The sequence below is a fragment of the Mycoplasma sp. 4013 genome (assembly GCF_054353875.1).
Genome location: NZ_JBTHHK010000003.1, coordinates 1 through 115,343, shown reverse-complemented (window position 1 = coordinate 115,343; position 115,343 = coordinate 1). Strand labels below are relative to the sequence as shown.

The 115,343-nt window shown below is 28.3% G+C and carries 80 protein-coding genes and 1 tRNA gene (1 of these 81 running past the window's edge); 57 read left to right on the top strand and 24 right to left on the bottom strand.

Annotation, left to right across the window (positions count from 1 at the left end; genetic code table 4):
• Positions 1 to 4,462 carry the 3' portion of a hypothetical protein gene (locus ACXYRO_RS01815; protein ID WP_458614132.1) on the top strand. 482 nt of this gene lie to the left of the window's left edge, so the window shows 4,462 of its 4,944 coding nt (coding positions 483-4,944); its start codon lies beyond the left edge, outside the window; its stop codon occupies positions 4,460 to 4,462.
• A 32-nt stretch (positions 4,463 to 4,494) separates the two neighbouring features.
• Here the strand turns inward: ACXYRO_RS01815 and ACXYRO_RS01810 are convergent, their stop codons facing one another.
• Positions 4,495 to 5,181 (bottom strand): pseudouridine synthase, encoded by a 687-nt coding sequence (locus ACXYRO_RS01810; protein ID WP_458614131.1) that lies wholly within the window; start codon positions 5,179 to 5,181, stop codon positions 4,495 to 4,497.
• A gap of 95 nt (positions 5,182 to 5,276) precedes the next feature.
• Between ACXYRO_RS01810 and ACXYRO_RS01805 the strand changes: the two genes are divergently transcribed.
• Genes ACXYRO_RS01805 through atpC form a run of 9 tightly spaced genes read left to right on the top strand, consistent with a single transcriptional unit; the run spans position 5,277 to position 12,227 of the window.
• A complete protein-coding gene (locus ACXYRO_RS01805; protein WP_458597531.1) occupies positions 5,277 to 5,708 on the top strand; it encodes a hypothetical protein in 432 nt (143 codons plus the stop codon).
• Positions 5,695 to 6,468, top strand: a complete 774-nt coding sequence (locus ACXYRO_RS01800; protein ID WP_458597530.1) for a F0F1 ATP synthase subunit A — start codon at positions 5,695 to 5,697, stop codon at positions 6,466 to 6,468. The genes ACXYRO_RS01805 and ACXYRO_RS01800 overlap by 14 nt, the downstream gene beginning before the upstream one ends.
• Before the next feature lie 12 nt (positions 6,469 to 6,480).
• Positions 6,481 to 6,855 carry an ATP synthase F0 subunit C gene (gene atpE / locus ACXYRO_RS01795; protein WP_458597529.1) on the top strand — a complete coding sequence of 125 codons (375 nt, stop codon included), beginning with the start codon at positions 6,481 to 6,483 and terminating at the stop codon, positions 6,853 to 6,855.
• 3 nt (positions 6,856 to 6,858) lie between these two features.
• Entirely contained in the window at positions 6,859 to 7,434 is a 576-nt protein-coding gene (atpF, locus tag ACXYRO_RS01790) for a F0F1 ATP synthase subunit B (protein WP_458597528.1), read from the top strand.
• On the top strand, positions 7,434 to 7,982 hold the full coding sequence (gene atpH, locus ACXYRO_RS01785; RefSeq protein ID WP_458614130.1) for an ATP synthase F1 subunit delta: 549 nt from the start codon (positions 7,434 to 7,436) through the stop codon (positions 7,980 to 7,982). The genes atpF and atpH overlap by 1 nt, the downstream gene beginning before the upstream one ends.
• The gene (gene atpA / locus ACXYRO_RS01780; RefSeq protein ID WP_435129333.1) at positions 7,983 to 9,557 is read left to right on the top strand and encodes a F0F1 ATP synthase subunit alpha; all 1,575 of its coding nucleotides are present in this window, start codon (positions 7,983 to 7,985) and stop codon (positions 9,555 to 9,557) included.
• Positions 9,557 to 10,408, top strand: a complete 852-nt coding sequence (atpG, locus tag ACXYRO_RS01775) for an ATP synthase F1 subunit gamma (RefSeq protein WP_458597526.1) — start codon at positions 9,557 to 9,559, stop codon at positions 10,406 to 10,408. The genes atpA and atpG overlap by 1 nt, the downstream gene beginning before the upstream one ends.
• 12 nt (positions 10,409 to 10,420) lie before the next feature.
• Entirely contained in the window at positions 10,421 to 11,821 is a 1,401-nt protein-coding gene (gene atpD, locus ACXYRO_RS01770; RefSeq protein WP_458597525.1) for a F0F1 ATP synthase subunit beta, read from the top strand.
• Positions 11,814 to 12,227 (top strand): ATP synthase F1 subunit epsilon, encoded by a 414-nt coding sequence (gene atpC / locus ACXYRO_RS01765; protein WP_435129342.1) that lies wholly within the window; start codon positions 11,814 to 11,816, stop codon positions 12,225 to 12,227. Before atpD ends, atpC begins: the two co-directional genes overlap by 8 nt.
• Positions 12,228 to 12,304: 77 nt before the next feature.
• Here atpC and ACXYRO_RS01760 read toward each other — a convergent pair.
• A tRNA-Lys gene (locus ACXYRO_RS01760) sits at positions 12,305 to 12,380 on the bottom strand.
• A 125-nt stretch (positions 12,381 to 12,505) separates the two neighbouring features.
• On the opposite strand from ACXYRO_RS01760, the gene ACXYRO_RS01755 reads away from it, so the two are divergent.
• From ACXYRO_RS01755 to ACXYRO_RS01745, 3 genes are all read left to right on the top strand, one after another.
• Positions 12,506 to 12,955 (top strand): hypothetical protein, encoded by a 450-nt coding sequence (locus ACXYRO_RS01755; RefSeq protein WP_458607558.1) that lies wholly within the window; start codon positions 12,506 to 12,508, stop codon positions 12,953 to 12,955.
• 22 nt (positions 12,956 to 12,977) lie between these two features.
• The gene (locus tag ACXYRO_RS01750) at positions 12,978 to 14,204 is read left to right on the top strand and encodes a hypothetical protein (RefSeq protein ID WP_458614129.1); all 1,227 of its coding nucleotides are present in this window, start codon (positions 12,978 to 12,980) and stop codon (positions 14,202 to 14,204) included.
• 99 nt (positions 14,205 to 14,303) lie between these two features.
• Entirely contained in the window at positions 14,304 to 16,736 is a 2,433-nt protein-coding gene (locus ACXYRO_RS01745) for a PTS transporter subunit IIABC (protein ID WP_458614128.1), read from the top strand.
• A 26-nt stretch (positions 16,737 to 16,762) separates the two neighbouring features.
• Here the strand turns inward: ACXYRO_RS01745 and ACXYRO_RS01740 are convergent, their stop codons facing one another.
• The 3 genes from ACXYRO_RS01740 to ACXYRO_RS01730 are packed head-to-tail and all read right to left on the bottom strand — an operon-like array spanning position 16,763 to position 18,746.
• The gene (locus tag ACXYRO_RS01740; RefSeq protein WP_458614127.1) at positions 16,763 to 17,266 is read right to left on the bottom strand and encodes a dihydrofolate reductase; all 504 of its coding nucleotides are present in this window, start codon (positions 17,264 to 17,266) and stop codon (positions 16,763 to 16,765) included.
• A complete protein-coding gene (locus tag ACXYRO_RS01735) occupies positions 17,259 to 18,107 on the bottom strand; it encodes an MAGa7180 family putative nuclease (protein WP_458614126.1) in 849 nt (282 codons plus the stop codon). The genes ACXYRO_RS01740 and ACXYRO_RS01735 overlap by 8 nt, the downstream gene beginning before the upstream one ends.
• Complete coding sequence (locus ACXYRO_RS01730) at positions 18,108 to 18,746, bottom strand: hypothetical protein (protein WP_458597519.1); 639 nt, start codon at positions 18,744 to 18,746, stop codon at positions 18,108 to 18,110.
• Between the two features lie 443 nt (positions 18,747 to 19,189).
• On the opposite strand from ACXYRO_RS01730, the gene argS reads away from it, so the two are divergent.
• The 3 genes from argS (at position 19,190) to fba (ending at position 22,060) form a co-directional block, all read left to right on the top strand.
• The gene (gene argS / locus ACXYRO_RS01725) at positions 19,190 to 20,845 is read left to right on the top strand and encodes an arginine--tRNA ligase (RefSeq protein WP_458607553.1); all 1,656 of its coding nucleotides are present in this window, start codon (positions 19,190 to 19,192) and stop codon (positions 20,843 to 20,845) included.
• 82 nt (positions 20,846 to 20,927) lie between these two features.
• Positions 20,928 to 21,185: a DNA-directed RNA polymerase subunit delta gene (gene rpoE / locus ACXYRO_RS01720; RefSeq protein WP_435129364.1), complete on the top strand. Its 258-nt coding sequence runs from the start codon at positions 20,928 to 20,930 to the stop codon at positions 21,183 to 21,185.
• A gap of 8 nt (positions 21,186 to 21,193) precedes the next feature.
• Positions 21,194 to 22,060, top strand: coding sequence for a class II fructose-1,6-bisphosphate aldolase (fba, locus tag ACXYRO_RS01715; protein WP_458597517.1), 867 nt, complete (start codon positions 21,194 to 21,196; stop codon positions 22,058 to 22,060).
• A gap of 54 nt (positions 22,061 to 22,114) precedes the next feature.
• Here the strand turns inward: fba and topA are convergent, their stop codons facing one another.
• Positions 22,115 to 23,953, bottom strand: a complete 1,839-nt coding sequence (gene topA, locus ACXYRO_RS01710) for a type I DNA topoisomerase (protein WP_458614125.1) — start codon at positions 23,951 to 23,953, stop codon at positions 22,115 to 22,117.
• Positions 23,954 to 24,312: 359 nt separating this feature from the next.
• On the opposite strand from topA, the gene rpsF reads away from it, so the two are divergent.
• From rpsF to rplL, 6 genes are all read left to right on the top strand, one after another.
• Complete coding sequence (gene rpsF, locus ACXYRO_RS01705) at positions 24,313 to 24,729, top strand: 30S ribosomal protein S6 (protein WP_458597515.1); 417 nt, start codon at positions 24,313 to 24,315, stop codon at positions 24,727 to 24,729.
• A gap of 9 nt (positions 24,730 to 24,738) precedes the next feature.
• Positions 24,739 to 25,296: a single-stranded DNA-binding protein gene (locus tag ACXYRO_RS01700; RefSeq protein ID WP_458614124.1), complete on the top strand. Its 558-nt coding sequence runs from the start codon at positions 24,739 to 24,741 to the stop codon at positions 25,294 to 25,296.
• Positions 25,297 to 25,313: 17 nt separating this feature from the next.
• The gene (gene rpsR, locus ACXYRO_RS01695; protein WP_458597513.1) at positions 25,314 to 25,574 is read left to right on the top strand and encodes a 30S ribosomal protein S18; all 261 of its coding nucleotides are present in this window, start codon (positions 25,314 to 25,316) and stop codon (positions 25,572 to 25,574) included.
• Between the two features lie 88 nt (positions 25,575 to 25,662).
• Positions 25,663 to 26,949 carry an HAD family acid phosphatase gene (locus ACXYRO_RS01690; RefSeq protein ID WP_458614123.1) on the top strand — a complete coding sequence of 429 codons (1,287 nt, stop codon included), beginning with the start codon at positions 25,663 to 25,665 and terminating at the stop codon, positions 26,947 to 26,949.
• A gap of 221 nt (positions 26,950 to 27,170) precedes the next feature.
• On the top strand, positions 27,171 to 27,674 hold the full coding sequence (gene rplJ, locus ACXYRO_RS01685) for a 50S ribosomal protein L10 (protein ID WP_458597511.1): 504 nt from the start codon (positions 27,171 to 27,173) through the stop codon (positions 27,672 to 27,674).
• Positions 27,675 to 27,709: 35 nt separating this feature from the next.
• On the top strand, positions 27,710 to 28,081 hold the full coding sequence (gene rplL / locus ACXYRO_RS01680) for a 50S ribosomal protein L7/L12 (protein ID WP_458597510.1): 372 nt from the start codon (positions 27,710 to 27,712) through the stop codon (positions 28,079 to 28,081).
• A gap of 107 nt (positions 28,082 to 28,188) precedes the next feature.
• On the opposite strand, the gene ACXYRO_RS01675 is transcribed toward rplL, so the two are convergent.
• The 7 genes from ACXYRO_RS01675 to metK form a co-directional block, all read right to left on the bottom strand.
• A complete protein-coding gene (locus ACXYRO_RS01675) occupies positions 28,189 to 28,722 on the bottom strand; it encodes a hypothetical protein (protein WP_458597509.1) in 534 nt (177 codons plus the stop codon).
• A 54-nt stretch (positions 28,723 to 28,776) separates the two neighbouring features.
• The gene (gene dcm / locus ACXYRO_RS01670; protein ID WP_458614122.1) at positions 28,777 to 30,891 is read right to left on the bottom strand and encodes a DNA (cytosine-5-)-methyltransferase; all 2,115 of its coding nucleotides are present in this window, start codon (positions 30,889 to 30,891) and stop codon (positions 28,777 to 28,779) included.
• Positions 30,892 to 30,985: 94 nt separating this feature from the next.
• Complete coding sequence (locus ACXYRO_RS01665; protein WP_458614121.1) at positions 30,986 to 43,285, bottom strand: hypothetical protein; 12,300 nt, start codon at positions 43,283 to 43,285, stop codon at positions 30,986 to 30,988.
• A gap of 357 nt (positions 43,286 to 43,642) precedes the next feature.
• The gene (locus ACXYRO_RS01660; protein ID WP_458607269.1) at positions 43,643 to 45,568 is read right to left on the bottom strand and encodes an ABC transporter ATP-binding protein; all 1,926 of its coding nucleotides are present in this window, start codon (positions 45,566 to 45,568) and stop codon (positions 43,643 to 43,645) included.
• 8 nt (positions 45,569 to 45,576) lie between these two features.
• Positions 45,577 to 47,358 (bottom strand): ABC transporter ATP-binding protein, encoded by a 1,782-nt coding sequence (locus ACXYRO_RS01655; protein ID WP_458607268.1) that lies wholly within the window; start codon positions 47,356 to 47,358, stop codon positions 45,577 to 45,579.
• A 17-nt stretch (positions 47,359 to 47,375) separates the two neighbouring features.
• Positions 47,376 to 48,641, bottom strand: a complete 1,266-nt coding sequence (obgE, locus tag ACXYRO_RS01650) for a GTPase ObgE (RefSeq protein ID WP_458614120.1) — start codon at positions 48,639 to 48,641, stop codon at positions 47,376 to 47,378.
• Positions 48,642 to 48,689: 48 nt separating this feature from the next.
• Positions 48,690 to 49,814, bottom strand: a complete 1,125-nt coding sequence (metK, locus tag ACXYRO_RS01645; RefSeq protein ID WP_458614119.1) for a methionine adenosyltransferase — start codon at positions 49,812 to 49,814, stop codon at positions 48,690 to 48,692.
• Between the two features lie 384 nt (positions 49,815 to 50,198).
• On the opposite strand from metK, the gene mnmG reads away from it, so the two are divergent.
• The 12 genes from mnmG (at position 50,199) to ACXYRO_RS01585 (ending at position 65,801) form a co-directional block, all read left to right on the top strand.
• Entirely contained in the window at positions 50,199 to 52,019 is a 1,821-nt protein-coding gene (gene mnmG, locus ACXYRO_RS01640) for a tRNA uridine-5-carboxymethylaminomethyl(34) synthesis enzyme MnmG (RefSeq protein ID WP_458614118.1), read from the top strand.
• On the top strand, positions 52,019 to 52,453 hold the full coding sequence (locus ACXYRO_RS01635) for a 23S rRNA (pseudouridine(1915)-N(3))-methyltransferase RlmH (protein ID WP_458607265.1): 435 nt from the start codon (positions 52,019 to 52,021) through the stop codon (positions 52,451 to 52,453). Before mnmG ends, ACXYRO_RS01635 begins: the two co-directional genes overlap by 1 nt.
• 144 nt (positions 52,454 to 52,597) lie before the next feature.
• On the top strand, positions 52,598 to 53,029 hold the full coding sequence (locus ACXYRO_RS01630; RefSeq protein ID WP_435128526.1) for an LSm family protein: 432 nt from the start codon (positions 52,598 to 52,600) through the stop codon (positions 53,027 to 53,029).
• A 7-nt stretch (positions 53,030 to 53,036) separates the two neighbouring features.
• Positions 53,037 to 54,797, top strand: coding sequence for a NusA N-terminal domain-containing protein (locus ACXYRO_RS01625; RefSeq protein ID WP_458614117.1), 1,761 nt, complete (start codon positions 53,037 to 53,039; stop codon positions 54,795 to 54,797).
• Positions 54,778 to 55,080 carry a YlxR family protein gene (locus ACXYRO_RS01620; protein WP_458597499.1) on the top strand — a complete coding sequence of 101 codons (303 nt, stop codon included), beginning with the start codon at positions 54,778 to 54,780 and terminating at the stop codon, positions 55,078 to 55,080. The genes ACXYRO_RS01625 and ACXYRO_RS01620 overlap by 20 nt, the downstream gene beginning before the upstream one ends.
• Positions 55,055 to 56,860: a translation initiation factor IF-2 gene (gene infB / locus ACXYRO_RS01615; RefSeq protein ID WP_458607263.1), complete on the top strand. Its 1,806-nt coding sequence runs from the start codon at positions 55,055 to 55,057 to the stop codon at positions 56,858 to 56,860. The genes ACXYRO_RS01620 and infB overlap by 26 nt, the downstream gene beginning before the upstream one ends.
• Positions 56,861 to 57,023: 163 nt before the next feature.
• Entirely contained in the window at positions 57,024 to 57,998 is a 975-nt protein-coding gene (locus ACXYRO_RS01610; RefSeq protein WP_458614116.1) for a hypothetical protein, read from the top strand.
• 425 nt (positions 57,999 to 58,423) lie between these two features.
• Positions 58,424 to 58,693: a hypothetical protein gene (locus ACXYRO_RS01605; RefSeq protein WP_458607261.1), complete on the top strand. Its 270-nt coding sequence runs from the start codon at positions 58,424 to 58,426 to the stop codon at positions 58,691 to 58,693.
• Positions 58,694 to 58,798: 105 nt separating this feature from the next.
• A complete protein-coding gene (locus ACXYRO_RS01600) occupies positions 58,799 to 60,787 on the top strand; it encodes a S8 family serine peptidase (RefSeq protein ID WP_458614115.1) in 1,989 nt (662 codons plus the stop codon).
• Positions 60,771 to 62,081 carry a hypothetical protein gene (locus ACXYRO_RS01595; protein WP_458614114.1) on the top strand — a complete coding sequence of 437 codons (1,311 nt, stop codon included), beginning with the start codon at positions 60,771 to 60,773 and terminating at the stop codon, positions 62,079 to 62,081. Before ACXYRO_RS01600 ends, ACXYRO_RS01595 begins: the two co-directional genes overlap by 17 nt.
• Positions 62,082 to 62,539: 458 nt before the next feature.
• On the top strand, positions 62,540 to 64,528 hold the full coding sequence (locus ACXYRO_RS01590; RefSeq protein WP_458614113.1) for a S8 family serine peptidase: 1,989 nt from the start codon (positions 62,540 to 62,542) through the stop codon (positions 64,526 to 64,528).
• Positions 64,512 to 65,801, top strand: coding sequence for a hypothetical protein (locus ACXYRO_RS01585; RefSeq protein ID WP_458597488.1), 1,290 nt, complete (start codon positions 64,512 to 64,514; stop codon positions 65,799 to 65,801). Before ACXYRO_RS01590 ends, ACXYRO_RS01585 begins: the two co-directional genes overlap by 17 nt.
• Positions 65,802 to 65,957: 156 nt before the next feature.
• Here ACXYRO_RS01585 and ACXYRO_RS01580 read toward each other — a convergent pair whose 3' ends face one another.
• Entirely contained in the window at positions 65,958 to 67,835 is a 1,878-nt protein-coding gene (locus tag ACXYRO_RS01580) for a ribonuclease J (RefSeq protein ID WP_458614112.1), read from the bottom strand.
• A gap of 189 nt (positions 67,836 to 68,024) precedes the next feature.
• Between ACXYRO_RS01580 and ACXYRO_RS01575 the strand changes: the two genes are divergently transcribed.
• The 17 genes from ACXYRO_RS01575 (at position 68,025) to ACXYRO_RS01495 (ending at position 87,836) form a co-directional block, all read left to right on the top strand.
• Positions 68,025 to 68,726, top strand: a complete 702-nt coding sequence (locus ACXYRO_RS01575; protein WP_458607255.1) for a hypothetical protein — start codon at positions 68,025 to 68,027, stop codon at positions 68,724 to 68,726.
• Positions 68,727 to 68,935: 209 nt separating this feature from the next.
• Complete coding sequence (rpmF, locus tag ACXYRO_RS01570) at positions 68,936 to 69,139, top strand: 50S ribosomal protein L32 (RefSeq protein WP_435128492.1); 204 nt, start codon at positions 68,936 to 68,938, stop codon at positions 69,137 to 69,139.
• A gap of 74 nt (positions 69,140 to 69,213) precedes the next feature.
• A complete protein-coding gene (ruvA, locus tag ACXYRO_RS01565; RefSeq protein ID WP_435128490.1) occupies positions 69,214 to 69,807 on the top strand; it encodes a Holliday junction branch migration protein RuvA in 594 nt (197 codons plus the stop codon).
• A complete protein-coding gene (ruvB, locus tag ACXYRO_RS01560; protein ID WP_458614111.1) occupies positions 69,788 to 70,741 on the top strand; it encodes a Holliday junction branch migration DNA helicase RuvB in 954 nt (317 codons plus the stop codon). The genes ruvA and ruvB overlap by 20 nt, the downstream gene beginning before the upstream one ends.
• Positions 70,742 to 70,855: 114 nt before the next feature.
• Positions 70,856 to 73,294 (top strand): protein translocase subunit SecDF, encoded by a 2,439-nt coding sequence (secDF, locus tag ACXYRO_RS01555; protein ID WP_458614110.1) that lies wholly within the window; start codon positions 70,856 to 70,858, stop codon positions 73,292 to 73,294.
• Between the two features lie 89 nt (positions 73,295 to 73,383).
• Positions 73,384 to 74,409, top strand: coding sequence for a glycosyltransferase (locus tag ACXYRO_RS01550; protein WP_458614109.1), 1,026 nt, complete (start codon positions 73,384 to 73,386; stop codon positions 74,407 to 74,409).
• Positions 74,409 to 75,062, top strand: a complete 654-nt coding sequence (locus ACXYRO_RS01545) for an RDD family protein (protein ID WP_458614108.1) — start codon at positions 74,409 to 74,411, stop codon at positions 75,060 to 75,062. The genes ACXYRO_RS01550 and ACXYRO_RS01545 overlap by 1 nt, the downstream gene beginning before the upstream one ends.
• A gap of 9 nt (positions 75,063 to 75,071) precedes the next feature.
• Positions 75,072 to 77,249, top strand: coding sequence for an ATP-dependent helicase (locus ACXYRO_RS01540; protein WP_458607250.1), 2,178 nt, complete (start codon positions 75,072 to 75,074; stop codon positions 77,247 to 77,249).
• A 1-nt stretch (position 77,250) separates the two neighbouring features.
• Entirely contained in the window at positions 77,251 to 78,864 is a 1,614-nt protein-coding gene (locus tag ACXYRO_RS01535; protein ID WP_458614107.1) for an MHO_4530 family protein, read from the top strand.
• Positions 78,865 to 78,994: 130 nt separating this feature from the next.
• Complete coding sequence (gene dnaE, locus ACXYRO_RS01530; RefSeq protein WP_458614106.1) at positions 78,995 to 81,949, top strand: DNA polymerase III subunit alpha; 2,955 nt, start codon at positions 78,995 to 78,997, stop codon at positions 81,947 to 81,949.
• Entirely contained in the window at positions 81,942 to 82,829 is an 888-nt protein-coding gene (locus ACXYRO_RS01525) for a 5'-3' exonuclease (RefSeq protein ID WP_458614105.1), read from the top strand. Before dnaE ends, ACXYRO_RS01525 begins: the two co-directional genes overlap by 8 nt.
• The gene (locus ACXYRO_RS01520) at positions 82,805 to 83,386 is read left to right on the top strand and encodes a dephospho-CoA kinase (RefSeq protein WP_458597466.1); all 582 of its coding nucleotides are present in this window, start codon (positions 82,805 to 82,807) and stop codon (positions 83,384 to 83,386) included. Before ACXYRO_RS01525 ends, ACXYRO_RS01520 begins: the two co-directional genes overlap by 25 nt.
• Before the next feature lie 45 nt (positions 83,387 to 83,431).
• The gene (locus ACXYRO_RS01515; RefSeq protein ID WP_458597464.1) at positions 83,432 to 84,421 is read left to right on the top strand and encodes a replication initiation and membrane attachment family protein; all 990 of its coding nucleotides are present in this window, start codon (positions 83,432 to 83,434) and stop codon (positions 84,419 to 84,421) included.
• On the top strand, positions 84,421 to 85,350 hold the full coding sequence (locus ACXYRO_RS01510) for a hypothetical protein (protein WP_435128458.1): 930 nt from the start codon (positions 84,421 to 84,423) through the stop codon (positions 85,348 to 85,350). The genes ACXYRO_RS01515 and ACXYRO_RS01510 overlap by 1 nt, the downstream gene beginning before the upstream one ends.
• Complete coding sequence (gene fmt / locus ACXYRO_RS01505) at positions 85,350 to 86,186, top strand: methionyl-tRNA formyltransferase (RefSeq protein WP_458614104.1); 837 nt, start codon at positions 85,350 to 85,352, stop codon at positions 86,184 to 86,186. The genes ACXYRO_RS01510 and fmt overlap by 1 nt, the downstream gene beginning before the upstream one ends.
• Positions 86,187 to 86,203: 17 nt before the next feature.
• A complete protein-coding gene (locus tag ACXYRO_RS01500) occupies positions 86,204 to 86,584 on the top strand; it encodes a S1 domain-containing protein (RefSeq protein WP_458614103.1) in 381 nt (126 codons plus the stop codon).
• Positions 86,571 to 87,836 (top strand): hypothetical protein, encoded by a 1,266-nt coding sequence (locus ACXYRO_RS01495; RefSeq protein ID WP_458614102.1) that lies wholly within the window; start codon positions 86,571 to 86,573, stop codon positions 87,834 to 87,836. Before ACXYRO_RS01500 ends, ACXYRO_RS01495 begins: the two co-directional genes overlap by 14 nt.
• A gap of 26 nt (positions 87,837 to 87,862) precedes the next feature.
• Here ACXYRO_RS01495 and pgsA read toward each other — a convergent pair whose 3' ends face one another.
• The 6 genes from pgsA to ACXYRO_RS01465 are packed head-to-tail and all read right to left on the bottom strand — an operon-like array spanning position 87,863 to position 91,907.
• Positions 87,863 to 88,513, bottom strand: coding sequence for a CDP-diacylglycerol--glycerol-3-phosphate 3-phosphatidyltransferase (gene pgsA, locus ACXYRO_RS01490; RefSeq protein ID WP_458614101.1), 651 nt, complete (start codon positions 88,511 to 88,513; stop codon positions 87,863 to 87,865).
• Positions 88,500 to 89,144, bottom strand: a complete 645-nt coding sequence (locus ACXYRO_RS01485) for an MHJ_0274 family protein (RefSeq protein ID WP_458607243.1) — start codon at positions 89,142 to 89,144, stop codon at positions 88,500 to 88,502. Before ACXYRO_RS01485 ends, pgsA begins: the two co-directional genes overlap by 14 nt.
• Positions 89,145 to 89,152: 8 nt before the next feature.
• The gene (locus tag ACXYRO_RS01480; RefSeq protein WP_435128440.1) at positions 89,153 to 89,503 is read right to left on the bottom strand and encodes a hypothetical protein; all 351 of its coding nucleotides are present in this window, start codon (positions 89,501 to 89,503) and stop codon (positions 89,153 to 89,155) included.
• A 2-nt stretch (positions 89,504 to 89,505) separates the two neighbouring features.
• On the bottom strand, positions 89,506 to 91,092 hold the full coding sequence (mgtE, locus tag ACXYRO_RS01475) for a magnesium transporter (RefSeq protein WP_458614100.1): 1,587 nt from the start codon (positions 91,090 to 91,092) through the stop codon (positions 89,506 to 89,508).
• Between the two features lie 2 nt (positions 91,093 to 91,094).
• A complete protein-coding gene (locus ACXYRO_RS01470; RefSeq protein ID WP_458607241.1) occupies positions 91,095 to 91,676 on the bottom strand; it encodes a diadenylate cyclase in 582 nt (193 codons plus the stop codon).
• A 9-nt stretch (positions 91,677 to 91,685) separates the two neighbouring features.
• Complete coding sequence (locus ACXYRO_RS01465; RefSeq protein WP_458597448.1) at positions 91,686 to 91,907, bottom strand: hypothetical protein; 222 nt, start codon at positions 91,905 to 91,907, stop codon at positions 91,686 to 91,688.
• Positions 91,908 to 92,224: 317 nt separating this feature from the next.
• On the opposite strand from ACXYRO_RS01465, the gene ACXYRO_RS01460 reads away from it, so the two are divergent.
• The 5 genes from ACXYRO_RS01460 to ACXYRO_RS01440 all read left to right on the top strand — a co-directional run bounded on the left by ACXYRO_RS01460 (position 92,225) and on the right by ACXYRO_RS01440 (position 97,921).
• Entirely contained in the window at positions 92,225 to 93,433 is a 1,209-nt protein-coding gene (locus tag ACXYRO_RS01460) for a hypothetical protein (protein ID WP_458614099.1), read from the top strand.
• Positions 93,420 to 94,391, top strand: coding sequence for a DHH family phosphoesterase (locus tag ACXYRO_RS01455; protein WP_458614098.1), 972 nt, complete (start codon positions 93,420 to 93,422; stop codon positions 94,389 to 94,391). Before ACXYRO_RS01460 ends, ACXYRO_RS01455 begins: the two co-directional genes overlap by 14 nt.
• Complete coding sequence (locus ACXYRO_RS01450; protein WP_435128423.1) at positions 94,382 to 95,356, top strand: DHH family phosphoesterase; 975 nt, start codon at positions 94,382 to 94,384, stop codon at positions 95,354 to 95,356. Before ACXYRO_RS01455 ends, ACXYRO_RS01450 begins: the two co-directional genes overlap by 10 nt.
• A gap of 73 nt (positions 95,357 to 95,429) precedes the next feature.
• A complete protein-coding gene (gene uvrB, locus ACXYRO_RS01445; protein WP_458614097.1) occupies positions 95,430 to 97,415 on the top strand; it encodes an excinuclease ABC subunit UvrB in 1,986 nt (661 codons plus the stop codon).
• On the top strand, positions 97,415 to 97,921 hold the full coding sequence (locus tag ACXYRO_RS01440; RefSeq protein ID WP_458614096.1) for a hypothetical protein: 507 nt from the start codon (positions 97,415 to 97,417) through the stop codon (positions 97,919 to 97,921). The genes uvrB and ACXYRO_RS01440 overlap by 1 nt, the downstream gene beginning before the upstream one ends.
• Positions 97,922 to 97,934: 13 nt before the next feature.
• On the opposite strand, the gene ACXYRO_RS01435 is transcribed toward ACXYRO_RS01440, so the two are convergent.
• Genes ACXYRO_RS01435 through trpS form a run of 3 tightly spaced genes read right to left on the bottom strand, consistent with a single transcriptional unit; the run spans position 97,935 to position 101,125 of the window.
• Positions 97,935 to 98,384: a hypothetical protein gene (locus ACXYRO_RS01435; protein ID WP_458614095.1), complete on the bottom strand. Its 450-nt coding sequence runs from the start codon at positions 98,382 to 98,384 to the stop codon at positions 97,935 to 97,937.
• Entirely contained in the window at positions 98,377 to 100,125 is a 1,749-nt protein-coding gene (gene thrS / locus ACXYRO_RS01430) for a threonine--tRNA ligase (RefSeq protein ID WP_458614094.1), read from the bottom strand. Before thrS ends, ACXYRO_RS01435 begins: the two co-directional genes overlap by 8 nt.
• Entirely contained in the window at positions 100,112 to 101,125 is a 1,014-nt protein-coding gene (gene trpS / locus ACXYRO_RS01425) for a tryptophan--tRNA ligase (RefSeq protein ID WP_458614093.1), read from the bottom strand. The genes thrS and trpS overlap by 14 nt, the downstream gene beginning before the upstream one ends.
• Before the next feature lie 398 nt (positions 101,126 to 101,523).
• On the opposite strand from trpS, the gene ACXYRO_RS01420 reads away from it, so the two are divergent.
• A complete protein-coding gene (locus ACXYRO_RS01420) occupies positions 101,524 to 113,943 on the top strand; it encodes a beta-N-acetylglucosaminidase domain-containing protein (protein ID WP_458614092.1) in 12,420 nt (4,139 codons plus the stop codon).
• A gap of 32 nt (positions 113,944 to 113,975) precedes the next feature.
• On the opposite strand, the gene ACXYRO_RS01415 is transcribed toward ACXYRO_RS01420, so the two are convergent.
• Positions 113,976 to 115,343: HsdM family class I SAM-dependent methyltransferase (locus ACXYRO_RS01415; protein WP_458614091.1), on the bottom strand; the 1,368-nt coding region annotated here is incomplete at its 5' end.

Genomic DNA, 115,343 nt, shown 5'->3' with positions numbered 1-115,343 from the left:
TGGAATTTATAGCGAAGGTAAATTATTAGGACTTTACACTTCTAATTTTATTCCTAAATTCAACCAACCACTTAATTTATTAGATAAATTGTTTTACAGTGAAAACTTTACCAAACAAGCTGATGATAAGAAGCTGAATATCGAAGGAAAAACAACTTTATTAGATGCATTGTTACAGACTATCAATTTGGATGTACTTAAGTTTAAATCAACAAATGAAAACAATTTAACCAAAGTAAAAGATGTGACAATTGCTGCTTTAACTACATCTTCATCAGCATTAGATGATGTATTATCGCGTATTAATACTGCAATTGATACACAGTTTGCTAACTTTAAATTCAACCTTAATAAATCAAGTGAATATTTAAATAATCAAAAATATGCTAATCAAGCATACTTTAATCAAAAAGTTATTGAATTTAAACTAGATTTACAAAAATTACAACTTAAAATGCAACAAAAAGATACCTTAACCAAATCTAATGTAACTGATGCAGAAGTTTTATATTGAAAATCTAGATATTTACTTGAAGCAACTGAGATGACTGAAAGTCTTTTTGATCAAGCAAGTAAGAATACTGCTCGTGCGATGATTTTAAATTCTGAATCAATCAATGATTTTCTTAATGTATTAAAATACATCGAAGAAAAACGCAAATCAGAAGCGTCTATGAATCAACAAAAACTTGACTTAATTTTAAGTGTAGTTAAACAAATTAAAGATAGTGCAAAAAACAAAGAATATCAAAATAAATATAATGCACTTGTGCAACCATTGAGTGAATCAATGATTAATCCATTATTATCATATGCACATGCATTATTAACTGAAGCAACTACTTTTACCAGCGATCAAAAGAGTTCATATCAATCACAAATTACAGATTTTGAAAGTAAATTAGGATCAGATTTTGATGAAAAAACAGGTGCTTCATACTTACAAGAACTCAATTCTATCGTAGCACATATGGAAAATGATTTAAGATCATTACCACTTGCTGACTTTGAAGCAAAAAGATTAGCTGCTAAAAAAGCAGGTTTAACCAACTTCATTAAAAAATACTTACCTTCACTTTCATTAGATTCATTGAATATTCCAACAATCAGCAACGATGATGATTACAATACTTTATACAATAATGTAATGTCTAAATACATTGATTTATTTGTAGCGACTCATACAGGATTGATCGCTTCACGTTTAGCAAACTTTGATGAAGCAGATTTAGTTGCATACCGTCGCATAGATTTAGTTGATGCAACATATAAAATGTATGATGGAGATGCATATGAACCAAGTTTTGTAAGAACCCAATTTAATGCTCTTTATGCAAATACCTTAGCAAAACAACAAGCATTATTTACTACTTTACAAAACAGTTTTGATGCACAAAAGCAATCCTTAACCGATGATATTAATAAAATTACAGATGAAAAAGTTAAAAACCTATATACATCTGAATTAAACAAACTTACATCAACTGATTCAAAGACAACTATAAATGACTTTAAAAACTTACATCAAAAAGTAATATATCATTTATCATTGCAAACTTATCAAGGCCAAATTATTAAAGAAGCAAATGATTCAGGTTTATCAAATGATTTTAAAACCAATTTTGCTAATGCGATAAAATTACCAGAGAATTTTACTTATGTTAATCTAACAAAATATCAATCAGTTTTAAGACTAAAAGAAACTGAAAGCAAAATTAGGACACAATTACAAGAATCAATTAATAAACTATCCGATGCGGATAAAACAAAGATGCAAGTTGAGTTTGATAGAATCAAACAAATTAGCACTGATAATTTATCTAGCATCCAAGCAGCTGTAAGTAGATTGACTCAACTTGCAACTATCTATGAAGCATCATTATCACAAAATAATGCTCCAAAAGCAAGTGCAGACGATTTAACCATAGTAAATTTTGGTTCTTATGCTAAATTACAATATCAAATTGCACATGCAACCGAATCGACTTCACAAACAGCAGCCTTAAAAGCACTCTTAAATTCACAAAAAGAATACCTTTTAAAATTAGCACAACTTTTTGGTCAAGCAGCAATTGATGAAGTTAATAAAGTTGATAAGAAAACAGTCGATGGAAAATTAGAAGACGAACCCGATTTATACACAATTCGTCATAATATTGATAAAGTTCAATATATGCTATTTTATAATAAATTAGGCACACCTGGATTTATTACAAAAGATGAACATAATTCATCAGAAGATAAAACTAATAATAAAACAACTGAAAACAAAACTGATGCAACTAAAAATACAAAAGATCAAGCAGCAGGGTCAAATGCAGCATCTGGTTCAACAGATAAAAAAGATGCAGCAAAAGAAACAACTAGTGATAATTCACAAAAACAGATAAATGCAGACAAAACTCAAACAGAAAATGCAAAACAACCATCAGACATGACTGAATCTGGTGCAGCAAGTACCGAAACTAAGGATAAACAAGGTGCTACAAGTACGCCTGCTACAAATAATGCTGGGGCAGGACAAGGTAATAATGAACAAAAAAACTCTCAAACCTCTACATCACCTGCAACAAATACTACTTCTGAAAACACACAAAATCAGCAAAATCAGCAACCAACTCAAGCAACACAGTCAGCAGATGAAGATCAAACTAATGCATCAGCAAATACAGATGTTATAGCAAACAAAGTTAAATATGTAGAAATTATCTTAAATGAAATTAATGATAGACTTACTGTTTTAGCATCTACTCAAGATGCAACTACTAAGAATCAAGCAACAATTCTTAAAAACACATATACTACTCTTAGTGATACAAATAGTACAAATAAATATAAAAATGCTTTAGCATCAGATAAAACAGAAGATAAAGTCTTTGTTAATTCATATTTAGATAATGTAATGACATTAAAATTCCAAGTTGATAAACTTGCATATGATAATATGTATCGTAGTAGTGTATGAGCATATTTAAAACCACAAATAGCCCAATTGCAATTTGCTTCTGATCGAAGCAAGATTATGGCATTAATTCGTGATAAAAATGTAGATAATTTATTAACACTTGATAGTATCAAATCTCTTATTGATTCTTATGCTTCATTAGTTAATCGAAATAATTTATCAAAAGTATTCTTAATCGCAGCATTATCAGTTGTTTCAGATACTTTAAAAGATGATAGTCAATTTAAATTAGATTACTACCAAAGTATTTCAAAATACTTTGATGCAGATAAAGATAATTTAGTGCATTCTAACTTAGGATATAACCAAGTTTTTGAAATGTTGCTTTCAAACTTTGACTTAGCAAAACAAACAGCAAAATTACTGGAATTAGGTAAATCATTACAACCAACTGGTTATGCAAATTATGAAACAAACAAAAAAGAACTTGATCAAATGCAAAAATCAAGAAATTTTGATCAAAGTAAGTTGATGCAAATTAATTCAGATGTGCAAAGCGCTTTAAATGAGCAAAAAAATTCTGCTTTAGATGAATTATTAACTTGAAACGATCAAAATCCTAATAAAGAAAAATTCCTTAGTCAACTTAATACTCAAACTGCACAAAATCTTTTTGATGTAGTTCAAGAAATCAAATTTACTACATTATTGCAAACACTAATTGCACAAGTTAAAGATGAAAGTAAAAAAACAGAATTTACCAATGAACTAAATTCTGCTACTAATTTAACTAAATTGACAGAATTAAAAACAAAAGTAGATGCTCAAATAGAATTACAGAAACCAAAAGAACAAACACCTCCTGCAAACACAGCACCAAGTGATCAACCTAGTTTACCAGCAGAAAATAACCAAAGTGCAAAAACACCAGATAATGCTAGTGGACAAGGTGAGCAAACAAAGTCACCACAAACCGAAAGCACCGAAAATAACCCTAAAACTCCAACTGAATCAAAAAACACACTTTCTGGTAATGGTGAATCAGGAGGTCAACAACAAACCCAAACTGCACCAAAATCTAATGAAGTTGACGCATCTGGTTCAACAGGGGGGGACAACAGTCATAATACCACTGCACAAGTTCCAAACTCAGGTGGTTCAACTGCTTCAAACAACCAAACAAGTAATACTCCTGCTGCACAACCTGGACAAAGTGAATCAAGCGAATCAGCACAAACTGCAACAAATCCATCATCAACAGCTAGTTCATCGACTACTGGAACTACAACTTCTCAAGGACAAACAGATGCATCTAGTTCGGGTAGTTCACAAACATCATCAGGACAAACTGCTTCAGCCACTCATACAGAAAATAGTAGTTCTGAACAACATACAGATCAAGGAGCTTCTACAACAACCCAAACTTCAGAAGCATCAGGATCAAGTCCACAAGGAGCAACTTCAACTGATACACAGGCAGTAACACCACAAGCATCTGCACAATCACAAGGACAATCATCTGAAGCTTCAAGTACACCTGCTAAACAAGCAGCTTAATTTACTAAAAATAACCCAAGAATGGGTTATTTTTAAATTATTTGATCTTTATTAATGCTTATGTATTCTCTTGGTGATAAATCATCTGGCAATATAAACTTACCAAAAGCAACTCTCTTTAAATCAATTACATTGTAACCAAGTTTATTAAACATCCTTTTGACTTGATGGTATTTACCCTCATTTATAGTTAAATAGCAGTTATATCGATCAATAATCTCTAGTTTAGCACTTTGACATACCTTTGCTTCACCAATATCGATACCTTGCTTAAAAACTTCTATCATATATACATCAAGTTCTTTATCAACTTGCACTAAATAAACTTTTTGAATATGGTTTTTTGGTGATAACACCCGATGAGTAAAAGCACCATCATTTGTAATAATTAGCAAACCGTGTGTATCTACATCAAGTCTACCTACGGTATGGATATTTTTGGCAAACCTATATAAATCTGAAATAAGATGCAAAACACTTGGATACTTAGCATCCGCATTTGCACAAATATATCCTTTAGGCTTATTCAGTGCTAAATAAAACAACTTTGTATTAATGCTCTGATTATCAACTGTGATGATATCATCAACATTTACATAACAACTTTTATAGACAACTATATCATTCACCTTTATTTTACCTTTTTTAAGCATTTTATTTATCATCAAACGAGAATAATTAGTATTATTAGCAACCATTTTTTCAATACGATGTTTCATATAATTATTTTATCTATTTAAAATTAAAAATAAAAATTTTTTTGTTTTTATTTTAAAAAAGGTATAAAATAACTAACAGCAAAACAAGGAGAAAAATGCATAAATTCCAAAGAGATTATGAAATAGTATTTTGAAGTCTTTTTGGGTTTTTATCAGTTATTTTTAGTATCTTATCAATATGATTTAAAGGTAGTTTTTTTGGTTTTGCGATTGGAGCGCTAAGCTCATATTTGCTTTTTATGATCACAAGAATTTTCGGGATGATACCATTAAAAAAACGAAAATCACTAATATTTTTAAATATTTTAAAGATGTTTGTCTTTTTTATTTATTTAACTGCAGTAATTTTAAGCATATATCATATTAATTTAAAAATATATGCATTAAAAAAATATACTGGATTATCTGAATTTACTCTACCAATTAATATGTTTGTGTTTTTTGGGAGCGTAGGATTTAATTTTTTTGTGATTATAGCAACATTTATTTATTCAAAATACAAAGGAGGCAAAATTGGACGAAATTAAACAAAGACTTTGAAAATTTGATTTACCTCAGTTATTTTCACTGATTGTAACAGTGATAATTATCGCGATATTCTCGTTAATTATCTTTTTCAAAGTTCGCAAACAACGTGCTGATCAAGCTCCTAAAGGTATCACTCAGCTTGCTGAAGGATATTTAGGATATATAGATAATTCGTATCAAGAAACAGTTGGTGATCAACTACCAGGTTCGCGTTTTTATATTTTTACCTTAGCAACTTTTTTACTTGTTGGTAACTGAGTTTCAATTATCGGTTTAGAACCAATTGGAACTGCGTTTAGTGTTCCAATTACCTTAGCAGTTGCTACTTGATTAGGAATTATTCTTTCAGGGACTATATACCGTCGCTGAAGATATTATTGATCCATTATAAAAGCACCTTGAGATATTTTTGGTAAGTTTTCCCCACTTATTTCCTTAAGTGCTCGTATGTATGGGAATTTAGTTGGTGGATCAACCATTATTGTTTTAATTTATGCAATGTTTGGATATTTATTTAAGGTTGCTTTAGGCACAGATAATAGTGCATTTCAAAATATTTTTGCCATATATTTCACACCATTGCTACATATGTACTTTGATTTATTTGATGGAATATTGCAGGCATTAATTTTCACAATGCTGACTGCTGTATATTGAACAATAGAATCGCAATCTACAGAACCAGCTAAAAAAACAAAGAATTCTGAAAGTAGATTCTTTAAGAAATTTACCAAAAGAAAGATACAATCGATTTATTAATAAGGAGATAAAATGATTTTAGATTTACTTACAAAATTAGCCGATGGAACAACCTCTACTACAGCACCTGCTTCAAATGCTGCAGCTGCAGCAAAAACAGCCATATCAAATTCTGCCAGTGATATGGGATCTAAGGCAGGAACACACATTGGTTTAGGTTTAGTAGCAGTTGGTGCTGGATTAGCAGCAATCGGGGTTCTTGGTACTGGAGTTGGACAAGGATATGCTGCTGGTAAAGCAGCTGAAGCAGTTGGACGTAATCCGGAGGCTGAAAGCAAAATAAGAACTATGTTAATTATCGGTGTTGGTATTGCTGAAACAGCTGCGATTTATGCTTTCGTTACTGCGATTATTATCTTATTCGTTTTCGCAAGTAAAGTAGTCTAGAAAATGATTACTACATCAGTTGCTGCAGCAGTAAAGTTTGAGTCAAGTTCAGATGTAGGACAAGCTGTAGCAGGAAAATTTGAAGGATTATTTCCTAGCATCCCAATTATGATTGCAACTATTATTGCATTTATAATTGTTGCTATTATTCTCTGAATTTTCTTTTATAAACCCATTAAAAAAATGATGAAAGCACGCAGAGATTTTGTTCAAAACAATATCGATGAATCTGTAAGACAAAAAGAAGCAAGTATTTTAGCTCTTAATAAAGCAAATGAAAATCTTAAAAATGCCCACACACAAGCAGATAACATCATTACAAATGCTAAAATAAAAGCTGAAAAAGTTGCTGAATTTTATACCATAAAAGCACAAACCGAAGCAAAAAGGCTTTTATCTGAAACTGCTTTGGATATCAATGCACAACAAAAAGAATTTCAACAAAATGCTAAAAAATACATTGTTGAAGTAGCTACAGACCTTTCGCAAAAGATTCTTAGACGTGAAATTAGTCAACAAACACAAGATGAAATTGTAAATCAATTTTTAAATACAGATAAAGATGTTGAAGACTTATAATGCAAATTAAAAAGAACATTCAAGCTTATTCTGTAGCTATATTTGATTTAGTTCATGAAGCAGATAAATTTCAACAATTACATACCCAATTTGAAGCAGTCAAAGAAATTTTTAGCAAACATCCTGAGTTTGTTGATTTCTTTAAAGATGAGTTTGTTCCTGAAGAAGAACGTTTGAAAACTGTTGATTTAGCATTCAAGGACTTTGATTGAATTATTATTAATGCTTTAAAAGTTATAATAATGCGAAAGGTTGCCAAATATATTCGTAAAATCATTATCGAATATTTAAAACTTTCAAACCGTGAATTAAGAATTCGTTTTATTGATGTTATTTCAGCTTTTCCACTAACAAATGAGCAACTTGAAAAAATAAAAACCAAAATTCAAAATAAAACTCGTCGTACCATTGAGATGATCAATCATGTTGATCCATCTTTAATTGCAGGGATAAAAATTGTGTCACGTAGTGAAACAGTTGAAATGAATATCAAAAACAACTTAGAAAAACTAAAACATGAACTTATAAAATACGAAAAGGAGGTGTAAATGGCAATTAAATTAGATGATATTTCAGCAATTATTAAAGATCGCATTCAAAATATGGGATCTAAAGTAGATTATTCTGAAATAGGACGTGTAATTTCAGTAGGTGATGGAATTGCTGTTGTCACCGGATTAGATAAGGTTAAAAATAGCGAGATAGTTATTTTTAACAAAAGTGTCTATGGTTTAGCATTAAACTTAGAAGAAGAAACCGTCGGGGTAGCACTATTTGGTAATGCTAACTCAGTTTCTGAGGGTGATTATGTTGAACGTACCGGAAAAGTTATCTCTGTTGAAGTAGGAGATGCTCTTTTGGGTCGTGTAGTCGATGCTTTAGGAAATCCAATTGATGGAAAAGGTAAGATCGCTGGAACTCACCGTTCAGAAATTTTTAAAAGAGCATCAGGTGTAATGTCACGTCAAGAAGTTAATCAACCACTTGAAACAGGTATTTTAGCAATCGATACAATGATACCAATTGGTAAAGGACAACGTGAGTTAATTATTGGAGATCGTCAAACCGGAAAAACAGCCATTGCAATTGATACTATTATTAATCAAAAAGGTAAAAATGTTAAATGTGTTTATGTTGCAATTGGACAAAAAAATTCTACCGTTGCTCAAATAGTTCAAAAACTTTCTGATTCACAGGCACTTGAATATACCACAATTGTGGTTGCAGGTGCTTCAGAACTTGCGCCACAACAATATATTGCTCCATATACAGGAGTTACAATTGCTGAAGAATGAATGAGTAAAGGACAAGATGTTTTAATTATTTACGATGATTTATCAAAACATGCCATTGCATATCGTACCTTATCATTACTTTTAAGACGTCCACCTGGTCGTGAAGCTTATCCTGGTGATGTTTTCTATCTACACTCACAACTACTTGAACGTGCTGCTCGTTTAAATTCTGAATATGGTGGTGGTTCAATTACTGCATTGCCAATTATTGAAACACAACAAGGTGATATTAGTGCTTATATACCTACTAATGTAATTTCAATTACAGACGGACAAATTTTTACCAAAGAAAGTTTATTTAATGCAGGACAACGGCCAGCAGTTGACATCGGTTTTAGTGTTTCACGGGTAGGTTCTGCAGCGCAAACTAAGGCAACAAAGCAAGTTGTAGGTTCATTAAAATTAGAACTTGCACAATACAATGAAATGCAAGCTTTTGCACAATTTGGTTCAGATTTAGATGATTCAACTAAAACTATTTTGGATCATGGAGCAAAGGTATATCAACTTTTGAAGCAAGAACAATACTTTCCTATCCAACAACAAACCCAAGCGATTATTTTGTTAGGTGTCAAAGAACGTCTTATCAACCCGCTTCCTCTTGATTATATGCACGAATACCGTGATCAAGTAATTAATTGAGTTACTAATGATAGTGAAGGAATGCAAGTATTTAAAAACATCACTGCAAGTGGAAAGATTTCAGAAACAGATTATCAAGTAATTGCTAAAAAATTAGCAAGCATCATTGAAGGTATCATTGCGACTATTCCGAACTATGATAGACGTATGTACAAAGAAATGCCATCAAAATATAAGGTTGCATAATGCCGAGTTTAAATAGCTTAAAAAATCGCATTTCAGTAGTTTCTAATACTCAAAAAATTACCAATGCGATGGAATTGGTTTCAACTTCCAAATTAAGACGTTTGCGCAATGAATACACCCGAATACAAGCATATAAAGAAACATTAGAAGATACTTTCAATGAATTAATTTCACATGTTAGTTCTCGTCAATTTTATGAAATTTTTCCTAAAAACGAAGGAATTGATGGTAGCGTATATATTGTAATCACAAGTGATTTAGGTTTATGTGGTTCATATAATTCTAATATATATAAAATGTTAAATGAAAATCTTAAACCACAAGATAAAATTGTTGTAATTGGTACCAAAGGATTTAGTATGATAAATTCTGCGACAATTAAAGCACAAATGATTAAATATTACATTAATAACGGAGATAAAATTACATATAAAATTTGCAATGATATCACTAAAATCGCATTCGAGTTATATAGTAAAAAACTAGTTTCGCAAGTGAAATTAATTTATACTAAATTTATCAATAATATTAATCAAGAACCACGATTAAAAACACTTTTTCCACTAGATTTTAGTATTCAAAAACAACATAATGCACAAATTATTGAATTTGAACCCTCTGCTGAAGAAGTGCTTTCCGATTCAGTTCCGATGTATATTGCAAGTATGATATATGCTTTATCAGGTGAATCAAAAATTTCAGAAATGGCATCACGTCGAAATGCAATGGAAAATGCAACCAATAATGCTGAAGATTTAATTAAAGAACTTAGATTAGAGTTCAACAGACAACGTCAAGGAAAAATTACTCAAGAAATTACCGAGATTGTTGCTGGTGCTGATGCAACTTAATAAGGAGAGAATATGAAACAACATAATGGAACAATTGTTCAAATTTTAGGACCTGTTGTTGATGTGCGTTTTAGTGAAGGAAAACTTCCAAAACTTCTTAATGCTTTAACTATAACAACTGATAATGGACAAGTTTATACATTAGAAGTAGCGCAACATATTGGTGACGATACTGCTCGAACCATTGCGATGGGTAGCACAAATGGGTTGCAACGTGGAATGACAGTTGTTGATACCAAAGCACCTATTTCGGTTCCGGTTGGAAATATTGTTTTAGGTCGTATTTTTGATGTTTTAGGTAACCCGATTGATGAGTTACCGCTTGAAGGTGAAATAATCCGTGCTCCAATTCATGCTCCTTCTCCATCATATGAAGAACAAAAAACATCTTCTGAAATTTTAGAAACCGGGATTAAAGTTATTGACTTATTAATCCCATATGCAAAAGGTGGAAAAATAGGTTTATTTGGTGGTGCAGGAGTCGGAAAAACAGTTTTAGTGCAAGAGTTAATCAATAACATTGCTACCCAACATAATGGTCTTTCAGTGTTTGCTGGTGTCGGTGAACGTACCCGTGAAGGTAATGATTTATACCACGAAATGAAAGCAGCTGGTGTGCTCGATAAAACCGCCTTAGTCTTTGGACAAATGAACGAATCACCTGGAGCTCGTATGCGTGTTGCTCTAAGTGGTTTAACTATGGCTGAATACTTTCGTGATAAACAAAATCAAGATGTGTTATTGTTTATTGATAACATCTTCAGATTCACCCAAGCAGGTTCAGAAGTATCAGCACTTTTAGGACGTATGCCTTCTGCAGTTGGTTATCAACCTACCTTAGCAACTGAAATGGGTGCTTTACAAGAACGGATTACTTCAACACGTCGTGGATCAATTACATCAGTTCAAGCTGTTTATGTTCCTGCCGATGATTTAACTGATCCAGCTCCTGCAACAACATTTACCCACTTGGATGCTAAAACTGTTTTAGACCGTGGAATTGCATCCTTAGGAATTTATCCTGCTATCGATCCACTTAACTCCGCATCAAGATTACTTGATCCTCTGGTAGTTGGAGCGGAGCATTATAATGTTGCACAAAGTGTAATTTCGATTTTACAACGCTTCAAAGAACTACAAGATATCATTGCAATTTTAGGAATGGGTGAACTTTCTGAAGAAGATAAAAAAATCGTTGCACGTGCCCGTAGAATCCGTAACTTTTTATCACAACCTTTTACTGTCGCTGAAAAGTTCTCAGGAATCAAAGGACAATATGTACCTCTTTCAAACACCATACGCAGTTTTAAAGCAATTTTAAATGGTGATTATGATTCATATCCTGAAGATATCTTTAGATATGCAGGAAGCATTGAAGATGTAATCGAAAGATACCAAAAGAATAATGGCTAATACATCATATCTTAAAATTACTGCACCAAATGGAATTGTTTATGAAGGTAAAGTATATATTGTTACCTTAAAAACACCTAAAGGTTACATTGGATTGCAACCAAACCGATCTCCATTGTTTTCAAGTATCGAAATTGGAACCTTGAAGATTGAAACATCTAAATCTGATACTTTAACATATTATATTGGTGGTGGAATAGTTTATGCAGACCAACATAAAATCAATATTATAACCGATGATATTATTGATGTTAAAAAAATCGATATAGAACGAGCTAAAAAGGATGCTGCATCATTAACTGAGGCAATTAAAAGTAATAAAGATACAGTTGATTTAGCCTTATTAGAAACGAAACTTAAAAAAGCTTTGTTTCGAGTTGATACATATAATTTATTCAATAAATAACACCTTTGGTGTTATTTTTATCCTTGGGTAACAAAAACCTACTAATTGTATTAGTAGGTTTGATCATAAAAATGAAATGGTACATCGTACAGGGTTCGAACCTGCGACCCGCTGGTTAAGAGCCAGCTGCTCTACCGACTGAGCTAACGATGCAGGAATATTATAAACCTTTTTAACAAAAATATAAAAATATTTTTATCCTATCCAAACTATCCAATTATTTTTGTTCTTTTTTAGTTCTTAAATATACATTTTCTTATATATATAACGAGGTAAGAATGAAACTAGATGAAAAATTTAAACTAACCAGCAATATCAAACTTTTTAGGTTATACAAAATGAGCGAGAAACTCAGTAAATCTATAAGTAAATTTACTGAGCAGCAAACTGAGCATTTGCTTCCGATTTTATATATAGGTGATGATATTATTTTTGGTGAAGTGCGAGCACAGGATAAAACTGAAAATATTGAGACAACTGATTTATATAACCATGAGAAAATGTGGGATGTTGCTTTATATTATAAAAATTTCTATCGGATGAACTCAAAAATCTTAAAAGAATATATTTATGAAGATGAGCAAACCATTTCATTAGGACATGTTAGTGAAGTCAATGAGTTAAATATTTTAGATAAATTAAAATACTGTTTTACAAGTTTAGATGCTGATACTAAATTAACATATATTTATCCGAAAAAAACTGAAAATAAAAGTATTGCTAATTAAGAGTTTCTGCTAAAATTTTGACATGAATATTTTAACGATTGAAAAAAAGTTATGAAGGTATTGATTTACCAATACATTCATTAAACTCTTATTTATAGGTTTGCTAGTATTTAGCATCGTTATCATTCCGAGTCTTAATTTAGTTGATATCAAAATCAAGCAAGACTCAGATCTTGCTTTTTTATTTTTATTTGATGTAATTTTGTTTATTTTAAGCATCTTTTTTGGATATTATGAGCAATTTTACTGAAAAAAACTACTTTATAAGCATTTGGATGATAAATATCAAACAAATAGGTTTTTAAAACTATTAAACATCTCTTTTTATACATATTTATCAGGACCATTGTATCGAGCATATTTATTAATTTCATTATTTTTTGAAGATGGTAAATATCATTTTATGTTTAAATATGCAAGACGTAAAAAATATGGTTTCTCAATTCAAGATATTTCATTTGCAGGAATTTTATTTGCCTTATTTTTAACATTAACTTTAATTAAAAACTTTACAGCAGCTAGAATAATCAATTTAGATTTTGAATTTGCTTTTTATATTCTCTTTGCTTATTTTTTAGGTAAATTCAAAGGTGCTTTATTATCATTTATGGCTGATTTTTTTGGATTGCTGTTTTCAGGAAGAATCGGTTTCTATCATTGAGTTTATGCCATCGTTCCGATTATTGCAACAGTATTGATTGGATGATTTATTGATTTATTTAAAAAACATAAACAAACATCGATGATTGTGATGAATATTGCATTGGTTGTTATTTTTGTTATTTTGCTAGTTGTATTTTTATCACAAGTTAATAATCCTAAAGGAATAAGAATTTCTAAAACCTTTGGAGTTTCAAAAATATCACTTGCAGCTGGGATAATTTTATTAGTTTTTGCTGCTGCATTTATATTTATTATGATAGCCTTAACTATTTATTATTTAAAAACTAAAAATGATTCACAAAGCAAAAATAGAATTGGCTTTTTAGTTCTATCATTCTTTTTAACAGTTGCATTAATTGTTGTAGCCCGTTGAATTTGAGGACCATTTGCATTCATTCGTTTTGCTAACTACTTCTTAGGTCGTAAATACACATTATCACAACACTATTTAATATTTATGACACCAATTGTAATTAGATCACTGATATCAATTCCAATTTATGTTTTTATTCTATATATTATCCTGCTTCCGTTATCTATAATGAAGAAGCAATATGAAAAAAAAGAATATGGTATTACATATTAATAAGGATTCGTTTCCTTATTTTTATAAAAAAATTAAATAAATTTGCTATGTGTTATAATTTATAAGTTATAAGAAAACAAAACTATATAAGGAAAAAAAATGAAATCAATTAAATTAATGTTTCAGAGATCGACACAAAAGAAGAAATTAAATAACTCTGGATCTGGTAAGGTTCGTAAAGTGTTATCAAAAATTTCTGGTGCTTTTATGTTACCGATCTCCGTTATGTCTATTGCTGGTTTATTTTTAGGAATCGGTGCAGCAATTGCAACTGGTGCTGATGAAGGAAGCACTGCAAATATAATAGGTAATTTAGTTAAACAACTAGGAGACCCAGTTTTTGGTGCATTACCATTGTTATTTGCAACTGCCTTTGTGATTGCATTCACGGATGAAGCAGGAGTCGGAGTGTTTGCTACGATAATTGCCTTTTTAATCTTTACTGCTGTTCAGAGTGTCTTTATTTTTGATCATACAGTAAAGTATATGGGTAAGGAGTGATTTAATGGTGCATTACGAGATTCTGTAAAAACAAAAATAACTGGTTATACAATATTCTTTCAAGGAGCAGGACGTAATCCGCAAAACTTAGTTAAATTAGTTGGAACTACCTTAGGGATTAAGTCAATGCAAACTTCAGTATTTGGTGGGATAACAATCGGATTATTAGTGCAATGATTATATAATCGTTTTCACACCATACAACTCCCACAAGTTATTTCTTTCTTTGGTGGTAAAAGATTTGTTTCAATAGTTGCAATCCCTGCTGCATTTATTGTTGCAATCATCTTCTTAATTTTTTGACCATGGATTGGGGTTGGATTAAATGTTTTTGGAACAGCACTTGGAAAAGCTCCATATGGTATAGAATCACTTGTTTTTGGTATCATCGAAAGATCGTTAATTCCATTTGGATTACACCATGTATTCTATGCTCCATTATGATATTCAAGTGTTGGTGGAGATTTAAATACATCACTTGTTAATTGACAACAAGGATTACAAAAAGAAAATATTACATTAATTCCAGGTGATACATTAACTACATTAATAAAAGCTATTACTAAGGACCCTGATAAATACCAAGGTGATTCAACTGCTGCATTATCGCTTGTTGGGATGCCAAACAATATTGATTATACCTTGCAGCAAGCAGGTAAACCTGATTTGCATATATCTAAACAATTATTTGTCTTTGTCGCAGATGAATTAGGAACAAAGATAGGACGCTTTACTGATGGTAAGTTTGGATTTATGATTATAGCCCTTCCTGCAGCTGCAGCCGCTATGATTATGGCTGCTCCAAAAGAAAATCGTAAAGTTGCCTTAGGAACAGTGCTACCAGCCGGATTTACAGCAATGCTTACAGGTGTAACTGAACCAATCGAATTTACCTTCTTATTTTTAGCACCATATCTATTCTGAGGTTTCCATGCATTTATGGCTGGATTGTCATTTATGTTTGCTAACTTAGCTGGTGTGCATATTCCACAAGCATTCTCAGGTGGATTGTTAGACTTCTTTATTTATGGAGTAATAAATGTAGCAAAAGGAACTCATTTCTGATGAACACTTGTTATAGGTGCTGCTTATGCACCAGTATACTACTTTGTCTTCTACTTTGTAATTAAGAAATTCGATCTTGCTACTCCAGGACGTGGAGGGAATACTAAACTATTTACAAAAGCAGATTTTCAAAATAAAAATGCTCAAGTAAATGATGAAGCAGCAAGCGAAATAGATCCTACTGCCTTAGCAGTGGTTGAAGCATATGGTGGTTTAGAAAATATTACAGCTTTTAATAACTGTGCTTCTAGACTTAGATATGATGTTAAAGATGCAAGTAAGGTTGATGTTGATAAACTAAAGGCTGCTGGTGCATTTGGTGTAAAAATTGAAGGAAATAACCATGCACAAGCAATTATGGGTCCTGTTTCTGAGCAACTTAATGCTAAAATAAAATCGCAAAGAGAATTAATTGCTAAATATGAAGCAGAACATAAAGGACTAGAATTTGTTGCTCCTACAACATCACAATCACAGCCAAAAATAATTACTTCGGCTAAATCGCTTGAATTACATACTGCTGCTCGTGGAAAAATCTTGCCATTAGAAGATTTAAAAGACGGTATCTTTTCTGAAAAGATGCTTGGTAATGGTTTTGTAGTTAAATTTGATTCAACTACTGAAGGAAATGTTTATACACCTGCTGCTGGAACTATTGATTTAGTAGCAGACACCAAGCATGCATACGGAATCACAACAGATGAGGGTGTTAAATTGCTAGTTCATATTGGTCTTGATACCGTTAAATTGAATGGACAAGGATTTAAAGACTTAGTTAAAGTTGGTGATAAAGTAAAAATTGGTGATAAGCTTGCAAGTGTAGACTTAGAATTTATTAAATCACAAAACCTTCGCAGCGATGTTATTGTCGTTGTGCTGCATGAAGGAAGTATGTCAAACTTCGAAGTTTATAATAATTCTAAAGCTGACACCACAACTGAAATAGTCGGAATTGTCAGAAAGTAAAAAAAGATACTAACCGTATCTTTTTTTTATCTCTCATGGTTAATATGTTCATATTTATATGTAGTGAATTCTGCTTCTTGATGGATAATATTTTCTGGTATCAATTGGCTTTTATCAATGTATTCAAAATATGTATCACATTTATAAGTACCATTAATCACTGAAACATATACTTCCTTAGTTATTTGTCAATAATCTAAATATAAAAATCTTCCACCACAAATAAAAATATCCTTATCACATTTAAGCATCGCAGCAGTTGCTGGGCCTGAATCAAAGAAAACACGATGTGGTCGTAATTTTTTGTTTTCTGGTATCTCAAAAGGTTGATAATAGGTTAAAACTCAAACTTCCCGATTTGATGTATCAAAATCATCTGGCAAAGAAAAAAAAGTTCTTGCACCAAAAACCAAAACACTATTTTGAGTTATCTTATTAAAAACTTTTAATTCGTTTTTTGTATTTCAAGGAAGATGGTTTTTATATCCAATGCAGTTTTTTTCATCAACTGCGACAATTAATTTAATCAAAAAAATCCTTATCTGCTTTACCGATGGCTTTTCATCTTGCAATTAATTGGTTATATTGTTCATAATTTTCACATTCTAAATATTCAAGTTGATCAGCATCATTACTAAAATCAAATTGTGGAGATGTATCGGTATTAGTATATTTATAATATCAATCCTTAACCAATCGAATATCTTCTTCGACTTCAGCATTATTAACATTAAAAGTATATGATTTGATTTTACGTTTATTTAAATCTACTGCTTGTGGGTTTAAATAATCACCAAGAGCATCGATTAAAAAAGCAGCAATAATTGAATAAGTTGTTATCGGTTTATTTAACTTTTTAGACATTAAATATGCATATAATTGTGCTTGCTTGCGATATGATGCATCAACACCCTCAATTTCTCATTTATCTTTTTTACTTTCACCAGCTGTTTTAATTTCTAAAATTCTATTTAGTGATGGAATATATCCATCTGGAACACCACTTAAAACATCATCAACACCTGCAAAATAATCATAATTGAAGTTTTTTGCTTCATAGTTTTCTATATACAAATTTGGTGATTTTGCTCTTAAAAGATCAAAGATTTTAGGTTCTAAAATAGTTCCGGCATTAATGTATTTTTTACTTAATACAGGTAATTTAAGTCTTGTGATATGACAGAAAGCATTAAATTGTGATTTATATTTATTTTCAATTAAAATATCACCAACACTGCTTCCTCCAATCTTTTTATACCCTCTGAATTTATCAAAAGTTTTTAATTCTGAATAAAATTCGGGTAGCAACTTAATTACCCTATTTTCCTTATCGATAATATAATGTTGTTTGTTAAAATATTTTCTTGCCATTTATTTAAAGAAATTTTTCACAATAGTATTTGCTGAAATTTCTACTCCTTTAAAATCTGCTTCCCATTCTTCATTAATCATAGTGTTTTGTGGGACAATATGGTCAAAACATATATTTACCAATTTATCAAAACTTGTTTCTGTTGAATTATCATCAACACCCACCACAAACTTATTAGCATCCATAAACTTTTCAATTCGAATTGATATCACACGACATTCGTCATCACTTTTTTTCAAAGTTGCTTCTAAATCCTTAACATTCTTTTTAAAGAAGTCTAATTCGTTTGGAAAGCGCAAATCATCTATTATAAATAAGGTGCTTTTGCTGCCCTTAATTGATTGTTTCACAGTTGCTTTTATTTTATCGAAGACACGTGCGCATCAGATGTTGCTATCGATGTTTCGACCTACTTCACCCATTGCAATTCATAACGGACGTACAATTTCTTTATTTATTCCATCTCATTTTATTTCATCTAAAATCGGTTTAGTAATACTTTTTATAGGTTCTGCAAAGGATAAAATATGTACATTGTTATCAAATTTTTTAGCTAACTTTTTAGATAATGCTTGTGTTAGCAATCCTTTTCCACTTCTTCTTTTTCCGTTAATTAAAACTATGGTATGTTTTCTCATCATTCTCCTTTTAATAAAATAGTGTTTTAATATTATATATATAAAATAAATTCTGTTATTTATTTATTATATTTTTTGATTTTTGGTTAATTAGATAACTTGTTTATAAAAATGTATAAAAATTTTTATACCTATGATATAGATAAATAAGTTTTAATAATATATAATAATAAATTAAGTTAATATTCTTAAAATAACATATTTACCTAGTATATAGCACAAAAAGAAAATATAAATAATATGGAAATTTTGCAGAACCATTTTTATTAAGGTGTACACAGTCATTAGAGTCTTTAGATAATATAAAAATCTTTTTTAATTATATAAGCAACATTATTCATGCAGAATTCATAACATCAATAATTTCTAATATCTAAATATTTTACCAAATCCATATAAAAATAATTTTATTTGTTAAAATTTAAATATATAAAGGAAAATAAATGACATTAACACAACTTATAAAAGCAGAATTAATTAATATTGTTAAAAAACTACAAGAATCACATTATTTTGATGTAGATTTTAATGCAGATGATTTAAATTTTATCTTAGGTGAACCTAATTTACCTGTAAAAACAAGTTCGGTTGCAAAAAGATATGATTTATCAACTAATTTAGCATTTGTTTTAAAAGCATATAAAAAAATAAATCCAATGAAAATAGCAGAATGTCTCGTTGAAAAGTTAGCAAATTCATTTAAATTTATTTATCAAGTTGATATAGCTCCACCAGGTTTTTTAAATATTGTTTTAAATGATTCTGCTTTTATTTATATAATATCGAATATCTTAGAGCAAAAATCTTTGTATGCAAAAAATCAAGTAGAAGGACAAAAGATAAATGTAGAATATATCTCTGCTAATCCGACAGGTTTTTTGCATGTTGGTCATGTGCGTGGTGCGGTTTTCGGAAGTACTTTAATTAATGTTTTAAGGCATATTGGATATAATGTTGAATCTGAATATTATATAAATGATGCCGGAAATCAAATTAACATCTTAGTTAATTCATTATATGTGCGTTATGCAGCATTGTTTGGTAAAAATCTTAAAATGTCAGATGAATGCTATCAAGGTAATGATATCATATGAGTAGCACAGCAGGTTAAAGAAAGTTATAATGATTACTTTTTGGATCTTAATACAAATAAACGTAGTGAACTTGAAAACCTTGCTGTTGAGATATTGTTGAATAAAATAAAAGATGATTTAGCAAAACTTAACATTCATATTGATACTTTTACATCTGAAAATTCTCTATATGAGCAAGATATGATTAAACCAGTATTAGAAAAATTAGCTCCATATACATATTTAAAAGATGGTGCATTATTTTTAAAAACCAGTGATTTTGGTGATGATAAAGATCGTGTATTAATTAAATCGGATGCAAGTAATACTTATTTATTACCTGATATTGCATATCATTTGACTAAAATAAAAAAAGCAAGTCGTTTAATAAACATCTGAGGTGCAGATCATTCTGGTTATGTTGCTCGGATGAAAATCGCTTTTCAGTGTTTAGGATATAATCCAAAAAATCTAGAAGTACTAATTATTCAACTAGTTAGATTGATAAAAGATGGTAGTGAATTTAAAATGTCTAAAAGAGCAGGGACATCAGTTACTTTAGCAGACCTTTTAGATGTAAGTTCATCTGATGCGATTCGTTTTATGATGCTAACTAGAGAAATATCAAATAAATTTGATTTTGATATAGATTATGCTAATTCAAATGATACAAATAACCCTGTATTTTTAGTCCAATACACTTATTCACGCATTGTTTCGTTGCTTAAGAAGATTAAAAAACCACATTTAAATAACACTGCCAAATTTACTGATAAGGCTAAAAAAATCATTATAACACTTGATTTATTTTCAGATTTAATTAAAACGATTTCTGTGACATCAAAAGTAAATTTATTAAGTCAATATTTGCTTAATTTGGTAAAATTATTTAACAGTTTTTATGAACAAACATATATTCAAACAAATGAGCAAGAAGAATCATATGCAGCAATGATTGAATCAATAAGAATTGTAATGAAAATTGCTTTAGATTTAATGGGTGTAAATGCACCTGAGCAAATGTAATTGATTCCATATTTTGTTATAATCAAAGTGATTAAATATTTAAAAAAAACAAATAAATATATAAAATAAAAAAGGAGAAATTATGAAAAATACTACAATGTTAGAAGTAGCGATTGAAAAAGTTAACTCTAATCCACTTTATTCATTCACATTCGCAGAACTTTTTGATGCAGTTGAAAAAGAATTAAAGGATAACTGATACTTTAGATTTGTTAAAGGTGAACCTAATTTACCTTATGAAAAAGTTCGTGAAACCAAAATGGGTGAGCTTTATCGTTTGTTAACAGTAGATAAAAGATTTCACAGAAACATAGATGGTAGCTGAAGAGCTGCAAATTAAGGAGAATTATGCCATTAGTAAATGCAAAGGAAATGCTACATAAAGCAAAAGAAGGAAAATATGCGATTCCACATATAAATATTAACAACCTTGAATGAGCAAAAGCTGTGCTTTTAACAGCTGAGGCTGAAAAATCACCAGTGATTATTGCAACTTCTGAAGGAGCAATTAAATATATGGGTGGATTTAATGTTGTTTCAGGAATGATGTTAGGATTGGTTCAGGATTTAAATATTAGTGTTCCAGTCGCATTACATTTAGATCATGGAACATTTGAAGGAGCAAAAAAAGCAATTGCTACCGAAGCATACACTTCATTAATGTTTGATGGATCGCATCTTGATTTTGAAGAAAACTACTCAAAAACCAAGGAATTAGTTGAATTAGCAAAAGAAAAAAATATGTCATTTGAAGCTGAAGTAGGAACCATCGGGGGTGAAGAAGATGGGATTGTAGGAAACGGAGAATTCGCTGATCCTGAACAAGCTCGTAAGATGGCAACACTCGGAATCGATGTCTTAGCAGCCGGAATCGGAAATATTCACGGACCATATCCAGCAAGTTGAAAATCACTTAGTTTTGAAACTTTAACTAAAATTTCATCAGCAGCAGGAATAGGGATTGTATTACATGGAGGCAGTGGAATTCCAAGTGAACAAATTAAAAAAGCTATTTCTTTAGGTGTAACTAAAATTAATGTTAATACCGAACTACAACAAGCAAATCATAAAGCAATTCGTGAATTCATCATATCTGGAGAAGATTTAAAAGGTAAAAACTTTGATCCACGTAAATTATACAAACCAGGTTATGATGCAATGTGTCAAACAGTTCGTGATAAAATTTATGAATTTGGTTCAAACAATAAAGCATAAACTAACGAAAGTTAGTTTTTTTTATCCCTTTGGTCCCGGGATAAAAAAATCACATTACTGTGATTGTTCGATAGGATTACATTCATCGGTGCAACTTTCTGCATGTTTGCATTTAGGGAAGTTTTTGCAACCGATGAATTTTTGACCTTTTTTATTATTACGAATCAGCAAGGTTCCGCTGCAAAGTGGACAAGGACGTTTTAGTTCTTCTAATTTAAATTGCACAACATCAATTTTACCCTCTGCTTTAACAATTTCTTTTTGAAAATTATCTCAAAAAGATTGCATTAATTGATTCTTGTTTAGTTGTGATTCGGCTACCTTATCAAGATCTTCTTCAACTGCTGCGGTGTATTTTTCGTTAAAAATATCTGGAAAAGCTTTAATTAATGTATCATTGACTTTCATTCCAAAATCAGTCGGGATAAGTTGTGTTGAATTTGTTTCAACAAATCCACGATCTTTAATAATATTAACAGTTGAAGCAAATGTTGAAGGTCTCCCAACTTTGATAATATCAAGCATTTCAATTAAACTACCATCATTATATCTCGGAGCAGGCTTAGTTTCATGATCTTCAAAATTAAAACTTTCAACATCTACTTGCTGATGAAGTTTATAATTTGGATCTTTGTTATCATTTTCATAACCAGAAACTACATAATATCCATCGAAAATAACTTTTGAATAAGTTTGTCGAAATTGATATCCGTTGTTATCAAATGTATATGCTTTTGATTCACGAATTGGTTGTTTTATTAGTGCCTGCAAGGTGGTTTCGTAAATCAACTTATAAATTCTTAACTCCGATTCACTGATATTAGGATATGTTTGTTTTAGTAGTTGCGGTGTCATAGATACATCAGTTGGTCGAATCGCTTCATGAGCATCTTGGTCACCACTAAATCCTTTTATTTCACTAGCTACATAGTCTTTGCTTCATTTTGTAGTTATATAACTTTGTGCATTTGATACAAATGAAGCAGACATACGGGTTGAATCGGTTCTTGGATAAGAAATTAATCCACCGTCACCAAAACCTTCATATAATCTTTGCACAATAGCCTGGGTTGTTGCAGCACTAAACGGACTCTTTTTATATAAAACAGATTGTTTTAGTGGGGTAATAGCACCGATTTTACGTTTGGAAACATTAATATCAGTAACCGTTAAAATTTTCTTAGTTTTTTTAATATCAGCTTTATATTGATCAATTTGACTCGGATAAATTCAATCACGATGTTCTGAATCATTTTTTGGATTGAAATAATTTGCTAAAACTTCATTATTAACAAGTTTTGCATTTAATTTATAGTATTTTTCAGGGATAAAAGCTTGTATTTCTCGTTCACGGTCTACAACTAATTTTAGAGCAATTGACTGCACACGTCCTGCAGTAGGTGTGCCGGGAGAATTTTTAAACTTATTTTTAATTAAATTAGTTACTCTAAAACCGATAATGCGATCAAGCATACGACGTGATTTTTGTGCAGCAACTAAATCATTATCAAGTGAGTTTGGTTTTTGAATCGCATGTTTTATAGCATCCTTGGTAATTTCATTATATTTTATTCTTGAATATTTGTTTTCAAGTTTAAAATAGGAAATCAAATGACTTCCGATTGCTTCTCCTTCGCGGTCTGGGTCAGTTGCAATATAAATATGTTCTGCTTGCTTAACTAACTCGTTAATATCTTTTACTACCTTTTTCTTAGTTGAATCTAATGAATATTTTGGTTCTCAATTTTCAAAATCAATTCCAAGTCCATAAATACCTTCGGTTTTCATTTTCAAAAAATGTCCAACTGAAGCAACTACTTTATATTCATCACCCAAATATTTTTGGATGGTTTGAACTTTATTAGGGGATTCGACTATTACTAAATTTTTCATATTCAATAATAATACAATATTTTGTAAGAAAAATTTAAAAAATTTATAGAAATTTATATAATTACTTTCTATAAATTTTTGTTGATTTATGCAATAATAAATATTATAATTTAATGTTTTAATGACAATTATTTGTAAATTTTTTATTTGAGTAAAATTTAAATTTACAAATAACACTAAATTACAGAACTTTTATCCCTTTGATACAGGATTATAAGAATATAAAGTATAAAGCAACCTGTCTATAAATTTAATTTATATTATAGTAACAAAACACAAGAAAATGATAAAATTAATAATGAGTATTATATTAGATACTCCTTGGCTAATTTAGCCCAGTAAAGACCATAAGGAGAAAAATGTTTAAATACGAAATTATGATGATCGTGAATCCAAAAGCGGATGTAAAAGTTGCTTTTGACTTGCTTTCAGAAGTTTTCGGCAAGGGTATAAAAAAAGCTGAAAAACTAGAAAGACACGAATTAGCATATGAAATCAATAAATCAAAACATGCACAATATGTTTTAGCACATGTAGAGGCAGATGCCAAAGCACCTGCAGAATTTACCCGTCGGGCAAATATTATTAAAGATATTTGAAGAACATTGTTAATTAACTTAGATACTGAAAGAGGGATGCATCCAAAAAAAGAAGTAAAACAATCTAAACCAAAAAGAACATATGTAAAAAGAGAAGTTAAAGTTAACGAGGAAAGTGAAAAACCTAGAAGACGTCCAAGAGTTAGTAAACCAGCTGAAACATCTATAAATAAGTAAAAGGTAATTATGAACAGAGTAATTTTAATCGGAAGAACAACTACAAATATTGAATTAAATACTACATCATCAGGTGTTGCTTGAGTAAGATTTACACTTGCAGTAACACGCAGAAGCCAAAGTCGCAATGAAATAACTGATTTTATTCCTATTGTTGCATTTTCACATTCAGCAATTTTGTTAAAAAATTCAGTTCCAAAAGGAACCTTAATTGCTGTAGAAGGTAATTTACAATCAAGTTCTTATCAGTCACGTACATCGAATCAAACAATCAGAAGTTTGGATGTGCATTTAGATACTTTTTACTTCTTAGAATCAAAACGTGTTACTGATGAACGTGCTAAAAATCGTTCTTCTGATGATTTTATCGGCACTAGTCCATTTACTGGTACCAGTTCATATCCAAAAAATACTTATTCAACGGAAAAAGTTGAACCAATATCATCACAGTCATTTTCACCAAATCCTGTAGTTGAAGAGTACCCAAATAAAAAACCAATTGAAGAAAAATTACACGATTTAGGTGATTTAGAATCAGATGTTAATGATGATATTGATATATTTTAGTTAAACCAAGGAGATTTATGGCTTACATTAAACGTAAAAAGAACTTCTCAAATAGAAAAAAAGTATGTGCTTTCTGTGAAGAAAAAGTTAATTATGTAGATTTTAAAAATGTTGAATTATTATTCAAATATATTTCTGGAACTGGATCAATTAAATCAAAATCAATGACCGGAACTTGTGCAAAACACCAAAGAAAGGTTGCTAATGCAATTAAAAGAGCCAGATTTATGGCCTTAATGCCTTATACAATCGTTCGCACACGTAATTTATCAAAATAATATAATATCCCAATAAAATACAGCAAACAGCTGTGTTTTTTATAAAAAAATAATATAATTAAGAATATTAACATTAAAAGGAGATTTAATGAAATTTAAAAAAATATTCTTAAGTTTAGGAGCAGTTTCAGCAACGGTTGCATCAGTAACTGTTGCTGTTGCTTGTCATCCAGAAACTCACGAAAATGCTAAAATTGATTTTAAAAGCATCAGAGTAAATTCAAACATTTGAAATAGCATTTCGGCTGAAAAAGATGCAATGACATTAGGACAATACCGTTCGGCACAAAAACAATTTGATGCTATGGTGCAAGGACAAAAAACATTATTTGATACTGATAAAGTAAAGGTAACAGATAAATCAGTAACTGTTACTAATCCAGAAACAGGTAAAGCAATTCCGGTTGTATTTATGGATATCGATGAAACCATTTTAAATAATTTTGGATATCAAAATTATTTAACTGCTAATGGACTTTCATTTAGTCCTAAAACATGACATCAATTTGTTACTGATGAAGTATCAACAGCAATTGCTGGCGCAATTGATTTTATTAAATATGTATGAAATCACGGTGGAGTTGTAATGTATAATTCTAATCGTGACCAAGCAACTGAATTAGATGCAACTATTTCAAATCTTGAAAAAGCAGGATTAGATGCTAAATACCTACCTAAATGAGCATTCTGAATGCAAGGGGTAGACTTATCTAATGCTAAACCTTGAACAGCAATTGACAAAACTAAAGTTAAAGATTCAAAAGGTAATGTTGTAAAAGAAAAAGTAACTGTTACTGAAAAACAAGCAGACGGAAGTGAAAAAACAGTTGAAAAAGAAGTTGATAAAGAAAAAGTTGTTAACTCTAATAAAGAAGCAAGAATGAACCTTGTAAATAGTAAAGGATGAGATTTATCAGGTGAAAACTCTGATAATGGTAGTTTCGGAAATAATGTTGCTTTAAAAACTGTAATGCGTATTGGGGATAACTTTGATGATTTTAACGATATTGCTAGTCATGGACTTTTAAACATCAATCAAAATAAAGAAAATGATAAAAAACAAGATCGTAAAGGTGTTTTAGAACAAACAGGTAAATTATTTGGTAACTTTGATGCAAATGTTAAAGGTGTTATGTTTACCAAAGACGACAATGGAAATCCGGTTGCATCAAATGAAGCATGATCAGAGTCATATGTTTTAATCGGTGGTAATTCATCATATGGAGGTTTTGAAAGTGGTATAATGAAAGATTACTATAAAACTGTTGCAACAAAACCAAATGATGCTCAAAAAGCTATTTATGAAGCTTTAAAACCATTTACTTGAGAACCTAATAAGAAAGCAAATGAAACAACTCAAAATAAAGCAAAATAAGTCAATTTTAAAAATCATCAATTGGGTGATTTTTAAAATATTAATTTTTTTATACTATATATAAGCAAAAAAAGAAAATAAAAAAATTTACATAATTTTACTATTTTAATATAATTATTTTGCAATACATCAAGACAGTAACGGCAAAATTGCTTAATTATGTTACCAAGTGTATCCTTAAGATTGCTCTTGTATTGCTTAATTATGCGAAAGGGGGCATTATGTCAGAATCAAAATTTAAGTTAGCTAAAAGAGAAGTTGTTTTAGAAATCTCACAAAAGATTCAAGAATCACAAGCACTAGCTTTTGCTGAATACCGTGGTTTATCAGTTTCTGAATTAGAAAATTTAAGAAATGAAGCTACTAAATTAGATGTTGAAGTTAAAGTATATAAAAATCGCTTATTTAAACTTGCAGCAAAAGCAGCCGGTTTAGGTGATTTAGAACAATTTCTAGTAGGTCCAAACATCTTTGTTTTTTCAAAAAACGATGAAATGTCAGCAGCGAAATTACTTACAGCATTTGCTAAAAAACATAAATTAATGGTAATTAAAGCCGGAACCTTCGATGGTAAAGTTGTTGATGCTAAAGGTGTTAAAGATGTAGCGACATTACCTACATACGATGAAGCACTTGCTATTCTTGCAAGATCATTGATGTCACCATTACAACAACTAGGTATGGCACTTAAAATATATGCAGAAAATTTACCTGCTACAGAATAATAAATAAAATATCAAATAAACGAAAGGAATATATTATGGCAAAATTAACTAAAGAAACATTTGTAGAATCATTAAAAGAAATGTCTATTAAAGAAGTAATGGAACTTGTAGAAGCAATGAAAGAAGCATTTGGAATTGATCCGATGGCCGCTATGGCAGTAGCTGCTGCCCCAGCAGAAGCTGCAGTTGAAGAAAAAACAAGTTTCAAAGTTGTATTAAAATCAGATGGTGGAAAGAAAGTTCAAGTTATTAAAGCTGTTCAATCAGTTTTAGGTGTTGGACTTATGGATGCTAAAAAAGTTGTTGATGCACTTCCTGCTGTAGTTAAAGAAAATGTTAACTCAGATGAAGCTGAATCAATTAAAGCAACATTAGTTGCTGCTGGTGCAGAAGTTTCAGTAGAATAATGAAATAACATTAATACCGTTTTAAAGTAGGAATAAAAGATTAACAACTAATTATAAAGTAGGACAAAAAGATTAACAGAATTAATTGTTAATCTTTTTGTCCTACTTTAGTTGAATAGGATTAATAAATAAAATTCCAGATACACAAAAAATAAAGAAAGTATTGGTGATATGAATATTCCAAGTGAAATAGCTATCGAAAATCCAGTATTAATGTTTCTTAACTCTTTTTGTGAACTAGCATAATGATATACAATATTTTTTAGATGAATAAATCGATATGAGTGAATTAAGGAAATTAATATATTAATAGAAAGTAATAAGTAAGAAAATCAAGGTGTATGTGCATTTTTGAATATAAAAAAGAAAGCAACAAAGGGAATGATAAGTGTTATAACACTTAATATATCTGCCAAAAATAAAGCATTTTTATCTTTTAAAAATTTTATAATTTTATTAGCAAATAAATAAGTAATTAAGGTAGGAAGTTGCATTAGAATATAAAGCAGAGAAACGATTCAAAAATCACCAGTAAATTTAAAGATATATAATGAACTACTAAGTTTAAATGCTTCAGAACCGATAGAAGAAAGAGAGATAGCTAATATATATTTTAATAAGTTTGACTTAAAATATTTCATATCATCCTTTCTCGAAGTATTATAATATTATACTCCTTTTGTTGTTAAACATATTTATGTATTTTTAAAATCATTAATTATATGATTTCAAGCAATTTTATGCTCAGAATTTATCTCGTTGTTTTCTTTCATATTGTTAATATAATTTTCGATGAAATTTTCAGTATTATGCAAAAGTCTTAGATAATACTTTATCGATTCTAATACACCATTTACAACTACTTGACAGCCGTGTTCAAGTTTGATTTTATTGATAAGTTGATTAATTCTTTCTGTTTCATCTTGCTTTACCGTAGAAAGCAAATAAAATCTTTGGATACTAGTGTTTTTAAACTTTATGTATGAATCGGCAAGTAATATATCATTAGCTTTTATATTAAATTTAACTTCAATTGCTTCAAATAGTGAACCATCCTTATTTTTGATGATTATATCAGCAACATTCTTGGAACTTTTATCACTACTGTAGTGCGAACTAAGTGGATTTAAAATTTTGTCTTTATATCTATGATTTTCTTTTAGGATACATTGATAGATGCTATATAAAGCAATAACAGGTAGAATTGATGCACCGCGTGATTTATAATTGTAATAAAAATGTCGATTTAAAAGATTAATAATATCATCAATTGTTATTTGTGTCTTATTAGCAAAGGGATTTAAAATATTCACAGATTTTATCTCTTTTTGTTTAATACTTAATGCAAACAGAGATTTTAAATATAACCGTGGATCAATATTTAATTCTTGCACATCATATAAAATACTTAAAAATGCATTCTTGATATCTATGTTACTTATTTTACCTGGATAATCTAAATTATAAGCGAAATTTTGTTCTAAGGTTCTAGTTGTTCATCCTGATTCCTTCATTGCACCTAAAAACTGTTTTTGTTTTAAAAAAGGTGTAATATATTTTGCATCAAAACTTCTTCCACTATATCCATTTTTCATATTTGCTTGATGTAATCTAATGTCTTGATGTGGATGTAGAATTTTATAGACTAAGGAAGTAACTAAAACTGTAAAAACCCCTTTATAACCTTCTTCGTGATCAACTATTATTTGAATATTATGTTTTTGTTTATTATTTAAATTTGTTTTGTCAACTGATGTGAAAGTCAAAGACTCTTTATAAATATTTTCTAAAAATGTTGTTATATCCATATTCTCCCTATTATCTCAAAACTGATGTATCATTTCATTAGCAATTTGCCTTATCATCGGTACACAAACACTATTGCCGATTCTTTCATATAATTTTGAAGTTGACCCAATTTTCTTAAAGTCATCAGGAAAACCCATCAGCTTATAACACTCATTTAAGGTTAATTTTCTGACTTTATTGTTGTCATAAATAAAGTATCTTCCACTTTTTTCTTGCGATGTTATTGTTGGAACTAGTCCTCTTGAAGAATAAATCCGATTCACTTGCTTATGCACTCTTGATAGATGTAAGGTTTTTTTATCGATACCTTTATTACGAATCTTTTTATTTCGATATCCGATAAAAATCAATCCAGATTTTTGTATTTTTATTTGTGATTGATCTAATAATGTGTATTCATTTTGATTTAGATATTCATTAGCATCCTTATCTAAAAATTCTTTCATTGAACTAACTGGATTGATTTTGATTTTATCAAAATCAAACACTTTCCCTTGGTTATTTCCTACGATTACAATTCTTGCTCGATTTTGAGCAACACCAAAATCTTTTGCATTTAAAACTTTGTATGAAACTGTATATCCTAATTCAGTTAATGTTTTTTGCATAATAAAGAAGGTATTTCCCTTATCGTGTTTTAATAAATTAGCAACATTTTCTAAGATGAATGCTTTTGGTTTCTTTTCCTTTAGGATTCTAATGATATCAAAAAATAAGGTTCCACGAATTGCATCGTCGAATCCTTTTTGCTTTCCTGATATCGAAAATGCTTGACAAGGAAACCCAGCACATAGGATATCAAAATCTGGAATATTCTTAGCATCCAGATTGCTAATATCGCAACTAGGATCATCACCAAAATTTGCTTGATACATTGTTGCTGCATGTGCATCAATTTCGCAAGCAAAAACACACTTGGTTATATTACTTTCTAAACCAAGTCGAAATCCACCTATACCAGCAAATAAATCAATAAATTTTATTTCTTGCTTTTTATCCATTATTTTTATTATATCATACCAAAACAAACAAAACAAAAATTTTTCTAAATCAGATTTAAATAAAACTAACGCAAATTGCATTAGTTTTATAATCCTATTTAATTTTATCAAAGTTCATATATACTCCACCATAACTTGTGTCAATACTATAAAGTTGTGGTCAAGCTGGATCAAGTCTTGAACCAGGGATATTGTTTCTAATTCAGTCGGTATCATCATATTTTCAATAATGTGAAGCAGAATAGTTTGGCGAAATAGATGTCGGTAAGGTTGGATCATCTGCATTTACTTTTCTCAATACTGTTAAGATGTCATTTCTAGAAACGGATTTAGCCAATAAGTCTAAATATTTAACTTTTTGATTAAAGGTAAGTCGTTTTGATTCTACAATAACATTACGAGCAAACTTCTTAGCACGTGGGTTCATAACTTCTCCAATCATGAAGTTTGCTTGTTCTTTGGTAAATAAAGTAACTTGTGGTTGATTTGTAGTTTCCTTACCAGGTTGTGGACTAGTTACATAGCGATATCATTTTAAAGCAAGTTCTTTGTAGTAATTTCCGATATGTGAATCACCTGTTTCTAAACCAGATATTTGGGTAGGTGCTCACTCTTTGATTTTTTTACTTACATCGAAAGTAATATCAGCAGTAAGTGGTTGTGGATTTACCTTAAAGAAGTTGTTTAATAGATATTCTTTAAAGACTTGGAATGAACGGTAGTCAAATAAAGAATATAAGAATTTCTTTTGTGCAGCAATTTTTGCATCACCAGTCGAATTTGCAATTGCATTCGAAAGTTGTTTTTGTACATTATCAGGTAATCTAAATCGTTGTCATCCGAATAATGGATTTGATTTGGTATCAAAGAAATTACCATTAGCAACATTAGCGTCGTGATCACCTTGTTCACCAACATATGCATCAGTTTGTGAATTTGGAACATAACTATTAATTTCATCCATAATTGCTTTAAATGCTTTATAAGTATTAGTAGAACTGTTATTGATACGGTTGTTTCAATCAGCACGTTTATTATTATTATTATTAGCTGCTGTAGCATCACCAAGTTTTGCAGTAACTGCAGCAAGAGCTTCATGTCTTAATTTTTCAAGTCTGTCACTGACTATATTTTGGAATTTAGATACTAATGAGTTATCTGTAGTAGAATCTGCTTGTGTAAATAGTTGCGAATACATTGCATCACCATCTAAAGGAGCGATGATGTTTTTAAGTTGATTTCTTAGATTTTGAATTTGTTGTTTTTGATCATTAAATTGTGATTCATTGTATTTATTGATGATCTCTTGATATCTAAATGTTGCATAATCGATATCTCTAATACTTTTAAAAGGATGAATATATTCTTCGTAATAATAACTATAAAATGATGGATCTTTTGTTTTAATTACCTCTAAGTAGTGAGATAAACGATTTCTTATACCCATGAATATAGCATTAGCTTGTTTTTCAATGTCTGTTAATTTAGTGATTTTTTCATCTTGCGATAAAGTATTATCTTTTATTATTGATTCTCGCTTTTCATTTAAACTTTCAGCAAGATTTTTTAGTTCATCTGTATATATATTAGAATATCCACTATTAGAACCTAATAATCCATGATCATTAAATGCTTTTTGTGATTTGCTTACAGCATCATTATATCTTTTTTGTTCTTCTGCTTTGGCTTTATCAGCGATTTCTTTTTTCTTAGCATCAATTTCTTTTTTTATCTCTGCTAACTTAGCACTATCTCCATCAGATATCGCTTTTTCAATTTCTTTTTTCTTAGCATCATTAATTTGTAGGATATTTTTATATGTTTGATCTTTAGTTTCACCACTACCTTGTTGATTAATCTCAGATATTCCCAAAGCATCTTTAATATCATTAATGGTATTAGTATATGATGCTTGTGCTTTATCAATGATATCTTGCTTTTCTGTATCAGTTTTAGCTTTTGATAATTCATCTGCTAATTTGCTTTTACTTTGCTCATCGATTCCATCGAGACGTTTAATAATCGTATTAGCAATATTTTCCTTATTTTTTTGTTGAGCTATTGCTAAAGCCTTTTTATTTTCGATTGTTTGTTGTGTTACATTAGTAGCATCTAATCCATCCATTAAATTATTTGATTGAATAATTTCTTTTGGTAGTTTATTAATTTCTTTTAAAGCATCATCTTTAAGTTTATTAATTTCTGAATTTACATCAGTAACTACTTTTTGGTATTGGCTTTCGGTGGTATTATCTGAATTAACTAAATTCTTCAATGAATCATAGTTAGATACTTTGGTAGCACCAGTTGAACTAAGACGGTTAAGTTGATTTTGTGCTTCAGTTTTCTTTTGATTTAAATAATTTGAAACTTCTGCTTTTAAATTATTTAAAGTAGATGTATCACTATTATAAGTTGATTCATTGGTATAATCGTGATTATTTACTGCATTGTTTTTGTTGGTAAAATCATTTTTCTTACTTTGATCACTTAGGCGATTTATCAATCCAGATATTTGATCTTTAAGTTCTTTTATTTCTTCACCACGTTTATACTTTTTAGCTTCATTAACAGCAGAATCTATACTATTTTTATCAGTTGCATTATATAATGAATTGTTAATTAAGTCATTTTTCTTAGATGCATATTTGCTGTCGTTTAAAATAGTATCAATTTGTGATTTAGCAGCATCAACTTGTTGTTTTAAAGTAATTGCATCATTTTTAATTTTTGTTGCAGTTGATGAATCCTTAGCATTTGATAATTTAGTTTTTAAATCAGTTTGGTTACCATATTGTAATTTATTAATTTCACTTTGAGCTGCATCAATATCTTTTTTAAGTTGTACTGCTTTATTTTTGATTGTATTATATGAATCAATGCTTTGGGTTCTATTATTTGTCAATTCACTCTGTAAGGTTGATTTTTGATTATTATCTAATTTATTAATTTCACTTTGTGCATCATTTTTAGCCTTAGCAACTAAGATTTTGTTTTTTAAAGTATCTAATGTACTTTCATCATGTGCATTACCTAGTTCAGTAGTAAATTGTAATACTTCATTATGTGGCAATCCAGCTGAATTTAATGTATTTTGTACATCAGTAACCTTAGCAGCAACCTTAGTAATTTTTGCTTTTAATGAATCTAGTTTTGTTTCGTTATCTCCGTTTGTTGAATTTACTTGACCTTTAAAGTAAGTTTTTTGAGCATTATTATTTGCAAATTGTGAATCGATATAAGAGCTAACTTCATCTGATTTGGTTTTAATTCGTTTTGCTTCTTCTTTTAGATCTAATAATTTTTGTCCGTCGTTGTTTTCTTGATTCTTTTTGCTTTCTAAATAAGATTTTTGTGAACTACCAAGTTTATTAATTTCAGTTTGTACATCATTACGAATAGTATTTAAAGTAGACTCTGCTTGTGTTTTTTTAGCATTAACATCATCTATTTTTGTAAGCGTATCAACTTGATAATTAGTTCTTTGTGAGACAGGAAGTTTATTTATTTCTACTTTTGCAGCATCCTTAGCAGCTTTTAAAGAATTTTTAATTTCATTAAATTTATTATCAACTTCTTGCTTTATTTGCTCAAGATTTGCGTTTGGTTGCTTTGCTCGATTAATAAAGTTATTTTTATCAGTATCAGGGATAATACTTTGGTTATTAACCCCATCAGAATTTAATTTTTTATTATTAATATATGCAATAGTATCATCAACTTGTTTTTGTCTTTTGGCTTTATTTTCAATATCTACTAAGGTATCTTTAGTTAAATCATTTTGTTTAAGTTGATTTTCTAAATTGGTTTTTTCTTGCGATTGTGTTAGTGCATCAACTTGGGTTTTTACAGCTGATTTTTTATTATTAAGTTTTTGATTTACTTGATTAATGATGTTATTTAAAGCACTTTCGGTTGCTTGATCATTAATTTGATTATTGGTAATATATTTATTAAGTGCTTCTTTTAATTGATTATAATCGTTATTTTCAGAAGAATCATTTGTTGCGCTTGTATTAACTTTTAACTTCTCAACAGCAGCAGATGCGTTATCCTTAATTTTTGCTAATTCGTTTTTTAAAGCAGTAGTTGCATCAGTAATTGCTTTTTCATTGTCAGCAGGATGTTGGTTTGCTACAAACACTGAATCTGTTGAATTAGCATCAAAACGGTTTTTAGTTTTGGTGAATTCATTATTTAGATTATTTAAAATATTTTGTGCTTCTTGACCTTTTGCTTGTGCAACGGTAGGATCAGTTGCTGCATTTATCGCATTTTTTAATTCATTCTTTTTGTTATTTGTATCTGCTAATTTATTAACAATTTGTAATGCATTATTTTTGGCACTAGCAAGTGCTTGGTCATGATTTTGTTGAGCAACAGCTTGCTTTTTGATTTCATTAGCTTGTTCAACTGATGCAACTTTATTAAGTTGTGATTCTAACTTAGTTTTTTCTGAATTATTTGCAGCAATTTTATCTACTTCAGTTTTTGCTTGTTTTTTAGCTTCTTCAATAACTTGCTTCTTTAAATTATTTAAATCATTAATGGTGTCTTTACCAGTTGTAGAAAGACTTGAAGGATTTGAACTAAGTTGATTGATTTCATTTTGCACTTCGTTTTTCTTATTTGCAAGAGTTGTTGCAATAGTGTTTTCAACTGCTTTAATTTGATCTTCGGTGGTAGCATTTTGTAAGTTTTGTTGCGCTTGCACATGTGCTACGTCACCAGTAATTTTATTTAAATCATTAGTTGCTTTATCTTTAATAGTTTTTAAAGCATTTGTTGCAGCAGTTTTTTGATTATTTACATCAGCAGATGTAGTAGCATTATTTATAGCATTAATAATAGTTTGTTTTTGAACATTAGAATCTGAAAGTTTATTTGCTTCGTTTAGTGCAGATTCTTTGTCTTTTTGCAGTTGTATCTGAGTTTTGATTTCTTCGATTTTTGCTTTAGTAGGTGCTGAATCAATTTGTTGTTGTAATTTTGCTTTTTCAGAAGTATTAGTGATACCATCCAAAGAAGCTTTGGTTTGGTTCTTAAGGTTGTTAAATTCTTGGTTTATTTTGTTAGTAAAATCTGTATATGCTTTTTCGGTATCGGTTGTTTTAGCAGTATTAAATTCTGAATCTTTTTCATTACCAAAGATTTTGTTTGCAACTTCAGCTTTTGCTTTAATATCGTTAAATTTAGCTTCAATTTTTGCTTTTAAAGCATTATATTCAGATTCTTTGTGAGCACCTTTTAAATCATTTTCAAATTGCTTACGGTTGTTTCCGTTTTCATTCACTGGAATAAATTTATTCAGTAAATTATTAATTTCTTGTTGTTTAGAATTTAGATATTCAGTAACTTTATTTTCAGCATCTTTAATAGTTTGTGGATCACTGCTTCCTGCTTGGTTTTTAAATTCATTCTTTTTATCAGTCGATACATCGATTTTTTCTACTTGTTGGTTAAATGCTTGTAAAGCAGACTGGATTGCAACGGTTTGTTCGCGATTTTTTGTAGTTACATCAGCAGATAATTGATTAAGTTCATTAAGTTTCTGATTCATATCTGCTTCAGATGTCGGATGAGTAGAAGTGATGCTAGTTAATCGAGTAGTATATGGACTTTGGTCTCTTGATAAAATGCTTGAAATACTTGTTTTAATTGGGTCGGCTTTTTCTTGAACCTTAGCAGCATATTCAAGTGATTTAATTTTTGCATATGTATCTGTTTTAGATGCATCCTTTAATTCTTTAATTAATTCTGCTTTATTAGATGCAGATGTAGCATTAATAGCATTTTCAGCATCAGTGCGAGCTTGTGATATTTTTTGTTCAACATTAGTTTTAAGTTGATTTAAAGCACTTTCTGTTTTAGATGTATCGTTGATAAGTTGATTATAGGTATTATAATCTGGAGAACCTTGTAGTTTATTTAGTTCAGCTAATGCAGCATTCTTAGCAGTTTCAACATCTTTAATCGCTTTATCTTTAACAGTTTTAACAGCATCTAAGGTAGTAGCATTTTGTAGCTCGTTATTATATTGATTTGCTTTGCTTGCTTTATCAATATATTGTTTAGCCTCGGTTTTAGCTTGAGCTAATTGAGTATCTTGATTGCGTTTAGCGGCTTGAACTTGCGATTCGATGTTGTTTAATTTATCTAAGGTAACATCGGTGGCGTTAACTTGATTTTGGTAATTATCTTTGTTTCATAATTGATTAATTTCTTTAGTAATTTGTTCTTGTTTGTATTTGATTTGTGCTTTGTTTTTGATGTTAGATAATTCAGTATATGTTTGTTTGCTGGTATCATTTGCTTCACTTGTTAATCTGGTTTTAGTAGAATTATCTTCAACTTGATTAATCGCAGCAGTAACTTCATTTTTATAGTCATTTAAAACTTTGTTTGCTTCAGCTTGGATGGTATTGATGTTATTTAAATCATTACTTTGGTCAAGTCTTTGTTTTAAATTATCGTATCTGTTATTACCTTTTAATTTTTCAATTACTGCTGTTGCTGTAGTTTTAGCATCGGTAATTTCTTTTTCTACTTTTGTTTTTACATCATTTGCTTTAGTAGATGTATCTGCTGATTTTAATTCATTTTCTAATTCAGTCTTTTTAGCAGATTTAGCAGAATCATTAAGTGATGCATTAATTTGGTTAGTAATTTGTGCTTTCAGATTTTTTAAGTTAGTTTCTTCAAGTTGTCTTTGTGTTTGAATCTTGTCATAAACTTCTTTAATCTTTTCAAGTTTATTAACAAATACTGAACCGGTATTAGTTTGATTATATGCATCATTTAATTCTTTGGTAAATTCTGCTTTTTTGCTAGCATCTTCAACTTTATTGTTAAGGGTTTCTGCATTTTGTTTTAATTTATCTTGAGCTTGTTTTAGAACATCATCAATTTGGTTGACAGTAGATAAATCTTTGGTAGCAGGGGTAGTTGAACTGGTAGACCCACTTCCAGGTATTGTTGAACCACCTTGTGAACCCCCAGAACCTTGAGTTGCTGCAGTAGGAACAAATTTTTCAGCTGTTTGCAGTTTTGTATCAAATTCTTTTGCATCGGTTGCATCTAAACTGCTATCGATTTTACTTTTATATTGTGCAACAACTGATTTAAGGTAATCTGGGATAATAGTATTTTTAATTCTTAATAAATCTTCATCAGTTCGAGCGTTTTTAACTTGTTCTTGAAGTTCGTTATACTTATTAAGATGACCAGGATTTTCGTTATTTCGATTAGTAGGTTGAATCTTTTGGGTAATTTCTTTTTGTACTTCATCGCGTATGCGTTTTAGTTCAGTATCAATTTTTTGTGAATCCTCTTTTAGTTTAGAGATTTGAGTTTGGTTATCAATAGTACTTTCAATTTTGCTTCTTACACTATTAGAACTATTTAAAACATTTAATTTTTCTTTAACTTGCGCTTTTAAAGCAGTAACTTGATTACTTTGATCTGTAAGTTTATTATTAACTTCAGTTTCGACTTTTTGTAAACTTTCTGCATTTTGAGCTTGATTTAAATCATTTTGCAGTTTTGCTTTATTAGTACTTTCTTGAATTGTATCAATTAATTTTTGAATACCTTCACGAGTCTTTTGATTATTGATTTTAATGCGTTCTGCATCTAACTCTCCCATATTAGCAGCATTATCAATTGCTTTTAATGCAGCATCTTTAAAACTTTGATCACTTACCCCTGTTACACTTTGAACTTTTTGATTATTATCAGTATATGTATATCCATTTAATAGTTTTTTTAAATCAGCTTGTTCATCTGAGAAGATTTTAGCAGCTGCATCTTTAATTTGTTTATATCCACTTTCACTTTGGGTGCTATCAAGATTACCTTGCTCGGTTTCTCTAGATTGTCTACCAGTAAGTTTATCAACTTGAGTTTTTGCTTCAGCCTTTTTAGCATCTAAGAATGCTTTGATTTTAGCCATAACAGCAGCAACATCCTCGTTGCTTCGAGCATCATTGATTAATTGTGCATATTCATCTTTGGTTGCTTTTGATTCATCCAAGTCGATATTATTATTAGCAGCAGTTGCAGCATTAATTTGTGGTTGTAAAGCACGGTTATATACATCCTTGACTTCCAAGTCCTTGATTACTTGATTCAATGCATCTTCGCTTTGTGCTCCATTGATAGATACATTAAATGAAGTCTTTTGTTCAGGGAAAAGTTTTTTAGAATCTAAGGTTGCTAAAACTGCTTCTTTATGAATTTGTAATTGGATTGCAGTTTTAGCATCGTTTAAATCTTGAATGGTTGCTGCAGTATTAACCATTTGATTCAAGACGCTTTTTTGTTCGTTGTTTGTAACGGAAGAAAGTAATCCTAAATCATTTTGTTTTTGTCCTTCAAAAGCAGCATTCATTTCAGAAATATAGTCAAGAATTTGTTGTTCTTTAACTTTTGATGTATCCATAGCCGCTTTAATATCAGCATATTTTTTATGCATTGTATTATCACCGACTAATTTAGCGAGGGTAGCATCATATTCTGAAAGTCTAGAATTTATTTTATCTGAAACACGATCACGTTGTTGTTTTGAAATGGATTGGGTAGTTCAGTGTTCGGAAGTTATGATGTGATCAGCATCGGGGTTATTCAAACGGGCTACATCGGCTTTAGTATCAGCATTATAAGCAGCTAACTTAGCATCAATGTCATTATTTACTTGATTAATTTGTGTTTGATTATCAGCAGCAGCTAAAGCATCTTTTAATGCTTTATTATCAGCAGCAACAACATTAATTACTTCATCGATTCGATTCGATACTTGTGCCTTAGCATCGTTTAAACGAGTAATTGCGGTTTGTTTAGCTGCAGCAATAGCTGCTTGTGTTATTGCAGCATCAATATCACGGATAAGACCTTCGTTGTCGTTAAGTTTTAATGCTTGTGCTTTTGCATCATCTTTTAAAGATTGTAAATATGCATCAACTTCTTTAATAACACCATCAACAGCTACTTGAGATTGTGCATTCTGGATTTTTTCTTTAAATTCATCAAGTTTTGGGCCTGCTAATAAACGAGCTTGTGTATCTTTGCGAGCTTGTGTTTTTTTATTAGCTAATTCATCTTGTTCTAAAGCGATGGTATTTTTGATGGTTTTAAGCATATCACGAGCATCTAATAAACCTAAGTCAGGTTTATTTGCACGTTTATTGAATAAGTCGATATTTTCTGGTTTATATAATTTCTTGATTTGTTCTTTAGTTTGTGCTACTAAATTAGCAATTTCATTGTGTTCAGATTCTATTTGTTGGTTAATTTTATCTAAAATTGCATTCGCACCCGGAGTATCTTCGTTGGCTTTGGTTGCTTCTAGTTCCTTGGTTAATTCAGCCGCTTTTTGTGGATCTTGCACATTTTGTAGTTGTGCATCAGCAGCATCATGAGCGTGCTCATATGCAATAGATTTATTAATTTTATCTAAAACATTATTTAAGTCTTTAATGGTATTTGAATTAATGATATCTTGTGCATATTTAGCTTTTTTGTCAGTATCTTTAAGACCAGGATTTGCTGTGCTTCCATCTCCATCTAATGTATCAATAACTTTATCATGAACATCTGAGAATGCTTTGTTAGCTTGATCGATAACATTTTGGATAGCGGCTTCAACTTGTGATGCACCAAAAGAAGATTCTAAATTTTGCTTTAAATCTCCGTTATATTCAGTTAATCCACCTTCGGTGCGAGCAATAGCCTTTTTAGCTTGATCTTTAAGTTCGTTAATATATGAATCAACTTGATCAGAAATAGTTTTAATTTCTTGTGGTGTTTTAGCATTAGAAAGTTGGTTATATAAATCTAGTTTTTTTGGATTAGCATTCGATAATAAACCTAATTTATCTTTAGCAGCAGTTTTGGCAGCCGCTAGTGCTGCATCTTGGTCTGCTAAGGATTTATTAATTTGCTCTGCTAAGGCAGCGCCAGAAGCAGCATCAGGCAGTGAATTTATTTTGTTTAAAAACTCTTGTTTTGCTTTTGGATCGATGATATTATCAGCTAGGTTGTTTAAATGTGATTGTTCGTTTTGTAATTTAATTTGATTATCAATCGAAACTAATAAATCATTTGCAGCATTTGGATCGTTGACATCAACTAATTTATCACGAAAAGCAAGTTTTTTAGCAGGATCGCTAATTCGGTCAATTAAAGCACCAATTTGTTCTTTTTGTGAATCAAGTTGGTTTTGTGCATCAATACTATTAGTAATTTCATTACGGATTTTAGAAAGATTATCAAAAATGGTATTTTGATTATCAATTGTTTTTCCACTTGAATCACTTGTAGCATTTTTAAGGTTATTTAATAATTCTGCTTTCTTCTTAGGATCTTTGATGTATTTATTAATAATATATTCAAGTTGTCCGTTGGTAAGTTTATTATCTGATTCAAGTTTGTGGTAGTTTTTAATATCTGAAATTAATCCTGCTAATTCAGCATTGTTAGTTACTTTTAATAAACGATCTTTAAATTCTGCTTTTTTAGTAGCATTTTCAATTTTATCGATTCCGTCTTGTGCTATTTTTTTGTTTTCTTGGAAGTTATAAATATCTTCGATTTTTTCCTTAGCATCTAAAACTGCTTTAAAGGCTTGATTAGTGGTTTTATCATTAGGATCAAAAAGTTTTTCAGGATCGAATTGTGCTGAATTTATAGTGTTATATTCTTTAGTAATTTTGGCTTTGTTTTCATCATCTAATTTATTGTAGTATTCATTAGCACGCTTTTTAGCTTCTTCATAGTTATCAACGGTGTTTGCTTTTTTAGATAAGTCTAAATAGTCTTTTGCTATAGCGTTTGGATTATTATTTAAATCAGTAAGTTTGCTTTGTAGTTCTTTTTTAAATTGACTAAATTCACCATTAGGATCGATTTTATTAATATCATCTTGGGTATTATCTTTAATTTTTTGGAAAATACGTTCTGCTTCTAATTCTAAATCAACTACATCTTTTTGTGTTTTAGCATCAACAAGTGCAACATCTAAACGGTTTTTATTATCATAATCACCATCTAGTAAACGAATTTTGGTTCTGGCTTCTTTTTTAGCAACATTTAACAAATCAAGTGCTTTTTGTCCTACCTTATTAATATCTTCTAAGGTATTAGCATTATTAAGTTCGTTTAAAAGTTCATTTCTAGGTGGATTATTCAGTGCTTCAATTTGAGCACGTGCAGCATTTCTAGCATCTTCAATTGCTAAAACACCTTTTAATTCAGTTTCGATGTTATCTAAATCTGATAAAAGGTTAGCATTATCGATATCATCGAGATATCTTTGTTTAATAATTTCAGGTAAATTTGATTTGTTAACTCTGTCTTTTAAAATTTTCTTTTTAGAATTTAACAATCCTTCAACCCCAGAAATTGCTCTAAGTTTATCTTCAATTTGTTTTTGAATCTCAACAAGTTCAGGGATGTTTCCAGCTTTATCAATTTTATCTGAAAAATCTTTTTTAGCAGCTTCATCATCAAGAGCATTATTTAACTCATGTACTTGCTTTCTTAAGTCTTCTAAATCACGATTTTCTTCTGAATTTAAGATTTCATCTACTTTTTTGTTAATGGTATCAAGTTGTCCACCAGGTAGTTCATCACCTGGAGCTAATGTAGTCATATCTTGATATACGTCATCTCTTTGATAGATATTTTGAATTTCTTTTGCTTTATCAGCAACTAACTGAGTTTTATCTAATAAAGTAGATAACTCACGTAATTTTTCTTTATCATCTCCTGCTCTAGCACGTAAATCTAAAAAGTTATCTTGAATTACTGATGGAAGTTTAGCAATCTTAGCATCAACGCTTTCTTTTAGTTTTGCTAACTCTTTTGCTTGTTTATCAATTAATTCTTTAAGACGATCAATTAAAGGTTGTACTTGCTCTGGTTTAGTCGCTTGTGCAGCCTGAGCAATAAGTTCATCCTTATCCTTAGAATCATTAAGTTTTGGAAGTAATTTATCGAATTCAAGTAATTTATCAAGAGCATCGTTGAATGTAATCAAATCATCAAGATTGGTAAAAGTAGTAACCTTAGAATCAAAATTCACAAGTTCATTTAACTTGTTATTTACTGAATTAACTGCTGCATCGGTGATTTTCTTATTTATTTCTGCAAGATATTCAAATTGTCTTGGGGTCTTATATGTAGTTGGTAATTTAGATAAATCTGCAAAAAGCAGCCTCTTAGTTTCATCAGAGATGTTTACCCTTTTTATATCATTTAAAGTTTTATTATATAAGGTTTTATATTGATCACTTGCTTGTTTGCGATCATATAAAATTCCTATTGTTAGTCCTGTGAAAGTTGTAGCGGCAACTGCAGCAGATGAAACAAAAATTATTCCTTTTCTTTTGTTAGTCATAATTTCTTCCTTTATATTTTACTTATTTAATTTTGTAGTTTTTGTTATTTTTATATATATTGACTGTATAAAAATTGTATAACAAAAAAACACACAATAAATTCATAGAATAAAATTATACTCTCTTATATATATATATATATGGTAAAAAAATTTTTAGTGCTATAAATTCAAGTAAAAAGTTAATTTTTTAAGAATGTTAAAATCCAAAAATGCTTATGTTGTGTATTTTAAAAACAAGCAAAGATATTGATTTTACTTGTTAATAAAGTTGTTAATAAACATAAATTAACTCAGATAAATGATATCAAATTTTAGTATAAACAAACATTATTAAAAACACAACCATAGGTTGTATTAGTTACTAAATTGTGACCGATATAGATTATTATAAAAGCCTTTTGCATTTAGAAGTTCTTCATGTGTTCCACTTTCAATAATCTCTCCGTCATTTACTACTAATATCAAATCAGCATGTTTAATGGTGCTAAGTCGATGAGCAATAATAAATGAAGTTTTATATTGCATCAGATGCAGCATTGCTTTTTGAACAATCTGCTCAGTACTTGAATCAATATTAGATGTAGCTTCATCCAAAATTAAAATATTACGATTTGATAAAATTGCTCGCGACAAAGAAAGCAGTTGTCTTTGACCTTGTGAAATATTCATTCCATTATGTTCAATTTGTGTTTGATATCCTTTTTCCATATTTTGGATAAAGTGGTGTGCTTGTGTCATTTGGGTTGCTTGTTCAATTTGTTCCATACTTGCATTTGGATTGGTCATTTTAAGATTTGCTAAAATAGTTTCATTGAATAAAAAGGAATCTTGTAGCACAATAGTTAAGATGTCTTTCAAGTCTTTTGAATTGATTTCCTTTAGCTCATTTCCATCGATTTTAATGCTTCCTTGTTGGTAATCATAGTATTTTGAAATTAAGTTAATAATTGTGGTTTTACCAGCACCAGTTGGTCCTACAATCGCAATCACTTTTCCTTGCTCAGCTTTAAAGGAAGCTCCTTTAAGTTGGTAATTAGAAGAATTTGGATTATATTTAAAGAAAACATTATCAAAAACAACTTCCCCTTTCACTGATGCATAACTAACGGTATTGTTTTGATTATATTTATATGCTGCAAACGCGTATGGATCATTTGTGTTAGTTTCAATGAATTTTTGCTCATTTTGATCAAATCTGATTTTAACAATGTGGATTTTTTCATTTTGATGCGATTCAATTGGTGCATCTAAAATGCGAATAACTCTGGTAGTTGCTGCAATTCCGACTTGTGCTTGAAATACAGTTCCTAATACCGCTTGAAAAGGTCCCATAAAGTTTCAATTCAATGATGTATAAGTAAAAATTAATGCAGCAGTTGCTTTTCCATCCACCCCTGCACCTAACCCAGGTACACCTAAAACAGGGACTGAAAATAAATAAAATACTGCTGAAATGGCTGTAATAATTAAGATAATTAAGTTTGAAATCACATAATAAATAGTTTCAAGACTCTTGGTAATTAAATCACCTCGAAAAGCAATTTGACGAATTTTTTTGGTTATCTTTTTTAACTCACTATTAATTAATTCTTGACGGTTAAATGCATTTGTAACCTTAGTATTTGCTAACATTTCTTCGACAAAAGAGTTAAGTTCTCCAAATGCTTCTTGAACTTTGATAAAGTATGGTTGTGAACGTCTAATTACAATTGCAACTGATGCAAACATCAAAAGTGAAAACGGAACAACAATTAATGTTAAATAAACAGATACCATTGACATAACAATAATAGCAATCGAGATGTTAAATATCGCATTAATAACTTGGGTTAGCCCTTGATAAAGCGATAAAGCGATGTTATTGCAATCAACAATTAAGCTTGAAATAAGGTTCCCGGTTTTATTATTATCATAATAACTAATTGGCATTTCTAACAGCGAATGCATTAATTTGTTTCTCACCCTTGCCGCTGCATAAAAGGCAACTTTAGCATAAATGCTATTTTCTAAATAACGAAAAATGGCATATATTAAATAACATCCACCTAATCCAGCAAGAGTCAAAGCAAACTGTGTGATAGAAATATTTTCAAAAGCGATATTACCTTTTGCTAGAGGTTCAAAAAAGTGGTTAATAACAAATCCTATTAAAAAACTGCCACCAATATAAGCCAATGCATTTAAAACAGAAAACAATAATGCTCAATAAATAATAGTTCTATCTTCTTTAATAAAAGAAATTCAAACCTTAAAAGCACGTCAATTTGAATGTTTAGTCATTATGCTCCTTATTGTTGTAATTGGTTAAAGTTAACATCAGCATATCATTGGCATGTTTGTAGGAGTTCATCGTGACTGCCTTGTCCAATGATTCTACCTTTGTCTAAAACGATAATTTTATCAGCATGCTTGATAGAATTAATTTTTTGTGAAATGATAATATTGGTGGTTTGATAATTTGTTGACAAATTATGAATAAGGTTTTTAGTAGTTATGTTATCTAAAGCACTGGTAGAATCATCTAAAATTAATATTTTTGGTTCAATTAATAAGGTTCGAGCAATCGAAAGACGTTGTTTTTGTCCACCTGATAAGTTTTTGCCACGTTGTCCTACAACATGATCAAGTTTATCTGCAAACGAATTAACAAATTCGTTTGCACATGAAGAATCGAGTGCTTTTTGAATTTGTAGTTCAGTAGCATCTTCTTTAGCAAAAAGTAGATTAGATTTAATGCTACCTGAATAAAGTAAAGCATCTTGGTATACAATCCCGACATCTTTACGGATTTGGTTGGTATCAAGGTTATTAACTTCTTGGTTATCGATTAAAATATTTCCGTCAGTATATTGCATATTTTTAATCAATAAGTTTGCTAAGGTAGATTTTCCAGCACCAGTTGGTCCGATGATTCCTAAGGTTTGACCTGCATCAATTTTAAAATTAATATCTTTTAATACATAATCTTCAGATGTTTGAAAATATTTAAAATTCAAGTTTTTAAATTCAATGCTGTAGCTGTTTTTATCGTTATTTGTATTAAGATGTGTTGGAAATAATTTATCTGAACTTTTGAAGTTATAGACATATGAAATTCTTTTAGCAGAAACACGAGCGCGGAAAAAAGTTCCTAAAAATTGACTAAAACTACTGATACCAAGTGCGATAATAAATTCATATTCAATAAATGTATTAATCTTAGCAATTAATTGTGGGATATTAGTATTTGGATTTTTTTGAATTGTCACAAATGCGACAGCATAAATAATAATAATTATTAAGTTAGTAATAAAGAAAAATGCAGGCATTGCTAATGAAAAGAGTGAAAAAATTCCGCGTTCATTAACTTTTCATTTATTGGTTGCGCTTTGATATTTGCTATATTGTTGCTCTTGCAGGTTATATGCTTTAATAAATCTGATTCCTAGGATGTTTTCATCAGATTCTTTGGTAATTGCATCCAAGTTTTTACGGTTTTGCGCAATTAATGGTCGAACAAATTTAAAGATAAAATACATTACAAAAACTAGCAAAGGAATTACGGCAATAATCGCTCATGTTAAAGGAACATCAGTTAAAAATGCAAAAACTAAACCAGCAATGATATAAAAAGGAGCTTTAACTAAGGTAGTGCTTGCTCCAACTAAAAACTCTCAAAAGACTGCAACATCGTCGTTGATCCGAGTGATAAGACTTTCTGGTGTAATTTGTGCAATTTCTTTTAATGATAACTTTTGGTATTTAGCAAACAGTTTATCGCGATAAAAATTTGATGCTCTTTCTCCTGATCAGACAATGATTAAAAGACCCATCATTGATACAAAAGAAGAAAAAGCGATTAATCCTAAGGTAACACCTAAAAGTAGACCTAATGTATTAGAAAAATTTGTAGATTGATAAATTATATGATTGAAAAGTACTATGTGATATGTTCCACTTTTATTAATCAACAGAGGTAAAAATTGAGCAATAAAAATTGGAATAAACATTGTTATAATTACATTTAATAAGATTAAAGATACTCCAAATCAAATCCGATTCTTCAGATTTTTCGGGAGAATCTTAAACATAGATATCATATTACCCCCTATTCTTGGTCATCTCATTCGAACTCAAAACCATAAATTGCAACGATATCACCTTTTTGGATGTTGCGACGAATTAGTTCGTCTCATACACCGATTTTTTTAAGGATGTTATTAAAGCGAACTAAGTTATCATAAGTGTTAATAGGAATTTTATAATAAAGTTCTTCAACTTTCTTTCCACTAACATCAAAGTATCCTTTATAAGGATTTTTTACAATAAAATCTGGTTCATAAGTTATAACCTTTACTGAATCATTTTCTTCAGTAATTGTCTGAAATTGAGTAGTTGAAATAAGTTCACATAAAGCAGCTTTAACAACTTCTAAGTTCTGATGAAAAATTGCAGATATCGAAATAACTTTAACATCAGGATATTTATCCTTAAAAGATTTTAAATGCACATTAAAAGCATCTAAATCAGATTTATTGGCTATAACTAATTGTGGTTTTGATTCAAGTTTTAAATTATATGATTTTAGTTCATTATTAATAGTTTCATAGTCTAAAATCGGGTTTTTATCTTCTGAACCAAAATCAATAATATGTGCGATGACTTTACATCTTTCGATGTGTTTTAAAAATTGAATTCCAAGTCCTTTACCTAATGCGGCACCTTGAATTAAACCAGGTAAATCAGCAACGGTAAAAGAGTTTTGATGAAATTGCACCATTCCTAATTGTGGTACTAAGGTTGTAAATTCATATTCTGCAACTTTTGCATGTGCATTTGAAATAGAATTTAAAAATGTCGATTTTCCTGCTGAAGGCTTACCTACCACACCGACATCAGAAAGAATTTTTAAGACTATATGTGCTTGGTATTTTTCTCCAGGCATACCGTTTTCAGCAATTCTAGGTGCTGTGTTTTTAGCGGTTTTAAACTTGTTATTACCGCGACCACCTTTTCCACCTTTTGCTACCAAATATGCTTGATCAGCTTTGATAACATCAGCAATTAATTTCGTCCCGTTATATACCAAGGTTCCTATTGGAACTTTGATATAAGTATCTTTAGCATTAGCACCGTAAAGATTTTTTGGGCCACCCTTGACACCATCTTCTGCTGTAATATGCTTGTTTTTGTAAAAACTAAGCAAGGTGTTTTTACCTAAATCACCAACAAAATAGATGTTTCCTCCACGACCTCCATCGCCTCCATCTGGGCCACCTTTATCAACATGCGCCTCGCGACGAAAAGAGATCATCCCATCTCCACCTTTACCAGCTTGCAATAATATGCTAACTTCATCGATAAACTTTGCCATAAAATCCTTTCTTAATATTATAGTATTTTAAAGTGTCAACTTAGGTAATTATTTTAAATATTGTTTTAATTCTTCAACTTTATTAAGTCGCTCTCATGGTAGATCGATATCATTTCTACCAAAGTGTCCAAAATATGCTGTTTTTGCATAAATTGGTTTTCTTAATCCAAGTGCTTCGATAATTGCTTTTGGTGTGAGATTAAAGGTATTAATAATTGCATTTTCAATTTTTTCTTTAGCGATTTTTTCGCTCCCGAATGTCTCAACCATAACCGAAATAGGTTTTGCTATTCCAATAGAATAAGCAATTTGAATTTCAACTTTATCTGCTAAACCGGCTGCAACAACATTTTTTGCCACTCATCGAGCAGCATATGCAGCAGATCTGTCAACTTTGGTAGCATCCTTACCACTAAAAGCTCCACCGCCATGTCGCGATGCTCCACCGTAGGTATCAACAATGATTTTACGTCCTGTTAAGCCAGTATCCCCAATAGGTCCACCGATAATAAATTGTCCGGTTGGGTTAATTAGGATGTGTTTTGGAGCATCTAAATTAAATTTTTGTAATGTTGGCAAAATGATTTTTTGCACTATATAATCTTTAAATTCGGATTCAACATACTTACTTGAATGTTGAATGCTTAATAAAACTGTATCAACACTTGTATGTTCAGGATCGCTGTAATCTAAGGTAACTTGCGATTTCATATCGGCTTTTGCTCATACAAAATCTCCGCTAACTCTAAGTTTTTCAGCCACCCTGACAAGTTCATGTGCAACTGTAATCGCAAGTGGCATATAAACATCGGTTTCGTTAGTTGCATAACCAAACATTATCCCTTGATCGCCTGCTCCGATTTCATCACCTAATTCAACTCCCTGAGCGATGTCGGGACTTTGGTGTCGGATGTCTGTGATAAAACTTGTTTCGTTAGTGTAATATCCTAAGGATTTTAAGATATTTTTAGCAATTTCAATAACATCAATATCAGCAGTTGCTTTAACTTCCCCTGCTATAAAGATGTTGTGTCCACTGGCCATTGTTTCGACTGCAACTTTAGCACATGGATCTAAGGTTAAATAAGCATCCAAAATCGCATCTGAAATTTGATCACAGACTTTATCTGGATGTCCTCTTCCAACTGATTCGCTGGTAAATAATTTTCTCATATAAAAAAACTCCTTATTAGTTAAATAGGAGCATAAAGATGGTCATTTGCATGTTGGGATACATCCCCTGACTCTCCACCGTGTATTAAACCGGTTGGCAATGGTTTTCGTTGTCAACTACCATACTCTTTATGCTGACCATATAAAAATATATGGGTTATGCTATTATAGCAGAATTTTTAAATATTAAAATAATTTAACGATTTTTGTTTTGGAGCTATATAAAAGAAATTTATTTTCTTTTTTATGTTATATATAGTAAAAAAAGAAAATAAAGGGATTTATACACAAAGATATTAAGATTTAATTCACAAGCAAAACAAATTAAAAATTTTGCTAAAAAAATATAACATTTTTAATATAATAAAAATTAAAGAGGTAAATATGAAAAAAAGTTATCAAGCAATCGTTATTGGTGGTGGTCATGCAGGTGTGGAGGCTGCTTTTGCTCTAGGAAATAAAGGTTATCAAACTGCATTAATTTCATTTGATTTAAAGCGTTTAGCGATGATGCCTTGTAATCCGTCGATTGGGGGTCCTGCAAAAGGGATTATAACTCGTGAAATTGATGCATTAGGTGGAGTTCAGGGATATTTTTCAGATTTAGCGATGATTCAAATTAAGATGTTAAATGAATCAAAGGGTCCTGCTGTTAGGGCATTAAGGGCTCAAATAGACAAAGATAAATATTCTAATATTATTGCGAAAGCACTAAATGAGCATCTAAATATTGATTTAATTGAAGCGGTTGTTGAAGAAGTTTTAACAGATTCAGAAAAAAAAGTAGTTGGTGTTGTTTTATCAGATGGAAGTGTTATAAAAACAACTGTGTTAGTGATCACAACTGGAACATATATGAATTCAAGAATTTTACGTGGAGATGAAATTACTATATCCGGACCTGATAATCAAAAAACTACACCAAAACTTAGTTTATCACTACAAAAATTGGGTTTGCATCTTCAACGCCTTAAAACTGGTACACCTGCTCGAATTTATGCCGATTCAATAGATTTTTCACAAGTAGAAAAAGAAGACTTAGAAGATACTATATTGACTTTTTCAAACCGTTCTAACATCAAACTTGATAAACAAATTTCATGTTATCTTACCTATACAAATGATGCAACACACAAAATAATTGAAGAAAATATTGGTAAATCTGCTATGTATTCAGGTTTAATCGAAGGGGTGGGACCTAGATATTGTCCTAGCATAGAAGATAAAGTAATGCGTTTTCGAGATAAACATCGTCATCAAATCTTTTTTGAACCTGAAACAGCTGATGGAAGTATTATATATGTAAACGGGATGTCAACATCAATGCCAATAGATGTGCAAGATAGGATGTTAAGAACTATACCAGGATTACAAAATTGTCGCATCCAAAAATGAGGGTATGCAATTGAATATGATGCTTTAAATCCCTTACAAATCCAACCATCCTTAGAATCAAAAGTGATTAAAAATCTCTATACAGCAGGACAAATCAATGGAACAAGTGGATATGAAGAGGCAGCCGCACAAGGATTAATTGCAGGAATAAATGCTGCATTAAATCTAGAAAATAAAGAGCCATTAATTTTAAAGCGTGATGATGCATATATCGGAGTATTAATAGATGATTTGGTAACAAAAGGAACAAAAGAACCATATCGAATGTTAACATCTAGAGCTGAATATCGATTGTTATTGCGTAATGATAACCCTGACTTACGTTTATCTAAATATGGTTATCAAATCGGATTGGTTTCTAAACAAACATATGATTATGTACTAAAAAAATATCAAACCATAGATGCAAAAATAAAGCAACTGAGTGAAGAATTTTTATCTTCAAAGTCACAATTAGCACAAAAATATGGAATAGAAAATGGAGTTTCAATGTTAAAAGTTTTAGCCCGACCAGATGTTAAAGCAGAAGAAGTACTAGGTGATTTCGAATTCAAAAATGAACTTACTACCATTATCCGTTTAGATGGTTATATTAAAAAACAACAAATCCAAGCACAAAAAATGTCGCGCTTAGATTCACTAAAAATACCAAAAGATATAGATTATCAGAAAGTGATGAATTTAGCAACAGAAGCTCGACAAAAACTTGAAGCAATTCGACCACAAACCATAGGTCAGGCATCTCGGATTTCCGGGATAAATCCTACTGATATACAAATGTTGATGTTTTATTTAGGTAGCAAAAAGTAATGAAATTGAATATTATCGCTGTTGGAAGTTTATCAAAAGAATACCAAGATATCTATAAACAATATATCAAGAAAATTATTTTTTTTGCAAAAATTAATTTAATAGAAATCAAAGAACAAAAAAATGATAATATTGACTTGAAAATAAAAAAAGAAACCCAATTAATCCTTGATAAGATACCTAAAAACTCAAAAGTATTTTATTTATCTACCAATGCAAAACAATATGATTCAATAGAATTCGGTAATTTGTTTTTAGATATTGATAATGTTACTTTTGTAATTGGAGGTTCAAACGGAGTTGATGAATCATATTTTGAAAATAAGATAAATTTTTCCAAAATGACTTTTCCACACGAATTATTTCGCATAATGCTTATTGAACAAATATATCGAAGTTTTACAATTAAAAATAATATAACTTATCATAAATAATTTTTTAATCTTATTAATATAAAATAAAAAATCTAAATTAATAATAAATTTTTATCATAAACTGCTATAATATAACAACTTCTCTTTTTTATGAATTATAAGGAGTTGTACGTCAGTGCAACTTTTCTTATTTTAAGGAGTCAAATGAACTATAAACAAATTTTAATTGAACAATTTGGTGATAATATTTTGGATGCAAAAATGGTTTCAAATGATTTTGGACAAACTTTAGAAATTACAAGTAAGTTTACTGACTTAAAGCAAGTTGAAGAATTATCCAAACAAGTTTCAATGTTTTTAAACACTCAAAATTGGTTTAAAGATGAATATAATTTAGAAGTTTTATCAAAGGGTTTAAAAACGGATTTAGATATCAATGATTTAACAAGTTATATAAATAAAGAAATAAAAATAAAAACAATTAAAAGTTATGAATCACATAATATCTTTGTAGTCACATTATTGGAAGTTTTTGATGATAAAATACTTGTTAGATGAAATAAAAAAGGGCAGATGCGAAAAGTATCATTTGAAAAAAATAATATTTCTTCAGTAGAGTTATATATTAAATTTTAAGGAACATATGGCAGAAAATAAAAATATTGTTATTGACAAAAGAATAAATGAAAAAAATCAGTTATATCAAATGATTAACTCATATGCAGAATCTAAAAATTTTGACTTTGATACCATTTTAAATATCTTTAAAGAAGAAACATTAAAAGTTATAACAAAAGATATAGATCCTGATGCAGAAATTGATTTTATAGTTAATCACGAAGATAAGACTATCACATTAATCAAGCATAATATTATAGTAGTAGATGATTCAGATGAAATTGTTTTTGAAGAAATAAATGAGAAAAATAGTGAACCAGATTTACAGAGATTATTATTTATTCATATTAAAGAAGCGAAAATTTTAAATCCGAATATTCATTCAGGTGATACAGTTGATATAATTTGAGATTTTGGTTGAATCAGTAAAAAACATCGTGCTGCTATAGAAAACGGGTTTCGCAGTGAGTTAAAATTTGTTGATAAAGAACGTATAAGCAATATTTTTGCTAATAAAATTGGTCAAAAATTTCATGCTAAGGTTTTATCAACTATGGTTCGTGGTGGATTTTTAGTGGAAATCTTAGAAGATAATCGCTTATATAAAGCTTACTTATCGAAACATAAATTAAATCGTTCTGAACCGATACATCCTGGTTCAGATATACAGGTTACATTAGAAGGTATTAATTTAGAAAATAATCTCAATGTTTTAGAAGTTTCGATGATTGATCCAAACCAAGTCCAAGAAACTTTAAAAACTCAGATATCTGAAATAGGTAGCGGAGATATCGAAATTGTTAAGGTGCAAAGAATACCAGGAATTCGTTCTAAGGTTGCTGTAAGAGTTAATCCAAATCGTAACTTTAACTACGATATTGTTGGTTCAATTTTTGGTGAGGGAGCCAAACGCATCATTGCTGTATCTGATATTATTAAAGAAAAAATAGATATTATAAGGTGATCTGCAAATAAATTAGAATATGTTAAAAATGCATTATCGCCTGCTAAAGTAATTGATGTTGTTTTGCACAAGAAAACTCAAAAAGCCTATGCTATAGTTGAAAAAGAAGAATTTAAAACAGCAATTGGGCGCAGTGCATTAAATATTGACTTAGCATCAAAATTAACTGAAACCAAAATAGAAGTTGTTGATGTTGAAAAAGCGATGCAACTAAAAATACCATTTAAATTAAAAGAAGTTAAAAAGACATTTGTTCCAAGAGAAAAATCGTTATTTAACACAAATAAAAAACCAAGAAAATCAAAACCAAATCAATATCTTAAAGATATCAATATTTCAATGGATGATTTTGATAAAGATGTAGCAGACTTTTATAGTTCAATGCGTATGCAGTCTAGCGATTCATTAATTGCTAAACAAAATACATCGGAAACTATTGATTCACAACAAAAAAATAAATTACAAAAAACAAATGATAAAATTAAACAATCTAGTGAAAGTATGTTTGATGATTTATTTGAAAAAGTTGATAACCAAATTCAATCTGATAGCGAGTTAAATAATTATGATTTTGTAGATGATATTAATTCATCATTTGATATTAACTTTGCAGCAGAAGAAGAAATAGAAGAATTTCAAAATAGTATGCAAAGTAGTGATAAACCAAAAGAATTTAATAATAAAAACCAAATTAAAAAAGAGAAAAAAGTTATTACTGAATACAAGAAGATTAAAGACTTTAAAGTTGATAATGATTTAATGAACTATGGCTTAGATACAGATATTAATTTTGATGATTTAGATGATGAATGAGAATCTTAAAAACTTTAATCGTAAATGTATCGCGACTAACCAAATAGTAAATGTTAAGGAAATGTTGCGTTTTGATTTTAATCGCAAAGCAAATACAGTTATTTTAGATAAAAATCAAAATATGAAAGGAAGAGGTGCTTATTTTATTCCATCTTTTGAAAATTGGAATAAAATAAGAAGAACTAAAGCATTAAATCGTACCTTTCGTACCAATGTCACTAATGAAACTTACGATGACTTGGAATCACAAATTCAGGAGGTGATCAATGTCAAAGAAAACACATCGGATTAGTAATGTTGCTGAAATAAAGCAACAACTACAAACAGCAAAAACTGAAGTAAAAGATGGAGTGTTTATTTTTACAGGTAAAATGACTATCGGAGATTTTGCTAAAATTACTCGTATTAATGCAAACGACATAATCAAAAAATTCTTTTTACAAGGTAAAATGTATAATCTTAATCACATTTTATCCGAAGAAGAAATTGGTGAAATTTGTTTAGAAAATAATTTAGACTTTCAAAAAGAAACAAATGTTGATGGATCAAACTTTTTAGATGAAGTAAATTTTGAAGATAAACCAGAAGATTTAATTCATCGTAGTCCAATTATTACAGTGATGGGTCATGTTGATCATGGAAAAACCACCCTAATAGATAAAATAAGACGATCGAATATTGTCGCAACCGAATCAAGTGGGATTACCCAACATACCGGAGCATATCAAATTGAACATAAGAATGCAAAAATAACTTTCTTAGATACTCCAGGGCATGAAGCATTTACTAAAATGCGTGCTCGTGGAGCGAAAATTACTGATATTATTATTTTAGTTGTTGCAGCAGACGATGGTGTAATGCCTCAAACCAAAGAAGCGATTCAACATGCAAAGGCAGCTAATGTTCCTATTATTGTTTTTGTCAATAAAATGGATAAGCCTAACAAGGATTTAGATCGTTTGAAGGGAGAGTTAGCAGATAATGAAGTTGTAATCAATGAATACGGTGGAGACACTCAAATAGTTTATGGATCAGCGATAAACGGTGATGGTTTAACTCAATTATTTGATGAAATAACCTTACTTGCTGAACTTTTAGATTTAAAAGCTAATCCAAAACGATATCCAATTGGAACAGTTATCGAATCACGTGTTGATAAAGGTGCTGGTGCAGTTTCTACAATAGTAATTGAAAATGGAACATTATATAAAGGTGACTTTATTGTTGCTGGCTCTAAATATGGAAGGATTCGTTCTTTAACTGATACAAACGGACACCCTATTAAAAAAGTTTATCCAGGTATGCCGGCAATTATAACAGGATTAAATTATGCCCCTGATGCTGGTGATAAATTTATTGGATTTAGTGATGAAAAATTTGCAAAGAAATTAGCTAACGAAAAGGCTTTTTCTGATAAAATGAATTTATTGCATGATAAATCATTAGTAAATGCAAATTCAGATGGTAAAAAAATAATAAATATTATAATTAAATCAGATGTTCACGGGACTTCTGAAGCTATCAAAGGACAAATAAATGGGCTTGAAAATGATGAAGCAATTATAAAGGTTATTGCTGCATCTGCAGGGTTTGTAAGCGGAAATGATTTATTACTAGCACAAGCATCAAATGCTATAATCTTCGTGTTTAACCTAAAAACACCATCAAATATGAAACAAAATGCTCAGGCACAAAATATTAGTATTATTGAGCATAATGTAATTTATAAGATAATTCAAGATTGTCAAAGTATTTTAGATGAATTAAAAGCACCAATTTATGAAGATTGCAAGATCGGTGAAGCACATATTATCAAGGTTTTCTTTTATTCAAAAGTAGGAAAGATTGCAGGATGTATGATGGATGCTGGTGTGGTTCGCGAAAAATGTAAGGTAAAAGTATATCGTAAAGGAAAAATAATTCACGAAGGACAACTAGAAACTTTACGTCGTGAATTAAATGATGCAAAAGAAGTTGTAAAAGGTAAAGACTTTGGTACACATATAAAAGATTTTAATGATATCCAAGAAGATGATGTTTTAGAATTCTATGAAGAAGTAAGAATTAAATAAAAATTGATTTAAAGTATAAATATGTGAAAAATTAACATATTTATTTTTTATCTAGAAATATTTATATACCAGAAAAATTATAAGAATGTTTGAATTGCTAAAAAAGACTATAATATAGATATATATCAATTATGGAGCAATGTTTAAAAAACATTAAATAATTATGAAAAAAAGTGTTAGAAAAATTTTGGTTTCAGGTGGTTCTTTATTGCCTTTAATAACAACATCGGCTGCTATTTCATGTAGTTATCGGAAAATTAACGATGAAAAAATTAAGGTTGGTGGAACTGATAAACAAACCCCAAGTAAAAATGATAAAATTTCACCTGTTCAATCTGTATTAGATTTACAAAAGAAAATCAGAACTGAAAATAACGAATTCTTTAATAATAATCTTACAAAATATAAAGCATATGATAAAGCAAAAAACGAAGGAAGAGATCAGTCTGATTTAGATAAAATTCTTTCTGCATCTGAAGTGAAAAGATTCGAAAGTTTAGTTCGTAATTTTTCGCAAGCAGTTAGATCACAAAGCAAAAAGAATTTTGATAATTTATCATTCTTTAATGAATATCATCCTGCAATTTATTTTCAAAAGGAAAATGAATATATATCACTTTTAAACAAAAATGAACTTAATAAAAAACACGATTTTTATCGTTTATCTACATCAAAAGATGAAGCAAGTGTTAATGAATACAAAAAATATGAAGCTATAAAAGAAAATTTTCAAAAAATTGGTACTCTTTCAAATATTGATGATATAGTTTTTAATAATTTAAATTCTTATCAAGTAGGTCGAATTAAAGAATATGCTCAATTAGTAGCAAATAGAAGCTTAGAAAATTTACTGCATAATAACAATGTATATTATTATTTTACAGATAATTATGCAAGGAATATCGATGCTTATAGTTTTAATTTAGATAGTATTTTAAAGAAAGTATATCTTATTAATTGATTTATGCCTAACAGCGAAAATGTTCGTAATTCACATCGTCCAATTGCTTTGTTTATCAGTGTTCCTAAAAGCGAAAATTATCAATTGTTTGATAAAGATAATGAAATGGTTAGAAATAAAACATTTTTTGTTACCAACTGATCAAGGTATGATGAATTAACATCTGATAATTTATAGTTCATTAGCAAAAAAACCGAGAAGTAAAATTTCTTGGTTTTTTTTAATAACAAATATAAAAAATTTTGTAATTTCACTTTTTTATGTTATTATAATTATAGATAAGGTTAAAAAAGGATGAAATCTTATTAAGGTAAATAATTAAATATAATAAAACCTACCTTATCAATTTAAAATTAAAAAATGGAGTAAAATGGTTATTGAAAATAAACTGATATCAAAATTTATAAACAATTGAGATTATAAACCGAGGATATTAAAGTATCTAAATTTATATGATGTTAATAATAAATTATATTTATCAATATTTAATAAATTAATCAATGATATAGTAAATAAGATTAAAAAAAGACTTAATAGATATAAACAAATCAACTCAATTTAAAAATTTAGTTGATGTTTTAGTATTAAAATATGTATTATAAATGAAAAAAAGCGATATATATCATTGAACCTATCCGTATCAAACCATTAAATATCAAACTAATAACAAAGAAGTTGTATTAGCAGAAATTTCAGATAGAATATTTAGTTTTAATTCAAGCAGGTTATATCTATATAATCTACTTTGACTTGATGATATTAAATCAAATTTAATTTATGAAGTTATTCAAATACCAAAGGATTATAGTGTGGAATTTGAAGGTATATTAAACTTTAAAGAAACCAATGATTTTTTAGTAAAACAAAAATAATATTAAAAGAAATAATATATTAGGTGGAGTGGAATCTTGCCTTTATAAAAAATATATTAAATAAAATAGTTAAATAATGTTATCAATCAAAATAAAAGGAGTAAAATGAAAAATAGAAGAAAATTTTTATGAGCATTAGGTATGACATCGACTATTGTCTTACCTATTGCAATCGTATCAACACCAAATACAAATAAAAACATCCAATGATATGAAAAAGCAAATGATCTAAAGTTAGAAGTTAGAGATTCGTTTGGTAAAAATTATAATCTTAATTCAAGTGTTGAACAAATAAATAATGATTATGAGTTAAAAGTTTTATTAAATCATAAATATTTAACCAACTTACAAATTAATGATGAAAAATATATAAAAGAACAAAACCAAAATTTTATTAATTATGTTAAAAAAATAGGATTAAAATTTCTGAGTTCTACTTCAAGCAGAATCTCACCGATAGTATGATTTTATTTTCAAAATGAAGATAATCGTAAAGAATTTATACATAAATTAAATAAAGATAATCAGGTTAATAGATTTATTCTTTATAAAAATGATATAACAAATATCAAAATACCTGTAAAAGAAATTTATGAATCTCCTGATAATTATTATTCATACAGAGATGATCTTTTCAGATATGAAATCAAAAATAAATATCAAATTTATAAAACAGTAAATTTTGAAAAACAAAATCAAAAAGATCTAAATAGTCATACCAGTTACAATCAAAATAATGTAGGTGTTATGGAATATAGAGGACAACTTAATTATTCGACTACATATAATTTTTTCAAAAATAATAAGTACGTTTTGAATCAATATACAGAGACAAAAGAAGATGTAGATGATCACGGTATTATTGTTTCATCTATTGTAGGTGGCAAGGAAGGTTTTGATAAGAAAGCAAGTATTTATTTTACATCTTTTGATGGCAAAAATAGCGACTGACAAAAAAGACTTGAAGATTTAATTATAGATAAAGGTATTAGAGTTATTAACCATAGTTACGGAAGTGGTCTTAATTTAAGAGAAAAACTTTACGGTGAAGAAAGTTATATAGTTGATTATCTTTCTCGAAAATATGGTGTTGTAAATGTATTTTCTGCTGGAAATGGTAATGATGGCAGAGGAATGAATTGAATAAATAAATATTCATTATCTTACAATTCAATTGTTGTAGGTGCATTAAATAAGAATTTAGAAGCAAATATAAAAGACAACCGAATTGCATCATACTCGAATATATTAATTGACCCAAGTAATGGTGATGTTGCAAAACCATTTATAACTGCACCTGGAACGTTTGAATTATATGAAGAAAAAAATGGAACAAGTTTTTCTGCACCAGTTATAACTGGATTATTATCTACATTATTAAGAGAGAAAAAATTAATATTAGATAAAGATGAAACTAGAATACCTGCTTTAAAAAGTATCCTTAGTGCTTCTGCTATATCAACAAACGATCCGAAACAACTCAATAAATCTAATGGTTTTAGCAATTTATATGGATCAGGTATACCTGACTTTGAAAATATGAAAATAGCCGCAGATAATTTAAGTATATTAAAGATCAATTCATCCGATACTAATGATATTCTTAAAAGATCAAATTCGATTTATTTAAATTCAGGCCAAATATTAAAAGCATCGTTATCATGAATGTTTAATGCAGGTTTATTAAAGAATCTTGAAAATAAACCAAAATACAATTCAAATGTAAATTGATGGTGATTTTTAGGTCCAATCGGTGGTTTAATAGCTAACAAAGTAGAGTCAGATCGTGTAAAAAGAGAGACATCAGAATGAGAAAAAACCCACCACAAATCAGATTGATTAAAAACAGATGAAGTATTAAAAAAACAAAAAATGAAATTTTCAGATTATGATTTTATCTTAGAAAAGTATGAGTATAATAAAGGTTGAGTTGAAGTTGCAAGATCTGAATCTTCAACATCTAATGATGAATTAATTGAATATAAATCAGATGGTTCAGGAGAATATAGATTAGTAGTAAGGAAATATAAATCAGCTTTATTTGATAACTCAGTGGATGATATTTTAGCATATACATATGTTGTTCAAAAATAAACTATTTAAATTTATTTTCGGTACTACACCTATTATTACTATTATTGCATCTGCATGTTCAACTTCAAAACACGATAATAAAAATTCAGAAACTCAACAAACCGAACGTAACCTTGGATATTCAATAAATTTACTAAGATTAAAACAACAATCACAAGATATTAAACTAAATAATTCACAAATTTTTGACCAATTTATTCCTTACAAAAAAGATCAATGAAGTGCTGTTAATTATTTTAATCAACCACTTTTAATTAAAACAAAAGATGAGTTTATTAAGAATGTTGTAGGTAAGGTTAATGAACTTTACCAAAAATATAACTTAAATAAATCTATGAGTGATGAAGAAATAACAAAAACATTTGAAGATGATTTTTTAGATGCTAAAAACATAGATGATATATTAAAAACACAAAATATTTTAATTTATGAGCAAACCCCGTATCAAATCCCATCTTATCTAGATTATCTTGTTTATGATGCGGAAAATGATATGGGGAAAATCAAAATTTTTAAAATTCTACCTGGTTATTATTTAGATGTTAAACACCTTTATATTTATTATACAAGAAAGATATTTACAATCTTTAAGTTACCTAAAAACAAGGATTATGAAATTAAAGAATTTCCTAATGACCAAATAGATCAGTATATTAACAATTTATCTAATGAATTGCATTACAAAAAAGACGATTTTATTCTAGGGGACAAACAAATTGACATAAAGTTACTTATAAATAAAGCGCAAATTAGGCAAGATATAATATATAAACCTGTAGAATTTTTAGGTGAGTTAACAAATGATATACTTGCTCTAATACCATCAACTACTGAGTATCTGAAAATAACTAATGAATCAGAATTTAACAATCAGTTTTTAGACAATATATATAATATTTCACAAAACTTACATCTTAATCTGTCTAAACAAGAAATTAAAAATATTTTTCAATCTCAATATTTAAAAGCAAAAGACCTTTCAGATATACTTACTAATAATAATTTATATATTCGTATTATAAAAGAAAAAGGTAATATATATCATTTTACTTATCCGTATCAAACAATTAAATATTATATTAATAGCAGAAATAAGGAAATGACATTAGCTAAAATATCAGAAAGAGTGTTTGAATTTAATTCAAGAAGAAGTGATGATCAAAATAAGGAAGCAAGTGATGTTAAAGTAAATCTCATTTTAGAAGTTTTTCAAGCACCAAATGATTATAGTATTAAATTTAAAGGTGTGTTAAATTTTAAAGAAACTAATGACTTTTTGGTAAAGCAAAGATAAAATAACAAGAAAACCTTGTTATTTTAAATTTCATCATCTTCGCCATAGTCATCAGCGGAGCAAACATCAACAAAAATTTCTTATCTCAAATAATTAAGCATTTTTTGTGTTTTTTTGTTATTTTTAATGATTCCTGCTTTATTATCTCCTTTGCATTGTCTATTTTCATTTTTAGTGTTTGTGAAACTAATCCTGATTTTCTAAAACAAAACATTTTTTGTCAGCAAATGATCTAGGTATGATGAATTAACATCTGATAATTTATAGTTAAAAAGAATAAAAACAGGAAGCGAAATTTTCTTGGTTTTTTTAACGAATATAAAAAATTTTGTAATTTTACTTTTTATGCTAATATAATTATAGATAAGGTTAAAAAAGGATGAAAATCTTATATGGTATTTAATTGTTTTGTTATAAGAAAAAATGCCTTATCAATTTAAAATTAAAAAAGGAGCATAATGAAACATAAAAGAAAGTTCTTATGTGTACTAGGTATAGCATCTACTGTTGTTTTTCCTATAACCATTGTATCAACACCAAGGAATGTAACTAATGTTCAATGATATGAAAATTCAACAAATCCAAAACTACAAATAAGAGAATCTTTTGCTAGAAATTATAGTATTAATTCTTCAACACCACAACCTGATAATCATTTTGAATTAAAGGTTCTATTAAATCATAATTACAAAAATCAAAATCAAATCAATGATGAAGATTTTATAAAAACAGAAAATCAAAAATTTCTTGAGCATATGAAAATGTTGAAAATAGATTTTTTAAATTCTGTTATTAGCAGAATATCACCTATTGTATGATTTTATTTCAAAAGCGAAACAGATCGCAAAGAATTTATTTCAAAAATAAAGGATAACAAACAAGTAAATAGATTTATATTGTATAAAAATAATCCAGAATCAAATATGATGCTGATGACAAAATTTAGTGAAATTGATACTAGAATATTAGGTGGTGGATCTTATTATAATCACCATAATTATGATATTAAGAATATAAATGATGTTTATAAAACCGTTAATTTTCTAAAACAAAACGAAAAAGATCTTAATAGTCATGGTGGATATAATTTAAATAAAATAGGTATTTTGGAAGCAAATAGAGCACTACAAAAATGAAAAACTAATAATTTCGACAAAAACAAAGTTGAAATACTTAACGAATATAATGTGAACAATGATCATGGTTTAATTTCGACAATAATAGCAGCAGGAAAAGAAGGTTTTGACAAAAAAGCTAGCATATATTTTTCATCATTTTATAATACAAATTCTGATTGACAAACAAGATTAGAAGAAATGGTAATTGACAAAAAAATAAAAATCATAAATCACAGTTACGGAAGTTTTAATGAAGAAAAATATAAGTATTATGATGAAGAAAGTTATATTCTTGATTATTTATCAAGAAAATATGGTGTATTGAATGTAATTTCAGCTGGAAATGGAAATGATAATCAGAAAATGATGAAGTGAATAAATCAATTTGGTTTATCATATAATTCAATAGTTGTTGGTGCACTAGATAAAAATTTAAACGATAACATAAAAGATAATAAAATAGCATCATATTCTAATGTTTTAATTGATTCGAGTCACGGTGATATAGCTAAGCCTTTTATAGCTGCACCAGGCTCATATACATTAGCTAACGGACAAACCTGACAAGGAACAAGTTTTTCATCTCCTGTTGTTGCGGGTATGCTATCAACATTATTACGAGAAAAACCTTTATTAGACAATGATTTATATAGAATACAAGCATTAAAAAGCATCCTTAGTGCATCTGCTGTTTCAACAAATGATAGTGATCAAAAAATAAAGACTAGCGGTTTTTCAAATAAATATGGAGCCGGAATTCCTGATTATGAAAATATGATAAAAGCATCAAATCATATTAATTATGCAACAGTTAAATATAATAATTCAGCTGGTGTAATAAAATCTACTAATTCTTTTTTTACTTCAAAAGGAAAAACAATAAAAGCATCTTTATCATGGATGTTTAATGCAGGTTTATTAAAAAACAAAGAAAATCAACCAGCATATAATCCTAATGTTAATTGATGATGATTTTTAGGACCTATTGGTGGAATAGTTGCTAATTCTATTGAAGTTGACAGATTAAATAAGGAAAGTGAAAAATGAAGCATTAAGCATCGTTCTAATGATTGATTAAAACATAAAGTGGTATTGAATAGACAATCAGAAAAGTTTTCTGATTATGATTTGTATTTAGAAAAATATGATAAAATTCAAGGTTGAATAACAGTAGCATCTTCTAAGTCTATTTCATCAAATGATGAATTAATAGAATATCATACAACAGAAGATGGTGAATATAGATTAGTAGTGAAGAAATGAAAATCAGCTTTGTTTGAAAATTCTGTTGATGATGTTTTAGCGTTTACATATGTCATTCAAGAGTAAATTATTAAAATCACTACTTATCTCTACACCAATATTCACTGCTATTGCAGTTTCATGTTCAAATAAAAAAGATTATTCAGAAACTGTTTCTACTGATACACCATATTTAATGGATTTGCTACGACTTAAGCAAGTTCAACAAGGAATTGTTATGAATAATTCTGAGCTTTTTGATCAATTTATAGATAAAAATAAGATTTCAACTACTCCGATTTATTTTAGCAAGCCTACATTAATTAAATCTAAATCCGAATTTAATGATACTGTTATAAATGTTATCAATCAAACATACCAAAAATTTCATATGCAAAAATTATTGTCGGACAATGATATTTTGCAAATTTTTGAAAAAGATTTTTTAAATAACCAAAGCTTAGAAAATGTATTAAATGATAATAATATCCTTATATATCAAGATGGTGATTTATTTGGCACTGAATATTTAGAATATCTAATTTTTGATCATATCAGCAGCAACAAAGTAAGTATACTAAAAACAACTACAGGTATGGATTTACCTGTTTGAACTGCTCTTTCACCTTACTTACCTATATTTACTGTGTTAAAAATACCAAAAAACAAAGATTACACAATAACTGAACTTGATAAAACACAACAAAAAGTGTTAAAAAAAAGATTGTATTATGAACTTAATTATAAATTTACAGATTTTATAGTTCGTGAATCGTTTGAAAGTTTAACAAATCTGATAAATAATATTCAGATAAAACAAAGTATAAATTCTAAAAAAATATTATTTTTAGGAGATTTAACAAATCGATCATTATCTAATATCGAGCAAACAAAGCAGCCATTGATAATTAACACAACAGAAGAATTTAATCAAAAAATTCTTCTACCACTATTAAATACAGCAAAAGAACAGTCATCTAATTTAACTCCATTAAATATAAAAAATAATTTTGAAGAATTATTTTTATCTGGGAAGAAAATAGAGAATGTTTTGAGAAAAAATAAACTCATAGTTCATATAAGTAAATCACTTGGTCAAATATTAAACTGAAATTTTCCTAATCATCTAGTGATAAATAAGGAGAAGAATAATAAAGTCCATATTTCATATGTAAGTCAACGAACCTTTAATTTCAATTTTTCAAAATATGATTTTTTTAGTATACCAAATGCTTCTGAACAAAAGGCAAGTCTAGTTTATGAAGTATTTTTTGTTCCAAAAGATAATGAAGTGCTATTTGATGGAGAAATGAATTATAAACAAGCAAATGATTTCCTAGTTTTACAAAAAAAATATTAATGTTAGAATAAATTAATCAAATATTTGATTTAAAAATTCTAAAAAATATAAAAATAAATATTGATAAACATAAAGAATTGCGAAAAAGATTAATATAATTGGTTATTAATCTTTTAGTCCAACTCCAAGATAAAATAACAAGAAAACCTTGTTATTTTAAATTTCATCATCTTCGTCATGATCATCATCTGCACAAACATCACCAAAAATTTCTTGCTTTAAATCATCAAGCATTTGTTTTTGTTTTTTGTTGTTTTTTATTATCTGTGTTTTGTTTTCGATATGGCAAAGTTGTGTATCTGATTTAGAATTAGTAAAATTAATTTTACATTCTTTTATCCTTTCATCAGCTGTTTCTTCGGTAAATATAATTGTAGGAATAATAATTGGTTTACGACGTTTTTCTTTATAAAACAAATTAGATAATCTATCGATAATAACTTTTTCTAAATCCTTGGTGGTTCAATTATTCGAGTTTTTGATTTGATGTAAGATTGCTCCGTGACTAATACGTCGAGCTTCATCTACTAATTCTTTGGATGTTTTAACAAAGAAACTTCCACGAGTGATAATATTAGGTCTACCAATAATCATATTTTTTTCTTTATCTATTAAAAATACTATATTTACAAAACCAGATTCTTTCAGCATCTCCCTTTGTTTAATAATATTTGCATTAATTGTTAATACTTTATTACCATCAATATAAACTGGTCCAAAATCAACTTTCTCATTGGTTTTATAGATATTTTGATTCAACATATGATATACATCACCTTTTTCTAAAATCAAAACATTCTTTGGATTTATACCATTTGATATGGCTGTTTTTCCATGTGCAACACACATTCGGTATTCACCATGATAAGGAAGAAAGTATTTGGGTTTAGTTAGTCTAAAAATTTTGTCATGCTCTCATTGATATGCATGACCAGACGTATGTAAATAACCATCAATACCATTTTCTTTGATTATTGCTCCTAGTTTATAAAGTCGGTTAATAAGTAATTCTACAACCATACGATTTCCAGGAATTGGACTTGAGGAAAATATAATTACATCACCTTTGGTTATTTTTATAGTAGCATGTTTACCATAACTCATCCTTGATAAAGCTGCTAATTGTTCTCCTTGTGATCCGGTGGTTAAAATTAGTAAATCCTTATTAGGTGTGCTTGCAAGTTGTTTTTTATCGATTAAAACATCATCGTTAACATTTATATAACCTAACTTGCGGCCAATTTTCACTCCTTGTATCATTGATCTTCCAAATGTAATGACCTTTCTACCTAACTTTTGAGCTAGTTCGATAATAACTTTAACTCTTGTAAGGTTTGATGCAAAAGTTGTAACAACAATTTTGTGTTTTGCATCAGTAATAATACGTTCAATGTCAGTCAAAATATCACTTTCACTTGGTGAGTGATTAGGACGCATTGCATTAGTAGAATCGGATAAAAGTGCTGTAAGTCCTTGTTTTCCGATTTCATCGAGGCGGGCAAAATCTGTGTAATTACCAATTGGAGTATAATCAAAACGAAAATCTCCAGTACACATTATTGAACCATTTGGAGTTGTAATTCTGATACCAAAAGCATCTGGAATTGAGTGTTGTGCAGTTCAAAAATCAACTTTACAATTATTATCAAAGTAATGTACATCTGATTTATTTATCTCGATAAATTCGATATTTTTATTAATTTTATGTTCATCAAATTTTAATTTTAAATATTGAATTGCAATTCTTGGGGCAAAGATTTTTTTAATATTAACTTGTTTTGCTAAATATACAACTCCACCAATATGATCTTCATGCCCATGAGTGATAAAAACACCTTCAATTATTTTATTAGATTGCTTTAAATATTCATATCTAGGTACAATCCCTTTGATACCAGTATTATAAGTATCAGCGAATTTAATTCCTGAATCAATGATAAAAATATGATTTAAATATTCTATTATAAGGGTAGATTTACCTATTTCAAGTAAACCACCTAAACCTAAAATTTTAGTAGGAATAGTATTGTTCATTTATGCTCCTGCATTAATTTGATAAGCTATTTTTAAGGAAATATTATAATTTTGTAAATAAGAATAATAATTATTAATATTTATATCATAAGATTTATAAAATAAAAGTAATTAGACTAAAAATATCAAAAATTTAGTGAATTTATATCAAATGATATAATTATAAAAACAAAAAGATTAAGGAAGAATATGATAGGTATAATTTATTCGATGATTTGATTTCTGATACCTTATAACAAATTTGTATCAGATTATATTAGTTTTAGTTTATATCGACTTAAGAATGCTAAAGCAAAGATTGATAACAAAGTTTTTGATTTCTTGTATCAAAGAATTAAATTATATATTAAAATTCTAATTTTTATAACAATAATCAGTGTAATTTCGTTTATTTCTATTTTGCTCTTATTTATACTGTTAAAACAAAAGATTAACACAAATTCATACGATACTTTTAATGCAGTTATGATAACTTTATTGGTGCTTTTTGGAATTGATTTGTTTTTATACACGAATTCATTTTTTACCTTTAAAAGAATGCAAAAAGACTTAAAAAAATATCGTGATTATAATAATAAATTAGGAAAGAGCAATCTTTTATATCATAAAATACTAGATAAAAGAGAGAACACACAACTTAATTTCCGAAGCAACGGAATATTTGTTTATGCAAAAGATTATGATATGCAGCAGAAAAAGTCAGATTATTTTTACAAGATACCATTATCTAGGCATTTTCATTATCCAGCCAAAATATTAACAAAAATCAAAGATATTCAAACCCGAAATTATGTGTTTATTTCACAAGATTATAAAACTTTATTTTATAAAAACCAACCCGTTGTCTCAGGGATGTTTTACGATTTATATCAAGATACATTAAAATACTAACTATAATTATCTTCCAGTTGTATTTTTACAACTGTAATATAGTTAAAAAAGTAAAAGTTAATGTTTTTGAAAGAATCTATTAAGTATAAATTTCATTAGATAAAAAACATAATTTTTTATTTCTATTTATAATCTTTTTTAATATAATTAAAAAGCTTTCAATTATTAAGATAATTTTTATTAAAAAAAAACCACAAAGGAGGAAAACCATGGCTATTGTACCAAAACGTAAAACATCTAAACAACGTAAACACAAAAGACAAACACACAGTGCTTTAACATTACCTAATTTAGTAAAATGCAGTAACTGTTCAGAAGCAATTGAACAACATGTTGTATGCTGAAATTGTGGTTTTTACAAAGGTGTAAAAGTTAAACACTATGTTGCACAAAGTGACAGAATTCAGAAATAGTAGCATTTGCTATTTTTTTTCGCCTTTTTTAGTTTGTAATTAGTTCTTTTTTTATATATATTGTGGAGGAAAAAATGATACTTTATAAAATTGGTGAAATAGTTCACAAAAATAAAAATAACTTGATATTTGAAAACAAAGGAGATGGCTACATTGTAACTGTTCCAAGTATAAATCGCTTTGAATTAGGACAAAAATTGAAAATATACATTTATGAACATTCAACAGATTATCTACATAATTTCTATGGGTTTAAGGAATTTAAAGAAAGAATCCTATTTATGGATTTACTAAATGTAGATAAAGTAGGACCAAAAGTAGCGATTATCATCTTAGATAAAGGTTGAGAATTAATAGCAAATGCAATTGCACAAAATAATTGAGAAGAAATTGCAAAATGTCAATTTGTAAGTGAAAAAACAGCACGACTTATATGCTTAGAATTAGGTGATAAATGAAGAAAAATGGTTGATAAAAGCATTCAAACTAATTCTGAATCAACTGCAATGATTAATGAATTATCAAACACATTATCAACATTAGGATTCAAGAAAAAACAAATTGATTATGCGCTTTTAAATATTACTGAGAAAAAAGACTTTGATAAGATGCTTGAAGAAAGCATTGGTTTAATTACTGGAAATAAAGATGGAGAAATTAGAGCTTAGACCTCAAAATTTTGATGATTTTATAGGACAAAATCATTTAAAAAATACACTAAAAACAATTATAGAAAGTTCAAAAGTCCAAGACAAAGTACTTCCACATATACTTTTTTATGGTTCACCCGGTATGGGTAAAACAACATTAGCTACAATTATAGCAAATGAATATGGCAAAAGCATTCATTATGTTCAGGGAGCAAATATTGAGAAGAAATCTGATTTAATCAGTATGCTTTCTGTAATTAACGAAGGAGATATATTATTTATTGATGAAATCCATAGTATTAATAAAGCAGTGATTGAATTTTTATATAATGCAATGGAAGATTTTGTTTTTGACTTAATCATAGGTGTAGATGGTAATTCTCGATCGATGCGTATGAAGATAAAACCATTCACTTTGATTGGAGCAACTACTAAAATTAATGAAATAATCCAACCACTTAAGGATCGTTTTGGCTATATTGGTAGAATTATTAATTACACAAAAGATGATATTATACGAATTCTTGAGAATACATGTACCAAATTGAATATAAAAGTTGCAACTGAAATTTTAGAAATTTTATGTGAATATTCAAGGTTAACACCTAGAATTGCAAATCACATCATTCAACGTGTTCACGATTTTGCTATCTCTCATAATAATGGTATTATTGATAAAAAGATTACTAAGAAAACTTTAAGAGGTTTGGAAATTTATAAATACGGATTAACAAACGAACATATTCAGTATTTAGAAATTCTAAAGGATGGTTTTGATCAAAATAGTGTGTCATTAAACACTATTTCAGGTCTAACTATTCGAGAAAAAGGCGATATCCTAACTGAAATTGAACCGATTTTGCTTTATCTTAATTTAATTGAAAAAAGTTCACGAGGAAGGAGAATTACATCTAAAGGGATTGATTACTTAATTTCACAAAAAATATTATAACAAATACTAAATCTTACTAAAAAAAACCATAAATTGTGGTATATTATATTTATGAATAATATGAAAAAATTATTATTTTCAAACAAATTTTTTAGATCCATAATAAGTATTTTTATGCTCATTTCTGCAATCATTACGATTGTGTTTGGTAGCATTTTTTATATTGGTAAATCATCGAACACATCCATAGATTACACTAATGGGATTAAAACTGTTATATCGGTGAAATATAATGGTAATTTAGCAAATGCTTCTGAAACAGAGAAAGTTAATGTAGATATTGCAAAGAGAATTAGTGGTAGCAATGTTACAACATTATCCGATGGTTATTTGTTGGTAAATAAAAGCGGAAATTTTAACGATGATGAAAAATCAAAATTTGAACATCAATTGGTAGATAAACCAAGTTTATTAATTACGGATTCTGATTTAAGACCATTATTCTTAGAAGGTAAATATAATTCTAATCTTAGTTTAGATACTGCTGATTATGATAAATTATTCCCACCATTTAAAAAAGATGGTGCTAGTTATACACCTTCAAATTTTGATAATTCAAACTTTATATCTATTGCTGTTTCAGAAAATTCAGAATGGGCACAAGCAACTGAGGGTGTATTAAGATCGAAAGATAAACATATGCTTTTTTGACTTAATTATAAGGATTTAGAATTAATTGCAAAAAATGATGCATCAGGTTGACAAAAAGCAAACAAAAATCTTTGAAATTATGTACATGTTAATGAACGTGTTAGGGAACCAAATGCACAAAAAGATAACTTGATTAAAGAAAACCTTAAAAAATATTTTATCGGTAGTTTATTGATTAACCAAAACGGACAACCAATTCGTCTATCAAATAATTATACAAATAATCAAGCTACAGATTTGGCAAATGAGATTAATTTTGCACTTGATGATTATAAATTAGATCTTGTTTCAAGTGTATATGCTCATCAAGAAATTGATAATTCTACAATGTTTTATACAATGATTGCTGCAATTACTATTTTTGTAGTTCTTTCTATCTTTATGATAGTTAATTATGGTATTTTAGGAGCATTAAACACTATTTCTGCAGCGTTATATATTTTCCTAACATTATTAATCTTTACAGCATTACGAGGGGAATATTCACCATACACCTTTATTTTTGTTATTTCTAGTTATTGATTCTTTTTGGATACTAGTATTTTACTTTTTGATCGAATGAAGCATCGGATAAAAAAAGGAGATACTCAGAAAAAAGCAATCAAAAATTCATATCGCGATTCAGTTAGGTCGATTGTTGATACGAATATTTTAATCCTAATACTTGGTATATTTACCTATTTCCTTGGACAAAACACATTTAATATTGCTTCGGTAATATATGTAATCGCTTCAGTCTTTTTAGTTTTTGTTGTTTTAATATTTAATAAATATACTCTTGAATTTATAATAAATAATGGTTTTGAAAAAAAGAATTGAATTTATGGAATTTATCGAAAAACAGACACATTACCTAAATCAAACTTTTCAAAAGTTAATTGAATAAAAACATCTAATTACTTAATTATTTTTATTTTCATTATAATAGTAGTTGGATTAATTGTTTTTATTGCTTTATCTACAGTTTATAAAAATACATTAGCATCATTTAGCATTGATACAAATGCAGGTCGTGGAACAATGTTTTTTATTACTGATAATTATAATAATTCGCATTTAGGTTTATCCAACTCAATTGCAAAAGAATTAGTAAATAAACTAAATGAAAATTCAGAACTGAAATCTTATAACATAGTATATAACATAGCAAGAAATTCAAATTATGATTACTATAGCATCATTGCAACATCTAAGCAAAATTTATCGGGTCAAGAAATTATCCAGATTCAAAAAATAATAAAAGGTGCAACCGATGTAAGTTTAAAAATTGATTTTATCAAACTTTCTAACAAAGAACTCAGCAAATCATTAGTTATTTCAATTATTTTATTTGCTATTTTCTCTGCATTAATTGTAATTTACTATATTATCCGAATTGGTATCACATATGCTGTAGCAGGTTTGTTAGGATTTATCTTATTGTTTTTAAGTCTATATGCAATTTTATTCATTACTAGAGTACCATTAAATAATTATGTTCTAGTAGCATTCTTAATCTTGGAATCAATATATATTTATATTACAACTAATTTATTTGCTAACATCAAAGAAGTAATTCGACATAGATACCATCAACACAGTTTGTCAAAAACGGATGTTAAGTTAGTTATAAACGATGTAATTAGCAAATCGATTACTAAGTTTATTTATCTGCTCATAATAATAATGATCACTTTAATCATTTTAATAGCTCTTAATAAAACAACAAACCTATGATTTGGTGTCTTTATGTTGCTTGGATTATTAATATTACTTATATCAAGTTTATTTGTTACAACAAGATTTTTTGTATTCTTTGAACAAATACATCAAAGAATTAAAATCAATCGTGATGCATGTGGTTATTGAGAAGTTAATAAAACAGAAGAGCAAGTCTTCAATGGGATTAACGATTATAAATAAAAATGACTTTTCACAGTTTGAAAGGTCATTTTTAATGAATTTATGCATAAATATGATAAAATTAATGTTATAGTAAATAAGGAGTTCAAATGAAGCTTTCATTGATTTCGCTTGATAATAAATATAAAAAAGATGTTAAAAAATATTTAAAAGATTTAGTTGAACAAGATAACCAGGATTTTGAGGTTATTTTATGCCTTAATCATAGCAATGAAGAAGCACAAGTTGTGAAGGTAATTAGTGAATATTACGACTTCTTTAAAGAACGCTTAATTGTTATATATAACAGTAAAATTAATTCATATCAGTATAACTTACTTAGTGCTTTTAAACTCGCTAATGGTGATTTTATCGCTGTAATAAATAGCAAAAGTCATCTAAAGAAAAATTATGTTTCTGAAATAGTCAATCAAGCAAAATTTTATGATGTTGATATATTAGAACTTAAACCAAGAATAATTGGTTCTATTAGTTGAAAACCAAAACTTCGACAACAAATTGATAAGTCTGTTTTAATTAGCAAAAATAAATCAGTAATTGCATATGCTTTCCCTTTTATTTTTAATAAAATTTTCAAAAAACAACTAGTAAAAAAGGTAATAAATTATATTCCTGCAAACAATTATGATACTAAAATGTGTATTGAAATAAATTATATTTTATTATTAGAAGCAAAAACTTATATGTATTTAGATTACAGAATATATCGTGAATATTTTGATTCTGATATTTGATTTAATACCAAATATTTCCTTGGTAGTTTTAATGGAATAGAAAAATGAATGCTAAATAAACCAATTGAAGATAGATGTGCTGAAGAATTTATATATGCTAAATCCTATTTTATTAAGTTGCTTTTAACTGGATTTTTAACTGGTACTTCTTTAATGTATCGTACAATTTTCTTTAATGAAAGAAGTATAATTAAAGAAAAAAGAAGTAAATTTTTACTTGATAAACATTTTGAGTTATTAACGAAGTTAGAAAACCAATTTTGTGCAAATAATTACGATTCATCAAATCCATATATAAGAAAAGCATCAACTGAAGCTTCACTGATTTTATCTGATAGCAAGAAACTTCGCAAAATACCTATTTTGTCAGCATTAGAATAATGTATCAAAATGTTAATTTTTTAAGAAGATTTACAATCGATTTAATAAATTTTATTATTTATGCAATAGTTATTTATTTAATCTTTTGAGGATTTTCACATAATTCAGTTATAAAAGAAAAAATAAATGCTTTAAATTACTATTTAGCATTTGTTATCGCAATATTTTGATCAAATTTATATTATTTCTTTTTCCCTTGACTAACAAAAGGAAAAATGTTCGGTGAATATATTTTTAAATGTAAAGTAATTGACACCCACAGTAAAGTATTTAAGATAAAAATGCTCTTAAAGAGAAATATTATTGCTGCATTTTTTATATCATTTATTTTTTTATTTTTTCTTGCGACCATTTATCCATCTGATATAAAAGTTACAGATAAAAAAATCCCACAACTCAATGAAAGTATCAAGAATAATATTGCTATTAAAGTTAGCACTACCTTATTTTCTATACTTGGTTTTACTAAATTTGCTAATTATTTTTTATTAGTTTTTTGAAAAAAAAGACTTTCATTAACTGATTTTTTAACTAACTCAAGAGTGGTTTTTAATAAACAAATTGAAGCAACTTCAAACAATCAATATATATTAGAACCATTTCGCTATCAATGAAGACAAATATATCGTAGTGATCAATTTAACTTACCATAAAGGAAGCATATGAATATAAATAAGAAGATTAATTTGCTTGCTGATCTTAATGAACATCAAGCACAGGCAGTTAAATATTTCGATACCCCTTTACGTATTATAGCAGGAGCCGGAACAGGGAAAACTAAGGTACTTACTCGAAAGGTATCCTATTTAATCAATGCATATGGAATTTCTCCAAGTAAAATCCTAGCTGTAACCTTTACTAACAAGGCTGCACAAGAGATGTCGGGTAGAATTCAAAAATACTGTAATGAAAGCAAAGATAAGCTTAACATTATGACATTTCACTCCTTTTGTGCTGGTATTTTGAAAAAAGAAATTCATTTATTAGGATACAAAAATAATTTTATTATTATCGATGAAGCTGATAAAGAACAAGTTCTAGCAAAAATATACAAAGAATTTGATATTACAACAAATGAAGTAAGTTATAAAAGTGCATTGCAACATATTTCTCACATAAAAAACTTTAATAAAAACATTTCTGATTTATATAAAGAAGAAGGTGAAAAAAGTATTTTAAACAAAATTTATGTACAATATACTAATTATTTAGCGCAAAATGGAGCATTAGATTTTGATGATTTAATTTTACAAACTAATAATTTATTTACATTACGTCCCGATGTTTTAATAAAATATAAGAATAAATATGATTATATTTTAATTGATGAGTTTCAGGATACATCGGTGCTGCAATATCAAATTATTAAGAGCATTATTACACCACATACACATATAACAATTGTAGGTGATCCAGATCAAACTATATATAATTGACGAGGAGCAGATGTTAATTTAATTTTAAATTTTAACAAAGATTTTCCAAATGCTAAAACAGTTGTTTTGGATGTTAATTATCGTTCTACAAAGAAGATTTTAGATGCTGCTAATAAGTTAATTAAGCATAATAAAATTCGTTTTAATAAAGATTTAGTTACTGATAATGAATCGGGAGTAAATATTAAATATATGCATAGTTTCAACGAAGAAGCAGAAGCTCGATGAGTTGTAAATGAGATAAACTTACTTAAAAAAGAGAAAAATCAACTTAAATCGATTGCTATTTTGTATCGTTCTAACTTTTATTCACGTGCTTTTGAACAAATCCTTATTGAAGAAGGAATTCCACATCGGATTATGAATGGGACTAAGTTTTATCAACGTAGTGAGGTCAAAGACACAGTTGCATTTTTAAGAGTAATCTTTAACGGTCATGAGTTATCAATGCAGCGGATTATTAATGTTCCAAATCGTGGTTTAGGTGAAAAAAATCTTCAAATCATTAAACATTTTGTTGATTCAACTAATGAAAACAGTACCTTAACAGCATTGATGAAAAACTGAAGTAGATTTATTAAGGAACATCGTTATGTTTCGGAAAAAATTAAAGGTTTTATCGGTTTAATTGCCAGATATCATAAAGCCTTGATTAAACCAAAAGCAAAAATAGCACAAGTCATTGAGTTTTTCTTAAAAGAAATACAATATTTTAAATTTATTGAAAAAAACAAAAATCTACGCGGAACTGCCGAAGAAAATGTTAATGAATTAATTAACTCAATTGCGATTTGGGAAAAGAAAAATCCAGATAAAACAATTGAAGATTATTTAAATTATATTAATTTCTTATCTGTAAATGATGATTCAGATGGTAATACCAATTTTGTTACTTTGATGACTATCCATTCAGCTAAAGGATTAGAATATGATAACATCTTTTTAGTCGGGCTTACTAAAGGAGTTTTTCCGACTCAAAGATTGTATGATAAAGATAACAAAATCCTTGATGAAGAGATGCTTGAAGAAGAACGCAGATTAGCATATGTTGCTGTAACAAGGGCAAAAAAGAAATTATTTATAAGTTCATCACGAGGCAAAATAATCGGAACAAATTTAGATAAGGAACCATCTCAGTTTGTAAATGAAATAGGAATTAATGTGCAAGATTCGTTGATTGCCGGCTCAAACTACGGATTAGATTTAAGCATTACAAACGAAGATGAAATCAAATCAATTAATTCAAAAATGATTATAGGGGATAAAATTTCGCATACAATGTTCGGTGAAGGTGAAGTAGTTGATTTAGGTGATAACAATGACGCTGTGATAAAATTTAAAGATGGAGAAACGCGAACGTTAAATAAAACCCATCATTCTATTCGGATTTTAAAAGAGAGATAAGATGCTGCTTTGAATTATTTTAGCTATTATTTGTGCAATTTTAATTTTAATTATCATAGTTGTTTTTGCTTTGGCTATTTTTTATCTATATCGCCGAAGTGCATCTGGTGTTATTTTGTTTAAAATTGATTATAACAATAAGCGAGTAATACGATTAAATCCAAGGTTTTATTTTCTATCAACAATTTTTGATTCTAAAAAAAGTGATTTTAAAATGTATAAGTATATACCATTAAAAAAATTTTTAGAATATTTTGATTCAGAGAGTATAAGCGAGATAGAAGTTATCTTAGAAAATCAAAATAATAATTTTTCGTTGCAAGATTTACAGGTTTTTATAAATAATAAAATTCGTAATGACTTTAGTTTTATTGACAAACTTATTTTTAGATTTGATAGAAATTTTACTCACAAAAAACCTTATCATATGCAAGTTACAAACAACCAAAAAGGTGAATTTTTTTGTCAGATTAAATGAACAAATTTTAGAGAAAACAAACCATTAAATATCATAAATAATTCATATGAAGAAAAAACAAATATAAGACTCGGTTCATATATAGTTTTGGGTTTTGCTTTAAAACCACATACCTTAATTTCAAATCATATAAATGATACAGATTTAAGTAATATTGGTTATTTATTTAATTTTAATATAAAGAAATCATACTTTTTTAATAAAGATGGAATGATTTATTTTCTTATAAAAAAGAATTTTTTAACTAAAATAGAGCATTATATTAATAAAGTAAAAAACATCAATGAATTATCATTATATACACAAATATTACTTGCAGCAACGGTATTTGAACGTAAAATTGATTCGCTAAATCAAATATCAGCAGTAGAAGAAATTTTAAAATTTTCATTATATAACATTATTGCAAAACCAGATTCATACAATGAATTTCTTAATAAAAAACTAATTGAAAAAGATAAAGAGTTTTTGAAATTTAAAACAGATTTATCGCAATATTTATTTATTAATAATAATTTAGATGAAAATTTTAATATTAGCAAACACAAAATATTAAAATATAATTCCAATGATGTCACAAGATTATCAGTAGCAGAATTAAAATGCAAAAATAATTTTGAAAACAATAAAAATTTTATATTATTTAAAAATAACCCTTACTTAAACTTTATTTTCCAACCAAAATGAAATGATTTTTTATCGCAAAAATTGACAAAAAAATCAAAAAATAAGTTATTTAAAATTTCTCAGGAAGTTTTTTTGCAAGATAATTTTTTTATAACACAAGAATCACCAATCCCACTAGTATATAGCGAAAAAAATATATTTGATGTTCCAAAACTTAAACAGAAAATATCGGAAAATTTAAAAAAGCGTATTGCAACAACATTATATGTTAATACAATTGACAAAAATTTATTTAATATAATAAACGATGTTAAATTAAAAGCTATTGTAATAGGAAAGGATATATCAAAAAAAATTCATTTAAACAATAACATCTTCTTAGAAGTGTTTTCATTAGTTACATTAGCAAAGAATCGCAACATTCTTATAATATATGAAGATGTTATTAAAAATATTGATACATATATAATGCAAAAAGCAGAAGTAGAATATTTTTATACATCTGAATAACTAATTGTAATCTACCTTTTTCTCCTTTGTAAAGGTGGGAAAAGGTATTTTTTATATATATAACTTGTGAATAAGTATGTTAATAATATTATTATATTTATTTAAAAAATAAATATAATAGAATTTAAATATGAGAAAAAAAATCTATCTACATACAAATACTGAATATTCATTTTTAAATTCTACAATTAGGGTTGCTGATTTGCTGCATTTAAGCAAACTAATGAATCAAGAATATATCACCTTAACTGACTTTCAAAATTTTTATGCTTTGCAGTATTATTGAGAATTTATGGATGAATATGATTTTAAACCTATCATAGGAGTTGAATTAGAACTTATCCAAGGTTTTAGAGTTATTGCTATAGCAAAAAATAATAATGGATTAAATTACTTATATAAAATCGTTACAAATATTTCACAAAGTCAAATCCCTGATTATTATTACCTTGATAATAATGATATTTACTTAATTGATCATGATGAATATGGACATATAGCAAAAGAAATTAATTTAGATTATTATTTAGATAATTTCTATCTTAATTCAAAAAAAGTATTACATCATCAAAGTGTTTATGCTCCAACCAAAAGGATTCTACATTTTGATGACAATGAACTATTACCTATCTTAACTTTTATAGCAGGCAAAAACGAAACAATAAGAGTATATAATGATTATTTTGATGATAATGAATTTGAAGATATTGATGAGATAGTTTATCTAAATATGCTAAAAATAGTTGAATCAATATCAATTAGTAAACCTGATTCAAAAATCAAATTAGCAAAGTTTTCCGAAAATTCCAAAGAAATATTTCAGTCAAAGGTATTAGGTAAACGCTACCAGCAACTAATTAAACATTATGATAAAGAACAAGTTATTCAAAGAATTAAACATGAAGTAAAAGTGATTGATTCGCTTGGATTTATTGATTATTTTTTAATTATTCATGATGCACTCTCTTATGCCCGCGAGCATAAGATAAATATCGGACCAGGTCGGGGTAGTTCATCAGGTTCCTTGGTAGCATATTTATTAGAAATTACATCGATTAATCCACTTGAATTTGACTTACTTTTTGAAAGATTTTTGAATGTCGATCGTGTGTCATTACCTGATATTGATATTGATATTCAAGATAACCGTCGCGACGAAGTATTAAGTTATTTAAAACAAAAATATGGAAGCGAAAATTTTGCATTAATATCGACTTTTCAGACATTGGCTAGTAAAAATTCAATTCGCGATGTTGCTCGTTATTTAATTTCAAAAAATTTAATCAATATCAGCAAAACTGAAATAGATAACATTGCATCAACACTAAGTTTAAATGATAAAAACCTTTTAGATGCTTACGAAAATAATTCAAAATATAGATTACATATTTCTAAATTTCCTTTATTACATCAACTAGCATCAAAAATTGAAGGACTACCACGACAGGTTGGTTTACATGCTGCTGGTGTAGTGGTTGCAAATCAACCAATTAATCAATTAGTAGCAACTCATTATAATGATAATAGTTTTCAACAAATAGAAATGACAATGAATTATTTAGAACGTTTCGGTTTAATTAAGATAGACTTTTTAGGACTAAAAAACCTTACTTTTATACAAGAAATTGAAAACCAACTACCTGAAGAAAACCATTTTGATAATATAATGAATCAATCTTATTCACTTTTTAATGATAAAATAACATTTGATTTATTAAACAAACAATATACTGATGGAATTTTTCAACTTGAATCTCCTAAAATGAGACAAACTATAAAACAAGTGCATGTTGATAGTTTTGATGATATTTATGCAATTATTTCACTATTTAGACCAGGACCTGCAAAATATATACCCATATACGCTAAAAATAAACAGAATATTCACTTAATCGAAAAAGTACATCCGATTTATGATGCTATTGTGAAGCAAACATATGGGATTATAGTATATCAAGAACAAATTATGCAAATAGCTCAAAAATTGACAGGGATGACTTTTTCACAAGCAGACCTTTTACGTCGTGCAATTTCTAAAAAAGATGAGCAAGAGTTACATAAATTAAAAGGTTTATTCTTTGAAGGTGGACTAAAAAATAATATTCCAGAAGAAAAGCTTGAAGAAATTTATAGTAAAATAGAAAGTTTTGCAAATTACGGATTTAACAAAGCTCATGCTGTCGCATATGCATTGATAGCATATAAATTATCCTATTATAAAACACGCTATCCACAAATTTTTTATCAAGCATTATTATCAGATGCAGGGATGGATTCATCAAATATCAAAAGATATTCAGAAGAGGCTTATATGCAAGGTATTTTAGTTGTAGCTCCTGATATTAATATCTCTAGTGCCTCAGCAGTGTTTTGAAAGGATCGTATTTATCTTTCCTTGAAGATTATCAAAGGTATTGGTTCGGTTGCTGTAACTAAGATTATCAGTGAACGCAGTAATTACGGATATTATCCTGATTTTATAACTGCTATTTTAAGATTAAAAAGGGTAGGTATTGGTGAAGCAGTTATAGATATTTTAATTAAAGCAGGAGTTTTCAGAAGCTTTGGTGGAGTTAAATATTTACTTACTATGATTCCAACTATTAATGAACTTTTTGCCGCCTATCAGATGCAAGTAAAAAGAAGTTCGGAAAATTTAGATGATTTTAATTTTTTATTAACATATATATCAAATGCACAGCTCTCACAAATGATATTTCCACCAGTTACCGAAGATTTAACCGAGCAAGAAGCATATGAAATTAAATATTTAGGGGCCAAATATACAACGGATAATAAAGAATATTTAAAAAAATTAAAAGATGATCATATTCCGTGTCTGATTAATGTTAATGAAGTAGGTTTATGAATCGATGTTGAGATTTTATCAGTTAAAAACGGAAACAATCCTAGACACACAAAGGTAAAAGTTAAAGATATTTCAGCGGTTGTAGAACTGCAAGGTTGAAGTCAAAATATAAAAAATTTATTAAATCGAAAACCAAAAACACGAATTCGAGCATTTGTAAAAAAGCACAACGGATTTTATAATCTTATCGAATACAAGGAACTAATCAATGACTAAGCAAGAAATTTCATTAGTAATAGATGGAAATTATTTAATTTTTCAATCTTTTTATGCATCATATCGAGGCAATTTAACTAATATTTTAAGAAACGATGAAGGTTTTCCAACTAATGCATTACAACTATTTTTAATGCAAATGATTAAGTTAATTAAACACATAAAACCAAAATACCTTTTCATCGCTTTTGATGCACCAGGAAAAACGAAAAGACACTTGCAATATAGTAAGTATAAATCAGGTCGTGCTTCATCTCCGAATGAGCTATATTTGCAAATTGATAAAATCAAAGAGATTTTAAGTGTGTTAAAATTACCATGATTTCAGCAATTTGGTGATGAAGCAGACGACCTTGTTGCAACTTATGTCACAAAAATACCAGGTAAAAAGTTTATTTTTTCAGCCGATAAAGATTTATTACAATTAGTTAGTTCAGATGTTGAAGTTATATTGAATAAAAAAAATGAATATCTTCATATTAATGAGCAAAATTTTGTTGAATTTTATCATATAAAACCTAATCAAATAGCTACATATAAAGGTTTAAAAGGTGATCCATCGGATAATCTACCTGGAGTATGTGGAATTGGTGATATAACAGCAATTAAGTTAATTAAGGCTTTCAATGACTTTGATAATATCTATAAAAATATCGTAAACAGCAATCTCTTTACCAAATCAATTAAAGAAAAACTTTTAGCAGGTTATAGTGATGGAAAAATGTGCTATGAACTGGCAAAATTAAACACAGATGTAAGTGATTTTGATCTGAATATCCAAAAATATCTGCTCAACATCGATTTAGATGCTGCAAATGATGTTCTTGATCAACTACAACTTAATACGGTAAAATCATGACTAATAAAACTAAAAAAATAGCAATTGTAGGTAGAATCGCCTCAGGAAAAAGTTATTTTCTTAACACATTAGCTTCCTTGGGCTATAAAACCATAAATATGGATGAATATGTATTAAATATATATCAAAATGATTTAGCCTTTATCAAACTGATACAATGCAGCATCGGAGAGTTTTTAATAAAGGATGGTAGAATATCAAAACAAGTTTTAAAAGATTGATTAGCACTTGATTATAACAATTTTGAAACTCTTGAAAGACTTTTATATCCATATTTAAAAACAAAATTACTACAAGAAACATTTGATTTTGTTGAAATACCAATTTTATTTACTCAAATAACAGATTTTAGTGACCTTTTTGATGAAATTTGAAATATGTCTATATGTCCGAAAAAGCGCAAGGAATTTGTTAATAAGCGCTTTGTGGAAAAGTCATTTTTTGAGTATTTAGATAAAAAAAATAACTATAAATGAACTAAAAACGAATTTTTTAGAAACAAAAGGGTTGTGAATATCCCTATGAGAAGTCGTGATACTAAGCAAAAAATTATGAAAATTCTGCAAAAATATAAATAAGTATTTAAAATTATTCTTACCTGATTATCTAAAAAGGAGTACCAGATGAGTTTAATGCAACATTTGGAATATAATAATTTTGTTATTTCTAAAAATTTTAATATCTCTACAGATGATTTACATAACCTAAGACAATTTTATGGAAGTTTTTTAGGCCCTGAAGGAGTATGTTTATACGAGTATTTACTGGATTTAGCAGGTGGGCAAGATTATAGTGTGGTTGAATATGATTTTTCAACATTAGCAATTTTTATAAATATACACGAATCACAACTTCAATCGGCTCGTGTCCGTTTAGAAGGAGCTGGTTTGATTAATACATATAAAGATAATAAAAAAGCCTTAACAATTTTTGAAATTCAAAAACCACTTACACCTGAAAATATCCAGCGAAATACCTTTTTGACTAATTTAATTGTAAGTAAAATAGGGAAGATAAATTTTGATAAGTTCATAAAATCCAGAAGGCAAAAAATTGTGTCTTCATATGAATTTAATTATGAAGATATTACATCAGATTTTTTTAGTGTTTTTTCAACTGTAAATCAAACAGAATCAGAGCAAATTGAAAGAAAATTAATTATGAATCAAGGTGCTACTTTAATAAGTGATCAAGAAATTAAGGTTTATACTAAAAAACATAACCTTCCTATTCCATTAGAAATAGGAAATGTACAATATTCTAATGCATATGAAGCAATTTTAAAACTTACACCACAGGCTTTTTTTAAACAACTAAGTAATGAAGAAATTTCATCAGCTGATGAAATTTCATTAAAAACATGAACAGATAGAATTCCAGAAAGCAAATGTTTAAACTTAATTATGTATATAGCACGTTTAAAATATAAAAGCGATAAGTGACATAAACACATCTGAACAATGATTTTAGAAATAAGTTCACAAAACTTGTTTAAATTTGAAGATATTGAAAAATATTTAGATGGTAAATTAAAAATTGATAAGAGATACACCCATATTTTTGAGCAAAAAACTGTATTAAAACAAGATTTTCTCACCAGAAAGACTAGTTAATGTTTGATTTTTCAAAACCCAGATCTAATTTTCAAAACCCACATCTTTCTTTAACAAATTTACCATCAAAACAACAAGTTATTAATGAAATTAAACAAAATCCAATATTATCACCTATTTTTAAAACATTAGCATTTACAGAGAATGATATTATTAATTCATATGCCAATTTAATTGACTATGTTCAAGAACAAAATGACCCGAATCGTTTATTTATTACAAATATTAAACGTGGGTATAATGGTCAAATAAATTTTACCAAGACACTTAATCACAAATCACCTTATATAACTGACTATAAATTATTGAATAACATAAAATTTAAATACATTTCTTCACCGATGACATCTGAAAGTTTGTCACATTTACAAATTACCTCAGAATCAGAAAGTGGATTTAAACATATGATGGAAATAAATTCACCATGATTAATTAATGAAAATAAATTTCGTGGGTTTTTCTTATACGGTGATGCAGAAAGTTCACGAAATCTAATGTTATCAGCTTTGACTAACGAATTTGCTTTAATGAATAAAAAAGTTGCCTATTTAAATATTAATAATTTAGATTCATATTCAAAAACTTTCATAAGACGTAATAGCGAAGATATAGTAAGTGAAATTAATGATTTTTTAACTAGTATTTTGTACTTAGATGTAATTATTTTTGACGAACTTGGACTAAAAAAGTTTTCAAATTGATTTTTAGAAACTTTTTTAGAACCTTTATTAACAGAATGTGTAGCGAATAAAAAAATAGTTATTTTCGGTTCTTATTATACCCCTGAATTACTGGATAAACAGTTTTTCAAAGACGGGTATAAAGATGATCGAAACGGATTAACACCGATGGCTAAAAAAATACTAATGCTTATAAATAAACTATCAAACTATCGTTCCTTATGAATTGGTAATAAAAAGGATAAATAATGAAAATTATCTTAGCAGGAACACCTGAATTTGCTGTTAAACCCTTTGAACAAGTGATAAATAACTTTGATGTAGTTGCCATTGTCAGTCAGCCAGATCGTCCAGCATCACGTGGATATAAAGTAAATCCTACACCAGTGAAATTACTTGCAAAAAAATATAATATTCCTTTATATCAACCCCAGAAAATATCGCAAATCTATGAGCAGTTAGCATCATATCAAGTTGATATATTTTTAACTTGTGCTTTCGGTCAATATATCCCAACAAAAATTCTTGATTTACCAAAAATAGCATCTATAAATATTCATGGTTCTTTACTTCCTAAATATCGTGGAGCAGCACCGATTCAATATAGTTTGTTAAATAACGATTCAGAAACAGGAATTTCACTAATATATATGACCAAAGAATTTGATGCAGGAGACATTCTGTTTACATCAAAAATTGCTATCTTACCAAGAGATACATCACAAACAATGTTTGAAAAACTTTCAAATTTAGCTTCTCAAAATATAGTAAAATGACTAAAAGATATAGAGTTGAATAAAATAAATCCTATAAAACAAGATGTATCCAAAGTAGTTTTGTCTCCTAAGTTAAGTAAAGATGATGCACTTTTAACTAGTTATATGAGTAAACAACAAGCATTTAATATCATACGTTGTTTTTCAAGCAATCCGGGTGCATATATAATTTATCAAAATAAACGCTTGAAAGTATATTATGCTTATTTTGAGCCAATTAAGAATGCAATAAAGTTAGATTTTAGTGACGGTTCATTATATGCTAGTGATTATCAATTCGAATCTAAAAGACGGGTAATTTTAAAATAATAAGATATAATTATATAATGAAATACAAGGTCGGTGATATTGTTATAGCAAAAGTGTTTAAAGTAGGTCCACAATATGTTTCATTGCAAACCAAGGATTCTACTAAGTTTTTTATTTATCGCGAAGATATTAGCGATTATAAACCTTGCAAAATTTACGATATATTCAAAATAGGAGATATCGTAAATTTTGTCTGTTTATATTTTAATATAAACAAAAACTATGGATATGGAAGTTATAAAAAAAATCATCCTAATGAATTAAGAACATATGGAAATTATTGATTAAAAGAAACTTCAAAAGGTTTTAAAAACTTAATTAATTATATGAACATACGCATCAAGGAATTTTCAAAACGAGAAAACAACCAGGATGTAAATAAAGATGTCAAAGGTTAAAATAAATACTTTATACAAAGCAAAATATCTACAAAAAGAATTATACATTTTTAACACTAATATTATCAGTAAACTTAAAAGTTTAAATTTTAAAGGTTCACAACACCTAGGATTTGATGATATAGCAATAAATTATAGTGTTAAAGGATTTAATAATATTATTAATTTTTGTAATTTATTATATAAAAATAATATTAAATATTTGCTAGTAATAGCATCAAAACAGACACAATTGATGCTTCAATCAGCACTTGAATTTATTTTTGGTAAATATGATTTTTATTCTGATGTAAAGATAAAATTAATTTTTATTAATAACGAAGATACAAAAGTTAACATTGAATCTAAGATTTATGCATATTTTCATCACTGTGATATAAAACATACAGGAATAATGTTTTTAGATGTATTTGATAACATCAATAAATTAAAAAGTAAATGGCTGGTTGAATTAGTTCTATCAAAATTTAACCAGCATGCAAGTGAATTTTTTGTGCAAAAACTTATTTATTTTATTGGTAAAAAAGAATGGTTTGCTAATTTAGCAAAATATAATATCCCTGATTCTAATATATTGTTTGTCTCATCATCAGTTCATAACCAATTTTCTTTTTTCTCAGAGTTATATTTAGTATTATTAGCTACACAAGGAGTAAATTTAAATAAATTAATTCACGGGTATAAAAACATTTCTGAAAGCATTTATGCAAACGATTCATATTTTAACAAAGCACTAGGTTTGTTTTTACATTTAGTTAATTTTTATAAAGCAAACAACACAAAAAAAGATATTTCATTAAATATCTTTGTTGGTTATGATGATTTTTTAGAAAATTTATCAAAGGTGTTTGCTTACCATTTTAATATGCTTACAGTAAGAAAAAAAGTTTTTAATGATAGTTGTGTTTTTTCTCGGGATATTTCTAGCATAGGTCAATCTATTTTATCAAACGGTTTACCAAAAACTTTATTTTATTTTGTATTTAAACGTAAATATTTTGATTATCAATTATCTTCGAATATTGATTTTGATGATTTATTATCAAATCTTTCTAATTTTACCTTACATGCCTTTAAAAATACCAGTCTTAATTCTTTTAATAACTATTTTATTTCATATATTGATGATTCTAAATCTGTTGAGATAGAAATAGCTAATAACGATGAAGAAGCATTTGGAGAACTAATTGGTTTGTTATATTGAAGCAAAATATTATATGCAATTTATTATGATTTAGATTTATTTACATAAAAAGTTGGTAACACCAACTTTTTGTCTTAAAAGAAAAATTTTGTTGCTAATTTTATATAAATATATCCAGAAAATAACGAGAATAATTGTGCTATAAATAAAGGAATGTTTATTATATAAATTCAGTAATATAAATAACTATGATAATATGAAATATTAGGTATAAATTGCATAATAATTACAAATAAAAGTAATATAGGTATAGCAAAACTCATTAATAAAGTCTTTAGTTTACCTCAAAAGTTTGCTGAAATTTCCTGATTATTTTTTATCAATAACCCACGACATCCATCAACAATTATGTCACGTAATATGAATAATACTGTTGACCAAATTGGCGTATAAGAAATAACAGAAAGATAAATTAAAACAGAAGTTGTCATTATTTTATCAGCTAGAGGATCTCATAACTTACCAAAAGCAGTAATAATACGGTTTTTGCGTGCTATTTTACCATCATAATAATCAGTAATCATCGCAGTGATAAAGATAATAAAAATAAGGATGTTAAAAATTAAATATATAATAGCTAAAAGCGAATTAGTTTGATTTAAAATATCTTTATTTGCAAAGAAAATCGTTGCATTAATACTAATAAGGATAATAATTGGTATAACTAAAATAATTCTTATTAAAGTAAGTTTATTAGGAACATTTAATGATTTAATTCATTGCATTACGTTTTTCTAACAATCTTTCTTTATATTTTTCTTCAAAAGCAGATTCGATTTGTTCAGGTGTTTTTAAATCATCTACATTTGTTCGTGCAGCTTCCGTTGCTATTTTTTGTGCTTCTGGTACATATTTTTTAAAGTCAGCAAGCAGAATACTAAATTTCTTTTCTCAAAGATTAGAATTTAAATCTCTTAGCATCTGTATTTCTTGCACTTCTTTTTGAAATTTAGGATTTTGAATAATAAAATTTTTAAATTCATATTCATCTAAGATATCATTAAGAAGGCTTTTTGTAGCCATATTGATATGTGACATTTTGTATTCACCAATACTTACAACAAAATTTTCATGTGTTTGGTGATTTAAATCAATCAATTTATTTAACTTAACAGTAGTCTCATACCAATATAACTTCGAATTTCGTTCATATTCAGCAGCAGCAGCCTTTGTTCTTTTGTTTTCAACCTTAGTTTTAATTGATTGATAAACAAAATAACCTATTAGTGCAAGAATAACTACACCAAAAATAACTCAAATAATAATCCCAGTACCACCAAACGGAGAAGCAGTGGTATTAGTTGTAACTGAGCCTTGGTTTGCAGTCGGGGTTTCTTCAAACCTAATAATATTCATATATCTCCTTATTTTCTTTTAATTTGTAATCTTCATTTAAATGTTTTTTCAAGTCGACAACCTAAAGCGATTTGAGTTTTCAATTCTTCAATGTTTGGAGCTTTCTCTAGCTCACCTTTACTTAAGCGCATAATTATATCGATAAGCATTGCATTTATTAAGTTTTTACTAATCACTTCTTTGTTTTCAGGTTTTTCATATATTACGAATCCACCATCAGAAAGTCTTTCGTGAATAGCAACTTGAGTACCAGATACAAGTTGATTCATCTCCTTTTTTATTTCTTTTAATTCATCATTAATTTCGTTATAGCGTTCTGCTAATAACTTTAATTTTTCAATATCTACTGTATTATCCATAATTAAACTCCTAGATTTGGTAAGTTAATAGGTGTATAAATATTCATATTTTGAATTATCGGGATGCCGATGTCTAATAATTCTTTGCTATGATGTTCGTTGTGTGATTTTGATGATATGATACCAACTTTTCAGGCAAATCATAAAACAAATAAATTCAGTCCAAAGAAAACCAAGGTTGATAAAGCATCAGAAAGAGTGGTTAAAATAGGTGCTGACATAACAGCAGGATCTTTTTTGAAACGTATTGCTAAAAGTGGAATAGTAGTTCCTAAAAACTTAGCAAAAATTACTACAAATCATAAAGATAAAGAACTAGCAATAATGATAAATGATAATGTTGCTCAGTCACCAATTTCATCTTTAAATTTTGGTGAAGCACTGTAAATACCATAATAAACATATAGACGCATAACATTTACCGTAAACATTATTGCACCAATTATCAAACCTACATTAAGTTCTTTGAAAATTACCTTTCGATATTCTTTTTTAGTAAAGTCACCTAATGCAGCAGCTCTGGTAATTGTTGTTGACGATTGTGAACCGGCATTTCCGGCGGCACCTGAGATAATAGGAATAAGTGAAACTATAATCGCTGTTGATACTGTAATACCAAGTCCTTTTATGACATTTTCAGAAAGATTTGTAAATTCTTGAATAATAAATTGTGATGCAGTTGCAGATAGCATAAGGATAATAAGTCATAAAACACGGGATTTGATAATTTTCAAAATTGATGTTTTTAAATAACTTTCTTCTGCTGCATCAGCATTAATACCAGCCATTTTATAAATATCCTCAGTTGCTTCATCTTGAATAATATCGATAACATCATCGGAAGTGATCATCCCGATAAGTCGGTTATCACTCGTTACAACTGGTAAAGTTGCTTTATCATGGTTTGAAAAAACCTGTGCTGCAAATTCTTTATCATCAGTAGGTTTAACACTTGCAACAGCATTATATATATCTTCAAGCAAGACATCTTCATCGGAAAAAACAAGTTCTTCTAATGTTACATCACCTAATAAAAAACCATGTGGATCAGTTATGTAAAAATTATAACCCATTAAAATATTTTGATTATAATCTCTTTTAATTTTAGCAATCGCTTTTTTACAAGTTCAATTGGATTTAAGGATTGAAATATCCACGCTCATGTAACTTCCGACTTGATCATCATTGAAAGAAAGAATTTGATTAATTTTTTCTCTTTTTTCCTTAGGTGTCTGTGAAAGAATTTTGCGAGTTAAATTTGCTGGTAATTCTTCTAAAATATCTGCTAATTCATCAGTTTCGATTTCTTGTAAAACTTTTTGTCCTAAGTCATCAGTAAATAAATTAACAAGTTTAATTTTTACATCATCATCTAAGTATGAAAAAACCTCAGCAGCTTCTTCAGTTTTTAAAATACGCAAAATATAAATTTGATGTTCATCAGGAAGTGATTCAACCGCTTTGGCAAAGTCAGCATGTGGTGTATCTTCTTCAAGATCACGAATTTTCTTAACACTTTTCTCTTTTGTTAAAATTCGAAGTTTACCAATAAGAGTAGCAAGGGTAATTTCAACTGTGTTGTTTTCCATAATTACTCCTTAAGATACTTAATCAATTGTTCTTGAAATTCATTCATTTTGATTACTTCAATGCTACTACGTTTCAAAATCCTTATCGAACCATTTTCTTCAGAAACAACAATTGTAACTGCATCAGATTGTTCAGAAATACCAATTGCAGCACGATGACGCGAACCGTAATCTGCACTTACTGATTTACTTGTAATTTTATAAAATGTAGCAGCATAAAATATCCGATTTTCACGTATTACTACTGCCCCATCATGTAAAGGAGATTCTTTGTTAAAAATTGAAATAAGCAGAGAACTAGAAATATTTGCATCTAAAACAACACCATCAGTTCTCAAATTATCAATATTTTCTGTGTTCTCAATGGTAATTAATGCACCTATTTTATGTTTTGATAAATATTCAACTGTTTCTCGCAACTGATTGATTAAACGGATTTGACTACTTTTACCGAGTTTATCATATTTATTCTTTTTTAATTTTAAACTAAAAAATGTGTGTATGGTAGGTCATAAAATTATTATTATAATTACAGTTAATAAAATTAAAATAATTATTAATAATACTAAAATTACATCATCCAAGATAACTTCCTATAAGGTTTTACCGATAAAGAATGCTATTAATAATAAACCAATAATCAAAATTAAAACTAAAAATGAGATAAATAAGTTTTTTGTTAAATCACGTTTAATTCAAGGGAGTTGTTTTTGTTGTTCTTTATAGATTTGTTTTTGTTGTTTCTGTTTTGCTTTTGCTATTGCGTATGCAATTTCTTCTTGCCTAAATTGCACAAATTTATCTTTTTTATCCATAAATCCCCCTAATTTTTATAATCATATAGTTTTACAATTATATATTTTTTTCTTTCTTTTGTTATTAAAAAAATAAGCGAAAATAGTCACTTTAGATAATAACTTGTTATGTATTATGTTGGAATGACATATATAAATATATATCAAAGCTTATCAAAGTATAATTAATAATGAAATAACAAAAAGGAAAATTTACCAGAAGTTATATAAATTTCACAGTTAATAAGATATAAGTACTAGAAGTATTCATATTCTAGTTTGTTAATTTAGAAAAATTCTTAATTAAAAAAAACCAAAAAATGATAGAATTAATATATATGTTTAAAAAGAAATTTAAACTGCTTTTATGATTTTCACTCCCATCAATTTTTTTGACTGCTGTTTCATGTAGTTCGATTAGCACGGAATCTGAACTAAAGGATTTTCATAATTTTTATCTTAATACAAGAAAAGAAAATAATCCGAGATATAAATATTTACTTGCCTTAGTTGCCTATTTTGATAATTCTTTTAAGCAAACATTTGAGCAATTAAGACAAGGAAGCGGAGAAGTTGCAGCAAAAGATTTAACAAAATTTGCAGCATCGATACAGGCAAAACATAAATTATTTAATCTTTTAAAGAACGAATTATCTATAATCCCACTAGAGAAAATAAATGATTCAAACCAAGGTATTGCTTCATTAACTTTTTTAGAAAAATATAAGTTTATACACGGAGAAAACGAGAATCGTTTTCGTTCTTTAAAAGACACAACCAATGATTTTTTATATCTTGGGGATTTTAATTTATTATCACAAGGATTATTGTATAATCATTTTATATATATAAATTCACAATATTTTCCAAGAGATATTAATTCTGATATATATATTTTTTATAATCAATTCCAAGGTTTTATCGCACTTGCAGACCAAGGAAAAAAGAATTTATTTTATAATTTAGCAAAGGATGTAAATTCTAATAATCACCTTGATAAAAGATTGCAAAAATATCAGCAATTGATTAGTCAAAATGTTAAAGAAAAATCTAATTTGACTAATATACAGTCAAATTGAGAAAAACTGTTAAAAGTTCAAAAAGAACTTATAGCATATTTTGGACCATTTTTTGATGATATGAGACAAATATTCCAGGCAATTGATACATCGTTTTTTAAAACATTATCATTTGAACCGATTTTGGATGAATCAGATTTTCTAAAAATAAAAAATTATTTTAACTTTTTAACTACATTTTCAGATGTGTATTATATAACTATGAGTGATTTAATGCTTTCAAAACAGGATATAAATGATAAAATTAATAACTTGATTTTAAATATGCAAAATTCAGATGTTTTTAATAACACCGAATTAAATAAATTTAAAAACAACTTAAATAATCTATCGAATGAACAAATTTATAAGAAATTATTAAATATATTTAATGATGGATATAATACTAATGAATTTAAAAAACAGATGATGCAGAAAATAAATAATTACATAAAAAAGCACAGTAAGGAGTTATATGAAGATAGGTAATTCAAAAGTAGCAATTGATGCAATTAATAAATATGAAAATATAATTATTTTTCACCATATTCGTCCTGATGGTGACTGTTTAGGTTCTCAATTTGGTTTAAAAGAACTTATTAAAACAAACTTTCCAAATAAAAAAGTTTATACGGTAGGTGATAATGTAGGCGTTTTTGATTTTATGAACTATGATTTTGATAAAATTGAAGACATCGATTTTAACAATTCATTAGCAATAGTTGTTGATGCATCAAGTGGAGATCGGATTCAGTGTGCTGAACTTTTATATCAAAAATTAACTACTGCAAGATTAAGAATTGATCATCATCCAAATGAAGCAGATATTGATTATGAATATAATTGAATTGATGAGCATTATGTAGCGGCTGCTGAGATGATTGCTCAATTAGCTTATGATGCAGGTTGAAAAGTATCAAAGCGTGCATCAGAACATATTTATTTAGGTATTAATACAGATTCAGGACGCTTTTTATTTCCTGACACATCGCAGCGAACATATCAACTTGTAGCATTTTTAATGCAAAATGGGTTCCATCCACAAAACATTTTGAGACAACTAAGTAGGAGAAGTTTAAAAGATATAAAAATAATTGGTAAAATTCTTTCAGAATTCAAACAATCAAACAGAGTTTTATATTATGAAATCAAACAAGATTTTTTAAATGAATTTGAAATCAATTCCTTACAGGCAGCATTATATGTCAATGAGTTAGCAAATATTGAAAATAATTTATGTTGAGCTTTATTTATCCAACTTGAAGATGGTAGAATACGTGGTAGATTACGTTCAAGTGGACCGTTAGTAAATGTTGTTGCAAACAAATATAATGGTGGTGGACACGATAATGCAGCAGGAATTACATTAGAAAACTGAAGCCAAGTTAATGATGTTTTAAAGGACTTGAATCAAAGCATAAGTGATTGAGAGGAAAAATGCGAGTAGGTAATTTAACAGATATAAAAAATGCAATTGAAAAATATGACAATATAGTTATTTTCCATCATATTCGTCCCGATGGAGATTGTCTAGGTTCACAATTTGCACTAAAAGAGTTAATTCAAGATAACTTCCCACATAAGATGGTTTATGCAATTGGTGACCATCAAGATGCTTTTAAGTTTATGAATTTTGAACACGATTTGATCCCTAATGATGAAATCTTGGCAAAATCACTTGGGATTGTTGTGGATGCTAATTTCAAAGAGAGAATTGAATTTAGTGATGTTTTAGATAAAAACTTGTTTGCTCAAGTTATTAGGATAGATCACCATCCTAATGAAGATGATTTAGCGGAAAATGCTATTAGATGGGTTGATTCAACATATGTAGCCGCTGATGAAATGGTAACTGAATTAGCAGTTGAAAGCAATTGAAAAATAACACCAAAGGCTGCTAATTATTTATATTTAGGGATTTATACCGATTCAGGACGCTTTTTATATAATAACACTTGTGCAAGGACTTTTAATTTAGTTGCACATTTATATCAAGCAGGATTAGATGCAGATTTTATTCATAAGAATTTATCTCAAACAACCTTGGAAGACTTAAAATTTAATGCCTGATTGATGTCTACTTTAAAAACTCGCGAAGGGGTAGCATACATTCAAAATGACTTGCTTACCACAAAAAAATATGGAAAAACTTCTCAAGGTTCATTGCGTGTAAATTCGATTGCTAATATCAAAGGGTTTCCGATTTGAGTGCAATTTTTAGAAGAAGAAGATGGTAGGGTGCGTGTTGAATTTCGTTCAAATGGTCCAATAGTTCGTAATGTAGCCTTAAAATGAGGCGGTGGTGGTCATGAACGCGCCGCTGGTTGCATTATTGATAGTTTTGATCAAGTTGAATCAGTGATTGATGATTGTGCTTATGAAGTTGAAAGATATACAAGTGAGCAAGAATAGCAAAAAAGTGCATTTTTATGCATTTTTTATATGCTAATTATAGTTTTTAGCAAATGTGATATAATAAAATCATATGAGTATCTTCAAATTAAATGCGCAGTATCAACCATCTGGTGATCAACCACAGGCTATATCATTTCTTGTGAACGGCATAAACAAGCACCATAAACATCAAGTGCTTCACGGTGTCACTGGTTCTGGAAAAACCTTTACAATAGCAAATGTGATTAAAGAGTTTGATAAACCTGTTTTAGTTTTATCGCACAATAAAACCTTAGCTAGTCAACTTTATTCTGAATTAAAAAACTTCTTTCCTGATAATGCTGTTGAATACTATATATCATATTTTGATTACTTTAGACCTGAAGCTTACAAACCTAATACAGATACTTATATAGAAAAAGATTCGCGTACAAATGAGCAAATTGAAGTAATGCGATTGAGTGCAATAAACTCATTGATTACTCGCAAAGATGTGATTGTAGTAGCATCAGTTAGTGCAATTTATGGTGCATTAAATCCAGATGTATACCGTGAATCTTTTTATCGTTTCTATGTAGGATTGCAAATAAGCAAAAAAGATTTTAATTATAAACTTATTAAAATTTTATACAACCGAAACGATGTTGAAGCAAAGCCTGGTGAATTTTCTGTTAAAGGTGATGAAGTTATCATCAGACCATCAGATAATGAAGAAGTTGCTGTGCGAGTTAGTTTTTTTGATGACATTATTGAAGAAATAGCTATTATTCATGCTTTAAATAAACATGTAATTGAAAAAAAGAAAATCTTTGTGCTAGTTCCCGGAGATGCTTATGCAACCGATGATAGCATATATGATCAAATTATCCCTAAAATCCGTTCTGAATTACATCAACGGCTTGCTGACTTTTATAAAGAAAATAAACTGCTGGAAGCGCAAAGACTGAATCAAAGAATTAGCAATGATTTAGATGAGTTATCTGAATTTAAGATGTGCAAAGGGATAGAAAATTATTCAATGTATTTAGATGGTAGAACTTTTGGTGAGCGACCATACACACTTTTAGATTATTTTCCCCCTGAATCGTTGGTTTTCATCGATGAATCGCATATGTCTATTCCACAACTTAATGCAATGTATAAAGGGGATCATTCGCGAAAGCAAACCTTGGTAGATTATGGTTTTAGACTTCCATCTGCATTAGAAAATCGCCCTTTGAAGTTTGAAGAAACTGAAAATAATTTTGATTTTTTTAAAATCTATATTTCAGCAACTCCTGCTGAATACGAGCTAAATAAGGCACAAAATAATGTAACTAAGATGTTTATTAGACCAACAGGTTTAACTGACCCAGAGGTGGTGATTAAATCCACCGTAAACCAAATTCAGGACATTCATGATACTATTATTCAGCAACGACAAAGTGGTGGTAAAACTGTTGTAATTACTATTACTAAAGAAAGTTCAGAAAAGATTACGGAATATCTTATTTCACTTGGTATAAAAGCGGCATATATCCATTCGGAATTCAATACCTTTGAACGAAACGAACTGATTCGTAAATTACGTATCGGACAAATCGAGGTTTTAATCGGAATTAACTTACTACGTGAAGGAATTGATATTCCAGAAGTATCAAAAGTTTTAATTTTAGATGCTGGTTCACAAGGTTTTATGCGAACTGCCTCATCATTAATCCAAATTATCGGACGCGCATCACGGAATGCAAATGGACAGGCTGTTTTATATACGGATAATATTACCGAAGCAATCCAAATTACTTTGGATGACAACAAATTAAAAAGACAAAAACAACTTGAATATAATAAAATTCATAATATAACTCCTAAAACAATCACAAAAGCAATACCACCTTCTATTTATGCTGACGGGATGCAAGGAGCAATAGATTTAATTTTAAGAAAGAAAAAACAAACCAAAGAAAATCAATTTGCTAAAAAAGATGATGTGATTAAAGAATTAAGAAAACAAATGGAAGCAGCAGCAAAGCAACAAGATTATGAGCGTGCTATTCAGTTGCGAGATATGATGTTTGAGCTGCAAAAAGGAGAATAATGTATACATATCAAGATATTTTAGATGACATTGATGTCATCCGAATCCGCTCTGTGGATGTTGTTTCAGTATACAATGCTTTTTTAAAAGTGTTTGCTATCGAAGTTGATAAAAATAATCCAGTTTATCACGAAGTAACTTGAAATAATTACCGTTCAAATGCAGGTTTTTCAAAACCGTTATATCGTTTCATTTTTTATATGTTTTATTATTTGAAAGACTTTAATTATATTGGTAAAAATCTCACAAGAGAACAAGCATTCGTAAAGATAAAAGAGTTGTTTGAACTCGATGCTACCTTTGAGTATCAAGCAAATTCACAAGCAGAAAATATTCTAGAGCAAGCAAAACAGATTTTTAGACTTGCTTATGTTGATGGTTCAACAAAAGATTTGTTAGTGCTAGTAGAAGAATTTGATATATTAAAGGATACTGATAAAAAACAAGCATTAAAGAAGATTTATTTTGATTTTGGACCATTTAATGGGTGTGATATCCCAGATTAAAAACATCGTAATATTACGATGTTTTCTTTTGTTTATTCAAGTATTTATTACGAAGTTTTTCAATGTTTTTAGGATTTATATAATAAGAAGCAAAAAAGTAAAATAAAACATAAATAAAGAATACAGGAATAGTATCATATTGGTATAACGATCACTGTAAATCCTTATTTTCATTATAAGCACTTGGAACTCATGCTATTGTTAGAGAAAGACCTAAAACCATAACTAAATACTGAAAATGATATGCTTTATATTTTTTATAAAAAATAAGTAAAAATACAGGAATTAAGGTAAAAATAGTTACCAATGTAGAAAGCACAATTAATGCTCATCCTGGAACGACAAAATTAGTTATTATCCTTCAAGGAACCACTTTACCACTAAAAATAACTATAAAAATAATTATTGCAACAAAATAAATGTTAAAACCTAATACTCATCAATTACGAGTCTTTTTATTCACGGTTTTCCTTTAGTTTAAAAAGCATTTGCATAAATTCTTTTAAACCTATTGTAATAGTTTGTTCGCTTGCATAAGCGCGATAAGAAATTTGGTTGGTGATTCTTTCTTTTTCACCTACTATTACTTGGAATTTCGATTTAGACATTTGTGCTTCGCGTACTTTTTTAGCTAATCTTTCATCTCTTAAATCTACTTTTGATCTGATGAAGTTAGCAAAAAGTTTATTATTTATATCTTTTGCATATTCAATGTCATCATTATGGTTTGTTGCAGGGATTACAGTAACTTGCTTAGGTGCCAGTCAAAAAGGTAAAACTCCTTTTGTTTGCTCGATTAAAATAGCAACAAATCTTTCATAGGTTCCGATTAAACCACGGTGAATTAAAACAGGTCTTTCTTCTTGATTGTTTGAATTAGTAAATGTGATATCAAAACGTTGTGGTAGCAAGAAGTCTAGCTGCAAGGTAGAAACTGTTATTTCGTGTCCTAGTGCTGTAAAAATTTGAATATCCATTTTTGGTCCATAAAAAGCAGCCTCACCAACTTTTTCGACATAATTTACACCTAAATCATTAAGCACATCGCGTAATTGTGCTTCTGCTTCATCTCACATCTGATCATCATTATAATATTTTTGAGTATCTGTTTTATCACGAAGTGATAAAGAAACATAACTAATTTGGATTTTAAATGCTTGTAATGTTTCTTTAATCAAAGAATACATTGCCTTAAATTCTGATGCTATTTGATCTTTTCTTACAAAAAGATGTCCTTCAGTAAGTAGCATTCCACGAACTCTTTCTAATCCTGTTAAAGCACCTGATTTTTCATAACGATAAAGTTGTGATTGTTCGCTATAACGAATTGGTAAATCGCGATATGAGCGTTTTTCGCTGCTATAGCATATGATATGATGTGGACAAGTCATCGGACGAGCAATAAGTTGCTCATTTTCATCCATATTAATAGGTTTAAACATATCATCTTTGTAGTGTTCTAAATGACCAGAAATTTGGTAAAGTTGTTTTTCTCCAAAATGTGGTGTTAAAACTTCGGTAAATCCATATTTTCGATCATTTTGTAATACTAAATTTCTTATTTCATTATGAATATACATTCCATCTTCCAATCAAAATGGCAATCCTTGTCCACCAAGTTTATTAAACATAAACAACTTTAATTCTTTACCAATTTTACGGTGATCTCTTTCTTTACGATCTTGTAAAAGGACTAAATAATTATTAAGTTGTTCAGCATTTTCTCACGATGTACCATAAATTCTAGTAAGCTGGATGTTATCAGAATTACCTCTTCAATATGCACCAGCAAGGTTTAAAAGTTTAAAATGTTTGATATTTTTAGTATTTTCAATATGTCCACCAGCACATAAATCCACAAAAATAGTTTCATTATTTTGTGGGTCCTTTAATGCATAAAAAGTAATATCTTTTCCTGCTGCTTTTAATTCATTATATAACTCTTTTTTATATGGTTTATCTACAAAATCATATTCATCAATAGATACCTGCTGCATAATTAAATTTCTTGCTGCGATCTTTTTCATCATTTTTTCAACTTTAGCTAATTGAGTATCTGAAAAAGGTTCTAAAAATTCAAAATCATAATAAAAACCTTCATCAGTTGCAGGACCAAAACCTAATTTAGTATTTGGATATAATTTTAAAATTGCTGCTGCTAGTAAATGTGATGTAGTATGGTTTAAATGTTTATCTGCTTTCATCGTTTTCTCCGTTAAATCCCATATTTTGCATTAGTTTGTTTATGATTGATTTTGCTATTGCTTTAGCTTGAATTGCTCCTTGCTCTGCTACTAAATCAACTTTCATCAAAGCATCGTGATAATTTGTTTGAATTTTAATTAATAGATTTTTCACATCTAAAGCCACAGCAGATTTAAATTCTTTGTAATTTGCATTTTCAAACATTTTTGCACTTTCTTGCAAAGTAATATTATTTAATGCTGCATGGATGTTTAATAAGTTTAATATTCCAGGTTTGTCTTCAGAAATATATACTTTGTTTTCTGAGTCAGTTACAGCTTTTAGAACTTTATTATAAGCGCTTTGTGGATCTTCAAGCAAGTAAATAACACCTTTGTCACTTTCACTTTCAGATTTAGACATTTTTACATTTGGATTGCTTAAAGATTTAATCCTTGCACCAACTTTTGCGATATATGCATCAGGGATTTTAAAATCCATTTTATAGTTTTTATTAAGTCTATCAGCGATTTTGCGTGTTAATTCAAGATGTTGTGTTTGATCTTCACCAATAGGGACTAAATCAGGGTTATAAAGCAAAATATCAGCAGCCATTAATGTAGGATACATCAAAAGTCCTGATGGGATTTTTTCAGTACCATTACCTTGTTTAAGTTTTTGTGATTTATCCTTAAATTGAGTCATACGAGATAGTTCACCAATTGTGGTTTCAGAAGTACAAAGTCATTGCAATAAGGTATGTTCATAGACATCCGATTGATAAAATATAATAGTTTTATCAGCATTTAATCCACATGCTAAATACATTGCAATAATACTTTTTCGTGCTTGACGTAGTTCTTTTGGATCAACTGCACCAGTTGTTAAAGCATGTAAATCTGCTACAAAAACCAGTGATTGAAATTCATTTTGTAGATTAATAAAATTTTTTATTGCACCGATATAGTTTCCTAATGTTAAATTACCTGTTGGTTTAATCCCACTTAAAAATCGCTTCATCGTTCTCCTAAAATAATATTATATTTTATTTTCTTATTATAGTTTTAAATAAAAAGAGGATTATATTGTTAATTTTCTTAGTTTAAAATCTTATTTAAAATGAAGAAATTTAATATTAATTCATCAATAAAAAAAGTAAAAAATACAAGAATATTTAACTGGTTTTTTTATGATAAAAATAAATATATTTTTGTATATATAAATGTTGATATTTTTTTCATAAAAAATTAATTTTTTTGTTCTTATTATATAAATAAATTAAAAATTGTATCTTATGAATTTAAATTATTATATAATATTACATATTATATACAATGAAAATTTTGATAATAATTAAACACCTTAATTTAACCAGAAAATAATTTTGGTGTTTTAATTATCTAACAAAGAGGTAATTAATGCGATTAAAGAAATCTAAACTTGTTTTAACAGCAACAGCTGCTGCGGCAGTAGGATTAACTATATCTGCTACTAGTGCAACAAATCAACAACCAAATAATTCAAGCAATCATAAAATATATCAAATTTATCCGACTGTTAAATCTATAACATATGCAGATAATAAAAAATATTTATTATCTAAAGAAGTTAATTTAGTTTTTGAAAAAGGAATTGATGAGGCAGTTAAATCAAGAATTAAAGAAGCTTTACAAATAAGAAATTTAACTGTTACAGAAAGTCATTCATTTGAAGATAGTGATGGTAAAACAAACATTTTAGTTGGAACAACCGACAACACCGATACATATATTGATAAAAAAGCAAGTTTATTAGGGCTTGATTTTAATGCATCTTTGAAATCACGTAATGATTCATATATTTTATCTTCAAAACATAATTACATTACTTTGTTAGCAAAAAACAACACAGCAGCATTTTACGGTGCTACAACTTTTTGACATATTCTTAATCAACTTGATGGCGATCAAATCGAGACATTTAATATTCAAGATTATTCAGATGTAAAACTTCGTGGAGTGTTTAGCTATAATAACGGAACCCCTTGAGATTTGAATGCAAAAATAGATTTTATGAAATGAGGTAGTTATTATAAACTTAACTCATATCTATATTTTGATAAAGATGATCAAAAAACAAGAGATCAATGAAAAACAGAATATACATCTGATGAACTTACAAATAAATTTTCAAAGTTAATCCAAGAATCCAAGAAAACTAAAATAAATTTAGTTTATATGCTTGATCCTTTTGATTCAAATGATAAAATAACAGTTGCTAATTACGATGAAAATTTATCAAAGATTAAAACTAAATTTGAACAACTTATTACAGCAGGGATAAGAAAATTTGGTTTATTTGCAGAAAACCAACCCTTTTCTGAAAATACTTCGCAACAAGTACATTATGAAACAAAAATACTAAATGATTTAATTACTTGATTAAAAGAAAAACAACAAATTACGAGTGACTTAAGTACTAATTTAATTTATGCACCTGCTAATAGAAATACAACTATAACATCAAACTCTTATGCTAATTTTACTTCTGAAGTTGAAATAATTAATTCAGCAACTGGCACTTATGCAGGGGTTCATAATACATCTTTAACAACATTTAAAACTACAACCAACAAAACCCCTGTTGCATGAGTTAATTGACCAAATAATTCAGATGCACCTGCACAACTGATATTAGGTGGTTATAAAGAATTTTTTGGAACTGATGTAACAGCAGACAACTTGCAAGGTGTATTAATTAATCCGATGCAACAAGCACAAGCATCAAAAATTGCTGCATTTGCTGCTGCGAATTTTGGATGAAAGATCTGAAGAAATGATACTGAAATAAATAATATTTATCAAGCAGCATTTTCTAACGCACTTAATAAAAGCAATATTTTTGATATTGAAACTCAATCATACTTAAAACTTGCTAAACATATTAAAAAACCAGATATTAGTAATTATCCAAGTATTGATGAGTCTGAAGAAATCCAAACTAAAATAGATGCTTTTAAAACAAATTTAGCATCGAATCATTTTGATAAAATAAAAGCAGAAGCATTGATTACAGATTTTCATGATTTTGAAAAAGCAGCAAGTATTCTTAAAACATCACAAAATGCTGAATTTAACAAGGAAATGTCGGTTTATCTTGATACATTTATAAATCTTTCACAAACAGCAAAAGCGCTGCTTTTATCAGTAATTAAAAAGCAGGAAAATAGCAGCAATGACTTTATCAGTTATTATAATCGTGGAATAGAATTACTTAATGAGTTAAAAACAACTCATAAAATCACCTACAATGGACAATCATATGATGCTATTGTTGGTAGTTCACATTTGATGCCATTTTTAGATTGATTAGTTTCATGATTGAAACCAAGAATTGAATCATCACTTTTTATCCCGCCTATAAAATTGACACAAACATTTATAACTAATTTGCAACGTCAAGATAGTCTGGGTAAAGGCGGAACCGACACAGTTTTTTACAAAGGAAACCCGTATCAAGTTATTTTAAAAAATAGTAGTGGACAATTACATCAAAATGATTATTTTGGTGTTGAATTTAATCAACCAATCACCCTTAAATCATTACAAGTGAAATATTTAGGACTGCGTAAAGATTACTTTATAAATGCAAAAGTTCAATATCAAACATCTACAAATAGCAGTTGAACCGATGTAAATGGTTGAAATGTTAATGTTACATCTGCAAATCAATATAATCCGATTGTTTTAAATAATCAAAATATAGCAAATGTAACAAAAGTAAGATTAATAAACAATGATACTACTCCTAGACAAAAATGAGTTCGTTTACAAGAATTCGTTATTAATTCAGGTGAATTAACATCAAATAAAACATGAGAAAGATATTCACATGTTAGTTATAATGCTGATAATACTACTAATTTAATGTATCTTGTTTATCAAAACAAAAGCACTGATAAAATGTTTGATGATTTAGATTCAACAGGTGCTGCATTTACCAAGGTGGTTCAAGGTAAACAAGGAAGCAGTGATGTTAATGTTGGTGCAAACATTCCAAGGGATGCTACAGTAGGTTTTAGTTTAGATAAAAAGCAATGAGTTTCACATATTTATATCAACCAATCATTCGATTCTGCAACTGATTTACCACAAGATGCAATCATCGAATATAAAGATGAAGATGAAAAAGATACCAGCAGACAATGAAAACAATTTGGTTCAACTCATTTAAAATGAGGTGAAAATTCAACAGTTGTAACAGGATATGCACATGCAAAAGATTTTAGAATTAAAAACACATCAGAGGTTCAGCATTGATGACGTATAGATGAAATAAGAGTATTTTTAACTAATAATGATAGATACAACTATACTACTGCTGATATTAATCGTTTGTTAATACACGATAATAAAGGTCCTAATTTAATGTTTGATGGTGATGATCACACATTCGCTTGATTAAAAGCGACATCAACAGGTGGTTCATTAAGTCAAAATGATGGTTTTGATATTAATTTTTCAAATCCAAAAAATCTTAAATCAATTCGTCTGTTATATAAATATGTCAATGATCAAAATCCAGGAGCAGGAGATCGCACCAGCCAAATAAGTATAGAAAAGAAAATCAATAATGTTTATATTCCTTGAAAAACATATGATTTATCTGGTGATGATATTACAATTAATATTTCAAAAGCAGATAATTTTGGAACCGTTACAGGACTTCGTTTAAGAACCTTAAAAGCAGAAAATTTTGGATTTAATATTAATACCATTGCATTCACAGAAAATAAACAAGACAGTACTGATTATGTTTATAGTGAAAATGCAGCAGTTAATGATTTGCTTGCTAAATATGATGGATACGATACATTTGAGTTATACCATCAAAAAAGTCCTGAAGAAAAGCAAGATATTACCTTAAAAGCAAACGAGAGAATCGGTTTAGATTTAAGTAAAATTCAAAATATTCAGACATTTAATAAAGAATATGACAATTCAACCGCTAATTCTAATGCATTAAAATTACAATATTCTGATAATGGTTATGAATGAGTTGATGCTGCATCAGATACTATTGCTGCAAACACTAAAGCCCGCTATATTGCTTTATTTAACTCAGGAAGTTCGGATTTAACTTTAAGTTTTAAAAAGATAACTGTTACAGTAGAAAACCTTGCTTTAAATCCAAAATTTGATTCAACAGATATCACACAAAATCCACAAACAGAACGAAATAATGAACTAGATGGTTCGGTTTTTACATACGATCAATTTGGTCCAAATATTAATGCAAATAATTATATTATTTACGATTTAGGTCGTCAAACAGATATAAAATCTCTACGTTTATATACTCAAGATGATACATCTGATTATCCAAGGGATATGGATGTACAAGTTTCATCTGATAAAAGTTCTTGACACACTGTTTTTAGTATCGGAGATACTACTACCGATGCTGATTCAACAACAATATTAAAAAATGTCGCTACTGGTTCTTACGATTCTAAATATGCTGTGAATCCTAAACTTATCAATGACCATCGTTATCCAGGGTTTAAATATTGAGGAAACGATTCGATTTCAAATCAAAAAGCTAGATATATCAAGATTTTAATAAAAGCTAATTATCCAAGCAATAAAAAACTTAAAATCAATGAAATAGTCGTAAATCATAATAAAATCCAACAACCTAACTATACTAGTAACTATTTTTCAGGAACTAAATATGAACCAACCGATGATAGTAAATTAGATTTTCTTCATGATAAGGATTTAAGTACTTATTATCAACCAAAACAAGAAAACGGTGAATTAATTTATACCATCGATGATAAGTCACTTATTAATAAACATTTACGTATTTTAACCATTGAAAGTAATTCGCTTGCAAAGGTATATTATCGTAAAGAAAATGAAACAAACACCTTCCATCTCTTAGGAACATTAACTAACAACCTTAATGAATTTATCCTACCTCAAAATCAAAAAGTTGTGCAAATTAAAATTGCTTGAGAAACTAAAAGACCTAAGATACTAGAAGTTTATGACTTTGATCCAGTGCAAGTTGCATCGGTATCTACAGATAAAACAGCTTTACAAAATGAAGTTAATAAAGTTGATCCGAGTGATTATAATTTATGAACTGAAGCATCTAGAAATGAATTTTTACATTGAAAAACTACTGCTACTAATGCTTTAAAACAAATTACCGAAGCAAATCAAAGTAAAGATCAATCATATACACAAGCAAGTTTAGATGCTATTAAAGATGCATTAATTTATGCAAGAGATCACTATAATAAAAAGGTTGATCTTACTTTAGTGCAACACGAAATTACCAATAAAGCATTAAATAACCCGATTGTATATACATCTGAATCATATCAAGAATATGAAAATAAAATATCAAGTGTGCAAAGTCAAATTACACACCCAGAAAATCTAAGTCAACACCAAGTTGATGCATTTTATCGTGATATTTTAAATAAAAAAGCAGCATTAATAAAACAAACTTGATTAACTGATTTGAATAAACAAAATGAATTGATAAAGAAGATCAAAGAAGAATTGACAAAATTAGAAGATATCCCTGAGTCAGTTAAGTTACATAATAAATTTGATGAATTTGCAGATACAAATGTCTTACAATCTTTATATAATGAAATTAATGCTCAATATATAAGTGAAAATAATCAAAAGACACAACTAAAACAACAAATTGAACATAATAAAACATTATCTGAAGACCCTGAACATATTAATACATTAACTGAAAAATTACCTAAAACAACTTTATTATATAGTCTACAGCATCTTAAAACTCAATCTGATGAGATGTTAGCTCAAGAACAAAGAGAAAAAACTGATTTACAAACACAAATAAAGGGCCTTTTAAGTAATTTTTATGATAGCGAAAACTCAAAACCATTATCAGAAGAATTAAAAACAACAACTAATTTAGTGCAACTTCGCTCTTTAAAAACCAAAGTAGAGCAGCAAAAACAAATCGATGAACAAGAAAATAATTTAAGAACTTTAATCAGACAAAATATTACTAACCTAGAAGATTTTTCAAATTTAATTTTATATAATGAAAAAACCTTAAAGAAAACTCGTGGTGTGTCGGCACTTGAAAAAATGTATACTAATTCATCTGCTGCTGTAAATAATGAAAGTCATTTAAAACAAGAGTTAAAAGTTCAAATAGATGAAAAAATTATACAACTTACCAAACAAGAAAACATTACTTTATATACTGATAAATTTAATAAGTTAAAAACCACTGATAACCTTAACTTCTTTATCGGATTAGAAAAGAAAATTCAAGAAACTATTGAACAAGAACAAAAAGAAAAGCTAAAAGCACAAATTAATGCTGTTTTAACAAATTTAGAACTAGAAACTCATAAAAATGAAATTAATACAGGCTTAACTAGTTCAGATACTGTTGCAGCACTAGAGCAATTATTACAAAAAGCTAATGAATTTAAAACTAGTGAAGATAATCAAAAAGCTCAACTTCGTTCAGATATAACTCATACAGCAGGTTTATTGGAAATTCAAAATAACCAAGATACCATTAATAATTCTTTACCTACTTCACAAACAATTGCACAATTGCAAAGTTTAAAAATACAAGCTGATAATCTAAAAGCACAAGAAGATGCTAAAAAAGTAGCATTAAATACTGAATTAGATAATTTAGTTTCAAGATTACAACTTGATAATCATATCAATCCTATTACTAATCAAAGACAAAATGCAACTATTCCTACATTAGAAACACTAAAACAAACTGCTGAACAATATCTTCGTGACGAAGAGCAACAAACTCAACAATTAAAAAATGATATTAATGTTTTAATTGATCAATTAGGAAAAGATTCAAACAAGGAATTAATTAGAAATAATTTATCATCTACTTCTCAAATTAATGCTCTTGAAAACTTGAAAACACAAGCAGAAAATTTAGTTAATACAGAAAAAACTGAATTAAGAAACCAAATTAATTCAACACTTGCATTATTAGAATTACAAAATCATAAATCAGATGTTCAAAATGAATTGAATAATGCTGATTTATCTGTTGCTCAGTTAACTGCATTAAAAAACAAAGCACAAGGATTTTTAAATAATGAAAATCTACAAAAAGCACTTTTAACTAATCAAATTCAAGCAATTAAATCTAAATTAGAGCAAACAAACCATATCCAAGAAGTTGATAATGATTTAAATTCATCACATACTATTAATTCTTTAGAAACACTTAAAACTAAGATAAATAACTTTAAACAAGAAGAAGATAATCTAAAATTCGATTTAAAGAAACAAATTCTTAATGCAATCACTAAATTAACTTACCCAGAAAATCAAAGTAATTTTCAAAATAAACTTAATACCACTAGCAGCATTGCTAATTTACAAACTTTATTAAATGATGTAAATTCTGCTGTTGCAACTGAAGCTGAAGAACTCGCTTTAAAAGCACAAATTAAGCAAGTTGTAGCGACTTTAGAAGATCCGACAAACAAAAATCAAAGCAAATATCAAAATAAAGCAATCGATGATCTACGCGGCAGATCAACAATTGAAAGTATTTTACAGCAAGCACAAGAAGCGAAAGCTTCCGAAATACATCGTCGCGATCAAGCAAATAATAATATTAAAAAACTACTTGCTAATATGCATAATCGAAAGATTGCTGATGAGCAAGAAGCAAAATATCATCCGATAACTGATTTATTAAAACTCGAAGAATTTAATAACCAATTAATTGAAATTGCAGATGAAGATCAAAAACGTTATGATATTACACAACTACTTAATTCGCTTCAAGATTATAATAATGTTGTCAAATATAATGACAAGTTATTAGCAGCAACTCAAAAAGTCGGACTTGATCAATTAAAAATAAAAGTTCAAGCTGCAGTGGATAGCGAAGAAAATGCTCGTGCCACATACACTTCTACAAAACTTCCTAACTTACTAGCACAAATTCAAGATGTAAATAAACATTCTTATTTAGATGCTAAGTTGCAAAAACTTAAGAATTTATATAATACCAAGAATTTAAATGTTAACTCTGTTTATGCATTAGAATCAGAGATGAATGATCAAATAGCAGCAGAAAATCACGAAAAACAAGACACTGAAAACAAAATAAGAAGCATTCTTTCAAAATTAGAGAAATCTGAAAATCAAAGCTTTGTTAATGAGTTTTTAAATAATTTATCAAGCAAAAACTTAAATGATTATCGCAATTTTTTACCTCAGGTAGAAGCTCGCTTAGATGCTGAAAATGCCGAAAAAGCACAACTTCGTAGCGAAATAGAGCAAAGTGTATCGCAACTTGATTTATCAGAGCATCAATTACAAGTTAATAATATGTATAATCAAAATAGCACAATTGAACAACTTAATAATGCTAAAAATCAAGCACAACTTCTAATAAATAAAGAAACACAAGAAAAATCTGAATTGAGAGCAGAGATTGCTAAACTTAAAAATCAACTTGAAGATCCTGAAAATCAAAATCAAGTTGATACTGATTTAGCAAACACATCTAATAATTTAATTAAATTAAGAGAAACCAAAAGTGCTACTGAACAAAGAATAAAAGATGAGACATTCGAAAAGAATTCATTAACAAACCAAATTGATCAGTTATATAACAAGTTAGAATTAGATAATAACCGTCAAGAAATAGAAAACAAAAAAACAACTGATACAAAACTTCCACACATGCGTGTTTTAAGAGAAAGAGCACAAGAACTTTTAGATCAAGAACACGCTAAAAAAGAACAATTAAAGCAAGAAATAAAAGATAAAATTAATCATTTAATGTATCCTGATAATCAATTATCAAATCGTGCATCATTAGCAAATTCAAACACCATTGCTGAATTAGAAAAACTAAGCAAACATATTGATGCAGTTAAGGCAGAAGAAGAACGACTTGAATCGGTGCGTGCAAAAGCACTAGAAGAGGCAAAAAAACTTGAGGACCCGATTAATCGTTCATTGTTAAGTGATGATTTTATTAAAACTACACAGCCAAAAGATCTCGATGAGTTATTTGTTAATGTTAAATCACAAGTTGCAAAAGAAGAACAAGAAAAAGAGCGGCTAAAAGCAAAGATTAAAGAAGATTATGATAAATTAACAAATGCAACAGAAAAGCAAAAGTTGAAAGCAAAAATGGATTCGGCTAAAAAACTTGTTGAATTGCGTAATTTAGACAAAGAAGTTTATGCACAATTTGCTGAAGAAACATTACAACAACACTTAATTTCTGAAATTAAAACAATTGAAGTTCCAAAACTTAATGATCAAAATACTATAAATAGCATTTATGATCAATTAAACGAATATAAAAATTCAACTAGTTTGAAAATACTCTTAGATCAAGTTAAACAGGAAATAAAAGAAGAAGCAGCACAAAAAGAAGCTCTTAAAAAAGAAATAGAAGAAAAAATAAAGAAATTACAAGATAAAAACAATTTAGATACTTATAAACACCAATTTGATTATGCTAAGAAAACAAATAATTTAAACGATTTTAGAGCATTAAAAACTGATCTTGATCAAGCATTGCAACAAGAAGAACAAATGCGTCAGCAGTTATCAAATAATATTGATACACTTGCTAACCAACTTGAAGATGCAACTAATAAAACGACTATAACAACCAAAAAACCCAATGTTACATCTGATTTAAATAAATTGCGTGAATTAAATAACGAAGCACAAGATTTAATTAAAAAAGAAGATGAAGAAAAGGATAAGTTACACAAGGAAATAATAGATGAGTTGTTAAAATTCCATGATTTTAATAATGCGATTAATTTAGCATTAAAACGTAAGAATACAACTGAGTTAAATGCTTTAAGAGCATTGAAAACCCAGGTAGATAATGCTAAAGCAGAAGATCAAAAAGAGTATGATTTAAGAGAAAAAATCAAAAAGATTGTTGAATCACTAGAAGACTTTGATCATATTAGTAAATATAATATGGATGTTTTATCGCGAACAAACGGACAAAGCAACTTACAACAATTATTAAATAAAGTAACAGCAGCTCAAACTAAGGAGAATTCAGAAAAAGAAAAATATAAAAATAACATAAAGACTAATTTAACAAAATTAGAAGATCCTGATAATATCAAGAGCTTCAATGATTTAAATACAAAAGTTGAAAAAAATCCTAATTTAAATAGTTATTTTGGTTTAGATTATAAAATAGATCAAGCATTAAAAACTGAAGAGACTGAAAGAAAACAGTTAAAAGCAAAAATTAATGAGATTTTAGCAAAATTGCAAGATCAAGGTAATATCAAGAAAGTTAAAGATAAATTGCAAACTGCTACCACTTTAACCCAACTTCGTGAATTATTAAAAGAAACAGATAATATGTATGCTGAAGAAACACATGAAAAACAAAAACTTCAAGATCACATTGAAACTGTATTAAGTAAGTTAAGATTATTTGATCAAATTGCTACATTAAACACTGAATATCGCAGCATTAAAAACTCTAAGGAATTAAATGATTTAAGATCGTTTAAAACCAAAATTGATGCTGAATCAGCAGTTGAAGAAAGTGAATTTAGCAAGTTATTTGGACAAACAGCAGACAAAATTGCTAAATTACACGATTTTGACACCTTTGTCAAATGAACTCATAAATTAAATCAAAATACACATATTGATTCGTTGCATGCTCTTAATAAAGCCTTAGTTGATGTTATCAACGAAGATACAATTAAGTTTAACATCCGTGAAGAAATTAAAGAAAAATTACCACACTTAGAAGAAGCGCAGCATATTATTAAATTAAATGCTAAACGATTGTTTACAACTACCAGTAAGATAGATTTACAAAACTTCTTAGATGAATTAAATACAGCACTTGCACAGGAAGCAGCAGAAAAAGCAAGAATTAAAGCACAGATTGATTCACAATTAGCAAAGCTAGAAGATTCGCAAAATATACAAACATATACAGAAAAATATGCTAATTCGCAAAACAGCGATTTACTCATAAATTACACTCCACTTAGTGCTAAACTTTCTGATGTTTTAAAACAAGAAGAACAAGAAAGAGAGCAATTACGAATTAAAATTACATCATTATATCCACAATTAGAAGACTTTAATCATATAGTTGTTTATAATGAAAACAATTTATTGAAACTAACTAATTTAAATGATTTAAGAGAGTATTATACAGATACCTCTAATGCTTTACAAAGTGAAAAACAACGAAAAACAGAATTAAAAACCTTAATTGAAAATAAACTAAGAGGTTTAGAAGATAACTATAACATTATTTTATATAACAAAAAATACCATCACAGCAACCAAATCAATCAACTTAACTACTATGAAGCATTGTATGCAAAAATTTCTGAAGTATATGATTCTGAACACAGTGAAGTTCGTTTGTTAAAAGAACAAATCAGTGATTTATTAAATTCATTAGAAGACTTTGAGCATATTTTTACCTATAATACCAAGAATTTCGCTAACATCGATAATCTAGAAGATCTAAGAGTTTATAAAGCAAAAGTTGCAGCAGCAAAACATAGTGAAGATGTGCAAAAGGAAAATCTAAGAAAACAAATTGCTGCTAAGGTTGCTTTATTAGAAGAACCAAAAAACATCAAAATATATTCTGATAAGTTTTATAAAACAACAAATTTAAATTCTTTAATCGCTTTAAATGATAAATTAGATGAAATATTAAGCAAAGAATCGGTTGAAAAGACAAAATTACAAACTCAGATTCATAACTATATGCCACTTTTAGAAAACCTTGATCACATCAGTTTATATAATGAAGTAAGTCTTTTGAAAGCAAACAGCATACCAAAATTAAGAGTATTCTTAGCAGATGTTACAGATGCATATACATCCGAATCAGAACGTAAAGAATCGTTAAAAGAATTAATCCCAAATATGCTAAAAAAACTTACTACACCTGCATATATTAAAACATATACAAGTTTATATAATAAAATCGAGAATTTAAATGACTATGAAGCTTTATATCGTTTGCTTAACATCGCTCTAAGCATCGAATCCGATGAAATAATTTCATTAACAAATCAAATAAAATCAACTGTTAAACAACTTGAGCAACCGCAAAATATTGTTAAATATGATAATAATGAATATGTAGAAATTAAAAATGTTATCGATTTAAGAAAATATAAAAATGAAGTAGTTCAAGCAAAAGCATCAGAAGATAAATTAAAAAATGAATATCGTTCTAAAATCGAAGAAAGTATTAGTAAATTAAGTGATCACAAAAACATTGATACATATACAGACAAACTGGATTCAACATCTTATTTAGATTCATACCAAAAGTTATATGATGATGTCTTAGAAACCTTAAAACAAGAAGCAAGTGAAAAATCAGTTTTAAATAAAGCATTAGAAGATGTTGCTGCAAGATTACAAGCAGTTACTCATATTTCTGAATTAAATTCAGTAAAATACGATGCAAATGATTTAGATACATTAAGAGAAAAACTCTCATATGCAAATAATGCATATCAAACAGAAACACAACGTAAATCATACTTACAAACTTTAATAGAAAGCAAGTTTGATAAACTTAAACCAACAAATGAAGTAGCAGCATTAAAAGAACAATTTAATTCCAATGATAATTTAAATGGTTATGAGTTAATTAATAGCAAACTAGATTCATTGATTGATTCTCAATCAATTGTTTCAGCAAAACTAAAACCATATATCCCCCTTGCAAGTATTTTGACCTTAGGACTTATTTGAATTATCATCCTTGTTGTTTTAAGACACAGAAGAAGAAAACAAACTAGCTAATGCTAGTTTATTTTTATTCCTATGATGCAGTGTTATCCACGTACTTTAATGCATTCATCGAATACTTTTATCATTTGTTTTACTTGGTTGATTTCTTCTTTATCAAGTAATTTAAAACGAAAGTCTAATATCCGTTCTTCGATAATATTGGTTTGAATGTGACCAGTAGCAAAAGCTTGAAATTGGATTTGATAACTTTGATCAAATAAAAATTTAAAAAATGAATACCTTACCTTTTCGTCATTGATATAAATTCGATAAAAACCATTTGAGATAATGACATCTGAATTATCCAAATTAAAATAAAAGAATTTATCATATGAACCATATAAATAAGGTAAATAAATGCTGTCTTTGTGACCTATTTGCTTCGCTCTTGAAATATTTTGAATTTGTCATCCACGTAGCTTGTTTGAAAGTGTATATAAACCTTTGCTATGTGTTTGAGCAATCGGGATGTATGAATAAATTTTGCTTTTTATAATTGATTTTTCAAAGTTTTTTGTCTTTTTTTCAATAATTAATCCGTTTTGATTATTTTGTTTATATTCTCGCAGAGAATATAAACTTTTATCATTTAAAATTAAAGAAATTTTTGTGTTTGATAATTCTGGTTTTAACTTTAATGAACTGTCTAAGTCTTGCATATAGGTATATCCGTAATTTATCGAGTGATTAACCTGTGACAATCCAATGATTTTTTCATCATAAGCAAACTGCTGCATTCTTTTTAGAATTTCAGGTAAATCAGTGTTTAAAATTGCTTCATTATTCGCATCTTTTAGAATTTCACCATTTTCTTCATTTATTTTATAAATAGGAGGTAAATTTTTTGTATTAAAGTCAAAACCGATGTTTTTGACTACATCTGTAAAAATTTTATAATTGTGTATTCGTTTAGTTTTCTTTACAAATAATACATCAGTTTTTACTCCTGTTTCAGCACCCTTAAATACCCCTTCTGGAAAAGAGATATCTGCTAAGATATGAAAATTATCAATTAAGTATTTTCTGATATAACTTTGTTGTTGATTATTTAAATAACCACTAGGCAGCACAATTGCTAAAATTCCATTCTCCTTAAGCAGATTCATTGCTCTTTCGATAAATAAAACCCCTAATTGTCCGTTACAATGTTCATTAAGTTTGTAATGTTTTAGAATACTTTGATTCCCCATAAATTTAACTTTGCTACCAAAAGGTGGATTTGTAATGACAAAATCAAAAAAGCTGTTATTTTTATTTCAATTTGCAATGCTATCGATTTGATGAATTTTAGTTCTACCATCACCGTTTAATACCATATTAAAGAATGCAACAGAACAAGCGCCTTTTGAAATATCTCAATAATATAAATTGTCTTTCATATCTTTATAATCTGGATTATTTTTGTATTTTTG